Annotated in this window: 100 protein-coding genes (2 of these 100 cut by a window edge); 46 read left to right on the forward strand and 54 right to left on the reverse strand. The window is 71.6% G+C overall.

The genetic code is table 11. The features are described 5' to 3' along the window. The 8 genes from AC0NH5_RS15945 to glgX form a co-directional block, all read right to left on the reverse strand. On the reverse strand, window positions 1–1,514 hold the 5' portion of the coding sequence (locus tag AC0NH5_RS15945; protein ID WP_474404247.1) for a putative bifunctional diguanylate cyclase/phosphodiesterase. It extends 925 nt beyond the left edge of the window; 1,514 of the gene's 2,439 nt are visible here — the first part of the coding sequence; the start codon lies at window positions 1,512–1,514; its stop codon lies beyond the left edge, outside the window. Window positions 1,515–1,538: 24 nt separating this feature from the next. Further along, window positions 1,539–2,261, reverse strand: coding sequence for a PP2C family protein-serine/threonine phosphatase (locus AC0NH5_RS15950; RefSeq protein ID WP_474404249.1), 723 nt, complete (start codon window positions 2,259–2,261; stop codon window positions 1,539–1,541). A gap of 81 nt (window positions 2,262–2,342) precedes the next feature. Then, window positions 2,343–3,377, reverse strand: coding sequence for a hypothetical protein (locus AC0NH5_RS15955; RefSeq protein WP_474404251.1), 1,035 nt, complete (start codon window positions 3,375–3,377; stop codon window positions 2,343–2,345). Next, complete coding sequence (locus AC0NH5_RS15960; protein WP_474404252.1) at window positions 3,374–4,603, reverse strand: transporter substrate-binding domain-containing protein; 1,230 nt, start codon at window positions 4,601–4,603, stop codon at window positions 3,374–3,376. Before AC0NH5_RS15960 ends, AC0NH5_RS15955 begins: the two co-directional genes overlap by 4 nt. A 45-nt stretch (window positions 4,604–4,648) precedes the next feature. Next, a complete protein-coding gene (gene yidD / locus AC0NH5_RS15965) occupies window positions 4,649–5,002 on the reverse strand; it encodes a membrane protein insertion efficiency factor YidD (RefSeq protein WP_474404255.1) in 354 nt (117 codons plus the stop codon). Between the two features lie 10 nt (window positions 5,003–5,012). After that, the gene (gene treZ / locus AC0NH5_RS15970) at window positions 5,013–6,743 is read right to left on the reverse strand and encodes a malto-oligosyltrehalose trehalohydrolase (RefSeq protein WP_474404256.1); all 1,731 of its coding nucleotides are present in this window, start codon (window positions 6,741–6,743) and stop codon (window positions 5,013–5,015) included. Then, window positions 6,740–9,007 (reverse strand): malto-oligosyltrehalose synthase, encoded by a 2,268-nt coding sequence (gene treY, locus AC0NH5_RS15975; protein ID WP_474404258.1) that lies wholly within the window; start codon window positions 9,005–9,007, stop codon window positions 6,740–6,742. The genes treZ and treY overlap by 4 nt, the downstream gene beginning before the upstream one ends. Continuing rightward, window positions 9,008–11,119 carry a glycogen debranching protein GlgX gene (gene glgX, locus AC0NH5_RS15980; RefSeq protein ID WP_474404259.1) on the reverse strand — a complete coding sequence of 704 codons (2,112 nt, stop codon included), beginning with the start codon at window positions 11,117–11,119 and terminating at the stop codon, window positions 9,008–9,010. A gap of 205 nt (window positions 11,120–11,324) precedes the next feature. Here glgX and AC0NH5_RS15985 point away from each other — a divergent pair, with 205 nt between their 5' ends. The 4 genes from AC0NH5_RS15985 to AC0NH5_RS16000 all read left to right on the forward strand — a co-directional run bounded on the left by AC0NH5_RS15985 (window position 11,325) and on the right by AC0NH5_RS16000 (window position 16,196). Next, window positions 11,325–13,175, forward strand: coding sequence for a glycogen debranching enzyme N-terminal domain-containing protein (locus tag AC0NH5_RS15985; protein WP_474404261.1), 1,851 nt, complete (start codon window positions 11,325–11,327; stop codon window positions 13,173–13,175). Next, on the forward strand, window positions 13,172–14,416 hold the full coding sequence (locus AC0NH5_RS15990) for a glycosyltransferase family 4 protein (RefSeq protein WP_474404263.1): 1,245 nt from the start codon (window positions 13,172–13,174) through the stop codon (window positions 14,414–14,416). The genes AC0NH5_RS15985 and AC0NH5_RS15990 overlap by 4 nt, the downstream gene beginning before the upstream one ends. Window positions 14,417–14,486: 70 nt before the next feature. Further along, a complete protein-coding gene (locus AC0NH5_RS15995; protein ID WP_474404265.1) occupies window positions 14,487–14,714 on the forward strand; it encodes a cation:proton antiporter regulatory subunit in 228 nt (75 codons plus the stop codon). Between the two features lie 9 nt (window positions 14,715–14,723). Next, window positions 14,724–16,196 (forward strand): cation:proton antiporter domain-containing protein, encoded by a 1,473-nt coding sequence (locus tag AC0NH5_RS16000; protein ID WP_474404266.1) that lies wholly within the window; start codon window positions 14,724–14,726, stop codon window positions 16,194–16,196. On the opposite strand, the gene AC0NH5_RS16005 is transcribed toward AC0NH5_RS16000, so the two are convergent. The 4 genes from AC0NH5_RS16005 to AC0NH5_RS16020 are packed head-to-tail and all read right to left on the reverse strand — an operon-like array spanning window position 16,188 to window position 19,342. Beyond that, window positions 16,188–16,451 (reverse strand): UBP-type zinc finger domain-containing protein, encoded by a 264-nt coding sequence (locus AC0NH5_RS16005; RefSeq protein WP_474404269.1) that lies wholly within the window; start codon window positions 16,449–16,451, stop codon window positions 16,188–16,190. The two genes, AC0NH5_RS16000 and AC0NH5_RS16005, sit on opposite strands and share 9 nt — an antisense overlap. Beyond that, window positions 16,448–18,022, reverse strand: coding sequence for a Na+/H+ antiporter (locus AC0NH5_RS16010; protein ID WP_474404271.1), 1,575 nt, complete (start codon window positions 18,020–18,022; stop codon window positions 16,448–16,450). Before AC0NH5_RS16010 ends, AC0NH5_RS16005 begins: the two co-directional genes overlap by 4 nt. Before the next feature lie 34 nt (window positions 18,023–18,056). Then, window positions 18,057–18,641 (reverse strand): fibronectin type III domain-containing protein, encoded by a 585-nt coding sequence (locus tag AC0NH5_RS16015; protein WP_474404273.1) that lies wholly within the window; start codon window positions 18,639–18,641, stop codon window positions 18,057–18,059. A 32-nt stretch (window positions 18,642–18,673) separates the two neighbouring features. Next, complete coding sequence (locus AC0NH5_RS16020) at window positions 18,674–19,342, reverse strand: EcsC family protein (RefSeq protein ID WP_474404274.1); 669 nt, start codon at window positions 19,340–19,342, stop codon at window positions 18,674–18,676. Between the two features lie 149 nt (window positions 19,343–19,491). On the opposite strand from AC0NH5_RS16020, the gene AC0NH5_RS16025 reads away from it, so the two are divergent. Beyond that, window positions 19,492–20,397, forward strand: a complete 906-nt coding sequence (locus tag AC0NH5_RS16025) for a proteasome assembly chaperone family protein (RefSeq protein ID WP_474404276.1) — start codon at window positions 19,492–19,494, stop codon at window positions 20,395–20,397. On the opposite strand, the gene AC0NH5_RS16030 is transcribed toward AC0NH5_RS16025, so the two are convergent. Beyond that, a complete protein-coding gene (locus tag AC0NH5_RS16030; protein WP_474404278.1) occupies window positions 20,394–21,137 on the reverse strand; it encodes an alpha/beta hydrolase in 744 nt (247 codons plus the stop codon). The two genes, AC0NH5_RS16025 and AC0NH5_RS16030, sit on opposite strands and share 4 nt — an antisense overlap. Window positions 21,138–21,191: 54 nt before the next feature. Next, window positions 21,192–21,875 carry a class I SAM-dependent methyltransferase gene (locus tag AC0NH5_RS16035; RefSeq protein ID WP_474404280.1) on the reverse strand — a complete coding sequence of 228 codons (684 nt, stop codon included), beginning with the start codon at window positions 21,873–21,875 and terminating at the stop codon, window positions 21,192–21,194. Between the two features lie 206 nt (window positions 21,876–22,081). On the opposite strand from AC0NH5_RS16035, the gene AC0NH5_RS16040 reads away from it, so the two are divergent. The 5 genes from AC0NH5_RS16040 (at window position 22,082) to AC0NH5_RS16060 (ending at window position 28,697) form a co-directional block, all read left to right on the forward strand. Then, window positions 22,082–22,696 carry a hypothetical protein gene (locus AC0NH5_RS16040; RefSeq protein ID WP_474404449.1) on the forward strand — a complete coding sequence of 205 codons (615 nt, stop codon included), beginning with the start codon at window positions 22,082–22,084 and terminating at the stop codon, window positions 22,694–22,696. Window positions 22,697–23,108: 412 nt separating this feature from the next. Continuing rightward, window positions 23,109–24,026, forward strand: a complete 918-nt coding sequence (locus AC0NH5_RS16045) for a DMT family transporter (protein WP_474404282.1) — start codon at window positions 23,109–23,111, stop codon at window positions 24,024–24,026. A 208-nt stretch (window positions 24,027–24,234) separates the two neighbouring features. Then, window positions 24,235–25,290 (forward strand): TolB family protein, encoded by a 1,056-nt coding sequence (locus AC0NH5_RS16050; RefSeq protein WP_474404284.1) that lies wholly within the window; start codon window positions 24,235–24,237, stop codon window positions 25,288–25,290. Between the two features lie 309 nt (window positions 25,291–25,599). After that, a complete protein-coding gene (gene trmB, locus AC0NH5_RS16055; protein WP_474404286.1) occupies window positions 25,600–26,280 on the forward strand; it encodes a tRNA (guanosine(46)-N7)-methyltransferase TrmB in 681 nt (226 codons plus the stop codon). Window positions 26,281–26,387: 107 nt separating this feature from the next. Next, complete coding sequence (locus AC0NH5_RS16060) at window positions 26,388–28,697, forward strand: sensor histidine kinase (RefSeq protein WP_474404288.1); 2,310 nt, start codon at window positions 26,388–26,390, stop codon at window positions 28,695–28,697. Window positions 28,698–28,775: 78 nt separating this feature from the next. Here AC0NH5_RS16060 and ggt read toward each other — a convergent pair whose 3' ends face one another. Together ggt and AC0NH5_RS16070 are read right to left on the reverse strand one after the other, a co-directional pair. Then, entirely contained in the window at window positions 28,776–30,569 is a 1,794-nt protein-coding gene (ggt, locus tag AC0NH5_RS16065) for a gamma-glutamyltransferase (RefSeq protein ID WP_474404290.1), read from the reverse strand. Window positions 30,570–30,677: 108 nt separating this feature from the next. Then, on the reverse strand, window positions 30,678–32,189 hold the full coding sequence (locus tag AC0NH5_RS16070; RefSeq protein WP_474404292.1) for an alpha/beta hydrolase: 1,512 nt from the start codon (window positions 32,187–32,189) through the stop codon (window positions 30,678–30,680). Window positions 32,190–32,327: 138 nt separating this feature from the next. Here AC0NH5_RS16070 and AC0NH5_RS16075 point away from each other — a divergent pair, with 138 nt between their 5' ends. Continuing rightward, window positions 32,328–33,422: a PQQ-dependent sugar dehydrogenase gene (locus AC0NH5_RS16075; RefSeq protein ID WP_474404294.1), complete on the forward strand. Its 1,095-nt coding sequence runs from the start codon at window positions 32,328–32,330 to the stop codon at window positions 33,420–33,422. 3 nt (window positions 33,423–33,425) lie between these two features. Here the strand turns inward: AC0NH5_RS16075 and AC0NH5_RS16080 are convergent, their stop codons facing one another. The 4 genes from AC0NH5_RS16080 to AC0NH5_RS16095 all read right to left on the reverse strand — a co-directional run bounded on the left by AC0NH5_RS16080 (window position 33,426) and on the right by AC0NH5_RS16095 (window position 36,513). Then, complete coding sequence (locus AC0NH5_RS16080; RefSeq protein WP_474404295.1) at window positions 33,426–33,674, reverse strand: hypothetical protein; 249 nt, start codon at window positions 33,672–33,674, stop codon at window positions 33,426–33,428. Between the two features lie 97 nt (window positions 33,675–33,771). Further along, a complete protein-coding gene (locus AC0NH5_RS16085) occupies window positions 33,772–34,086 on the reverse strand; it encodes a hypothetical protein (RefSeq protein ID WP_474404297.1) in 315 nt (104 codons plus the stop codon). 13 nt (window positions 34,087–34,099) lie between these two features. After that, the gene (locus AC0NH5_RS16090) at window positions 34,100–35,797 is read right to left on the reverse strand and encodes a sodium:solute symporter family protein (protein WP_474404299.1); all 1,698 of its coding nucleotides are present in this window, start codon (window positions 35,795–35,797) and stop codon (window positions 34,100–34,102) included. 26 nt (window positions 35,798–35,823) lie between these two features. Then, a complete protein-coding gene (locus AC0NH5_RS16095) occupies window positions 35,824–36,513 on the reverse strand; it encodes an HAD family hydrolase (protein ID WP_474404301.1) in 690 nt (229 codons plus the stop codon). A gap of 205 nt (window positions 36,514–36,718) precedes the next feature. Here AC0NH5_RS16095 and AC0NH5_RS16100 point away from each other — a divergent pair, with 205 nt between their 5' ends. After that, window positions 36,719–37,798 carry a glycosyltransferase family 2 protein gene (locus AC0NH5_RS16100; RefSeq protein ID WP_474404303.1) on the forward strand — a complete coding sequence of 360 codons (1,080 nt, stop codon included), beginning with the start codon at window positions 36,719–36,721 and terminating at the stop codon, window positions 37,796–37,798. A 1-nt stretch (window position 37,799) separates the two neighbouring features. On the opposite strand, the gene fgd is transcribed toward AC0NH5_RS16100, so the two are convergent. Together fgd and AC0NH5_RS16110 are read right to left on the reverse strand one after the other, a co-directional pair. Continuing rightward, window positions 37,800–38,795 carry a glucose-6-phosphate dehydrogenase (coenzyme-F420) gene (fgd, locus tag AC0NH5_RS16105; RefSeq protein ID WP_474404304.1) on the reverse strand — a complete coding sequence of 332 codons (996 nt, stop codon included), beginning with the start codon at window positions 38,793–38,795 and terminating at the stop codon, window positions 37,800–37,802. A gap of 81 nt (window positions 38,796–38,876) precedes the next feature. Then, on the reverse strand, window positions 38,877–40,784 hold the full coding sequence (locus tag AC0NH5_RS16110; protein ID WP_474404306.1) for a sigma-70 family RNA polymerase sigma factor: 1,908 nt from the start codon (window positions 40,782–40,784) through the stop codon (window positions 38,877–38,879). Window positions 40,785–40,940: 156 nt separating this feature from the next. On the opposite strand from AC0NH5_RS16110, the gene AC0NH5_RS16115 reads away from it, so the two are divergent. The 4 genes from AC0NH5_RS16115 (at window position 40,941) to AC0NH5_RS16130 (ending at window position 44,058) form a co-directional block, all read left to right on the forward strand. Then, a complete protein-coding gene (locus AC0NH5_RS16115; RefSeq protein ID WP_474404308.1) occupies window positions 40,941–41,336 on the forward strand; it encodes an ATP-binding protein in 396 nt (131 codons plus the stop codon). Window positions 41,337–41,459: 123 nt separating this feature from the next. Continuing rightward, window positions 41,460–42,602, forward strand: a complete 1,143-nt coding sequence (locus tag AC0NH5_RS16120; RefSeq protein WP_474404310.1) for a PP2C family protein-serine/threonine phosphatase — start codon at window positions 41,460–41,462, stop codon at window positions 42,600–42,602. An 83-nt stretch (window positions 42,603–42,685) separates the two neighbouring features. Beyond that, the gene (locus AC0NH5_RS16125) at window positions 42,686–43,141 is read left to right on the forward strand and encodes a MarR family winged helix-turn-helix transcriptional regulator (protein ID WP_474404311.1); all 456 of its coding nucleotides are present in this window, start codon (window positions 42,686–42,688) and stop codon (window positions 43,139–43,141) included. Window positions 43,142–43,179: 38 nt separating this feature from the next. Next, window positions 43,180–44,058 carry an LLM class flavin-dependent oxidoreductase gene (locus AC0NH5_RS16130; RefSeq protein ID WP_474404313.1) on the forward strand — a complete coding sequence of 293 codons (879 nt, stop codon included), beginning with the start codon at window positions 43,180–43,182 and terminating at the stop codon, window positions 44,056–44,058. 130 nt (window positions 44,059–44,188) lie between these two features. Here AC0NH5_RS16130 and AC0NH5_RS16135 read toward each other — a convergent pair whose 3' ends face one another. Beyond that, window positions 44,189–44,539 carry a histone-like nucleoid-structuring protein Lsr2 gene (locus AC0NH5_RS16135; RefSeq protein ID WP_474404314.1) on the reverse strand — a complete coding sequence of 117 codons (351 nt, stop codon included), beginning with the start codon at window positions 44,537–44,539 and terminating at the stop codon, window positions 44,189–44,191. A 197-nt stretch (window positions 44,540–44,736) separates the two neighbouring features. On the opposite strand from AC0NH5_RS16135, the gene AC0NH5_RS16140 reads away from it, so the two are divergent. Together AC0NH5_RS16140 and AC0NH5_RS16145 are read left to right on the forward strand one after the other, a co-directional pair. After that, window positions 44,737–45,168: a hypothetical protein gene (locus AC0NH5_RS16140; RefSeq protein ID WP_474404316.1), complete on the forward strand. Its 432-nt coding sequence runs from the start codon at window positions 44,737–44,739 to the stop codon at window positions 45,166–45,168. A gap of 167 nt (window positions 45,169–45,335) precedes the next feature. Continuing rightward, window positions 45,336–46,559 carry a D-alanyl-D-alanine carboxypeptidase family protein gene (locus AC0NH5_RS16145; protein ID WP_474404451.1) on the forward strand — a complete coding sequence of 408 codons (1,224 nt, stop codon included), beginning with the start codon at window positions 45,336–45,338 and terminating at the stop codon, window positions 46,557–46,559. A gap of 322 nt (window positions 46,560–46,881) precedes the next feature. On the opposite strand, the gene AC0NH5_RS16150 is transcribed toward AC0NH5_RS16145, so the two are convergent. The 6 genes from AC0NH5_RS16150 to AC0NH5_RS16175 form a co-directional block, all read right to left on the reverse strand. Next, the gene (locus tag AC0NH5_RS16150) at window positions 46,882–47,625 is read right to left on the reverse strand and encodes a HEAT repeat domain-containing protein (protein ID WP_474404318.1); all 744 of its coding nucleotides are present in this window, start codon (window positions 47,623–47,625) and stop codon (window positions 46,882–46,884) included. Between the two features lie 277 nt (window positions 47,626–47,902). Further along, window positions 47,903–48,655 (reverse strand): class I SAM-dependent methyltransferase, encoded by a 753-nt coding sequence (locus AC0NH5_RS16155; protein ID WP_474404320.1) that lies wholly within the window; start codon window positions 48,653–48,655, stop codon window positions 47,903–47,905. 350 nt (window positions 48,656–49,005) lie between these two features. Beyond that, window positions 49,006–49,812, reverse strand: coding sequence for a class I SAM-dependent methyltransferase (locus tag AC0NH5_RS16160; protein WP_474404322.1), 807 nt, complete (start codon window positions 49,810–49,812; stop codon window positions 49,006–49,008). Further along, complete coding sequence (locus tag AC0NH5_RS16165) at window positions 49,787–50,395, reverse strand: TetR/AcrR family transcriptional regulator (RefSeq protein WP_474404324.1); 609 nt, start codon at window positions 50,393–50,395, stop codon at window positions 49,787–49,789. Before AC0NH5_RS16165 ends, AC0NH5_RS16160 begins: the two co-directional genes overlap by 26 nt. A gap of 26 nt (window positions 50,396–50,421) precedes the next feature. Then, window positions 50,422–50,991 carry a replication-relaxation family protein gene (locus AC0NH5_RS16170; protein ID WP_474404325.1) on the reverse strand — a complete coding sequence of 190 codons (570 nt, stop codon included), beginning with the start codon at window positions 50,989–50,991 and terminating at the stop codon, window positions 50,422–50,424. A gap of 183 nt (window positions 50,992–51,174) precedes the next feature. Next, window positions 51,175–51,675, reverse strand: coding sequence for a DUF456 domain-containing protein (locus AC0NH5_RS16175; RefSeq protein ID WP_474404327.1), 501 nt, complete (start codon window positions 51,673–51,675; stop codon window positions 51,175–51,177). Window positions 51,676–51,876: 201 nt separating this feature from the next. Here AC0NH5_RS16175 and AC0NH5_RS16180 point away from each other — a divergent pair, with 201 nt between their 5' ends. Then, a complete protein-coding gene (locus AC0NH5_RS16180; RefSeq protein ID WP_474404328.1) occupies window positions 51,877–52,803 on the forward strand; it encodes a sigma-70 family RNA polymerase sigma factor in 927 nt (308 codons plus the stop codon). A gap of 61 nt (window positions 52,804–52,864) precedes the next feature. Here AC0NH5_RS16180 and AC0NH5_RS16185 read toward each other — a convergent pair whose 3' ends face one another. Both AC0NH5_RS16185 and AC0NH5_RS16190 read right to left on the reverse strand, forming a co-directional pair. Next, window positions 52,865–53,707: a GNAT family N-acetyltransferase gene (locus AC0NH5_RS16185; RefSeq protein WP_474404330.1), complete on the reverse strand. Its 843-nt coding sequence runs from the start codon at window positions 53,705–53,707 to the stop codon at window positions 52,865–52,867. A gap of 146 nt (window positions 53,708–53,853) precedes the next feature. After that, on the reverse strand, window positions 53,854–56,157 hold the full coding sequence (locus AC0NH5_RS16190) for a HelD family protein (RefSeq protein ID WP_474404332.1): 2,304 nt from the start codon (window positions 56,155–56,157) through the stop codon (window positions 53,854–53,856). Between the two features lie 174 nt (window positions 56,158–56,331). On the opposite strand from AC0NH5_RS16190, the gene AC0NH5_RS16195 reads away from it, so the two are divergent. Beyond that, a complete protein-coding gene (locus AC0NH5_RS16195) occupies window positions 56,332–56,916 on the forward strand; it encodes a hypothetical protein (protein ID WP_474404333.1) in 585 nt (194 codons plus the stop codon). A 61-nt stretch (window positions 56,917–56,977) separates the two neighbouring features. Here the strand turns inward: AC0NH5_RS16195 and AC0NH5_RS16200 are convergent, their stop codons facing one another. Further along, window positions 56,978–57,829: a sigma-70 family RNA polymerase sigma factor gene (locus AC0NH5_RS16200; protein WP_474404335.1), complete on the reverse strand. Its 852-nt coding sequence runs from the start codon at window positions 57,827–57,829 to the stop codon at window positions 56,978–56,980. A gap of 191 nt (window positions 57,830–58,020) precedes the next feature. Here AC0NH5_RS16200 and AC0NH5_RS16205 point away from each other — a divergent pair, with 191 nt between their 5' ends. Then, window positions 58,021–59,532, forward strand: a complete 1,512-nt coding sequence (locus AC0NH5_RS16205; RefSeq protein WP_474404336.1) for a DEAD/DEAH box helicase — start codon at window positions 58,021–58,023, stop codon at window positions 59,530–59,532. Window positions 59,533–59,546: 14 nt separating this feature from the next. On the opposite strand, the gene AC0NH5_RS16210 is transcribed toward AC0NH5_RS16205, so the two are convergent. After that, entirely contained in the window at window positions 59,547–60,197 is a 651-nt protein-coding gene (locus AC0NH5_RS16210; protein ID WP_474404337.1) for a hypothetical protein, read from the reverse strand. Window positions 60,198–60,213: 16 nt separating this feature from the next. On the opposite strand from AC0NH5_RS16210, the gene AC0NH5_RS16215 reads away from it, so the two are divergent. Then, window positions 60,214–60,375 carry a hypothetical protein gene (locus tag AC0NH5_RS16215; RefSeq protein WP_474404339.1) on the forward strand — a complete coding sequence of 54 codons (162 nt, stop codon included), beginning with the start codon at window positions 60,214–60,216 and terminating at the stop codon, window positions 60,373–60,375. 4 nt (window positions 60,376–60,379) lie between these two features. Here AC0NH5_RS16215 and AC0NH5_RS16220 read toward each other — a convergent pair whose 3' ends face one another. The 3 genes from AC0NH5_RS16220 to AC0NH5_RS16230 form a co-directional block, all read right to left on the reverse strand. Then, window positions 60,380–61,423, reverse strand: a complete 1,044-nt coding sequence (locus tag AC0NH5_RS16220; RefSeq protein WP_474404340.1) for an App1 family protein — start codon at window positions 61,421–61,423, stop codon at window positions 60,380–60,382. A gap of 106 nt (window positions 61,424–61,529) precedes the next feature. Further along, complete coding sequence (locus AC0NH5_RS16225; RefSeq protein ID WP_474404342.1) at window positions 61,530–62,237, reverse strand: hypothetical protein; 708 nt, start codon at window positions 62,235–62,237, stop codon at window positions 61,530–61,532. Between the two features lie 71 nt (window positions 62,238–62,308). Further along, window positions 62,309–62,644 carry a hypothetical protein gene (locus AC0NH5_RS16230; protein WP_474404343.1) on the reverse strand — a complete coding sequence of 112 codons (336 nt, stop codon included), beginning with the start codon at window positions 62,642–62,644 and terminating at the stop codon, window positions 62,309–62,311. A 104-nt stretch (window positions 62,645–62,748) separates the two neighbouring features. On the opposite strand from AC0NH5_RS16230, the gene AC0NH5_RS16235 reads away from it, so the two are divergent. From AC0NH5_RS16235 to AC0NH5_RS16285, 11 genes are all read left to right on the forward strand, one after another. Then, window positions 62,749–63,603 (forward strand): NAD-dependent protein deacetylase, encoded by an 855-nt coding sequence (locus AC0NH5_RS16235; protein WP_474404345.1) that lies wholly within the window; start codon window positions 62,749–62,751, stop codon window positions 63,601–63,603. A gap of 144 nt (window positions 63,604–63,747) precedes the next feature. Continuing rightward, a complete protein-coding gene (locus AC0NH5_RS16240; protein WP_474404346.1) occupies window positions 63,748–64,749 on the forward strand; it encodes a LacI family DNA-binding transcriptional regulator in 1,002 nt (333 codons plus the stop codon). A gap of 136 nt (window positions 64,750–64,885) precedes the next feature. Then, the gene (locus AC0NH5_RS16245) at window positions 64,886–66,568 is read left to right on the forward strand and encodes an ABC transporter substrate-binding protein (protein WP_474404348.1); all 1,683 of its coding nucleotides are present in this window, start codon (window positions 64,886–64,888) and stop codon (window positions 66,566–66,568) included. 63 nt (window positions 66,569–66,631) lie between these two features. Beyond that, window positions 66,632–67,720: an ABC transporter ATP-binding protein gene (locus AC0NH5_RS16250; RefSeq protein ID WP_474404349.1), complete on the forward strand. Its 1,089-nt coding sequence runs from the start codon at window positions 66,632–66,634 to the stop codon at window positions 67,718–67,720. Then, window positions 67,717–68,697 (forward strand): ABC transporter permease, encoded by a 981-nt coding sequence (locus AC0NH5_RS16255; protein WP_474404351.1) that lies wholly within the window; start codon window positions 67,717–67,719, stop codon window positions 68,695–68,697. The genes AC0NH5_RS16250 and AC0NH5_RS16255 overlap by 4 nt, the downstream gene beginning before the upstream one ends. 3 nt (window positions 68,698–68,700) lie before the next feature. Continuing rightward, a complete protein-coding gene (locus AC0NH5_RS16260; protein ID WP_474404352.1) occupies window positions 68,701–69,783 on the forward strand; it encodes an ABC transporter permease in 1,083 nt (360 codons plus the stop codon). Further along, window positions 69,780–70,787 carry an ABC transporter ATP-binding protein gene (locus AC0NH5_RS16265; RefSeq protein ID WP_474404354.1) on the forward strand — a complete coding sequence of 336 codons (1,008 nt, stop codon included), beginning with the start codon at window positions 69,780–69,782 and terminating at the stop codon, window positions 70,785–70,787. The genes AC0NH5_RS16260 and AC0NH5_RS16265 overlap by 4 nt, the downstream gene beginning before the upstream one ends. 72 nt (window positions 70,788–70,859) lie before the next feature. Next, entirely contained in the window at window positions 70,860–72,182 is a 1,323-nt protein-coding gene (locus AC0NH5_RS16270) for a GH1 family beta-glucosidase (protein WP_474404356.1), read from the forward strand. Continuing rightward, the gene (locus AC0NH5_RS16275; RefSeq protein WP_474404358.1) at window positions 72,179–73,009 is read left to right on the forward strand and encodes a class I SAM-dependent methyltransferase; all 831 of its coding nucleotides are present in this window, start codon (window positions 72,179–72,181) and stop codon (window positions 73,007–73,009) included. Before AC0NH5_RS16270 ends, AC0NH5_RS16275 begins: the two co-directional genes overlap by 4 nt. 54 nt (window positions 73,010–73,063) lie before the next feature. Continuing rightward, a complete protein-coding gene (locus tag AC0NH5_RS16280) occupies window positions 73,064–73,264 on the forward strand; it encodes a hypothetical protein (RefSeq protein ID WP_474404360.1) in 201 nt (66 codons plus the stop codon). Window positions 73,265–73,418: 154 nt separating this feature from the next. Further along, window positions 73,419–74,375 carry an aldo/keto reductase gene (locus AC0NH5_RS16285; RefSeq protein ID WP_474404362.1) on the forward strand — a complete coding sequence of 319 codons (957 nt, stop codon included), beginning with the start codon at window positions 73,419–73,421 and terminating at the stop codon, window positions 74,373–74,375. Window positions 74,376–74,872: 497 nt separating this feature from the next. Here AC0NH5_RS16285 and AC0NH5_RS16290 read toward each other — a convergent pair whose 3' ends face one another. The 3 genes from AC0NH5_RS16290 to AC0NH5_RS16300 form a co-directional block, all read right to left on the reverse strand. Then, the gene (locus tag AC0NH5_RS16290) at window positions 74,873–77,392 is read right to left on the reverse strand and encodes a DNA gyrase/topoisomerase IV subunit A (protein ID WP_474404363.1); all 2,520 of its coding nucleotides are present in this window, start codon (window positions 77,390–77,392) and stop codon (window positions 74,873–74,875) included. 14 nt (window positions 77,393–77,406) lie between these two features. Continuing rightward, window positions 77,407–79,464, reverse strand: a complete 2,058-nt coding sequence (locus AC0NH5_RS16295; protein WP_474404364.1) for a DNA gyrase/topoisomerase IV subunit B — start codon at window positions 79,462–79,464, stop codon at window positions 77,407–77,409. A gap of 139 nt (window positions 79,465–79,603) precedes the next feature. Beyond that, the gene (locus tag AC0NH5_RS16300; protein WP_474404367.1) at window positions 79,604–80,242 is read right to left on the reverse strand and encodes an adenylate/guanylate cyclase domain-containing protein; all 639 of its coding nucleotides are present in this window, start codon (window positions 80,240–80,242) and stop codon (window positions 79,604–79,606) included. A 208-nt stretch (window positions 80,243–80,450) separates the two neighbouring features. Between AC0NH5_RS16300 and AC0NH5_RS16305 the strand changes: the two genes are divergently transcribed. Continuing rightward, complete coding sequence (locus tag AC0NH5_RS16305) at window positions 80,451–83,282, forward strand: ATP-binding protein (RefSeq protein WP_474404369.1); 2,832 nt, start codon at window positions 80,451–80,453, stop codon at window positions 83,280–83,282. A gap of 176 nt (window positions 83,283–83,458) precedes the next feature. Next, complete coding sequence (locus tag AC0NH5_RS16310) at window positions 83,459–84,229, forward strand: DUF5995 family protein (protein WP_474404371.1); 771 nt, start codon at window positions 83,459–83,461, stop codon at window positions 84,227–84,229. Here AC0NH5_RS16310 and AC0NH5_RS16315 read toward each other — a convergent pair whose 3' ends face one another. From AC0NH5_RS16315 to AC0NH5_RS16340, 6 genes are all read right to left on the reverse strand, one after another. Further along, complete coding sequence (locus AC0NH5_RS16315) at window positions 84,230–84,706, reverse strand: hypothetical protein (RefSeq protein ID WP_474404373.1); 477 nt, start codon at window positions 84,704–84,706, stop codon at window positions 84,230–84,232. Between the two features lie 35 nt (window positions 84,707–84,741). After that, window positions 84,742–86,097 carry a sensor histidine kinase gene (locus tag AC0NH5_RS16320; RefSeq protein ID WP_474404375.1) on the reverse strand — a complete coding sequence of 452 codons (1,356 nt, stop codon included), beginning with the start codon at window positions 86,095–86,097 and terminating at the stop codon, window positions 84,742–84,744. Then, window positions 86,090–86,785, reverse strand: a complete 696-nt coding sequence (locus tag AC0NH5_RS16325) for a response regulator transcription factor (protein WP_474404377.1) — start codon at window positions 86,783–86,785, stop codon at window positions 86,090–86,092. Before AC0NH5_RS16325 ends, AC0NH5_RS16320 begins: the two co-directional genes overlap by 8 nt. Before the next feature lie 199 nt (window positions 86,786–86,984). Next, entirely contained in the window at window positions 86,985–87,620 is a 636-nt protein-coding gene (locus AC0NH5_RS16330) for a response regulator transcription factor (protein WP_474404379.1), read from the reverse strand. Then, complete coding sequence (locus AC0NH5_RS16335; RefSeq protein WP_474404453.1) at window positions 87,617–88,306, reverse strand: sensor histidine kinase; 690 nt, start codon at window positions 88,304–88,306, stop codon at window positions 87,617–87,619. Before AC0NH5_RS16335 ends, AC0NH5_RS16330 begins: the two co-directional genes overlap by 4 nt. A 394-nt stretch (window positions 88,307–88,700) precedes the next feature. Continuing rightward, a complete protein-coding gene (locus AC0NH5_RS16340) occupies window positions 88,701–89,645 on the reverse strand; it encodes a hypothetical protein (RefSeq protein WP_474404381.1) in 945 nt (314 codons plus the stop codon). Window positions 89,646–89,852: 207 nt separating this feature from the next. On the opposite strand from AC0NH5_RS16340, the gene AC0NH5_RS16345 reads away from it, so the two are divergent. Then, entirely contained in the window at window positions 89,853–90,482 is a 630-nt protein-coding gene (locus tag AC0NH5_RS16345; protein ID WP_474404383.1) for a hypothetical protein, read from the forward strand. Between the two features lie 107 nt (window positions 90,483–90,589). Here AC0NH5_RS16345 and AC0NH5_RS16350 read toward each other — a convergent pair whose 3' ends face one another. From AC0NH5_RS16350 to AC0NH5_RS16360, 3 genes are read right to left on the reverse strand one after another with little or no spacing between them, the layout of a single operon-like run. Next, entirely contained in the window at window positions 90,590–91,174 is a 585-nt protein-coding gene (locus tag AC0NH5_RS16350; RefSeq protein ID WP_474404385.1) for a hypothetical protein, read from the reverse strand. A 56-nt stretch (window positions 91,175–91,230) separates the two neighbouring features. Next, complete coding sequence (locus tag AC0NH5_RS16355; protein WP_474404387.1) at window positions 91,231–91,893, reverse strand: response regulator transcription factor; 663 nt, start codon at window positions 91,891–91,893, stop codon at window positions 91,231–91,233. A gap of 57 nt (window positions 91,894–91,950) precedes the next feature. Then, a complete protein-coding gene (locus AC0NH5_RS16360) occupies window positions 91,951–93,180 on the reverse strand; it encodes a sensor histidine kinase (RefSeq protein ID WP_474404389.1) in 1,230 nt (409 codons plus the stop codon). A 198-nt stretch (window positions 93,181–93,378) separates the two neighbouring features. Between AC0NH5_RS16360 and AC0NH5_RS16365 the strand changes: the two genes are divergently transcribed. Continuing rightward, window positions 93,379–94,386, forward strand: coding sequence for a glutathione S-transferase family protein (locus AC0NH5_RS16365; protein ID WP_474404391.1), 1,008 nt, complete (start codon window positions 93,379–93,381; stop codon window positions 94,384–94,386). A gap of 45 nt (window positions 94,387–94,431) precedes the next feature. On the opposite strand, the gene AC0NH5_RS16370 is transcribed toward AC0NH5_RS16365, so the two are convergent. Next, window positions 94,432–94,932 carry a MarR family winged helix-turn-helix transcriptional regulator gene (locus tag AC0NH5_RS16370; RefSeq protein ID WP_474404393.1) on the reverse strand — a complete coding sequence of 167 codons (501 nt, stop codon included), beginning with the start codon at window positions 94,930–94,932 and terminating at the stop codon, window positions 94,432–94,434. A gap of 106 nt (window positions 94,933–95,038) precedes the next feature. On the opposite strand from AC0NH5_RS16370, the gene AC0NH5_RS16375 reads away from it, so the two are divergent. The 7 genes from AC0NH5_RS16375 (at window position 95,039) to AC0NH5_RS16405 (ending at window position 105,541) form a co-directional block, all read left to right on the forward strand. Next, window positions 95,039–96,295: a DMT family transporter gene (locus AC0NH5_RS16375; RefSeq protein WP_474404395.1), complete on the forward strand. Its 1,257-nt coding sequence runs from the start codon at window positions 95,039–95,041 to the stop codon at window positions 96,293–96,295. Between the two features lie 256 nt (window positions 96,296–96,551). Further along, on the forward strand, window positions 96,552–99,545 hold the full coding sequence (locus tag AC0NH5_RS16380; protein WP_474404397.1) for an SWIM zinc finger family protein: 2,994 nt from the start codon (window positions 96,552–96,554) through the stop codon (window positions 99,543–99,545). A 102-nt stretch (window positions 99,546–99,647) separates the two neighbouring features. Then, window positions 99,648–100,709: an ATP-binding protein gene (locus AC0NH5_RS16385; protein ID WP_474404399.1), complete on the forward strand. Its 1,062-nt coding sequence runs from the start codon at window positions 99,648–99,650 to the stop codon at window positions 100,707–100,709. Next, on the forward strand, window positions 100,702–103,179 hold the full coding sequence (locus tag AC0NH5_RS16390; RefSeq protein ID WP_474404401.1) for a DUF5682 family protein: 2,478 nt from the start codon (window positions 100,702–100,704) through the stop codon (window positions 103,177–103,179). The genes AC0NH5_RS16385 and AC0NH5_RS16390 overlap by 8 nt, the downstream gene beginning before the upstream one ends. Next, entirely contained in the window at window positions 103,176–103,346 is a 171-nt protein-coding gene (locus AC0NH5_RS16395; RefSeq protein WP_474404403.1) for a hypothetical protein, read from the forward strand. The genes AC0NH5_RS16390 and AC0NH5_RS16395 overlap by 4 nt, the downstream gene beginning before the upstream one ends. 148 nt (window positions 103,347–103,494) lie before the next feature. Then, entirely contained in the window at window positions 103,495–104,685 is a 1,191-nt protein-coding gene (locus tag AC0NH5_RS16400) for a VWA domain-containing protein (protein ID WP_474404406.1), read from the forward strand. A 91-nt stretch (window positions 104,686–104,776) separates the two neighbouring features. Further along, window positions 104,777–105,541, forward strand: a complete 765-nt coding sequence (locus tag AC0NH5_RS16405) for a class I SAM-dependent methyltransferase (RefSeq protein ID WP_474404408.1) — start codon at window positions 104,777–104,779, stop codon at window positions 105,539–105,541. Between the two features lie 26 nt (window positions 105,542–105,567). On the opposite strand, the gene AC0NH5_RS16410 is transcribed toward AC0NH5_RS16405, so the two are convergent. Then, a complete protein-coding gene (locus tag AC0NH5_RS16410; protein WP_474404410.1) occupies window positions 105,568–105,795 on the reverse strand; it encodes a hypothetical protein in 228 nt (75 codons plus the stop codon). A gap of 338 nt (window positions 105,796–106,133) precedes the next feature. Here AC0NH5_RS16410 and AC0NH5_RS16415 point away from each other — a divergent pair, with 338 nt between their 5' ends. After that, window positions 106,134–106,862: a hypothetical protein gene (locus tag AC0NH5_RS16415; protein ID WP_474404412.1), complete on the forward strand. Its 729-nt coding sequence runs from the start codon at window positions 106,134–106,136 to the stop codon at window positions 106,860–106,862. Window positions 106,863–106,934: 72 nt separating this feature from the next. Here the strand turns inward: AC0NH5_RS16415 and AC0NH5_RS16420 are convergent, their stop codons facing one another. The 3 genes from AC0NH5_RS16420 to AC0NH5_RS16430 form a co-directional block, all read right to left on the reverse strand. After that, window positions 106,935–108,803, reverse strand: a complete 1,869-nt coding sequence (locus AC0NH5_RS16420) for a S8 family peptidase (protein WP_474404414.1) — start codon at window positions 108,801–108,803, stop codon at window positions 106,935–106,937. Between the two features lie 111 nt (window positions 108,804–108,914). Beyond that, window positions 108,915–110,801 (reverse strand): S8 family peptidase, encoded by a 1,887-nt coding sequence (locus AC0NH5_RS16425; protein WP_474404416.1) that lies wholly within the window; start codon window positions 110,799–110,801, stop codon window positions 108,915–108,917. A 135-nt stretch (window positions 110,802–110,936) separates the two neighbouring features. Beyond that, window positions 110,937–112,202, reverse strand: coding sequence for an IPT/TIG domain-containing protein (locus AC0NH5_RS16430; protein WP_474404418.1), 1,266 nt, complete (start codon window positions 112,200–112,202; stop codon window positions 110,937–110,939). A 208-nt stretch (window positions 112,203–112,410) separates the two neighbouring features. Between AC0NH5_RS16430 and AC0NH5_RS16435 the strand changes: the two genes are divergently transcribed. After that, window positions 112,411–113,145: a hypothetical protein gene (locus AC0NH5_RS16435; protein WP_474404420.1), complete on the forward strand. Its 735-nt coding sequence runs from the start codon at window positions 112,411–112,413 to the stop codon at window positions 113,143–113,145. 121 nt (window positions 113,146–113,266) lie between these two features. Here the strand turns inward: AC0NH5_RS16435 and AC0NH5_RS16440 are convergent. Continuing rightward, window positions 113,267–113,453, reverse strand: part of the annotated coding region (locus AC0NH5_RS16440; protein WP_474404422.1) for an IPT/TIG domain-containing protein (this coding region is incomplete at its 5' end). Its footprint extends 1,521 nt past the window's final position; 187 of its 1,708 annotated nt are in view.

The following is a 113,453-nucleotide window of genomic DNA, read 5'->3' on the forward strand; positions in this document are numbered from 1 at the left end:
CGGCCGTCGATGACGTACGGCTCGCGCAGCGCCGCCAGCACCCGCTGCCCGACCGCCTCCGCCTCGGCGGCCCACCCACCGGGCCGGGGCGGCAGCTCCTCGGGTTCGGCTCCCGGACCGGTGGTCCAGTCCACGTTCTCGGAGACCCGCACCCCGGCGGCGGAGAGCACGTACCGGCGCCCGCCGATCCGCTGCCGGACCACGCTGCGCAACCGGTCGCGACCGGGGCGCTGCGGTGGCGGCTCGAGCATGCCGGGGTCGATCACCACGGCGAACTCGTCACCGCCCAGCCGGGCCACCAGGTCGGTGGAGCGTACGCAGGCCCGCATCCGCTCGCCGACGGCGTCCAGCACCCGGTCGCCCATGGCGTGCCCGAACGTGTCGTTGATCAGCTTGAAGTCGTCCAGGTCCGCGAAGATCACCGCGACCGGGGCGCCGTGCCGCTCGTGCGCCTCCAGCGCCCGCACCAGCCGCTCGCGGAAGAACGCCCGGTTCGCCAGGCCGGTGAGCGGATCGTGGTACGCCTGGTGGTGCAGCCGCCGCTGGATCTCGGCGACCCGGTCCAGCAGCACGTTGTTGTCCATGATGGTGAGCATCTGCCGGGTCACCACCAGGGCCAGGCCGAGCCAGCCGAGGTACGCCTCGAACGCGGTGAACGGCTGGGTGACCAGCACCAGTCCGGTCACCACCACCGGGCCGTACGGGATCAGCAGGTGGAACCAGTCCCGTTGCAGCAGCGCGTCGTCGGCGGGCACCGGGGTGGGACGGGCCGGGCTGAGCGCCGCCAGCGCGACGAAGGCCGGCCCCAGCAGGTGCCCGGTGGTCTCCAGCCAGTCGGGGCCGGTGCCGAGCAGCCGCAGCGTGTCCGCGGTCCCGAAGGCGACCAGGCCGACCGCGATCAGCCGCAGCGGCCGCCGCCCGGCCGGCGAGTCGGGTCGCGTGGTCAGCAGCAGTCCCGCCATCGTGAGCAGCACCAGGTCCGCGATCGGATAGACGAGCCACCCCGGGTCGCGCAGCCCGTCCAGCGGCTCACCGGGAAAGACGGTCCAGAGCAGCGCCAGCACCGAACCGGTGATCAGCAGGCTGTCGATGATCAGGGCCACCTGGTCGCGCAGCGGTGACGTGGGCACCGGCCGGGGCCGGGTGTGCGTCGCGCTGAGCAGGCCGAGCAGCATGCAGGCCGGCAGCACCAGGAAACCGATGCCGGCGATCAGCCGCGGGGTGGTGCCGCCGGCGCCCCACAGCATCAGCGCCACGCACCAGAGCCGGGTCAGCGACCAGACGACCAGGCCACCGGCGGCGAGCAGGCGCCAGCAGCGGGGGACACCGGTCCGGCGCCGGGCCGCGGTGGAGCAGACGGCCGCGGCGAGCAGGCCGGCGATCATCTGCGCCGTCTCGCTGTAGAGGGCGGAGGGCCCGGGCAGCAGCTCGCTCGCAGCGACCACCGCCACCAGGGCGGGCACCGACGCGCCGAGCAGTCGCACGATCACCACCAGAGTCCGGGCCACGATCATCGTGGCCGGAGTACGGTACCTGCCTCAGTCCCCGCTGGTCACGTCGGCGACGATCACAGTCACGTTGTCCGGTCCGCCGCCGCGCAGAGCCAGGTCGACCAGGCGCTCGGCGCAGGCCTTCGGGTCGGTGACGCTCTGCATCTCCTGCTCGATGATCGGGTCGGGCACCACACCGGTGAGGCCGTCGCTGCACAGCAGCCACCGGTCGCCCGGCAGCGGTTCGACGATCACGTACGCCGGGCTGACCGGCTCGCCCTGCAGCACCCGGGTGACCACTGCCCGGCGCGGGTGCCCGGCCGCTTCCTCGGGCTTGAGCAGACCCTGGTCGATGAGCATCTGAACGTACGTGTCGTCCTTGGTGAGCTGGTTCAGCCGGCCGTCACGCAGCAGGTAGGCGCGGGAGTCACCGACGTGGGCCATCGCGGCCCGCTTCCCGTTGAACACGACAGCGGTCAGCGTGGTGCCCATGCCCTGCAGCGACGGGTCGGCGGCGACCTGCTCGGCGATCCGGCCGTTGGCCACCTCGAGGGCCTTGTGCAGCGCGTCCATCTGGTGCTCGGTGTCGATCGGCACGTCGAGCCCGACCATGGCGTCGATGGCGATCCGGCTCGCCAGGTCGCCGGCGGCCATGCCACCCATGCCGTCCGCGACAACGAGCAGCCGGTCACCGGCGTAGTGACCGTCCTCGTTGTTGCTGCGGACGTGTCCTTGGTCGGTGACTGCTGCCCACCGGAGGTGCAAGGTCATGGCGTGCAGCCTGCCAGGTCGATGCCAGGCTGTCTGCACGTGGGAGGCGGCGCGTCGTTCATGTCGTTGCAGAAAATACACTCATCCCCGGTCCAGTGGGCGGCCGAGGCACCTCGGATCGACCTCGATGACCTGCCGGGCCGGGGCGATCCACTGCAACGCCGACGCCTCGACGGGCCAGCCGCGGACGGCGACCGCGCTGTCCGGCGGGCGGGACGGCTCCGGGCAGAGCGTCTTCGACCGGACTTCGCCGTTGGGTACGAACGTCACGTCGCCGGTGGGCTCCAGCATCGTCGTCGAGGTGTCGTCCACCGAGATCAGCTGGCCACGGATGACGCGGACCGGCTCGCCCGCCGTCGCCACCTCGATGGCGCTGTTCGGCAGGACCGGCGCGCGGAGGAAGACCACGCCGACCACGAACGGCATCGCGAACGCCGCCGCGACCGCCGGCCAGTGCGTCGCGATCCGGGCCCACCGCTCCGGCACCGGGCCGGTCAGCAGCGGGCCGAGCAGCGGGGGCAGGCCGAGCAGGAGCGCCGTCGTGTACTCCCCCGCACGGACGGCGGCCACCACCCCCGGCCAGCAGAAGATCCAGACCAGCACACCGGTGAGCACCGGCACACCGATCGTGATCCACCACAGCAGCCACGGCTCCCCCTGCACGCTCTGCACCGCGGTGAGCCCGAGGATGGCCACGATCATCATCATCAGCAGCGGCAGCAGGCGCAGCTGCCAGGTGAAGGCGGCGATGCCCGCGGCGATCGCCACCACCCAGCCCGGCATCCGCAGCGCGGCGACCGCCAGGAACGACGTCGCGGTCCGTTCCGGGACGCTGACCAGCAGGATGCCGCCGAGCACCCGGACCACCAGGATGACCGCCGGGATGGTCCAGCTCAGCGTGATGAACAGCGCGCCGAGCATGCCGAGCGGGTTGATGTACTGCACCAGCAGCAGCATGGTCGGCATGTCCTGGCGGCTCAGGTACCACAGGCGCAGGACGAGCAGCAGCAGCGGGAAACCGGGGAGCACGGCGAGCAGCCAGTTGAGCTCGGCCCGGTAGCTGGTGCGGGGCAGCACGCGCTCCTTGCTGACCGCGCCGGTGTGGATCTCGCTCATCCCAGCGGGTCCTCCCAGGGCAGCCGGCGCACGTCCGGCCGCTCGACGCGGGGCTGCTGGGCGATCGCGATCGGCGTCTTCTTGTTCGCCTTCAACTCCACCTGGAAGTTCTTCTGCCAGGCCTGCTCCCAGCGGTCGTCCTTGGGGTCGATGTACGACCGGTACAGCGTGAGGTCGACGAGGGTCTTGAGGGCCGGGTTCTCCCCGACGTTGACGCCCCAGCGCTCGGTCGCGTCCAGGCCGAGGTCCCAGTGCTCGTACTTGTCCTCGAACTCGTACTTGTAGCCGGCCAGGATGGCGGCGTCGGTGCTGACCGCCTCGACGTCGCGGGAGTCGAGCAGCCGGAAGCACTCCGAGACCCGGTTCTTCTGGGTCACCTTCGCCCCGAACCGGGCCAGGGCGCTCTGGCTGGTGGCGGTGGAGAGCGTGCAGACCTTCCTGCCGCTGAGATCCTCCAGCGCCGACACCGGTGGATGTCCCGCGAGCGTGGCCACGGACTGCTCGGTGTCGAGGTAGCCCTGGGAGAAGGTGACTCCGGCCATGGCCTCACGGGTCGGCGTGATGCTGAAACTGGCGATCACCAGTTGCACCGAGACCCGTTCACCGTCCTCCGGATCGGTGGCTTGCATCCGGGCCCGGTCCTCGCTCTCCAGGCCGTAGAACCGGACGTCGTCGCGCCGGAACCCGAGGTCCTCGGCGATCATGTATGCCATGTCGATGTCGAACCCGGACCAAACCTTGGTGTCCGGATCGTAGTAGGCCGTGCCGTGCTGATCGTCCTTCACGCCGACGGCGAGCTCGCTCCAGGTGTCGACGCCGGCCTGCTCGCGCAGCTCGTCGACGGACGGCGGCCCGGCCACCAGCAGCTGACCCATGGTCACCACCAGGGTGAGCACGATCAGCACGCCGAGCGCGGCCAGGCGCCAGGCCTTGAAACGGTATTCGCCGTCGACGATGGAGCGGCGCTCGACCTCGGAGATGACCTCCTCGATCACCTCGTGCTCGGCGATGTCGCGGGAGGCGATCTCCTCCACGGTCGCGTCCGGCTCGGGCGGGCGGCGGCGCAGGAAGCCCAGCTCGCCGTTGCGCAGCGGCGGCCAGATGCGTTCCGGGTTCCACTGCCGGGGCCAACGCAGCCCGCGGTCCGCGGGCGTCACCGGTGGCGCGGGATCGCGCGGCGGCTCACCGCCCGGCTGCGGCCGCGGGCTCTCGTTCGTCTCGGACATGCACCCGTCTCCCTCCCCCGAAGGAGTCATGGTGCACCAGACAGGTCACGGAACGGGGTCGACGGTACCGAACGGGACACCCGGGCGGCACCGCGCCAGCCGGCGCGCCGCGAGGCGCAACCCCGCCCCCAGTCCGTGCTTGTCGATCGCCTCCAGTGCGTACGCGCTGCATGTGGGTGTGTAGCGGCAGCGGGTCGGCAGATGCGGCGAGACCTTGCGATAACCCTTTATCGCGCCGGTGACGGCGCGCTCGGCCCGGCCCCGGTGCGCCGGGGTCCGGGTGAGCGCCGCCGTCAGCCGCAGCATCGTGCTGAGCGAGAAGAGGTCGCACCCGACCAGCCCGCAGTCGCAGGCGTCGCACGAGCCGGACTTCTTCTTTTTCTTCTTCCGCGCGCTCACGCACCGAAAGCTAGCGGACCGCGACCACCGCCGCGGTCTCCGGTGGCAGCACCAGCCGGTCCCGCTCCACGACCACCCCGGGTGCGGTGGCCAGCAGCACCGACCGGACCGTGGACCGCACGCTGACGGTCTGCGGCCGGTCGGCCAGGTTGGCCGCCACCACGTGCGAGCCGCGCCTGATCACCACGTGCTGGTCGCCGTGCCAGACCTCGACGTCGTGCAGCCAGGGGTCGGTGAGCCCGGGCACCGTGCGGCGCAGCCGGATCAGCTTCTTGTGGAGGTCCAGGATCTCGGCGTGCCCGGCCTTGTCCAGCTCGGACCAGTCGAGCTTGGAGCGTTCGAAGGTGGCCGGGTCCTGCGGGTCGGGCACCTCGGCCTCGTCCCAGCCGTGCCGGGCGAACTCCTTGCGCCGGCCGGTCTGCACCGCCTGGGCCAGTTCCGGCTCGGGGTGGCTGGTGAAGAACTGCCACGGGCTGCTCGCCGCCCATTCCTCACCCATGAACAGCATCGGGGTGAACGGCGAGGTGAGCAGCAGGGTGGCGCCGACCTTGAGCAGGCCGGGCGAGAGCGTGGCGGTGAGCCGGTCGCCGATCGCCCGGTTGCCGATCTGGTCGTGGTTCTGCAGGAAGGTCACGAAGCGGTGGCCGGGGATCCGCTGCCGGTCCACCGGCCGGCCGTGCCGCCGGCCGCGGAAGCTGGACCAGGTGCCGGCGTGGAAGAAGGCGCCTTCCAGGACGGTCCGCAGGCAGTCCAGCGACCCGAAGTCGCCGTAGTAGCCCTGCCGCTCGCCGGTCAGCAGCGCGTGCAGGGCGTGGTGCACGTCGTCGTCCCACTGGGCGTGCAGGCCGTACCCGCCGCCCTCGCGTGGGGTGATCAGCTTGGCGTCGTTGAGGTCGGACTCGGCGATCAGCGTGAGCGGGCGGCGCAGCCGGGTGGAGAGCGTCTCCACCTCGACCGCCATCTGTTCCAGCAGGTGCACCGCGCCCTCGTCGTGCAGCGCGTGCACGGCGTCGAGCCGCAGGCCGTCGACGTGGTAGTCGCGCAGCCACATCAGCACACTGTCGAGGATGTAGCGCCGCACCTGGTCCGAGTCGGGACCGTCCAGGTTGAGCGAGCTGCCCCAGGAGTTGCTGCCGCTGCTGAGGTACGGCGCGAACATCGGCGCGTACGCCCCGCTCGGGCCGAAGTGGTTGTAGACCACGTCCAGCACCACGCCGAGGCCCTTGGCGTGCGCCGCGTCGACGAACCGCTTCAGGCCGTCCGGGCCGCCGTACGCCTCGTGCGGCGCGTACCAGCAGACGCCGTCGTACCCCCAGTTGTAGGTGCCGTTGAACGCGTTGACCGGCAGCAGCTCGACCAGGTCGACGCCGAGGTCGACGAGGTGGTCCAGCTTCTCGATCGCGGCGTCGAACGTGCCGTCGGTCGTGAACGTGCCGATGTGCAGCTCGTACAGCACCGAACCGGGCAGCTGGCGCCCGGGCCAGGCCTGGTCGGTCCAGGTGAACGCGTCGTGGTCGTAGACCCGGCTGGGCCCGTGCACCCCGTCCGGCTGCCAGGCCGAGCGCGGGTCGGGCAGCGGGTTCTCCTCGCCGGGCAGCCGGTAGGCGTAGTCGCTGCCGTGCGCGGCCTCGGCGACCTCCAGCCGCCACCAGCCGTCCTCGCCGGACTCCATCTCGCGTTCCTGACCGCCGTACAGCAGTCGCACCGGCTTTTCCGGCGCCCAGACCTCGAAGATCGTCATTCTTTCACCAGGAGAGCGACGGGATAGGTGCGCAGCAGTTCGGCCACCGACAGGCGGTTGCCGCCGTAAGCGGTGTTCGTGAAGACTTCCGTCCAGTTGTGGCCGTCCAGTGACAGCGTGGTGTCGTGCCAGCCGCCGTGCCGTGACAATCCGACCGGGAGCCGGGTGGCCACCGCCACCACGCCGCCGCGGTCGAAGGCCAGCACGTGCTCGCCCACCCGGCCGTCGGCGAAGACCGGGCGGTACCCGGTGAACAGTTCCGGGCGCTGCCGGCGCAGGCGCAGCAGCCGGCTGGTGAGCAGCAGCTTGGCGGCGCCGGTGTCGTCCACCGGCGGCAGCCAGCCGTCGTCGGTCCGGCTCAGCAGCTCCCGGCGCTCGGCGAAGTCGACCGGCCGCCGGTTGTCCGGGTCGACCAGCGAGTAGTCCCACAGCTCGGTGCCCTGGTAGACGTCGGGAACGCCGGGCATGGCGAGCTGCACGAGCTTCTGGCCGAGCGAGTTCGACCAGCCGGGCGGCGTGATCGACGCGGCGAAGTCGCCGACCTCACGGTGCAGGGCCGGATCGTCGTAGATCTTGTCGACCATCTCGCGCAGGGCCGTCTCGAAGGACTCGTCGGGCGCCAGCCAGGTGGTGCCGGTCCCGGCCTCGCGGGCAGCCTTCACCGCGTACGCCTGCAGTCTCTCCCGCGAGATCGGCCACGCACCCACCGCGACCTGCCAGATCAGATGGGCCAGCGCCGGGTCCGGGAGCGGCGCGAGCCGGGACCACCGGCGCACCACCTCGGTCCAGTCGCCGGGCACCTCGGAGAGCACCGCGAGCCGGGCCCGGACGTCCTCGCTGCGCTTGGTGTCGTGGGTGGCGAGCGAGGTCATCCCGGTCGGCCAGTCGGCCTGGCGCTGCTCGGCGGCCTCGTGGAACTCGTCCGGGGTGACGCCGAACTTCGCCGGGTCGTTGCCGACCTCGTTGCGGGCCACGAACCGGGTCCAGCGGTAGAACGCCGCGTCCTCCACGCCCTTGGCCATCACCGCGCCGGTGAACTGCTGGAACCGGATCGCCAGCTCGTCGTTCGGGTTGCGCAGCCGGGCGGTGAGCTGGTCCAGCGCGCCGATCAGCTGCGGCCGGCGACGGCCCGCCTCGGAGCGCGCCTGGGCCAGGTAGCGCCCGCCGAACGGCAGGTAAGAACGGTAGACCGGGAAGCAGGCAGCCAGCTCGGCCAGCGCGCGGGGCGCGGCCTCGACCTCGGGGACCAGCCGGGCCAGCCGGGCCAGCTCGGCGGCGAGCTGGCCGGTCGCGACCGCGTGCTTGCAGTCGTGCACGAGGTTCTGCCAGGACGTGGTGGCGCCGGTGAGGTGGTGGTCGAGGGTGTCGAAGAACGCCTCGGTGCCGGAGTCGACGAAGACGCCGCAGACCTCGGCCATCGCGTCGTACCCGGTGGTCCCGGCGACCGGCCAGGCCGGCAGCTTCTCCCCCGGCTCCAGAATCTTCTCCACCACCAGCCAAGCCTCCGGCGCGGCCTCGCGCAGCCGGGCGAAGTATTCGCCCGGGTCGCGCAGCCCGTCCGGGTGGTCGACCCGGATGCCCTGCGCGATGCCCTCCCGGACCCAGCGCAGGATCTCGGCGTGGGTGGCGTCGAAGACCTCCGGCGCCTCCACCCGCAGACCGGCCAGGTCGGTGATGGCGAAGAACCGGCGGTAGTTCAGCTCGCTGTCGCCCCGGGTCCAGTTGATCAGCTCGTAGTGCTGCCGGTCGTGCACCTCCCGCGGGCTGCCCTCGCCGGTGCCGTCGGCGATCGGGAACCGCTTGTCGAAGTAGCGCAGTTCGCCGTCCTCGACGCGCAGGTCGTCGAGCGCGTCGGCGCTGTCGGCCAGCACCGGGACCAGCAGCCGCCCGCGCGACCAGTCGATGTCGTAGAAGCCCGCGAACTCGGACTTCTGCCCGTTCTTGAGGACGTCCCACCAGGTGGGGTTGACCGCCGGCGCCGCGATCCCGGCGTGGTTGGGCACGATGTCGACGACCAGCCCGAGGCCGGCGGCCTGCAGCGCGCGGTGCAGTTCCCGCAGGCCGTCCGCGCCGCCCAGCGCCGGGCTCACCTGCGAGTGGTCGACGACGTCGTAACCGTGCTCGGAGCCGGGCGTGGCGGTCAGCAGCGGCGCGGAATAGAGGTGGCTCACCCCGAGATCGGCCAGGTAGTCGGCTATCCGTGCGGTGTCGGCGAGCGGGAAGTCGGGACGGACCTGGACTCGATAAGTACTGCTGGGGGGCATTTAGACCGTCCTGTCCAGCACGATGAGGGACCGGTCCGGCACCCAGAGCTTCTGTCCGGCTTCGACGACGGACGGTCGATCAGGGGACGGATCAGCGGTTTCGATGACTTTCTCCCACTTCTCCCCGTACTCCGCGGGCGGAGTGGTGAACTCGAGCGGCGCGTCGTGCGCGTTGAAGAAGAGCAGGAACGAGCTGTCCACGTGCCGCTGGCCGTACTGACCGCGCTCGCGGATGCCCTCGCCGTTGACGAACAGCGCCACCGCCCGGCCGAAGTCGTTGCCCCAGTCGTCGCCGGCCATCTGCCGGCCGTCCGGGGTGAACCATTCCAGGTCGGGCAGCGGGTCGCCGCCGCCGCGGGCGGTCACCGGCAGGCCGGTGAAGAAGCGACGGCGCTGGAACACCTGGTGCCGGTGGCGGAACGCGGTCAGCTTGCGGGCGAACTCCAGCAGCTGCTCGTCGGCGTTCTCCCAGTCGATCCAGCTGATCTCGTCGTCCTGGCAGTACGCGTTGTTGTTGCCGTGCTGGGTGCGGGCCAGCTCGTCGCCGTGCGAGATCATCGGCACGCCCTGGCTGAGCATCAGCGTGGCCAGGAAGTTGCGGCGCTGGCGGGCCCGCAGCGCGAGCACACCCTCGTCGTCGGTGGGTCCCTCGATGCCGCAGTTCCAGGACCGGTTGTGGCTCTCGCCGTCCCGGTTCTCCTCGCCGTTGGCCTCGTTGTGCTTGTCGTTGTAGGTGACCAGGTCGTTGAGCGTGAACCCGTCGTGCGCCGTCACGAAGTTGATCGAGTGGAACGGCTTGCGGCCGTCGTCCTGATAGAGGTCGGCCGACCCGGTGATCCGGGAGGCGAACTCCGCCAGGGTGGCCGGCTCGCCGCGCCAGAAGTCGCGGACGGTGTCCCGGTACTTCCCGTTCCACTCGGTCCAGTTCGGCGGGAAGTTGCCCACCTGATAACCGCCGGGCCCGACGTCCCAGGGCTCGGCGATCAGCTTCACCTGGCCGACCACCGGGTCCTGCTGCACCACCTCGAAGAACGTCGACAGCCGGTCGACGTCGTAGAACTCGCGGGCCAGGGTCGAGGCGAGGTCGAAGCGGAACCCGTCGACGTGCATCTCGGTGACCCAGTACCGCAGCGAGTCCATGATCAGCTGGAGGCTCTGCGGACTGCGCACGTTCAGGCTGTTACCCGTACCGGTGTAGTCCATGTAGAACTGCGGTTGATCGTCGACGAGCCGGTAGTAGGTCCGGTTGTCGATGCCCTTGAGGCTGAGCGTGGGGCCCAGGTGGTTGCCCTCCGCGGTGTGGTTGTAGACCACGTCGAGGATGACTTCCATGCCGGCCGCGTGCAGCGCCTTCACCATGCCGCGGAACTCCTGGGTCTGCTGTCCCAGCGAGCCCATCGCCGAATAGCCGTGGTACGGCGCGAAGAAGCCGAGGGTGTTGTAACCCCAGTAGTTGCGCAGCCCCAGGTCGTGCAGCCGGTTGTCGTGCACGAACTGGTGCACCGGCATCAGCTCGACAGCGGTCACGCCGAGGCCCTTCAGGTGCTCGATGATCGCCGGGTGGCCGATCGCCGAGTACGTCCCCCGCATGTCCTTGGGGATCTCGGGGTGCCGCTGGGTGAGCCCCTTGACGTGGGTCTCGTAGATCACCGAGTGGTGGTACGGGATGTCCGGCCGCCGGTCGTTGCCCCAGTCGAAGTACGGGTTGACCACCACGCCCTTCGGCATGTACGCCGCCGAGTCCAGATCCGACATCTGGTCCGGGTTCGCGAAGTCGTACGCGTACAGCGACGGATGCCAGTCGATGTCCGAGTCGACGGCCCGCGCGTACGGGTCCAGCAGCAGCTTGTGCGGGTTGCAGCGCAGTCCGCGGTGCGGCTCGTACGGCCCGTAGACGCGGTAGCCGTACCGCTGTCCCGGCTCGACGCCCGGTAGGTAGGCGTGCCAGACGAACGCGTCCTGCTCGTGGAGCTGGACCTTCCGCTCGTTGCCGGAAGGGTCGAACAGACAGAGCTCGACCGCCTCGGCCACCTCGGAGAAGATCGCGAAGTTCGTCCCCGTCCCGTCGTACGTAGCGCCCAGCGGGTACCTATGGCCAGGCCAGACCTGCATAATCGTGCTCCTACCCCTCGGCCGTCCCCTGTGATCACGGCCAGCGGGCGGACGTATGCCCATCCAAGGGACGGGTTAATCCTTCGCGGCCACGTCTTCGCCATTGTTGCGGACGCATCCGCCGTCGTCGGCCCGACCGCCGGTTAGCCCTGATATCTCCCTCTCCTGGGGTTTAACCGGGCCGGTTTGTGAGCATGAAGCCGCCGTGCCGCGAACTGATCACATCGTTTTCGGGCCGCAGATCTGTGGCTCGCTCAGCTCCGAGGCGGGAACCGGCCGGGAATGGCTGGTCACCGACGGAACGGGCGGGTACGCCTCGGGGACGGTCAGCGGTTTGCGGACACGACAGCAGCACGCCCTGCTCACTGTCGACGGTCAGGTCGCGCTCGCGGCGCTGGACCTGACGGTCTCGTTACCCTCCGGGGCCAAGGTCGCGCTGTACACCCACGAGTGGGAGTCCGGCGCGATCGACCCGGACGGGCACCGGCACCTGGAAACCTTCACCCTCCAGGACGGCCTGCCCCGCTGGCGCTGGCGGATCGGCGACGTGGTCATCGAGCGGGAGATCGCCCTGCGGCACGGGCACCCCTCGCTCGCCGTCGTGCACCGGGTGGTCAGCGCGCCCGGCCCGGTCGGGCTCGCTGTCACGGCCATGTGCACCTGGCGGCCGGTGGACGCGGCACGGCACGCCGGCGGTCCGCCGCTGAGCATCGAGCCGGTCGCCGACGGCGTCGTGGTGGCGGATTCCTACCGGCTCGCCGGTCCGGGCTGGCAGCCCGGCGGCCTCTGGCACCTAGGCGTGCGCTCCCGGGCCGGCCACCACACCGAGGATCTCTGGCTGGCCGGCACCTTCTTCCAGCAGGCCGGCCCCGGCGAGCTGATGGAGATCTCCGCCTGGGGCGGCACGCTGGGCGAACGACCGCCGGCCGCGTCGGTGGTCATCGCGGCGGAGCGCGAGCGGGCTCATCGCCTGGTCACCCATGCCAAGACGGAGGGGTACGCGGAACAGCTCACCGTGGCGGCCGACAAGTTCGTGATCACCGGCCCGGACGGGCCCGCCGTGGTGACCGGATATCCATGGGCCGGCCGCGACCCGGCCGAGGCGATGGCCGCCTACGAAGGCCTGTTCCTCGACACCGGCCGCGCCGACGAGGGCCGGGAACTACTGATCAACTGGACCCGCGCGGCCACCCGGGCCACTGAAGCGCCGGCCGCCCCGGAGCCGGCGGAGGCGCCGCTGTGGCTGGTGCACGCGGTGGACCGGCATGTCACCCGGACCCGGGACACCGACCTGGCCGCGCAGCTCGCCACCCCGCTGGCCCGGGTGCTGCGGCGCCGCCTCGGTGAGCCGGGCCCGCTCGCGGTGGACCCGGAGGACGGGCTGCTGCGCCTCACCGCCCCGGCCGGCGGCCGCCGGGAGATCGTGGCCGCGCCCCGGATCGGCAAGCCGGTCGACGTCAACGCGCTCTGGGTGAACGCGCTCGCCGCGATGTGCGAGCTGCTCGCCGAGGCGGGCCTGGACGACACCGAGCCGCGCACCCGGCACGCCCTCGCCCGCGACTCCTTCCTGCGGCGCTTCCCGGCTCCCGAGGGCTGGCTCTACGACGTGGTGCAGGGCCCGGCCGCCATCTACCCGCTCGGCGCCGGCACCCACCACGACGACCCGTCGCTGCGCCCGCACCAGCTGCTGGCCTGGTCGTTGCCGCACGCACCGATGCGCGGCCGGTACGACGGCGCCGCGGTCCGCGCGGCCGGCGAGCACCTGCTCACCCCGCTCGGGCTGCGCACGCTGGCCCCGAGCGAATACGGATATCAGGGCCGCCGGGACGGCCTGGTCCGCCCGTGGCTGATCGGCCCGTACGCCGACGCCTGCGCCGCGGTCGGCCGGCCGGTCGACGGCCTGCTCACCGGCCTCGAGGCGCACCTGTCCGAGTGGGGGGCCGGCTCGATCAGCGAGAGCGCCGACGGCGAGGCCCCGTACGAGTCGACCGGCAACCCCTTCTCGGCCCTGGCCGTCGCCGAGGTTCTGCGAGTGAAACAGAGGTACACCTCATGACCCGGATCCTGATGCTCTCCTGGGAGTACCCGCCGCTGCTGGTGGGAGGCCTGGGGCGGCACGTGCACGCGCTGGCGACGTCGCTGGTCGCCGCCGGGCACGAGGTCACCGTGGTCACCCGGCACGCCCCCGGCGCGCTGCGCGAGGAGTACACCGAGGGCGTCCGGGTGATCCGCACCCCGGACGACCCGCCCGCGTTCGACACCGCCGGCGGCAACTACCTGGGCTGGGCGATGGCGTTCAACCACACCCTCACCCGGGCCGCCCTGCGCGCCGCCCGCACCGGGCGGTACGACGTGGTGCACGCGCACGACTGGCTGGTCGCGCACTCCGCGGTGACCCTGCGCGACCACCTCGACATCCCGCTCGTGGCCACCGTCCACGCCACCGAGTCCGGCCGTCACCAGGGTTACCTGCCGCACGACCACAACCGGACCATCGACGACGTCGAGCGCTGGCTGACCGCCGAGGCGGTCCGGGTGATCGTCTGCTCGGAGTACATGAAGCAGGAGGTCGGCCGGCTCTTCGCGGTGCCCGCGTCGCGGACCGACGTGGTCTACAACGGCGTCGACGCGCTGCGCTGGCGGGCCCGGCCGCGCGCGGTGGCGATCGCCCGCGCGGAGTATGCCGGGGACGGCCCGCTGGTCAGCTTCGCCGGGCGCCTGGTCTACGAGAAGGGCGTGCAGCATCTGCTGGCCGCGACGCCGCTGCTGCGGGACCGGTACCCGGGGCTGCGCGTGGTGATCGCCGGCGACGGCCCGTACCGGCGCGAGCTGGAAGCGATGGCGACGCCCGGGGTGACGTTCGCCGGCTTCCTCGGCGGGCACGACCTGACCGCACTGATGGGCGCCTCCGACTGCTACGTGGTGCCGAGCATCTACGAGCCGTTCGGCATGGTCGCGCTGGAGGCGGCCGCGGCCGGCACCCCGGTGGCGGTCGCCGACACCGGCGGCCTGGCCGAGATCGTCGAGCACGGTGTGAACGGCGTGAAGTTCGCGCCCGGCGACCCGCACGCGCTGGCCGCGGCGACCGCCCGCGTACTCGCCGACCGCGACTACGCCCGGGCCGTCGCCCTGCGCGCACACCAGCGGGTGCGGGAGGACTTCAACTGGCCGGGGATCGCCGCGCAGACCGCCGCCGTCTACGACCGGGCCCGCGCCTCGGACGCCGGCCGGGTCTCCCGCGAGGCGGAGAGCGTGCTCGCCCACGTCCCCACCACCCGCTACCCCACCCACGTCTGACCGCAGGCCGATCGAGTGTTCACATACAACGGGTTCGCGTTGCGGAAGCCGGCCCGTAGGATCCCCGGGCATGGGCAAAGGCGTACACATCCAGGAGCTGCCCGGCGTCGGCACGCGCTATGACATCGGGCTCGGCAGCGGTGGGCAGCGGGTGTCCGTCGTGGTGTCGCGGGACGGAAAGCGACATCTCTACGTCTTCGAGGACAGCGGGGACGAGCCGGACGCGGTCCTGGAGCTCACCGAGGAGCAGGCGCGTAAGGTCGGCGCGGTGCTGTCCGGCACCTATTTCGTCGACTAGGAACCGCCGATGCACGCCAATCTGGTCGGCCTGGGCGCTCTGATCCTCATCGCCGGGCTGCTGGCCCGCCTCGGCCGGCGCTTCCGCCTGCCGACCGTGCCGTTCTTCATGCTCGCCGGCATCCTGCTCGGCCCGTACACGCCCGGCCCGACGCTCTTCGAGCACCCCGAGGACCTGGACATGCTGGCCCTGCTCGGGCTGGTGCTGCTGCTGTTCCACCTCGGTGTCGAATTCCCCGTCCAGCAGGTGCTGGGCAGCGGCAAGCGGCTGTTCGCGGCGGCCGGCGCCTACATCGGCATCAACATCGGGGCCGGCCTGGGCCTGGGATTCGCGCTCGGCTGGGGCACCGAAGAGGCGTTCGTGATCGCCGGCGCGGTGGGCATCTCGTCGTCCGCGATCGCCACCAAGCTTCTCATCGAGTTGCGCCGGCTGGCCAACGCGGAGACCCCGGTCATCCTCGGCGTGATCGTCATCGAGGACCTGTTCCTCGCGCTCTACCTCGCGCTGCTCACCCCGATCCTGTCCGGCGCCGACTCGGCCGGCGAGCTGGCGCTGCGCATCGGGATCAGCTTCGGCTACCTCGCGCTGCTGTTCGCGGTGGCCCGCTGGGGCGCCCGGCTGGTCGGCAAGGTGATCGACAGCCGCGAGGACGAGCTGCTGGCGATCCTGATGGTCGGCCTGGTCGTGCTGGTCGCCGGGCTCTCCGCCGAGGTCGGCGTCTCGGACGCGATCGGCGCCCTGATGATCGGCCTGGTGGTGGCCCGCACCTCGGTCAAGGAGCGGGCGGAACGGCTGGTGCTGCCGCTGCGGGACGTCTTCGCGGCGATCTTCTTCGTGGCGTTCGGGATGAGCATCGACGTCGGCGCGATCGGCTCGGTGGCCGTGCCGGTGCTGATCGCGGTCGGCATCACGGTGGTCACCAACATCACCGCCGGCCTGATCACCGCCCGGCTGTTCGGCCTCAACCAGCGCGGCGCGGCGAACGTCGGCCTCACCGTGCTCGGCCGCGGCGAGTTCTCGCTGATCCTGGCCACCCTCGCGCTCGGCGCCGGGCTGGATGAGCGGATCGGCCCGTTCATCGCCCTCTACGTGCTGGTGCTGGCCGTGCTGGCACCGATCCTGGCGGCCAACTCGCAGATGCTCGCCCGGATCCTGCCGGACCGGCTGCTGCACGACCGCTGGCGGTACGTGCGGGAGGAGACGATCAGCACGGCCTGCACCCACATGGACCGGATCCAGATCACCGAGACCGACACCGACGTGTGCGAGCAGTGCGTCGAGACCGGCGACACCTGGGTGCAGCTGCGGATGTGTCTCAGCTGCGGCGAGGTGGGCTGTTGCAACGACTCGGTGAACAGGCACGCGGACGCGCACTTCCAGGACACCCAGCACCCGATCATCCGATCGCTGCAGGACGGCGACGGCTGGCAGTACTGCTACGTCGACGGTGTGCTGGTGCGGGAGCCGGCCGGGTCAGCCTAGCGCCTGGTGCGGGAAGCACCAGCGCCACGACTCACCCGGCTCGTAGGAGCGCATCACCGGGTGGTCGGTCTCGTCGTGGTGGTACGACATGTGCCGCCGCGGTGAGGAGTCGCAGCACCCGACGTACCCACAGGTCAGACAGCGCCGCAGGTGCACCCAGTCGGTGAAGCCGGCGTGCACGCACTCCGGGCAGCCGCCCTCGTACGGCGCGCGCGGCGCCGGGTCGCCGGCCTCTTTCAGGTGCTCACAGCTCAATGCTCACTCCGTTGCAGCTGGGACTCTTCCAGGTCTAGCTCACGCTGGGCGCGGACCAGCACCTCCTCGGGGATCCGCCCCTCGTTCCGGGCGATCTTGAAGACGTGCCGTTCGGCCTTGATCATCTCGCGTCGCAACCGCCCGTACGCCGCCGACGGGGTCTCCCGCGTCTGGCTGCCCAGACGTTCCCAGGCGTTGTTCGACCGGTTCGCCACCCGCGCCCGCAGCCGGTCCACCACCTCGGGCGGCGCGTCGCCGGCGTGCTCCTCCAGCGCCTCGAGAGCGGCCTGGCCCGCGGAGTGCTGCACCCCGGCCTCGGCCAGCGCGTCCTCGGTGGTGGTGTCCTCCCGGACGTCCAGTTTCTTCGCGAGAACCGGAAGCGTGGTCCCCTGCACCAGCAGGGTGAGCACGATGATAGCGAACGCCACGAAGACGAACAGGTCACGAGGATAGATCGGGACGCCGTCGGCACCCGGCATCGGCAGGGTCTGCGCCGCCGCGAGCGTCACCACGCCGCGCATGCCGGCCCAGGCCACCACGGTCGGCACCGTCGCCGGCGGCCGGGCCTCCCGGTTGCGGATCCGCGGGACGAGCCTGGCCAGATAGGTCGCCGGGTACATCCAGGCGAACCGGATGCCCACCAGCAGGACGAAGACGGTGCCGGTGATCAGCACGGTGGTCCGGAGATCCGTCTCGATGGCGCCGACCACCGCCCGCAGCTGCAGGCCGACCAGCAGGAAGACGACACCCTCGAGCAGGAAGACGATCAGTCGCCAGACCGCGTCCATCTGCAGTCGGGAGGTGGCCGAGAGCAGGTAGGGGATCCGGTGACCCAGATAGAGCCCGGCGATCACGACGGCCACGATGCCGGACATGTGCAGGCTCTCCGCGACGATCACCACCACGAACGGGGTGAGCAGCGACACCGCGTCGTCCAGCAGCGGGTCCTCGATCTTCTTGTGCAGCCGGGCCGCCACGACTGCGAAGACCAGGCCGATCACCAGGCCACCGCCGGCCGTCTCCAGCACGTCCAGGGTGATCTCCCAGAACCCGATCGCGGCGCCGGACAGCGCGGCCACTGCCACCCGGACCATGACCAGCGCGGTGGCGTCGTTCAGCAGGCTCTCGCCCTCGAGGATCGTGACGACGCGGCGCGGCAGGCCGACCCGGCGGGCGATCGCGGTGGCGGAGACCGCGTCCGGCGGCGCGACGATCGCGCCGAGCGCCACGCACGCCGCGAGCGGAACTTCGGGCAGAAGCAGGTGTACGGCGTACCCGATCACCAGCGCGGTCAGCACCACCAGACCGACCGCGAGCAGCAGGATCGGCCGAAGCGCGAGGCGGAACGCGGGCACCGAGGTCTGCAGCGCGGCCACGTAGAGCAGCGGCGGCAGGATCCCGATCAGCACCAGTTCCGGCTCGAGGTGCGCCTGCGGGAAGCCGGGGACATAGGACAGGGCGAGCCCGGCGACGAGCAGAACCAGGGGCGCCACGAAGCCCAGCCGGCGGGCCAGTGCCGCGCCGACGACCGAGATCGCCACGAGGACGACAGTGTCGTCGATGCTCTCCATGCCGGGAAGCTTAGAGAGTCGTCTACGTCTTCCCCTACGTGGTGCTTACCACCTCTGAGCGGGCAATCGTCGCGGTGATGGTGCCGTCCACGCCCGCGCGGGTCTTCACAACGTCGACCGAGAAGACGTAGGGGGTGCCGGGCTCCAGCCCGGTGACTGTGGCGCTCACCTCACCGCACTTCGCCGGGGCGGCCCGCGTCCAGCCGACCTCCCGCTGAGCGCCCACCTCGAGGTCCTGGCTCATGGCGGTCACCCGGTAGTCGATGATGTTGCCACCGCCGGGGTGATACCAGGTGACCACGGCGGTGGTGCTGCCCGGCACGACGGCGAGGCCCTCGATCCCGGCCATGCTCTGCACCGGGGTGCACGTCGGGCCGGGCGTCGCGGCCGGCGGCCTGGACCCGGCGGGGAACGTGGGCAGGGCCTCCGCCGGGGTCGGCGAGGCGGTGCCGCGCTTGACGGTGGGCGACGGTGTGGCCTTGCCCTCATCCACCATGATCCAGTCGGCGCCGCCGCGCGCGGCGTCCTCCTCGGCCGCCCCGCCGGAGGAGGACCCGGCGCCGCAGCCCGCGAGCAGCAGCGGCAACGCGATGACGATGGCCTTCCGATATCCCAGCACGTCAGTCACGTTCGGGCCGGGCCCGACGATGCTTAGCCCTTTCGGAAGCGGATCCGGGCGCGGTCGGCGAGGTCCCTGGTGGCCGACGAGTTGACCCAGTAACCGAGGATCATGCCGGCGCCGGGAATCATCTTGGCGAACACCTTGCGGGCCGCGCGGACGCCGGCCATCTGTGCCAGCCGCACACCGAGCGAGACCATCACCCGGGCCAGTGGGCGCTGCGACGCCCCGGTGAACAGGCGCCCGGCGCGTTCCCGGCCGGCCGCGACGCCCAGCGCGATCCGGGCGGTCTCGGCGACCCGGTGCACGCGCTGCAGGATCAGCAGGTCGGTGGCGCGTTCCGGGGCGGCCGGGTCGGCGCCGTACGCGGCGGCGATGTGCAGGATCATCCGGGCCTGCGTCCAGGCGAGCACGCCGACGTCGAGCACCGCGCCGGGCAGGCCGGCCGCACCGGACACCGCCCCCGACACCTTGGCCAGCGTGGTGAAGCGTTTGACGGCGAGGATCGCCAGTTCGTCGGGGTCCAGGTCGGGGCGCTCGGCCCGGGTGCGCTCGGCCCAGGCGGCCGCTTCCGGGCCGATCCGGCGGACCGCTTCCAGGGCGAGGTGCTCAGGGGCGTACTGCGGGTCGGCCTTCATCCGGGCCCACAGCGTGCCGGGAGGGGTCGTGGTGTCGTCCGCGGTGGTGATGGGATGCGTCACAGATCACTCCAAGGGGGTCTGCATCCCAGTGTGACCGGTGGGCGCACGTAGTCGATCATCAGTGGGGTACTGGCCGGAATGAACGGCGCCGGTGCATGGTTGGCAGAAGAACCCGCGGACGCGGGCATCGCTAATAGGAGGACCGCAGAGTGCTCGACCCACACGGGCTCTACGAGGTGGCCGGCGACCTGCCCGACCTGGACGGCCCGGTGCTCGTCCAGGCACTCACCGGCTTCGTCGACGCGGGCAGCGCGATCCAGCTGGCCCGGGAGAACCTGCTGGAGCACCTGGAGAGCGAAGTCGTCGCGACCTTCGACCTGGACCAGCTCCTCGACTACCGCTCGCGGCGTCCGCCGATGATCTTCGTGGCCGACCACTTCGAGAGCTACGAGGAGCCCAGCCTCGCCCTGCACCTGGTCACCGACCAGCTCGGCGCCCAGTTCCTGCTGCTCGCCGGTCCCGAGCCGGACCTGCAGTGGGAGCGGTTCATCAAGGCCGTCACCGAGCTGATCGACCGGCTCGGCGTCCGGGTCACCGTCGGCCTCAACGCCATCCCGATGGCCGTGCCGCACACCCGCCCGGTCGGCGTCACCGCGCACGCCACCGACAAGCGCCTGCTCGGCGACCACGAGTCCTGGCTGCAGCGGGTGCAGGTGCCGGCCAGCGTCGGCAACCTCCTGGAGTTCCGGCTCGGCAACTCCGGCCACGACGCCCTCGGGTACGCGGCGCACGTCCCGCACTATCTGGCCCAGACCGGCTATCCGGCCGCCGCCGAGGTGCTGCTCGACTCGGTCTCCACCAGCACCGGCCTGGCCCTGCCGACCGGCGGGCTGCGCGAGGCGGGCAAGCTGGTCCGCGAGGAGGTCGACAAGCAGATCGCCGACGACGAGCAGGCCGGCCGGCTGGTCACCTCGCTGGAGGCGCAGTACGACGCGTTCGTCCGCGGGCGGCAGGGCAACCTGCTGGCCGACTCGGACACGCCGCTGCCGACCGCCGAGGAGCTCGGCGCCGAGCTGGAGCGCTTCCTCGCCGAGCAGAGCCGGGACGACGGCTAGCCCCTGATCATCTTCTCCAGCACGCCGGGGAGCTGGGCGTCCCAGTAGTCCCAGGTGTGACCGCCCGGGCCGAAGCCGGCGTCGAGCTCGACGCCGGCCGTCGCGCAGGCCTGGACGAACCGGCGGTTCTGCGCCAGCAGGTGATCCTCGGTACCGCAGCGCAGCGTCAGCCGCGGCAGCGCCGGCCGGTCGGCGACCCGGATCAGGTGCATCAGATCCTCGTCGCCGCCGGCGACGTGCCGGTCGGCGAAGACCCGGGCCACCAGGGCGCGCATGTGCGGCCTCTGATCATGTTCCTGGATGTACGCGAGATCGAGCGCACCGGACAGCGTCGCGGCGGCTGCGAACCGCTCCGGCTCCCGCAGCGCCCACTTGATCGCGCCGTAACCGCCCATCGACAACCCGGCGACGAACGTGTCCTCGCGCCGCGTCGACACCCGGAAGAACCGGCTGACCTTCTCCGGCAGCTCCGCCGAGAGGAAGTCCCAGAACCGCATGCCGTACGCCTCGTTGGCGTAGAAACTGCGGTGCACCTGCGGCATGACCACGGCCAGTCCGTGCTCCTCCGCATAGCGCTCCACCGAGGTGAAGCGGGTCCAGCCGGTGTGGTCGTCGGTGAGACCGTGCAACAGGTAGAGCACCGGTGGCGGGTCCGCGGCGTCGCCCTGCGGCAGCAGCACCGTCATCGAGGTGCTCAGCTCCAGCGCCTCGGAGTCGAAGTCACAACGGATCAGGGCCATCCCGCCAGTCTGGGCGATGGCAGCGGCGTCACGCCGGCCGGTCCGGCGCCGTCCCTAGGCGTGGAACCCCTCCCCGTTGAACTGCTTGAAGTCCTCGAACGCCGGCTCGAACGGCGGATCCGGAAGCCGCACCGCCCGGCAGCGCTGCCCGGCACCGGGGATCGGCGTCCAGCCGAGGTTCCGCTCGTAGTAGTGCACTGCGGTGCGCACCGAGGGCGCGGCGTAGTCGTCGAGCACGATGAGGCCGCCCGGCCGAACGATCTTGCGGAGGAAGTAGAAGTCGACGAAGACCTCGTGGAAGCGGTGGCTGCCGTCGACGAACGCGGCGTCGGCCCGCAACCCCTCGGCGATCAGCTTCGGCAGGGCGAGTGAGGACGGCTCGGTGCGGAGCGTGGTGATCCCCTCCAGGCCGGCCTCGCGCAGGGCGTCCCAGCCGACGTTGTGGTAGGCCTCCTGCTGGAAGGGGTCGATCACGATGTGCCGTGCGCCCTTCTCCCCAGCCCTCTTCTTCGTGGCCAGTGCCTCGCCGATCGCCAGTGCCGAGCTGCCGTAGGCGAGGCCGATCTCCACGACCGTCGTGGCGCCCTCGGCGATCAGGAGGTCCCGGAGCAGATCGCAGTCGCGCTCCGGCAGGGTGACCGTCTCGAAGTCCAGCTCCGGGCCGCGGGTCCACACCGGACCGTCCTGCGCGAGCCGCCGGCGCACCGCCGCGATCCGTGTTCCGAGCTCCTCCGTCATGCCGCCCAGTGTGGCATCGGGCGGTTGGGAATGTCGTACCCGTCGATTAGTATGTATGTACGAAAGAGGGGCCCTGAGCTGCGGATCTTCAGCCCTTGATCGAGTGCGGGAGCATGCGCAGCGCGAGTGAGGAGACCGACGTGACCACGTCCAGCCTGTCCACGATCTCGACCAACCCCGTGCCCGTGATCCCTCCCTATGCGACCATGCTCGGCTTCACGCGGTACGTGTCTCGCACCGGCCCCGCCAAGGCGACGTTCGTCGGCGGTCTCCGCCGCCAGCGGGAGCGGCGCAGCGGGTTCAACCCGCACGGCCAGCTGGTCAAGGCGTTGAAGGCGGACATCGCCTTCCGCACCGGCGGCAGCTACCTCCGTGGCGTGACCGACCTGGTGAAGGACCGGTGGAAGCCGCTCTACGAGTCGCTGCGCGCCGGCGCCCGCACCTATCTGGCCTCCCTCGGTGACCCGGAGCAGGTCAGCCTCGCGCAGACCCGGGACGCCATCGCCACCGTCGGCCCGCTCGCCGTGAAGATCAACCCGCACTTCGGCCTGCGCTTCGCCGACGGGCGCCGGGAGGCCGTCCGGCTGCACTTCGACGAGGAGCCGCCGAGCGCGGAGATCACCACCGCGATGCTGCACCTGATGGCCCGCCACATGGACCAGATCCTGCCCAACGCCGAGCCGGTCCTGGTCGACCTGCGGCGCGGCGTCACCCACCGCATCGACCCGGCAGCCAAGCCGGGCGACGTCGAAAGCTGGCTGGCCGGCGAGGCGGCCGCCTTCACCGCGATGTGGGCCGCCACCGCGACCTCTGCGGCCTGACAACCCAGCGGCAGCCACCACGATCGCGGCGGCCTGACAACCCGGCGGCAGCCGCTGCGATCACGGCGGCCCGACAACCCGGCGGCAGCCGCTGCGATCACGGCGGCCCGACAACCCGCCGCCCGCCGCCGCGATCCCGGCGGCTTGAGAGCCGGCTCCTTCGCGGGGCAATCGTCGGCCCCCGGCGCTGTTCGTGGCGCCGGGGGCCGACGTCTGCCGCTGAACGGCTAGGCTGCCTGGCGTGAGTCCGTTTCCCGGCGTTCTGCCGCCGCCGCGCTCCTGACGGGAGCGCCTGCCGCGCCGATCGGGCCGGGCCCGGTCGGTGACCCGATCGGCCAACGCTCGGTCGGTGACGTCGCGCTGCGCTCCCGGCGCCGGCCCTGACCGACTCACTTTTCTCCGCGGAGCGCGCGTGTCAACTTCCGTCTCTCGTCACACCTCGGCCGGCATCCGGCTGAGCCTTCTGCACCTGTCCATCGCCGGGATCCTCTGGGGCACCACCGGCGTCGTCGTCCAGGTGGTCGCCGAACGCACCGGACTGGGCGCTTTGGCCATCGGCTTCTACCGGCTCGCCGTCGCCGCCGTGGTGCTCCTCGCCATCGGCTTCCCGGCCCGGCGGCGGATCCTGGCGGCGTTCCGGGCGGCACCGGCGGCCACCGCCGCCGCCGGTGCCGGCCTGGCGACCTACCAGGCGCTGTACTTCGTCGCCGTCCGGCTGGGCGGCGTCAGCGTCGCCACGGTGGTCAGCCTCGGCCTGGCGCCGGTGCTGCTGAGTGCCTGGGAGACGCTGCGCAGCCGGCAGCGCCCGAGCGCTGCCACGCTCGCCGCCTCGGCCGCGGCAATCCTCGGGCTCGGGCTGATCGGCGGCGCCACCGTCGAGCCCGGCGCGGCCACCGCCGGGTGGGGCCTGCTCGCGGCGGTCGCGTCCGGAGTCGTCTATGCGGCGTCCACTGCGATCAGCAGGCACACTGCCCAGGGCGTACCCCCGTTGACCCTGACCACCCTGTCCTGCGTGATCGGCGCCGCCGGCCTGGCGCCGATCGCCGCGGTGGAGGGTCTGACCTTCAGCCCGGAGCCGGCGCCGGTCGCCCTGCTGATCTACGCCGGGGCCGTCACCACGGCGCTGGCCTATGCGCTGTTCTACTCCGGCCTGCGCCGCACCTCCGGCAGCGTCGCCGTCGTCGTGACCTTGCTGGAACCGCTGACCGCCGCGCTGCTCGCCGTCCTCCTGATCGGCGAACCACTGGGCGGCGCCACGATCGCCGGCGGGGCGTTGCTGCTGGGCGCCGTGGCAAGCCTGTACCTGCGAACCGAGGACAGGCCTGGCTGAGTTCCCGGCGGGCTCGGGCACGCACGTGATGACCGCCGAGCCGGCGTGAAGGTGCGTGCCCGATCGGGCCGGCGACAAACGGAGGAGCGACGGTGACCGGAACGGCAGGATTTTTCTGGGTATCGGCGCGGGAACTTCTTAGGTGCGGGCCGGTTGCGACGATTACCCCGGTGGAAGGCACAGGCAGAACCTCGGGGGGCGTTCGGCCATGAAGAAGATCGCGGGATGGGTCACGCTGGCGGCGGCGGTGGGTCTGGCCGGCTCGGTCGTTCAGCCGGGGGCGGCGCAGGCGGCCGGAACGGCGCTCGCCGGGACGACGGTTGCCGAGACGGCGGGGACGGTCGCCGGGACGGCGGGGACGGCTGCCGGGACGGCGGCGGTCACGCTGCCGAGCATGGTGGCGTACGTCCGGGGCGGCGACATCTACGTCAGCCGGGGCGCCGCCGAGAAGCGCCTGACCACCGGCGGCGGTCACGCCCGGCCGCAGTGGTCGCCGAACGGGCAGCAACTCGCCTTCCTCAAGTCCGGCCAGTTGTGGACCATGAAGGCGGACGGCACCAGCCGACGGCGGCTCACCACCCGCACGGCGGCCGGGCCGTCCTGGTCACCGGACGGGAAGTGGCTCGCGTTCGGGTCGCTCTCCTGCTCGGGCGGGCCCGGGGTGTACCGGATCTCGGCGACGTCCACGACCGCCGCGCCGCAGGTGCTCTTCCCGCGGGACTGCCGCACGGAACCCCTGCCCGCCGAGACAGCGGTCAGCGCGCGGAGCGGGTCGACGTCACTGAACGACCGGCTGCGGGTGGACGACGCGGTGGCGTGGTCACCGGACGGCACCCGGCTGGCCTTCCGCGGCGGGGACTGCGAGTCGATCTACGACGCCTGCCTGAGCATCGGGACGATCGCCTCCGGCGCGGAGAAGACCGTCGCGGCGTACGGCGGAGGTGGCGTCCAGAACAGCGGTTTCGCGGTGGTGCCGAGCTGGCGTTCGGACGGGGCGAAACTGGCGTTCACGGCGTACCAGGAGGGTGAGACCGCGGCCGAGAGCAAGCCGGTGCACCTGGTCGAGTACGACACCGTGACCGGGGCGAAGCGCACCATCGGTGGCGCGCTGGACCGGGAGCTCTCCTACGTCGACGCGAGCCGGGCCGTGGTCACCAGCCACAACGCGGGCGGCTCGTGGGTCACCGTGGTCGGGCTGGCCGACGGGGCCCGCACTCCGTTCCGCTCCGGCTCGCAGCCCAGCGTCCAGCCCGTCACCCGCTGACCCAGCCGGCTCCCAGCGCTGTCTCGGGCGAGACAGCGCTGGGAGCCGGCTGGATGTGATCGAGCGGTTGCCGTTGAGCCGGGCGGCGCGGCCGGGCGGGTCCGGCGGACGGTGGGTGGCGGGGCGGTCCGGCGGACGGTGGGCGAGGCGACGGGGTAGTGCAGCCGGGCGAGGGCAGTGCGGCCGGGCGGGGCGGCGGAGCAGTGCGGCCGCGCGGGGCGGCGAGCCAGTGCGGCCGGCGGCGGGGCGGGGCGGGGCGGGGCGGTGGATTTCGTCAGGGTGGAGGGCGGCTCTATCGTTGGGGCCGCCATGAGTGAGACCGAGACTGCCGGACATCGCCCCATTCGCACGTTCCATCCGCGACGCGGCCGGATGAGCGCCCGCCACTTCGAGGCGCACGAGGCGCTGTGGCCGCGGTTCGGCCTGACCGTCACCGACGGCGATCGGAGCCGTCTCGACCTGGGCGAGTTGTTCGGGCGCCGTGCTCCGGTCGTACTCGAAATCGGTTTCGGCATGGGCGACGCGACCGCGGCGATGGCCGCGGCAGATCCGGGCCGGAATTTTCTCGGGGTCGAGGTGCACACACCCGGCATCGGCAACCTGCTGGCTGTGGTCGGTGAGCTGGGCCTGACCAACGTTCGGGTGGCGCACGGCGACGCGATGCAGCTGGTGCACCGGATCGCACCGGGCACGCTGGACGCCGTGCACGTCTTCTTCCCCGATCCGTGGCCGAAGGCGCGGCACCACAAGCGGCGGCTGATCCAGCCGGCGAACGTCGCGCTGCTGCGGGACCGCCTGCGCCCGGGCGGGGTGCTGCACTGCGCGACGGACTGGCCGGACTACGCGGTGGCGATGGCGGAGACGCTGGACGCGGATCCGGGGCTGACGCGCCTGCCGGCGACGCCGCACGATCGGCCCGAGACCAAGTTCGAACGGCGCGGCGCGGCGGCGGGCCGGCCGATCACGGATCTGCGGTACGCGCGAGGCTGACCGCTTCGTGCGATCACGGAGATCGGGCCCTGTGCGCGGTCACGGTCCGGCAATTTGCCGCTTTTAGCCCTTTCGCGCCTCTACCCTGAGGTGTGGAGGTCAAGGCCATGCGGCGAGAGGACCCCGGCGTCGGCGCCGGGCGGCCCGACCGGGCGCCTGCGGCGGAAGCCGCGGCACCCGCACGCCCGGCCGCGCCGCACGGGGGGACGGCCGTCGAGGAGCACCCGGGCACACCGGCGCGCGCGATCGGGAGCGAGCCGGCGAACGCGACCGGCACCGGGCCGGCGTCCGCCACCGGGAGCGAGCCGGCGTCTCCCAACGGGAGCGAGCGGGCGGACAGGCCGGCGGGGGCGCGGGGCGGGCACCACTCGCAAGCGCTGCGGGACGCGCTCGCCGAGGCGACGGCCGACGGGCCGGGTCTGCACCGCGGCGTACTGACCAGCGGCTCGGCGGACCAGCTGGCCGCCCTGATGGCCCGCGCCGCCCGGGTGCCCAGTGCCAGCATCCAGTTCGTCGAGGGTGACCGGCTGCGGCTCTACGGCAGTTGGGGCATCTCCGCCGACTGGCAGGTGGTCGCCGAGACCGGGTTGGAGAAATCGCTCGGCGGCCTGGTGGTGCGCACCGGCGACACGGTGGTGATCGGCGACGTCCGGCGCGACGACCGGGTCCCCGACGGCGTCCTGCGCACCGAGGGCGGCGCCTATCTGGGGCATCCGGTGCACGACCGGCTCGGGATGGTGCTCGGCGTGTGCTGCGCGTACGACCACCGGCCGCGGGAGTGGACCGCGGAGCAGATCACCGCGGTGGCGGAGGCGGCCGAGGTGGCCACGCTGCTGATCGGTGAACAGCTGGCCCGGTACGAGCTGGAGCAGCAGCACCGCTTCCTCGACGCGGTGCTGGACAGCCTGCACGACGGGGTGGCCGCCTGTGACGCCGCCGGCCGGGTGGTGTTCGCCAACGACCGGATGCGCCGGCTCTGGGGCGAGCATCCGATCGCCGAGGTGCGCGGGCTCGCCGACGCGGCCGGGGCGCCGATGGACCGCGAAGACCTGGGCCTGTTCCGGGCACTGCGCGGGGAACGTGTGCGGGACGAGCCGATTGCCGCGGAGGGGCTCAGCCGGCGCACCCGGTACTTCCTGATGGACGCGCAACCGATCCGCGGGGTGGACGGCCGGGTGGTCGGCGCCGTGCAGGCGGTGCAGGACGTCACCCGGCAGCGCCGGGCCGAACGGTTCCGCAGCTGCGAGCTGGCGGTGACCACGGCGCTGGCCGAGGCGCCCTGCATCGAGGCGGCCGGTCCGCGGGTCCTCGAGGCCGTGGTCACGACGCTGGACTGGGTGCACGCCGAGCTGTGGATGGTGGACCAGGACATGATCCGGGCGGCGGCGCGCTGGAGTGCGCCGGGCTGGCCGGGCGGCATCCCGGTGCCCGAGGAGCTGGCGTACGGGCAGGGCCTCGCCGGACGGGCCTGGCAGGTCGACAAGCCGTTGTGGATCCGCGACGTCGGCCGCCCGCAGAGCCTGATCTCGCCGGAGACCGCGGCCGAGCGGCTGCACACCGCGCTGGCCATCCCGGTGCACGACGGCTCCGGCCCGATCGGCGTGCTGACCGTGTTCGCCGACTCGGTGGAGGATCCGGAGGACGAGCTGCTCGCCCTGATGTCCGGGATCGCCGCCCACCTCGGGCAGTTCGTCGAGCGTCGCCGGGTCGAGGACCTGCAGCGGCAGCTGACCCGGAGCAAGAACGAATATCTGGCGCTGATCGGGCACGAGTTGCGCACCCCGTTGACGTCGATCAGCGCGTACACCGAGTTGCTGCGCGAGGCCGACGAACCGACGCTGGTGCGGGACGGCCCGCGGCTGATCCGGGTGATCGAACGGAACACCAACCAGCTTCGGGAGATCATCAACGAGCTGCTGGAGCTCTCCGCGCTGGACGCCGGGCACGCGGACGTACGCCGTACCCCGATGGACCTGGCCGCAGTGGTCCGCGACGTGGTCGATCGGACCCGCACGGCGATCGACGGCGCCCCGGTGGTGATCGACGCGGACCTGCCGGGTGAGCTGATCGTCCCGGGTGACCGCGACCGGCTGCGGCACATCGTGGAGAACCTGCTGGGCAGCGCAGTCCGGTACAGCCCGGACGGCGGGCACGTCGAGGTGACGCTGCGCAGCACCGGCCGCGCCGCCGAACTGGCCGTCTCGGACGCCGCCGGCGACGTGCCGCACATCGAGCGGGAGCAGATGTTCACCGGTCTTTACCGGACGGCTCGCGGGCACGACCGGACGCTGCCGGGCAGCGGGCTCGGCCTGACCCTGAGCCGCGCGGTGGTCGAGAAGCACCAGGGCAGCATCGAGTTGACCGGCGGCGACTCGGGGACCACGGTGCTGATCCGCCTGCCCCTGGAAGTCGGCTGACACGACTCCGGCGCGGTCACGGTGTGACGAACCGGCCCGCTCCCACAGCGGGGAACGGGCCGGGCAGGAGCAGGAGCGTCAGCGGCGGGGCCGGACCACCCCCGCAGCGCCGCCGCCGCGGCGGGACGGCTCGGAGGAGGCGATGAAGCCGCCGCCCCGGGTGAACTCGATGGCGGTCGCCGCGCCCAGCTCCGGGACGTCGGTGGCGAACGAGTGGCCGAGCGCGGTGAGCGCCGGACCGTACTGCGCCCGGAACGCGGGTTCGGCCTGGATGCCGGCGGTGTTGCGCTGGGAGGCGCGGGGCGCCGCCATCGCCTGCGGCAGCGTCATGCCCAGGTCGACGCGGTTGAGCAGGAGCTGCAGGACGGTGGTGATGATGGTCGCGCCGCCGGGCGAGCCGAGGGCGAGGAACGGCTTGCCGTCGGCGAGCACGATCGTCGGGGACATCGAGCTGCGCGGCCGCTTGCCGGGGCCGGGCAGGTTGGGGTCGGGCGCGGTGCCCTGGGTGGGTGCGAAGTTGAAGTCGGTCAGCTCGTTGTTGAGCAGGAAGCCGCGACCCGGCACCACCATGGTGTTGCCGCCGGTGGCCTCGATGGTGAACGTGTACTCGACGATGTTGCCCCACCGGTCGGCGACGGTGAGGTTGGTCGTGCTCTGCCCCTGCTCGGTGGGACCGCCGGCGGGCGCCGGGGTGCAGCCGCGGGCGTTGATGTCACCCGGCGGCACCGGCTTGGTGAGCGCCGTGTCGCGGTCGATCGTGCAGGCGCGCTGCGCGGCCCAGCGGTCGGAGATCAACTTTTGGAGGACCGGCTTCTCGGTGTACGCCCCGACGTACCGATTCCGGTCGGCGAAGGCCAGGGCCGACGCTTCCAGGTAGTAGTGCAGCTTGTCGGTGGTGGTGGCCGGCCTCGGCAGGCCCTTCTCGATGATGTTGAGAGCCTCGGCGACCGCGACACCGCCGCTGGACGGCGTGTTCATGCCGTAGACGGTCAGCCCGCGGTAGTCGGACCGGATCGGGTCCGGGTGACGCAGCCGGTAACGGGCCAGGTCGGCCTTGGTGAGCGCGCCGGGGCGGATGGGGTACGCCCAGGCGCCGGTCGGGTCGTCGGCGACCGGCGGGTTCTGCACCGTCTCCACCAGGTCGTCGGCGATGGCGCCGCGGTAGAACTCCCCGGTGCCCTTCCGGGCGATCTGCCGGTAGGTGTCGGCGAGGTCCGGGTTCCGCTGGACGGAGCCGACCGCGGGCGGCGCGCCGCCGGGCAGGTAGAGCTCGCGGCTCGAGGTGAACTGGCCGAACGCGGCGGCGTTGTCGGCCACCTGCTGACGGAACGTGGCGTCGACGGTGAACCCGCGGTCGGCGACCCCGGCGGCCGGCTGCAGCAGCGTGGACAGCGACCGGGTGCCCCACTTGCGGGCGGCCGACTCCCAGGTGGCGAGCGTGCCGGGGGCGCCGACCGAGAGGCCGGAGACGCGCGCCTCGGCGAAGTCGTACGGCAGCCCGTCGGCCGGATCGATGAAGAGTCTCTCGGTCGCCGTGGCGGGAGCGGTCTCGCGGCCGTCGATGGTCGAGACGGAGCGGCGCTTCGCGTCGTAGTAGACGAAGAAGCCGCCGCCGCCGATGCCGGCCGAGAACGGCTCGGTCACGCCGAGCGTGGCGGCGGCTGCGATGGCGGCGTCGACCGCGTTGCCGCCGCGCCGCAGCACGTCCAGGCCGACCGCGGTGGCGGTGGCGTCGACGGTGGCGACCGCGCCGCCGTAACCGGTGGCGGTCGGCCCGAGGGCTGTGCTCCCGCCCGCGGCGGCGGGTGGGGACGCGACCGCGATCCCCAGGGTGGTCAGTGACAGCGCTGTCAGCGCGGGCAGGAACCGCATTCGCCCTCCAGGTAGGACAGAGTCGGTTGTCAATCATCTGCCTACCGGTTGACGAGGCGGTGCACAACCGGAGGGCGCGATGTCATCGGTTTCCGCCGGCGGCGGGCCTCAGCCGATGCCGTACGGCTCCGGCTCGATCGCCGGGCAGCTCGCCGCCGGCGCCGGCAGTCGCAGGTCGATCAGATAACGATCCACCGCCCCGCTCACGCATTCACTGCTGCCGTACGCGACGTGTCCCCACCCTTCGTAGGTGAGCAGCCGGGCGGACGGGCCGAGCTGCCGGGCCACCTGCCGCGCCCAGGTGTACGCGGTGGCCGGGTCGTGCCGGGAGTTGACCAGCAGGACCGGTCCCCGGGCCGGCTGGACGGCCCGCTGCGGGTTGACCGGTCGCGTCTCGCGGCCCAGGCACCCGGCGACGGCGGTGAGGGCGAGCGACGAGGTCAGCATCTGCGGCGCGCGCCCGGCGAGGTCCCGCAGCCGTCGGCGGTAGTCGGCGAACCCGCTGACCGGCAGCGACCAGTCCTGACAGACCACGGCCGGGAAGCTGTACGGGGTCAGGTCGAGCGGCACGGGGGCCCGGCGGGCCGCGGGCGACGGCTCGTACGCGTCGCGCAGGTAGTGGGCGAACGAGTACCACTGCGGGTCGTAGAAGGCGCTGAACGCCGCCGTCACCAGGTCCCAGACACGCAACCGGCTCGGTGGGTCGTACGGGTCGAGCAGCGTCCCGGCCTCGGCCCGGTCCATCAGCCGCGCCCAGATCGCCTTGACGTCGCGGCCGCGCAGCACGCACCGGGTGTCGCGGGCGCACCAGGCGACGAACTCGTCGAACGAGTCCTGTGCGGCCTCGGCGGCCTGGCCGAGGAAGTCGCCGACCCCGACACTGTGGTCCATCACGCTGTCCAGCACCAGCGCGCGCATCCGATGCGGGTAGTACTCGCCGTAGAGCTGCCCCATCAGCGTGCCGTACGAGGCGCCGTAGAAGTTGATCCGCGGCTCGCCGAGGGCGACGCGGACCGCCTCCATGTCGCGGACCACGCTGATCGTGTCGGCGTGCTGGTAGGACGGCCCGGTGCGGGACGAGCAGTCCGCGGCGAGCCGCTGGTTGAACGCGGCGATCTCGGCGAACTCGGCTTCGTCGGCGGGCAGCGGCGACGGTTTCGCGTCCACCAGGGCTTGATCACAGAGGACCGGCGAGCTGCGGCCGACCCCGCGCGGGTCGATGCCCACGATGTCGAAGCGCCGGCTCACGTCGGCACCGAAGAGTTCCGCGTCCAGCGCCATGGTCACCGCCGAGGCGCCCGGCCCGCCGGGGTTGACCATCAGGACGCCGAGCCGGTGCGCCGGGTCGGTGGCCGGGCGGCGGGCCAGCGCGATGTCGATCTTCGTGCCGTACGGCGTCGTCCAGTCGGCCGGCACCCGCATGGTTCCGCACTGGACGGCGTCGTCCTCGGGGCAGGGCTCCCAGTCGATCGTCGCGGCGCTGTCGAAACGGATCCGCGGCGGGACGCCGACGCCCCGGTCCGCGACGGCCGGCTGTGGCCCGTACGACAACAGGGTCGTGAGGGTGAGGATCGCGGCCGTGAGCGGCCGTCGCAGGGCCGGCAAATCCAAAGCTCGCAAGATCCCTTCTCCGCCCTGCGCGGACGCCGCGCCACGCGGCACCATCTTGGGCCGAGCCCCGCGAACGAATCAGGCGAACAGCTACATTTACCGCAGACGAGCCAGGTTGTTCCCAGCCGAACGTGGCACGGTTAAGAGATGACCTTCACCCGCTTGGCCGCGGCGGCGACGAGTGTCGCCCTGCTCGCGGCCTGTTCCGACAACGGCGCCGCCGCGCCGCCGACCGTGCCGCCGGTCCCCCCGGCCTCCGTCCGCCCGTCGGCGAGCGAGGCGGCGCCGGCCACCACCGGGACACCGGACCTCTCCGCGCCGGAGATCGTCGCGACCGGGCTCGACGTGCCGTGGGGTCTCGCCTTCCGGCCGGACGGCAGCGCGCTGGTGGCCGAACGCGACAGCGGCCGGATCCTCCAGGTCACCCCTGGGTCGCAGCCGCGTGAGGTGTATCAGGTGCCCGGCGTGGACGCGGGCGGGGAGGGCGGCCTGCTCGGCCTGGCGGTCGACGGTGACCAGGTGTACGCCTACTTCACCGCGGCCGACGACAACCGGATCGTGCGGTTCGAGCTCGACGGCGGTGGCGCCCCGGAAGTGATCTTCGACGGCATCGCCAAGGCCGGCAACCACAACGGCGGCCGGATCGCGTTCGGGCCGGACAAGATGCTCTACGTCGGGACCGGTGACGCCGGCGACGAGGCGCGGTCGCAGGACCGGGACGATCCGAGCGGCAAGATTCTGCGGCTCACCCCGGACGGGAAGCCGGCGCCGGGCAACCCGTGGCCCGGCTCACCGGTCTACAGCCTCGGGCACCGCAACGTGCAGGGCCTGGCCTGGGACGAGCAGGGACGGATGTACGGCATCGAGTTCGGGCAGAACCGGTGGGACGAGGTGAACATGATCGAGGCCGGCAAGAACTACGGCTGGCCCGAGGCGGAGGGTCGCGAGGGCGGCTCGGAGTACGCGGAGCCGCTCGTCCAGTGGAGCACCGACGAGGCGTCACCCAGCGGTGCCGCGGTCGCCGGAGACACTCTCTACGTGGCCGCGCTGCGCGGCGAACGACTGTGGACCGTGCCGCTCGGCGGCGGAACAGCCCAGGCGCGGTTCAGCGGGGAGTACGGCCGGCTGCGCACGGTCGCCGTGGCCCCGGACGGCTCGCTGTGGGTGACCACCTCGAACCGCGACGGCCGCGGCGACCCGCGCGACGACGACGATCGGATCCTCCGCTTTCCCGCTCGATGACGATTACGACACCGGCGGCAGCTGGGGCAGTGCCGAGATCGCGGTGGCGTACTGGGCCACCTGACGCTTGTTCGGCACCACCCCGTAGACGCGGAGCTGATCCTGGATCGCCTGCTTGACGACCTCCTCGGTCTGTCCACGATGCGTTTGCATGACCTTGTTGACGACGTAGTCGACACGGAGTTGCACCTGCCACCCCGGGTCCCGGCGGCCACCGGTGGCGACGCTGCTGATTGATGCGAGGGGATTCATGCCCCGGTAATCGGTCGGCGGGGAGCCGGTCTTGAAGGTTCCGGGGTGCTGCGCTACGAATCAGCACCCCGGACGCACCGGTGCGACCATCCGGACCTCAGGATCGCGGCCGATCGTCGCCTGCCGCGGGGCGCTGATCCGGCGGAAGCTCGTCGCCGTCGTCGTTCACCGGCGGCGGAGGCGGCGGGTTGAGCCGCAGCCAGAGCAGCATGAGAAGCCCCAGCGCCAGCATGCCGAGACCCATCCACAGGTTGATCCGGACACCCTGTGCCTTGTCGATCTGCGCCTGGTCGTCGAGCAGGCCGATCACCGTGACGATCAGGCCGTAGAGCACGAACAGGCCGCCGATCACGCTGCGCACGTCGAACAGCCGGGCCTTGGCCGCCACCTTCTCCTGGTCCTTGTCGCTCACGAGAACCTCCTCCTCACCAGACCGGGATGTACAGGGCGACGGCCAGCACCAGCGCGATGGTGCCGAGCAGGACCGGGTTGCGCCACCACACCTTCTCGCCGGTGATGATCACCTCGCCGGAGGTGGTCGGGCCGCCCAGGCCGTACACCAGGCCGCGCAGCTCGTCGTCGCTCTTGCCCGGCGTGAACGGGGTGACCGCCAGCGCCACCAGGACCGCGGTGACGAAGGCCAGGCCCGCGCCCCAGAAACTCTCCTCCAGGTCGGAGTTGAAGTGCAGCGTCTCGGTCAGGTGCAGGATGTAGAGCGTCAGCGAGGCCAGGAAGCCGAGCAGCAGCGACCAGAAACCGGCCCAGGCCGACATCCGCTTCCAGAACATGCCGACGATGAAGGTGGCGAACAGTGGCGCGTTGAAGAGCGAGAACAGCGCCTGGATGTAGTTCATGATGTTGTCGAAGCCGGCCGCGATGAACGCGGTGCCGATGCCGACGACGATGCCGCCGAACGTGGCGATCCGGCCCACCTTCAGGTAATAGGCGTCGCTGCGGTCCTTACGGATGTAGGTCTGCCAGATGTCGTACGTGAAGACCGTGTTGAAGCCGCTGACGTTGGCTGCCATACCGGCCATGAAGGCGGCGATCAGGCCGGTGACCGCGACGCCGAGCACGCCGTTCGGCAGCAGGTCGCGCATCAGCAGCGGGATCACGTTGTTGTAGATCAGGTCGCCCTCCTCGGCGCCGAGACCCTGGATGGTCACCAGGGCGATCAGGCCGGGAATCACGGTGATCGCCGGGACCAGCAGCTTCGGGAAGGCGCCGATGATCGAGGTACGGCGGGCGGCGTTCATGTCCTTGGCGCTCAGGGCCCGCTGCACCTCGGCGAAGTTGGTCGTCCAGTACCCGAAGGAGAGCACGAAACCCAGGCCGAACACGATGCCGATCCAGCTGGCTCCGAGCGGGTTGTCGGTGCCGCCGGTGTCCGCCCAGGTGTGCAGGCCGGGCTCACCGAGCGGGGACTGCCGGACCTTCTCGAACAGGCCGTCGATGCCGCCGACCTTGACCAGGCCGATGATGGTCAGCGGGATCAGGCCGGCCAGGATCACGAAGAACTGGAGCACCTCGTTGTAGATCGCCGAGGAGAGGCCGCCGAGCGTGATGTAGATCAGCACGATCGCGGCGCCGATCACGATCGACGTCCAGAGCGGCCAGCCCAGCAGCGCCTGCAGGATCAGGGCCAGGGCGTACAGGTTGACGCCGGCGATCAGGACCTGCGCCACCGCGAAACTGACCGCGTTGAACAGGTGGGTCGGCCGGTTGAACCGCAGCCGCAGGAACTCCGGGACGCTGCGGACCTTGGAGCCGTAGTAGAACGGCATCATCACGATGCCGAGGAAGACCATCGCCGGGACGGCGCCGATCCAGAAGTAGTGCGCGGTCATCATCCCGTACTGGGCGCCGTTGGCGGACATCCCGATGATTTCCAGGGCTCCCAGGTTGGCCGAGATGAACGCCAGGCCGGTGACCCAGGCCGGCATCGAGCGACCGGACAGAAAAAAGTCCGAACTGCTCCTGATGGCCCGGCGGGCGGCGAAGCCGACGCCCAGCACGGTGAAGAAATAGATCGCCAGAATCAGATAATCGACGAGGCCGACGTCGAGTCGAAGTCCGTCCACAGGCCCACCTCCGAGAAAAAGTCGGACGGCGGATACCCGCATTGAAGATCGTTCACACTTGGCGGTCCTTACCAGGCGGCGATCGCCTCCGGAGTCACCTCCGTGATGCTGTCGACCACGAGTTTCGCCTGTTCGAGCGCGTCCGGGGCGGGCGGGTAGACGCCGTGCGGCACCGCGATCACGGTGAGCCCGGCCGCGCCGGCCGAGCGCAGGCCGTTGCTGGAGTCCTCGATCGCGGCGCAGTCGGCCGGTGTGAGGCCGAGCCGCTCGACCGCGGTCAGATAGACGTCCGGCGCCGGCTTGCCCCGCGGCACCTCTTCGGTGGAGAGGGTCACCTCGAACTCACCGGTCAGGCCGGCGGTCTCCAGCACCTGATCGATCAGGACCCGGGCCGAGGAACTGGCCAGCGCCAGCCGGTAACGGGCGCCGAGCGCGCGGACCGTCCCGACCGAGCCGGGGATCAGCGGCAGCGCCTGCCTGTACCGCTCGGCCATCCGGCCCAGCACGTCGGCGGCCACCTGCTCGGCGGTGCGCGGCACACCCACCTCGTCGGCCAGGTGCGCGGACCACTCGCCGGTGCTCATGCCCATCATCCGGTCCTGGGTGTCGGGGAGGAACTCGCGGCCGAACTCGGCCACGTAGCCCCGGCGGACCTCCTCCCAGACCTCCTCGGTGTCGATGATCACGCCGTCCAGGTCGAAGACGACCGCCTTGATCCCGGCCACATCGTCTCGCAGTCCGCTTTTCACATCGATCACCCTACTCGGACCGGTCTGGGCTTGTACGCACAGTGACCACGGTTCGGTCCGCATAGATGATCACCCTCGACCGTCCGGCCGGTTGTCGTACGGTTGCCGCCCGGTAGCTTCGGCAGTGCACCGAATCCGAACCCGGGAGCCGCTCCAGATGCCAGTTCCGACGACGCGACGAACAGCACCTGGCAGCCGCCCCACCTCACCCTCCGTGAGCGTGGTGATCCCCGCCGGAGCCACCACGGCCGCCCTGCCCCTGATGATCGGCGCCCTGCCGCCGGTGCACGAGGTGATCGTCGTCGTCGGCCCCGACGAGGACACCGGTCTGGAGCTCCCCCGATCCGCCCGGGTGATCAAGCAGACCCGGGCCGGGCACGGCAACGCCGTCGCCTGCGGGACCGCCGCCGCCGGTGGCGACGTCGTGGTGACGATGGACGGCTCCTGCGACCCGGCCGACCTGCCCCGGTTCGTCACGGCCCTGCGGGCCGGCGCCGACGTCGTCCACGGCTCGCGTTATCTCACCGCCCGGGCCCGCTTCGCCGACCTGATCCTGCTCTGGGTGATGGGCGTGCTGTTCGGCTGCCGGGTGACCGACCCCGGCTCCGGCTATCGCGCGTTCTGGCGGGACACCGCCGTCCGGCAGGGACTCCCCCGGGTCGCCGGCTCCGAGCCCGCCCGCGGGGACGGCCCGGAGTGCGGCGCGCTGCTGACCGTGCGGGCCACCCGCGCCGGCCTGCGCGTGACCGAGCTCGCCACCGCGTCCCGCCCGGCCCTCGACCGGACCGCACCGACTTTGCTCCCGGCCGTCCGGGCGCTCGTCGCCGAGTACCGCGACCGCCGCCTGCCGGCCGGCGAGAGCGCCGGGGAGAGCATCGTCGTGATGACCGGCGCCACCCCCGAGCCGGCCGATCCGCTGATCAACGACCCGCAGCCGCCGAACCGGTATCCCGGCAACCCGGCCCGGACCTGGCCGGCCCCGAACCAGCCCCGCGTCCCGGCCGCGCGCGATCGCCAGAACGCCGGACCCCTGCCGGGCAGCCCGCAGATCGTCGACCGCCGCCGGGGCGAACGCCGCAACGGCGACCGCCGGCGTGCCGACTTCCCGGCCCTCGACCGCCGTGCCGGCGGCAGTGCCCCGCACGGCGACGCGTTCACCCGGCGGCGCTGGCGGGACAGCCGGGTCGAGGCCGAAGCGGTGCGCCGCCGCGCTCAGGACCGGCCGAACCTGCGGGTCATCAACGGTGAGGGCCGCGGCGCCGACGGCGACCGCGGCCATCTGCGGTCGGTCTGACTCAGCGGGCCCGCAGGCGCGGCAGGATCTCCGACGAGTAGAGCCGCAGGAACCGCTCCTGGTCCGGCCCGGGCGCGTGGAAGACCAGGTGCTTGAAGCCCATGTCGAGGTACTCGGCGACCTTGGCGACGTGCTCCTCCGGGTCCGACGAGACGATCCACCGGGTCGCGGTCCGTTCGACCGAGAGGGCATCGGCGAGCCGCTGCATCTCCACCGGGTCCTCGACGCCGGTCTTCTCCTCCGGCGACAGGGCCAGCGCACCCCAGTAGTGGGTGTCGTTGCGGGCCCGCTCCAGGTCGTCGTCGAACGAGACCTTGACCTCGATCAGCAGGTCCAGATCGTCGACCTTGCGGCCGGCCTTCTCGGCGCCCTCGGTGACCGCCGGGAGCAGCGTGTCGGTGTAGAGCGCGTGGCCCTTGCCGCTGGTGGTGATGAAGCCGTCGGCGATCCGCCCGGCGAGCCGGGTCGCGGCCGGGCCGGAGGCGCCGATGTAGATCGGCACCGGGGTCTCCGGCTTGTCATAGATGGTGGCGTTCGCGGTGCGGTAGAACTGCCCCTCGTGGGTGACCCGGTCCTCGGCCCACAACTGCTTGATCAGCAGCACGGCCTCCTTGAGCCGGGCGAACCGCTCCTTGCCGTCCGGCCACTCGGCGCCGAGCGGGACCTCGTTGAGGGACTCGCCGGAGCCGACGCCGAGGACGGCGCGGCCCGGCGCGAGGCAGCCGAGCGTGGCGAACGCCTGCGCGACCACCGCGGGGTGGTAACGGAACGTCGGCGTGAGCACGCTCGTGCCGATCAACACGCGTTCGGTACGCGCGGCGAGCGCACCCAGCCACGGCAGCGCGGCCGGAGCGTGCCCGCCGTCGTGCCGCCACGGCTGGAGGTGGTCGCTGACGAAGACCGAGTCGAAGCCCAGCTCTTCGGCGAGGACCCCGTACCTGAGCAGTTCAGCCGGCGCGAACTGCTCCGCCGACGCCTTGTACCCGAACCGAATCATGAAACCCACCCTAGCCCGCGGCGCGTCAGGGATGGCCGGGCTACGGCGTGGCCCGGCCGCCGTCCGGCCGCACGGCGCGGGCTACCCCGCGGCGCGGTACGCCTTCCCCGCCTCGGTGGGCGTCCGGCCGTCCTTGTACAACCCGAAGTCGACGCTGTCCCCGACCGCGGGCAGGCCGAAATAGGCGTACCGCTCGACGAAGGACCGCTTCTCCAGGCCTGCGGTGGCGCCCTTGATGAACCGGACCTTCTGCGCGTCGCTCGCGTACTTCGGCGATCCGCCGAAGTTGATCAGCCCGAACTCGGTGATCCAGATCGGCTTGCCGTACCGCCGGTGCACGGCGTCGACGTAACCGAGGAACTGCTCGACGGCCGCGGCGCTGAAGTCGGAGCCGTACCAGTGCAGGGCGATCGCGTCGACCCGCAGGTTCCGGTCCGCGGCGCCCTTCATGAAGCGGTCCAGCCACCCGCCGGGGGTGTCACCGCCGAACGCCACCGCGGGGCTGACCAGCTTCATCCCGGTCGACTCCAGGCGGGGCCAGGCGTCCAGCGCGGCCTCGACGGACATGTTCGACTGCTCGGGCAGATCGGGCTCGTTGAAGCCGAGCAGCACGCCGTCGCCCTCGGCCTTCGCCTCCTTCAGGGTGGCGTCGGTGACGTTCGCCGCACCCCAGATCATCGGCACGAAGTCGACGCCGGCCGGCCCGGGCACGTCGTTGTCGTTCGGGCCCCAGCTGTAGTACCAGGAGGCGCCGACGTCGGCGAGCGCGCCCTTGGAGCCGGCGAACTTCCAGACCGCGGCGCCCTTCTTCGACGACTCGGCGGCGGGGACCACGGGTTTCGGCTTCGCGGACGGCGACGTGGACGGCCGCGCCGGCGGTTTCGAGGTGGCCGGGGAGGGGGACGCCGGCGGCGTGATCGGCACGGCCGCCGGCGTGGTCGAAGGGGGTGACGGCGCGAGGGTCGCCACCGCGACGGGCGAGAGCGGTGCGGGTTCGTCCCGGGTGGCCATGACGGCCGCGGTCCCGCCGCCGACGGCACCGACGGCCAGCACCCCGGCGAGCACCTTGTTGGCCACGCCGGCGCCGGCCTTCGCCGCCAGCTTCCCGGCCGCGGCCTTGCCCACGGCGGCCTTTCCGGCCGCGGCCTTGCCCGCCGCCGCATTGCCCGCGGCTGCCTTGCCCGCACCCGCGGTGCCGGCGGTGAAGGCGGGCAGGGAGCCGGCGGCCCCGATGACGCCGGGCGACAGCGGCACCAGCGCCATCCCGGCCAGCAGGCGCTCCGCCGCCACCAGGTTGTCCCAGGCCGGCCCGCAGAACCGGCACTCGCGGGTGTGCCGGGCGATCCGCTTGCGCCACAGCGAGCCCGGCCGGCCGTCCCAGGTCGCCGTCAGGTCCATCAGCTCCGGGCAGCGCGGCGCCCGGTTCAGCGCCCGGACCACCGCACGGGCCGTCTCGAGCTGCGCCTTCATCCGCTGGATCCGGACCGCGGCGTGCTGGCGGCCCACCCCGGTGGCCTCGACGATCTCGTCGCGGGTCAGCTCGCCGGAGGCCTCCAGCCACCAGAGCGAGAGCAGCTCGCGGTATTCCTCGTCGAGCCAGCGGGTCGCCTCGGCGGTCTCCCGGCGCTGGCCGGAGAGCTCCAGCCGGGTGATCGCCAGGTCGGTGAAATCGGCGCCGGGGTCCCGCAGGTCCTCGTCCAGCAACGCCTCCGGAGCGGTCCGCCGGGTGCGGAAGCGCTCGCGCACCTGGCGGACGGTGATCGCCACCAGCCACGACCGGAACGCCTCCGGCTCCCGCAGCTCGCCGAGGCTGCGCAGCACCCGGAGCATGACCTCCTGCACCACGTCGTCAACGTCCGCGTGGCCCTCCAGGGCCCGGCCGACGATCGTGTAGACCAGCGGGAGGTACCCCGCGACCAGACGGTCGACCGCGGCCGGATCACCGGCGCGGGCCGCCAGCACCGTGGCGGTGTCGGGTTGTCTCGTCATGGTCCACCTCTCCAGGCCTGCCCGTCGTACCGGATAGGGAGACGGTCAGGGTGACCATGGATAACACGAATCCGCGAGCACGTCTTCTCAGCTACTTGTCCCCCGTCGGGCGACCGGCTTGGTTAGCCGGCGGGCCGATCGGGCAACAGAGGTGGCATGCGCATGTCGGTCCGGCTCAACCTGCCACGAGAGGTGGACAGCGTCCCGGCCGTGCGCCGGCTGTTGCGTGCCGCCCTGTCGGTCCTGTGTGTGGATCGCCAGGCGGGCGCCGATCTGGAGATCGCGCTCACCGAAGCCTGTGCCAACGTGGTCAAGCACGCCGGCGGGACGGAAAGTTTCGAAGTCCGTCTCGACGTCGGTGACGACCGCTGCTCGATCGACGTGGTCGACGAGGGCGCCGGCTTCGACCCGAGCGAGGCGGGCACCTCGCCCTCCGCATCCAGCGAACGCGGACGCGGCCTCTTCCTGATCAAGGCGCTCGGCGAGAACGTACGCATGCAGTCGAGCCCGCGGATGGGAAGTCTGATCCACTTCGAGAAGTCCTTCGCCTGAGCACCAAGCACCTCGTTCCACCTGACGCCGGACGGACCAGTAAGGTCTGTCCGGCGCAAACGCTTGCCCCATAACAAATACTTCGCGTGGGGCGGGAGCGATGGACGAGAGGAGTCGAGAAAATTGTCCGACCGTCCGGTCCCGCTAGGCGTCCTGCTGCGTGCCTCGCCCCCCGATCGTCTGCCGGAGGTGGCCTCCGACCATCTGCGCCGGCACTACGGGGCCGACCGGGTCGAGGTCTTCATGCCCGACCTGACGCTGTCCACCCTCTGCCCGATGCTGGACGACGACGGGGCCGCCGCCGAACCAGCAGTGCTGCGCTGTTTCGGCAGCCAGCGCCCGGACACCCAGGCCACCGCCACCGGCGCCACCCGGCTGCATCTGCCGCTCAACTCCTGGGGCGAACGGGTCGGGGTGCTGCGCCTGGACCTCCCCCAGCGACCCGAGCCGGAACTCACCGAGCAACTGGCCGCGCACGCCGACGACCTGGCCATCGCCCTGCGCGCGGTCGCCGGGGTCACCGACCGGTACCGGCGGGCGCAGCGCCGCGCCCGGCTCACCATGGCGGCCGAGCTGCAGTGGGAGCTGCTGCCCGGCCGGTCCCTCGGCGATGACCGCTTCCTGGTGGCCGGGCAGCTGGAGCCGGCGTACGCCGTGCACGGCGACCACTTCGACTGGTCCCTCGACGACGACCGGCTGACCCTCACCGTGCTCAACGGCTCCGGCGACGGGTTGGAGGCGTCACTGCTCACCGCGGTGGCGGTCAACGCGATGCGCAACGCCCGGCGGTGCGGCGCCGACATCGTCGAGCAGGCCGAACTCGCCTCCGACGCCGTGAATGCGCAGTTCCACGGCGCCTCGCACGCGGCCACCCTGCTGTTGGAGATCGACCTGGTCGGCGGCGGGGTGTCGGCGGTCGACGCCGGCTCGCCGCACTGTCTGATCGCCCGCGGCGGCGACATCACGCCGGTCGATCTGGAACAGCAGCTGCCGCTCGGCATGTTCGGCGAGGCGAGCTACGAGATCCAGCGGTTCCAGCTCGAACCGGGCGACCGGATGCTCGTCGTCAGCGACGGCGTTCACGCCGCGGTGCCCGCGAAGCGAGCCCCGTTCGGAGAATCCGCCCTGCTCAGCGCGTTGCGGCGGACACGGTTGCAGCCCGCCACCGAGGCGGTGGGTACCGTGATGCGTAGTCTGCGCGACTACCATGCCGGCGCCGAGCCGGAAGACGACGCCGTCACGGTCTGCCTGGACTGGCGGCGCTGAGTCCGTATCGGTATGCGTGAACGCCGCCGTACGGGGTAGGGGTACAGGCTCAGCAGTCCGCGACTCAAGCAACGGGGAACGGCATGGAGCGACCGATCGAGGTGGCCGCGGCGGTCGAGACATCGGTGGAGGCACTGATGGCCGTCCTCGATCGGCCCCGCCTCGCGCACCACCCGGCGATCCCGCCGGCGCAGCTCCGCGTGCTCACCATCGTGGCGGGCAACCGGCACACCAACATGAGCCGCCTCGCCGAGGCGCTCGAGGTGGTCCCGTCCTCGGCCAGCCGGCTCTGCGACCGTCTCGAGGCGACCGGGCTGCTGCGCCGCGTCGCCGACCCGCGGGACCGCCGAGAGGTGCGGCTGCTGCTCACCTCGACGTCCCGGCGACTGCTCGCCGACCTCCGGGAGAGCCGGCAGGACGCCCTCGCCGAGGTGCTGGGCCGGATGACGCCGGAGGCCCGGCAGGATCTGGTCCGGGCGCTGCAGGCCTTCGAGGTCGCGGCCACCGATTCCCCGGAGACCGGCCTCCGCACCGCCTAGTGGGACAGACCCTGGCCGGCGGCGGATACGCTGCCCGGATGCGTATCGGCATCGTGATCCTGCCCGACCAGCGCTGGTCCGAGGCGAGCCGCCGCTGGCGTCTCGCCGAGGAGTACGGCTTCGACCACGCCTGGACGTACGACCATCTCGGCTGGCGCGACCTGGTGGACGGCCCGTGGTTCGACGCGGTGCCGACGCTGACCGCGGCCGCCACGGTCACGTCCCGGATCCGCCTCGGAACCTACGTGGCCTCGCCGAACTTCCGGCACCCGGTGCATTTCGCCCGGGAGGCCACCGCGCTGGACGACATCTCCGGCGGCCGGCTGATCCTCGGCCTGGGCGCGGGCGGCATCGGCTTCGACTCGGCCGTGCTCGGCGCTCCGGAACTCACACCACGGCAGCGGGTGGACCGCTTCGCCGAGTTCCTCGAGCTGTTCGACACCGTGCTGCGCACACCGGCCACCACGTGGTCCGGCGAGTGGTTCCGTGCGGTGGACGCCCGCAGCACGCCCGGCCCGGTCCAGCACCCCCGGCCGCCGTTCGTGGTCGCCGCCAACGGGCCGCGGGCGATGCGGCTCGCCGCGCGCCACGGGGACGGCTGGGTGACGACCGGCGACCAAGGCGTGGAAACCGCTCAGGACTGGTGGAATTCGGTGGCCGCCGCCAAGGATCGATTCGACGCGGCGCTGGCCTCCACGGGCCGCCCGCACGACGCGATGGACCGTTACCTCAATCTGGACTCGGCGCCGTTGTACTCGATGACCAGCGTGGATGCGTTCACCGACGCGGTCGGCCGGGCGAATGAGCTCGGCTTCACCGACGTCATCACGCACTGGCCGCGGGAGTCCAGTTGGTACACCGGCGACGAGAAGGTCCTCGAAGCCGTGGCCGGAGAACTTCCCCGGCTCCGCCGCTGAGCCTTTTCTTTACGCTTCCATCCAATTCGGACGATCGGCCGGGCGGAATTTCGGCACAGGTTTACCGACAGTTATGAGTTGATCGCAGAGCCGGCGCCCGCGCGGCGCCGGCTGTGCCCCGGGCCGGGATTCAGCGGGCGTGCGCCTCCCGGTACGCGTTGCTGACCTCCTGCGGAATGCGGCCCCGCTCGGAGATTTTGTGCCCGTTGCGGATCGCCCACTCACGGATCAGCCGGTTCTCGTCACGGGAACCGGCGGTCCGGGCCGGCGCAGCGCCCCGCGACGGGATACGCCCCGCGGTGGAGCGGCCCAGCCGGGTGCCCGCGCTGATGTACGGGTCGAGAGCCTTGCGCAACTTTCCGGCATTCGTCTCGGAAAGGTCGATCGTGTAGGCGACGCCGTCGAGGCTGAACTCAACGGTCCGATCCGCCTTCTTGCCGTCCAGATCGTCGATCAGGGTGGTGATTACCTGCCGCGCCATAACGACTCCCGAAGAAAATTAATCAACCGCGCCCAGTCTCGCTCCCCACCGGTCCACCGCGCAACTCCCCGGCGCGATCCGGCAATTCTTTCCACGGGGCGGCCCGCCGTTATCAGAATAGCGGTAGCCGGTATTAGCGCCGAATCCGGGAAAGCCCGGTTGGCCGCCGGGCCGGTGTTCACGTTAGGGTCGGCGCCATGCAGGACGAGCAGGTCGCCTGGCGGGAGCAGCAGAGGCGGGCGGTGGCCGGCCGCGCCGCGGCGCTGGAGGCCGACCGGGTCGCGGAGGCACGCAAGGCGGCCGCACTGCTGGACGACTTCGTCCGCCGGGCCGGCGAAGCGGGACTCGAGCCGCACACCCTCAGCGCGCGTACGCTCGACGGCCGCTCCACCTACCGGACGAACGTCCGCGGGTGGTACCTCAAGTCCGACCGCTCGGTGGCGGTCGGCGAGGACGCGGAGTACTACATCCTCACTGTTCCGTCGTCCCTGCGTGCCCGGTTCGCCGGCGCCGACCTCTCCCCCAGCATGCCCCGGATGATCGTGGGCGCGGGCGGCGGGGACGGCGAGCCCATGCCGCTCGGGCAGCTGCTCGAGCGGCGGCTGGAGGCGGGAGCCCGCTGGCCGTGACGTCACTCCGCCGACCCCTCGCGGCGCTGACCGCCACGGTCCTGTCCCTTCCCCTGCTGCCCGCGCCGTCGACTCCCCTGCTGCCCGCGCGGGCGACGGCAACACCTGTCCCGGCCGGAAAGCCGGCGCCCGCCGGGAAGCCTGCGGCGGCGGTGAAAGCCGCGACGATGAAGCCGGCGGCGGCGGTGAAAGCCGCTGCCAGGGCCGACATCCCGTGCCCGAAGCCGAAGGTCGCCGCGCCCAGCCGGCCACCCCGCCCGGTGCCCCCGGCCGACAACCCCGCGGACATGGCGCTCGGCGGTGACGCGCTCGCCACCCACGGCCTCGTCACGCCCGCAGGAAGCCCCCGCCCCCCGGCGATCACGGCCACCACCTGGCTGGTCGCCGACCTGGACACCGGCGAGGTGCTGGGTGCCTGCGACCCGCACGGCTACCAGACGCCGGCGAGCGTGCAGAAGATGCTGCTGGCCGCCACCGCGATCGACCGGCTCGACCCGGGACAGCAGGTCACGATCACCCGGGACGATCTGAACATCGAACCCGGCAGCTCGGCGGTGGGCCTGGTCCTCGGCGGCCGGTACCCGGTCTCGACCCTCTGGCTCGGCCTGCTGCTGAACTCCGGCAACGACGCCGCGAACGCCCTCGCCCGGATGGCCGGTGGCGGCGGCCGGGACGGCCTCGCCAAGACCGTCGCCGCGATGAACGCCAAGGCCGCCTCGCTGGGCGCGCGCCAGACGCACGCGGTCACCCCCTCCGGTCTCGACGGCAAAGGGCAGTTCACCAGCGCGTACGACCTCGCGCTGATCGCCCGGGTGTGCTTCGCCAGCGGCGACTTCCGCAAGTACGCGCTGACGCGTTCCGCGCAGATGCCGGCACAGAAGGCTCGCAAGGCCGGCGCCTTCCAGTTCCAGAACGAGAACAAGCTGATTTACAACTACCCGGGCGCGCTCGGCGGCAAGACCGGCTTCACCACGCTCGCCCGGCACAGCTACGTCGGCGGCGCCGAGCGCGACGGCCGCCGCCTGGTCGCCACCCTGCTCGGCGCCGAGGCCCGCCCGCTGCGTGGCTGGGAGCAGGGCGCCGAGCTCCTCGACTGGGGCTTCTCGCTGCCGAAGGGCGCCTCGGTCGGCAATCTGGTGACGCCGGAAGAGGTGGCGAGCGCCCGAGCCGCCGCCGAAGCCGCCGGCACCGCGGCAGCGGCGCCGGGAGCACCCGGTGCGCAGGGTGCGCCTGGTGCGCCTGGTGCGCCGGCGAACAACGCCAAGCCGCAACCGCCGCGCGGCCTCTCCATCGCGGCCGCCGCGTCGGTCGCGGTGGTGCTGGCCGCCGCGCCCCTCCTGCTGTTGCTCACCCAGCGCCGGCGGCGCCGCCTCTCCCGTCACCCCGGCTGATCCGCGCGCCGTCGGGGCGGCGCGCCCGCCCGGGGCTGCCTGAAGGCCGGCCACCGCTTCAGCCCGGCGGTCGCGCTCCGGCCCGGAGCCGCAGCCGGGTCGCGCATGGCCACGGGACCGGACATCGGTCGTACCACGGCAGGATGGGCCGCCCGACTGGTGAGAGCGCCTATTCAACTGTCGCGGATTCTCGTCTGCGCGAGGCCGAGCTGATTACTTTGTGTGACCGAAATCGAGTCGCGGAGGCGATCGCAGTGGCGCCACTTCAGCGTCGCGACAGTGCTGCGCTGCGCTTGGTCGCCGACGCGGACGTCGTGGTGGGTCAGAGCCAGTCGGCCTTACTTAGCAGCCGGGCCCGCAACTCGCGGGCGGCCTTGCCGCGATAGGACTCCAGCACCTCGTAGAGCAGCTCGCGTACGTCCGGGTCGGGATGATCGGCAAGGAACTCGAGCTCTTCGGCACCGCCCCGGCTGCGCGCGCCAAGACCCCACAGCGCGTCACAGACGTCCTCCACCGTCGCCGCGCCGCGCAGCTGCGCCATCAGCTCCGGCTTGGTCCTCCGGGGCCGGAAGTCCTCGTTCGGCAGACGGCGACGCAATCGGGCCACCTTGGGGGTGCCGGGTTGAATGCAGGCCGGACAGGTACAGGGCCGGACGCCGTGCGCGTCCGGCTTGTGCCGCCACCCGATGCCCTGCGCCACGCTTCGGACTCGACGCACTTCGCCGGCCGAGACCGCACGGGGCACGAAGATCTCAAAGCCACGTGGATCGGCCGCCTCGCGCACCAAGGCAACGGCCCTTGCAGCCGGGCAGCGCTCCGGCTCCCGGTTGTACCGGCCGATCAGGACCGGCTCGTCGTCGGAGATGCGCAGGTCCATGGCGGCGAGCACGCCCGGGTGCCAGCGCCGCAGCTCGCGTACCCACTGGTGGGTGAGCATGTAGGAGGTGAGCACGGGCATGCAGTAGACGCCCCATTCACCGGCCCCGCCGAGACTGCGCGCTGCAACGCCGGAACGGACAATTCGCCGCGCCCGGCCCTCGGGAGTCAGGTGCACCAGGTTCGCCATTGCGGCGCAGCGTAGCCAAGCCTCCACCGATCGCACCAGCGGATTCGCATCACCCCTCCGCACCACACCTGCCCCGCAGACAGGCGTCAGAAGTAGTTTCCAGACCAAAAACAACGCTAAGCAGTTGATCTAGGTCTGGACCTGGGGAGATCACCTCACGGATGTAGCCGCCGGACGGCCATTCTCCGATGCACCTCGACCCGCGGCCAGCCGGCTGATGAGCTCACCTCACCGCTCTTCGGCGGGAATCCCAGGCTGATGGGCGTCAGGCACTTGCCTATGCACCGGGTTTTGACGCCCATCCCAGATACGTGACGATCGGCTTCCCGTTCGGGTCCAGGACGAAACCGGTCAGCGGGCCGACCTCATCGTCGGTGAGCCGGCCGCGGCGGCGGCGCAGTACCGCGAGAACCAGACGGCCGATGCTCGCAGGCTTGAAACTGCACACGTCCTCGCCATGCAGACCGTGTGCGGCCATAGCGGCGTCGACCTCGGCCGGGGGACGCAGGCGCGCGACCGCGTACCGGCCGGGCGGCATGATGCGGGTAAACGAGACGCCCTGGAAGGCGCCGAGGTATACAGCGCGACCGGGCACCGTCCGATTCACTGTGTCGTAGACGAGAATGCCGCCCTGCCGCAGCACACGGGCCGCCTCGCGGACCACTGCGTCGAGGTCGCCGGCAATCTCGAAGGTGTCGGCGCAGTAGACGACGTCGAAGGATGCATCCGCGAACGGCAGGTCCTCGGCCGGAGCGGTCGCGAAGGTGACCTCCGGGACGGAATCGTGGGCCAGTTCGGTCGCGACCGGTGACGGGTCGACGCTGATGACGTCGAGGCCGAGCCCGGCGAGCCCGGCGGGCAGGACACCGCGGCCACCGCCGACGATCAGAGTGCGGGCTCCTGGCCGTACCAAATTGGGGATCTTTCGTACGTACTGGAGGCGGACCTCCTGGAAGGCGACAGCACGCAGATGGCGGCCATCGATGGCGTCGGGTGAGCGGGTGTCGAGCTCCAGGCGCGGACTGGCCACAGTGCCTCCCCATCGAGTTCCTTGATGCGACGTTCCGTCGATCTTTACGCTCGCCGCTCTCTCGAATGATCACCTGCACCGCGGCATACAAATCATCGGCCGCGTCGACGAAGAACGGCGGCGTGTCTATGCCGTCACCGCGAAGTCGCAAGTCCTCCAGCAGCTCCCGGCGTTCGGCGTAGGGCGCGGCCAGGATCTCCTGCTCGTCGAGGACGAGCAGATCGAATACGTACAAGGTGACCGGCGCCGTGCGCAGCAGCCGCGCATCAGGTCCTGGCGGTGATCAACATCTGGTACCTGGCGCGGCTGGTGGCGACCCGGCACGACGACAAGGTGGACACCACCGACGGCTACCGGCCGTCCCTCGACACGATCGTCTCCTTCGCCTCGGGGCCGTGATCCGCCCGGCTGCGGTGATCATCGCGGGCGGGCGGGCGGGCGGCGAGGACGAGGGTGGTCCGCAGCTCCATGACGACGGATCCGCCGAAGCCGTCGAGCAGCTCACCGAGTGCGGTCAGGCCACGCCGCCGCATGTCCGCTGGCCTTTCCAGGTAGGGCCCGAAGGTCCGCATGAGGTCCAAATATCCGGCCTTCTCCAGCGGCAAGCGGTGGTTCCAGACCTTTTCGCGTACGTTCGTGAAGCGCCCACCGCCCCGGATGTCGTCGCCGAACCATCCGGCGGGCCGCTCCCGTACGCTCGGATCGACCGCCCGCAGAGCCGCCCGGATCGCCGCGCCCTGCTCCGGGTCGGCGTATCCGTAGTGATGCCCGAACACCGCGAGTGTCCCGCCCGGCGCGAGTGCGTCGTGTGCCAGGTCGTTGCGGGTCGCCGGGTCCAGCCAGTGCCAGGCCATCGCGCACGCCAGCACATCGGTCCCACCCGCCGGCGGCGTCCACTCCTCGAACGTGCCGACGTGGATCCGCGCCCGCGGGAACCGCCCGGCCAGCAGATCCGCCATCCGCTGATCCGGTTCGACACAGGTGAGCGGGACGTCGAGGCGGGCCAGGACCTCGGTCGCCTTGCCGGTCCCGGCGCCCACCTCGGTCACCGAGCCGGGGCCGCCGCCGTGGTACGCCAGAATCGCGTAGGCGATCTCCGGCGGATAGCCGGGCCGGGCGCTGTCATAGAGGTCAGCCACCGTTCCGAACAGTTCCATGGTCCGCTCCTTCGCTGTCGTATCGGAGCGCGCTCTCGTCTCGAGGCACGCTTTCTTCTCGGAGCACGTCCAGGGCAGGCTGAATCCCGGCGCTGATGTCCATGCCGACCGCCTGCATCATCACGACGAGCGTGCCGCGTGCCAGGGACGCGGTCACCGCCTCCGGCCCGGCCCCGGACAGGGTCTGCGCCTCGTCGAGGACGGCGGCGATCATCGCCCGGCAGCGGGCCGCGATCACCTCGTCCGCGCGGGCCGCGGCGCATGCCTGCAGCCACAGCCCGGTGATCACACCGTCGGCGATCAACTCCCGGTAACCGGCCCGGATCGCCGGCAACGGCTCCGGGTCACCGCCGGTGGCCTGGCGCATCGCCGTCCGGATGCGCGACTCCATCTCGTCCAGGCAGGCCAGGAACAGGCCCCGCTTGCTGCCGAAGAGCCGGAAGACGTACGGCTGGGAGACGCCCATCCCGTCGGCGACCTTCTGCACCGACGCGGTGGTGGCCCCATGATCCGCGATCACCCGCATGGCGATCGACACCGCATCGGAACGCCGCCGCGGCGCGGTGCTGCGCTGTGTTGCCATGCCCGCAGCCTTACAGCAGTAACCACTTACAAACAAGACCCCGTGGCCGGATCGCCCGATGCCCCCTCGGGCCGCCACACCGGCTGCGAGGATCGTCGGATGTGGGTCTTCGGCCTGGCCGCGGGCGCTTCCGCCGTCGCGGAAGGGTTCAGCCACACCGGTGTGCGGCACGGGGCTGAGGCGGTGGCGATGATGGCTCTCGTCGGCCGGGCGCTGACACGCGCCAGCGCCCGGAACGGCCTGCTCCCGGCCGGCGCCGTGGTGACGGCCCTGCCGGCGACGCCGGCCGTGGAGACGACGGCCGGGCGGTGCGCGAGCAGCCCACCGGCGACCAACGCCGGCGTCATGCGGTGGGCGCGGGTCTCCACCTCGCCGGAGGCCTCCACGGCCGCGTACCCGCCGAGCGTGAGGTACCAGACCCGGTGCCCGGCCGACCCGTACGCCGCGGCGTCGACGAGCCCGGCCCCGGCCGCGGCGCGCAGCACGCGACGCAGATACGACGCGTCGGCGGTGTGCGGGACGAGCAGCTGCTGCAGCTGGCCGGTCGTGGCGACCCGGTGCTGATACAGCACCCGGACGACGTCGCCGGCCAGCACCGGCTACGCCGGCCGGCGTAGCCGTAGCTTCCAGCCCGGAATCAACGGCACCGCTAGCCAACCGCGTTAGGCAGGGGCGGCGATCGCCCGGCGCTATAAGGGCTCTGACCAGAGCTGTAGTTGTTTTTGGGCTGGAAACTACGGGCGGGCCAGGATGGGTGAGAGGGTCGCCCGGGGTGACCGTCAGGCGATGATCAGGCCGAACACCCAGACGACGGCGATCGCGAGGGACGCGGCGAACTCGACCAGCAGGGACAGGCCGACCGCGGCGAAGGCGGCGCGGGTCGAGGGCCAGGCGCGCTCCTGGCCGACGCGGTTGAGTTCGACCAGGTAGACGCCGAGCAGGAAGCCCAGCACCAGGCCGACCACCGGGATCACGAAGAACCCGATCAGGCCGAGGACGCCACCGGCCAGGATGGCCGAGCTGGGGACGCCGGTGCGCTTCAGGCGCTGGCCGGGCCAGAGGAACTTGATCACGAGGCCGGTGCCGGCGATCAGCGTGGCGGCCAGGAGCACCAGCCAGCGGACGCTCGCCGTGCCTTCGCCGAGCAGCGTCCAGAGCAGCACACCTGACCAGCTGAGCAGCAGGCCGGGCACCACCGGCAGCAGCACGCCGACCACCCCGGTCGCGATCAGCACTCCGGACAGCAGGGCGACGAGGCCGCCGGTGTCACTCAGATCCATGCGGCCCACCCTGCACCACCGCCGGCGGAACCCTCAACCCGGCCCACCGGCCGCCGATGGATGACCAACGCCGGGTACGGGGTTCGCAAGCAACCAGTACGCAACTGAGCGTGACCGGAGCGTGCACCCTGCGCGCCGGAAAGTTCTCCCTGTCAGCCGACGCCCACCAACCGGGGCGCCGACGAAACCGGGGGAAACGAAATGACCAGCACCGTGACGACCGCTGCCGACCTCACCGCCGACACCACCGCCACGCCCGTGCTCTCCGCCGCTGAGCAGGAGGAGATGATCCGCACGCACATGCCGCTCGTCGGCCACCTGGTGCGTGACATGCTCAGCCGCATCCCCAACCACATCCACCGTGACGACCTGACCAGCGCCGGGCTGCACGCCCTGGTCACCGCCGTCCGCGGCTGGGACCCGGCCCGCGGCGTGCCGTTCCACCGCTTCGCCGGCACCCGGATCCGCGGCGCCCTGCTCGACGAGCTGCGCGCGCTGGACTGGGCGACCCGCTCGGTGCGGTCCAAGGCCCGCAACACCGACGTCACCCGCCAGCAGCTCACCACCACGCTCGGCCGCACCCCCACCCCGGAGGAGCTGGCCCAGGCCCTCGGCACCACCACGACCGACCTGCACCAGACCGACACCGACGTGCAGCGCGCCACCGTGCTGTCGCTGCAGGGCTTCACCACCAGCTCCGCCGACGACCTGGTCACCGAGCGCGACCCGGGCCCGGAGGAGATGCTGCTGCGCCGCGAGCAGATCGGCTATCTGCACCACGCCATCGAGTCGCTGCCGGAGCGGCTGCAGACCGTCGTCACCGAGTACTTCCTGCGGGAGCGCCCGATGGCCGACATCGCCGCCGACCTCGGCGTCACCGAGAGCCGCGTCAGCCAGCTGCGCGCCGAGGCGCTGTCGCTGCTCAAGGACGGCCTGAACACCCACCTGAACCCGGACCTGGCCCCGGTGCCGGACAACCCGGAGAGCATCATCGCCCGGCGGCGGGCGAGCTACTACGCCACCATCGCCGGCAACACCACCATGCGCAGCCGTCTGGCCATGACCAACGCGCACGGCCACACCACGCTCGGCCGCGGCGGGAAGATGCAGCCGGCCCCGGCGGCGTGACGTACTGACGACAGCAGGGCCCGGCACTCGCCGGGCCCTGCTGTCGTCGCTGATGTGTTTCTCAGCCGAGTTCCAGGCTGGTGACGGCGTAGACGCCGGACGTCTCGATGTCGGGTTGCCCGGTGGTGTACATCCGCACCGTCTCGAAGGCCGGCCGCAGACCGAGCCGCTCGACCAGCTTCACCGCCGCCGGGTTGACCCCCGGCACGTCGATCAGCACCGGCATCTCGTAATCGGTGCTCAGCCCGGCCAGCAGCGACTCGGCGATCTCCACCGAGTCGGCGAAGACCGGCCCGACCCGGTCGGTGTCACCGGCCGGCCGCCGCACCGCGAACCCGGCCACCCGGTCGTCCCGGATCGCGGCGACCCCGTGCCGCCCGGCCCCGGTGATCCAGAGCGCGAGGAGCGCGTCCCGCTCGGCCGGGAAGAACCGCCGGTCATAGGCGGCCAGTTCGGCGAACGGGACCTCGCGCGCCTCCACCACCTCGATGTCGGCGGCGACCTCCGCACCGGCCAGCACCCCGTCGTAGCGGGTGGTGGTCCAGACGTCGCGGAACCCGGACTTGCGGTAGTTCCCGAGCTGGGCCATGACGCTGTCGAGCCCGATGGACCGGCCGGACAGCCGCTGCATGCCGGCCTGCCAGGTCTGCCGGCCGTAACCCTTGCCGCGGTGCTCCGGCACGGTCAGGTAGAGGCCGATGTAGCCGTGGCCGGTCCCGTACCGGACCGCGGCGATCGAGCTGACCGGGTGCTCGTCGAGCCGCCCGACCAGGAAGCCGGTCGGGTCGGTGGCGAAGAAGACGTTCTCGTCACCGTCCCCGGGATGCCAGCCCTCGGCGGCCGCCCACTCCGCGACCAGTCGCATGTCGTCCGCTGTAGCCGACGAGACCGTGAATGTCCCCACCGCCCAACGGTATAGCCGGGTACGCCCGGATGACCCCGATACCGCCACCCTCCGCGTGGTGACTTCGGGCGCGCTCCGCACCTAGGTGGGGGCGTTGCACTGTGTGAAGTTGAGGTGCGGAGCGCACCCCAACTTCACACACCGGGTCAGGCGAGGGAGGAGAGGACCTTGGGGAGGTCGGCGGTGTGCAGGATGCCCAGCCGCCGCGTCGCCCGGGTGATCGCCACGTAGAGGTCGGACAGGCCGCGCGGGCTCTCGGTGAGGATCTCGTCCGGGGCCACCACCAGCACGGAGTCGAACTCGAGACCCTTCGCCTGCCGGACGGTCATCAGCACCACGTGGTTGAGCAGGTCGGGCTGCTCACCGACGGCCGCGCCCGGGACGGCGGCGACGAGGTCGGCCCCGAGCGAGGCCTCCAGGCTGTCCGGGACGAGGACGCCGAGCCGGCCTTCCTCGATCAGCGCCGCCTCCTTGCGTACCGCCGCGAGAAGTTCGTCGGAGAGAGCGCCGGGCGCCACCCGGCGCGCCCACGGCGTCACGCCGGCCGAGCGGACCGACCGGGGCGGCCGCAGCCCGGGATCGACCGCGGCCAGCACGTCGGCCGCGACCGCCATGATCTCCGCCGGGGTGCGGTAGTTCACGCTCAGCTCGACCAGCCGCCAGCGCTGCGCGACGTAGGGCTCGAAGACCTGGTCCCAGGTGGTGGTGCCGGCCAGCTCGGAGGTCTGCGCGACGTCGCCGACCGCGGTGATCGAGCGGCTCGGGCAGCGGCGCATCAGCAGGCGCCAGGCCATCGGCGACAGCTCCTGGGCCTCGTCGACGATGACGTGCCCGAACGACCAGGTGCGGTCGGCGGCGGCCCGCTCGGCGGCGGTCCGGGTGTCGAGCACCTCGTGCCGCTCCACGAAGGCGCTCGCGTCCACGACGTCGATCGCCGACAGGATCTCCTCCTCGACGTCCTCGAAGTCGAGCGACCGGGAGCCCTCGACGATCTCCAGGACGCCCTCGGCGTATTCGATCGCGGCCTGCCGCTGGCGGGCCTGCTCACGCGCCTTGAGGGTGTCGTCGACGCCGAGCAGCTCGGCCAGCTCGTCGAGCAGCGGCACGTCGGCGGGCGCCCAGCCGGCTGAGGCGTCCCGCAGCAGCAGGGCCCGCTCCGGCTCGGTCAGGCCCGCCGACTCCAGGCGCCCGTCGTCGGTGAGCAGGTCGCGCAGCACCTGGCGCGGGGTGAGCACCGGCCAGAACTCGAACAGCGCCCGCTGCACGTCGATGTCCTCGCGCAGCTCCCGCCGGGTCTCGGCGAGGTCGGCCTCGGAGAGCAGGTTGTCGCCGCCGAGCGGGTCGGCGCCGATCCGCTCGGCGATCTGCAGCGACAGGGCGTGGATCGCCTCGGTCACGAAGATCTGCCGGGCCACGTTGTGCGGCCGGCCGGACCGGCGGGCCGCCGAGCGGGCCTCCTCCAGCACCGCGCGTTCGATGCGCACCGGGTAGCCGTCGTGGTCGACCTCGACGAAGTCGTCCGGCACGGTCTGCCGGTCGGCGACCGCGTTCTCCAGCACGTCGAGCATGTGCAGGCGGCCCTTGAGCGCGGCGGCCGCGGACGACTCGGCGGCCCGGGCGCGGACGCCGGGGAACATGTCCCCGAGAGTGGCCAGCAGCACACCGGTCTCGGCCAGCGACGGCAGCACCTGGGAGATGTAGCGCAGGAAGGTCGTGTTCGGCCCGAGGATCAGCACACCGCTGCGGGTCAGCTGCTCGCGGTAGGTGTACAGGAGGTACGCCGCGCGGTGCAGCGCGACCGCGGTCTTGCCGGTGCCCGGGCCGCCCTGCACGACGAGCACCCCCGGCAGCCCGGACCGGATCACCTCGTCCTGTTCGGCCTGGATGGTCTCGACGATGTCGCGCATCCGGCCGGTCCGGTTCGCGGTCAGCGCCGAGAGCAGCGCCGCCTCGCCGGTCACGTCCTCGCGCCCGGTCCCGTCGCCGGCCGCCAGGTCGAGCACCTCGTCGTCCACACCGGTCAGCACCCGGCCCCGGGTGCGCAGGTGCCGCCGCCGGGTCACACCCTGCGGGCTGACCGCGGTGGCCAGATAGAACGGACGGGAGGCGGGTGCGCGCCAGTCCACCAGCAGCGGGTTGTGGTCGTCGTCGAAGAGCCCGAGCCGGCCGACGTAACGCGGCCGCTCGGCGGTGAAGTCGAGGCGGCCGAAGCACAGTCCGTTCTCGACGGAGTTGAACTGGGCGAGCTGCTCGGCGTAGTGGCTGCGGGTGGCCTCGCGCTGGGTCCGGCCCTGTGGGGTGCCGCCACCCTCCAGCAGAATCGCCTTCAGCCGGCTGTCGGCCTGCGCACGCAGTTTGTCCAGCCGCTGGTAGAGCGTGGTCAAGTACGCCTGCTCGGAATCCACGTCGGCGTTCGAGCTTGACAAAGTCGCCCCTTTTCGTGCTATCATTCCGGCGCTTGGCAACCATTTCATGGTTGCCTTTTTGTGTTTGCGGTGAAGCTTTCGGCAAACGCCCAGAATAGCGGAGCCGCGGCGGGTTACGGCCCGCGGTGCGACTGTCAGCAATCCGTCTCGACACGCCGGGGCCGTTACGCCGACCCGGCGCGCCTCATTAACCGGGACATGGACAACAACCACCCGCACCGACGTCCCGGCTCTGTCACCCTCGGCGCGGTCGCCGCCGGACAGCAACCACGCCGGACCCTCGGTGGCCGACGTCTGTTCGCCTTGGCCCTGGCCGGGGCCGCCACGATCACCTTCGCCGCTGCCTGCTCGGACGACGCCGAGGAGCCGGCCGGCAACGCCGCCGCGGCCGCCGCGGGCGGACCGGAGCAGAAGACCCTCGAGGGCGCCAAGGCCGCCGCGCAGACGGTGTTCGACCGGTTCAGCGGTGGCGACTTCGCCGGGGCGTGGGAGATGTACACCACTGCCGGCAAGCAGGCGATCAGCAAGGACGACTACGTCAAGCTCAACCAGGCCTGCTCCCGCAAGGGCCTGGCGATCCAGCTCACCAGCGCACGCATGGAGGGCACCGATCGGGCCGTCGTGATCGCGAAGCAGCTGGTCGCGGCGCAGTCGTACACGATGGTCTACGAGGCCGACGCCTGGAAGCTGGAGCCCGCCAAGGAGGGTCTCGCCCTCTACAAGCTGGGCGCGGACAAGGCGATCGCCGCGCAGAAGAAAGCCGGCACCTGCGCCAACGCCTGACGGCCGGTGAACGTACCGGGGCCCGCCGCGAACCGCGACGGGCCCCTCGGGACGCAAAAGCTCAGGCAGCCACGGGCAGGCCGTCCAGCCCGGTCATGGCGAGCCGGGACCGCAGCGTGCCACGGCTGGCGATCCGGTCGTAGTACGCCGCCCGGCGACGGGCCACACAGCCCTCCTTCGGCGGCGTCTGCGCGGCCAGGGAGGGGTCGAGGTGCGTGTTGAGCCCGTCCCGGAGCAGCACCAGCGCCTCGGCGCGCAGCTGCGACACCCGGGACTCGCTGACACCCAGCTCGTCGGCGATCTGGGCCATCGGGCGCTCCTCGAAGAAGTACCGCTCGACCACCACCCGCAGCCGATCGGGCAGCGCGTCGACCGCGTGCCGCAGGTAACCGAGCCGCTCCCGCCGGATCAGCATCTCCTCGGGGCCGGCGCCCGGCTCGGTGACGATGTCGTCGGCTGTCGCGGTGGCGAAGCCCTGGAGGCTGAAGACGGTCGCGCGATGCACGTCGTCCTCGGCGTGCTCGATGTCCTCGACGGTGCAGCCGAGCCGTTCCGCCACCTCCTGGACGGTGGGGGTCCGGCCCAGTTCGGCGATCAGCTCCTCCCGCGCCGAGTCGGTGCGGCGGGCCCGCTGGCGCACCGAGCGGCTGGCCCAGTCGAGCCCGCGCAACTCGTCCAGGAGGGCGCCGCGGACCCGCGCGGCAGCGAATCGGGGGAACGGGACGCCACGGTCCGGGTCGAACCCGCGAGCGGCCGCCACCAGGGCGGCGTATCCTGCGGAGAGCAGGTCGTCGCGGTTCACGTGGGCCGGAACCCGGGCCAGCATCTCCCGTACCAGGTGCCCGACGAGCGGCATGTTCGCTCGCACGATGTCCTCGCGACGGCGCTCCGCGGCCAGTGTTTCACCGGTCATCAGGGGTCTCCTCAAGCCCTGCCGGGTTGGGGGTGACCCGGCACTGAGGAAAAAGATGGGGCGCGTTGAGTGCAAACCGGTTCGCCTTCGGGTGCGAGCTGGTTGCGGAGGGTGCCCGGTACAATGATCTGGAGCGGCGGCTCTGATCACCTTTCCCGGCCGCGGCGCGACTTTTGGGAGTTCCCACCTTCATGACGACCTTCACCGAGCTCGGCGTGCCCGCCGTCCTCACCACGGCACTCACCCGGCTCGGCATCACTTCCCCGTTTCCGATCCAGGAGGCGACGCTTCCCGACACCCTCGCGGGCCGGGACGTGCTGGGCCGGGGCCGCACCGGCTCCGGCAAGACGTACGCATTCGTGATTCCGCTGGTCGCCCGCCTCGCCGCGGCGCGGACCAAGGCCAGGGCCGGCCGCCCCCGCGCGCTGATCCTCGCGCCCACCCGGGAGCTGGCCACCCAGATCGAGGCTGCCCTCCGCCCGCTCGCCGACGCGGCCGGGCTGAGCACGCTCGTCGTCTTCGGCGGCGTCGGCGCCACCCCGCAGATCAAGGCGCTGAAGGCGGGCGTCGACGTGCTGGTGGCCTGCCCGGGCCGGCTCGACGACCACATCCGCAACGGGCACGCCGCGCTGGACGCGGTGGAGATCACCGTGCTGGACGAGGCCGACCACATGGCCGACCTGGGCTTCCTGCCGGTGGTTCGGCGGCTGCTGAGCCTGACCCCGCCGAACGGGCAGCGCATGCTGTTCTCGGCCACCCTGGACAACGGGGTGGACGTGCTGGTGCAGCGCTTCATGCGCAAGCCGGTGACGCACCACGTCGACTCCGCCTCGCAGGCGCCGATCGAGATGGACCACCACGTCCTGCACGTGCAGCACGACGACCGGTTCGGCGTTCTCGTCGACCTGCTCGCGGCGCCGGGCCGGTCCGTGGTGTTCACCCGGACCAAGCGGCGCGCCAAGGTGCTGACCCGCCAGTTGGTGGCCGCCGGTGTGCCGGCCGTGGAACTGCACGGCAACCTGGCGCAGAACGCGCGCAACCGCAACCTCTCCGCCTTCTCCGACGGATCCGCGCCGACGCTGGTGGCGACCGACATCGCGGCGCGGGGCATCCACGTGGACGACGTGACGCTTGTCGTGCACGCCGATCCGCCGGTGGAGCACAAGGCGTACCTGCACCGGTCCGGCCGGACCGCGCGGGCCGGCGCCCGGGGCACCGTGATCACGCTGATGACCGACGACCAGCAGGCCGACGTGCGGGATCTCACCCGCAAGGCCGGCATCCGTCCGGTCACCCGGCGGGCCCGCCCCGGCGACGCGCTGCTGTCGGAGCTGGCGCCCGGCGAGCGTACGTTCGTGGCGCCGTCGCCGTCCGGCCCGTCGGCCGGTCCGGCGTCGCCCGCCCGGGCCACCGGTGAGGCCGCGGCGGGGCGGGCACGTTCCCCGCGGCGCCGCCGGCCGAGGTCGGCGGGCACCGGCACCCCGGCGCAGGCTGCCGGCAAGAGTTCGACCGGCGCCGCCGGTGCCGGACGAAGCCGGGACAGCGCTCAGGGCGCCACCACGGGCCAGGCGCGCGGGTCCGGCCAGGTGCGTGGTTCCGGTCCGGGACACCGCTCGGGGGGTACGGGTCAGCAGCGTCCCGTGGCAGCCGGCGGCGCGGCGGCGTTCTCCTCCCGTTCGGGTGGCCGCCGCTCCGGCCGCTAGGTCCACAAGTGGGGTCAGGCTTCGGGCACGCTCACGGAGATCTCGTCACCGAGGGCGTACCCGTCGCAGAGCTCGAGCTCGTCACCGCTCCAGAACCGGCCGGGGTCGTACCAGTTGGCCTTGCGGTTGCCGGGCAGCAGGCCCATGTCCTCGTAGGTCACCGCGACCACCTCGGCGCAGTACGCCTTCTCCAGAGTGGCGTCGCTGACCTCGCCCTGTCGCCACGGCAGGCGGACCTGCGGCACCCGCCCGCGCAGCCAGCGGAAGGCCAGCTGCGACGTGGAGGGGAACGGCGTGCCGTCGAGGCGGGCCACCGTCTTGAGTGCCTTGTCCTCCATCGCCCTGGTCACGCCGGGCTCGAGCTGGCGCAGCCAGCCGCGCTGGCCGTACCGCCGGGCCCACACGGTCACCGCGTCCCGCAGGTCGTGCAGCTGGACGCCGCGCTGGAAGCTGCCCGACCACATGTCGGGCAGCGACCTGCCGAGTTCGGCATGCCACATCAGCGGCGGCATGTCGTCGATCACCAACGACATCCCGACGTGGTTGACGGGTGAGTTGGTGAGTGTCTGGATGGCACGGTCCGGGGCGGAGCGGCCCCGGAAGATCCAGATATCACCTGTACGCGTCAGGTCGAGCGCCTCGTCGAGGTTGAGTTCGGCAACCACTGTCTATCCTCAGCTGATGCGTTGGTGGAAGATTGCGGGACTGGCGGGGCTGGCAGGGGTGGCGGCGACGGGTGCGGTGATCGCCCGGCAGGAGCGCCGGCGCCGGGCGTACACGCCGGACGAGATCCGGAGCAGACTGCACGAGCGTGTCGCCGAGGCTACCGAGAAGCGGGAGTGACCGCTCACGCCAGGTCGGTGTCCCGCAGCAGTGTCCAGAGTCCGGCGCCGTCCGGCGCGGAGAACCACACCTTGCCGCCGGACGGCACGATCTCGGTCTCCGAGGGTCCGGGGATGGCGCCGGCCAGCACCGCCTGGGTCGGCGACAGCCGGCGGATCGCCACGGCTGCCACGTTGTCCGGGTGGGTCCGCGCGAACTCCGAGTAGATCTCCTGGTCGTGCTGGCCGTCGTCGCCGATCAGCAGCCACTTCATGTCCGGGAACTCCTCGGCGAGCCGGCGCAGCGACTTGCGCTTGTGCTCCTGGCCGCTGCGGAACCAGCGGTCCGGGGTAGGACCCCAGTCGGTGAGCAGGATCGGCCCGGCCGGGTACAGATGCCGGCTGAGGAACCGGGTCAGGGCCGGCGCCACGTTCCACGCGCCGGTGGAGAGATAGATGACCGGTGCGCCGGGGTTGGCGTTCACCAGCCGCTCGTAGAGGACGGCCATGCCGGGGACCGCGGTCCGGGCGTGCTCGTCGAGGACGAAGGTGTTCCAGGCGGCCAGCAGCGGACGCGGCAGCGCGGTGACCATCACGGTGTCGTCGATGTCGGAGACGACACCGATCTTGACCGCCGGGTCGATCACCCGGATCGGCGCGTCCACCGGCGTGCTGCCCTCACAGGACAGCTTCGCACTGCCCCAGCCCGGGTCGAGGTCGCCCTTGACCCGGCAGTCCAGATAGCCGCTACGGTCGGTCCGCGCCTCGGTGACGGTGCTGCCGAGCTCGATGCGCACCACGACGCTGCTCGCCGGGGTGGTGGTGAAGCTGCGCCAGCCGCGCACCTTCTCCCGCTGCTTGCGGTTCAGACCCGGCCGGGTCAGCAGCACCCGGCCCATCACGCGTGCCCAGCCCGGGGCGCCGTACCCGGTGTACGCGGTGATGTAGGGCTTCCAGCCGCGTCCACGGAGCCGGCGCTCGATGAACTCGTGCACCGCGTCCTCGATCAGAGCGGCCCGGTGTATCCGGGCCGCAGATGCACCGCCACCTGCTGGAGTAACCGTCACCATCGCCTCCTTACCCGCTTGCGTGCCCGCCGTACCGCCGTCCGACCGGCCACGTTACCGGGCTGTCGTCAGAGGAGAACGTGAACGGTCCGCGGGTCCGCGATGGACATCAGGCGGCAGCCGGGAGTTCGGCGGGCGTCCACTGCTCGGTCCACCAATGCCGGTCGATGGGCTCGGCGGCCGGATCACGGAGCCGGGCGGCGGCGGCCTCGGCGCGCAGGTCGCGCACCGTCTCCGCGGCGGCCTCGGCGCTCCGCCACGCCGCCTGTTCCTTCTCGACCGCGCGCCGGTACGCCTCCAGCCGATAGGCGCGGACCGCGTTGCGCAGCACCGCCTCCTGCTGGACCGGGTGCAGCCGCGGGTTCCAGCCGCGGTGCGCGAAGACGTCGTTGAGCTGGGCGATCGACAGGTCGTGCGTGCGGCACAGCTCGGTGGCGGTGCGGTGCAGGTAGCGCTGCCGGTCGACGTTGTCCCCCAGTTTGCGGCGGCGGCTCATCAGCGGGAACGCGGTCGCCGCGGAGGTGCGCCGGGCCACGTGGTCGGCCTCCTCGTACGCCGTCCAGGCCGCCTCGACGGTCTCCTGCGCGACCAGCCACTCGGCGCGGCGGCGCGTGGCGGTCTCGGCGGCCTCCCGGGCGGCCGACTCCAGCTCGGCGGCGAGCGTGGCCGCCACCGGCTCCGGTTCCGGTGCGGGCGGGGTGAGCCGGCGCGGCACCCTCGCAGTGGCGACCGCGACGGCGAGGACCAGCAAGATGATCAACCAGATCGCGGCAGCCTGCGGCACCGCGTCGAGGAAACTCTGCAGAGCGGAATCCATGGAACACCCCCAAGAAACGGATCTACGGCCGGTATCGACGGGTCCGTACGGGCCGGGACGGCCCGCCGGGGTCAGACGGCCGGGGGCGCGCGCGAGAGAGTGCTGCGCGGGGACTCGCCGGCAGGCAGACGCTCGGCCGCCGTCTTCGCGGTGGCCGCCGGCTGCTCGGTGATCTGCTCCGCGGCCGCCGGTGCCAGCTGCTCCGTGGCCGCGCTCTCCGGGGCCACGACGGTCTCGCTCGCGGCCGAGGTGGCGGTGACGGTTGTCACCGTCACCGGTGCGACGGGCACGACCGCAGTGGGCAGCTGCAACGTCGCGGCGAGCGCGAGCATCGCCAAGCCGGTGAGGAACCGCAGCAAGCGGCGCCCGTCCCAGGGACGGGGCGTCTCCAGAGCCGCCGCGATCACGGTTATCAACCTACTAGTGACGGAGCGCGAGCGCAGGAGGTGTTGCGGTCCCGCCCACCCGAACGGTGTCCACGACGGTCACCCGCACGAGGGACCATGGATGCATGGAACTACAGGTGGTGGAGCAGGTCGCGCGGCTGGACGAGTGGCTGGCCGAGGGCGGCGTGGTGGTCCTCAGCGGCGCGGGTCTCTCGACCGACTCCGGGATCCCGGACTACCGCGGCCCGTCCGGCTCGGCCCGGCGCAGCACCCCGATGACCTATCAAACCTTCACCCGGGACGCGGTCGCCCGCCGCCGGTACTGGGCGCGCAGCCACCTCGGCTGGCGGACCATCGGCGACGCCCGGCCGAACGCCGGGCACCTGGCGGTGGCCCGCTGGCAGCGGCTCGGCCTGCTGGACGGGGTGGTCACGCAGAACGTGGACGGTCTGCACCAGCAGGCCGGCGCCCGGGACGTGGTGGAGCTGCACGGCAACCTGGCCCGGATCATCTGCCTGGACTGCGGCGAGCTGAGTTCCCGGGCGGAGCTGGAGGCGCGGCTGACCGCGGCCAACCCGGAGTTCGCCGCGGTCGCCTCGTCGATCAACCCGGACGGCGACGTGGAGCTGGACGACGCCGAGCTGGACGGGTTCACAGTGGTCGCGTGCCGGTCCTGCGACGGGACACTGAAACCGGACGTCGTGTACTTCGGCGAGACCGTGCCGGCGGACCGGGTGGCGACCACGTTCGCCCTGGTGGAGGCGGCGCGCACGCTTGTCGTCCTGGGCTCCTCGCTGACTGTCATGTCGGGCCGCCGGTTCGTGCTGCGCGCGGTCCGGGAAGGCGTCCGGGTGGCGATCGTCAACCGCGGCGTGACCCGTGGTGAGCCGTACGCCGACCTGATGATCGATGCGCCGCTCGGCGTGGTCCTGCCGAACCTCGTCGCTGATACCGATAAGTACCGATTCATCGCAGGGTAACCGTCATGGTTACCGTCTCGAAATCTAAATAGGCTCATGGGCACATTGACGTGACCGCCCTCACTGCGGTTGACTGCCGGAACCGGTCCCGAAACCGGTTCCGAAACGCCGACGCAACCGCAAAGTCACATCCCCGGAGGAGCTGTGCCGATCACTATCGCCGATGTGGCGGCCCGGGCCAAGGTCAGCAAGACGACGGTGTCCCGGGTGCTGAACGGCAAGGGCGAGCTCGACGAGTCCACCGCGGCCCGGGTCCGGGCGGTCATCGACGAGCTCGGTTACGTGCCGAGCGCCCGAGCCGTCAACCTGGCCCGCGGTCGCACCCGGGTGATCGGCATGCTGGTCCCCTCGCTCACCTGGCCCTGGATGGGCGAGGTGCTGCAGGGGGCGGTCGACGTGCTCGAAGCCGAGCACTACGGCCTTCTCCTGTTCACCTGCAACCGCGGCGACGACTCGATGCGCCAGTTCAGCGCCCAGGTCGCCGCGAAGTCCTTCGACGGGCTCCTGGTCATCGAGCCGGAAGGCACCCTGGACTACATCGTCACCCTGCACTCCCGGGGGCTGCCGATGGTGCTCATCGACGACCGCGACCAGGTGTCCGGCCAGATCCCGACCGTCGGCACCACCAACCACACCGGCGCCGCCTCGGCGGCCCGGCACCTGCTGGAGATCGGGCGCCACAAGCCGCTCGTGATCACCGGGCCGTCCCGCTTCGGCTGCACCCAGCAGCGCACGGACGGCTTCGTCTCGGTCTACGCCGACGCCGGTCACCCTGTCCCGGACGAGAACGTGCTGCTCGGCGACTTCACCTTCGCCGCCGGCGTCGACAACATCCGGCGGGCGATCGAGTCCGGCATCGACTTCGACGCCGTCTTCTGCCACAACGACATCTCCGCCACCGGCGCCATGCAGGCGATCCAGGACTCCGGCCGCCGGATCCCGGAGGACGTCGCGGTGGTCGGCTTCGACGACATACCGATGGCGGCACACACCACGCCGCCGTTGACCACGGTCCACCAGCCCATGCGCGAGATGGGTGAGGCGGCGGCCCGCACGCTGCTCGCCCACTTCGAGGGCACCCCCCTGCCGAATCGCCCGACGGTCATCCCGGCGACCTTCACGGTTCGCTCCTCGACCGGCTCATAACTGCATTCCCCGGCCCGCGCGGCCGGACCACCCGCGATATCTCGTGACCGGCCGTGGGCCGATCGCTCGGTACCGCACGCCCTTCGGGCACCCCTCACCCCTCTCACCACGCGAAAGATCCCGAGGAGTATTAGCGATGCAGAGAAGGAAACTGTTCGCGGCCGCGCTGGCGGGCGTGCTCGCCACCGGTGGGCTCGCGGCGTGCGGTGACTCGCCGAACGAGAACGCGAACAACGCCAACGCGAAGCAGGCCGAGTTCCTCTCGATCGGTATGCCGAACGGCACGGTCACCGAGAGCAACAACCCGTTCGTCCAGACCTCGGCCGCCGCCTCGCTCGGCTACCGATGGATGATCTTCGAGCCGCTCGGCCAGTGGAACAACACCAAGCCGGCCGACCCGCTGACGCCGTGGCTGGCCACCGAGATCAAGTGGTCCTCCGACTACAAGACCGTCGACCTGGTCATCCGGGACGGCGCGACCTGGTCCGACGGCAAGCCGCTGACCGCCGAGGACGTGGTCTACACCCACACCCTGATCAAGGGCAACGAGGCGCTGAACCTCTTCGCCATTCCGTACGACCAGATCACCGCCGAGGGCAACAAGGTCAAGATGACCTTCAAGACCTCGCAGTTCACCACGCACCACAAGGTGATCGGCCAGACCCCGATCGTGCCGAAGCACATCTGGGAGAAGATCTCGGACCCGGCCACCGACACGCTGAAGGAGCCGGTGGGCAGTGGCCCGTACACGCTGAAGTCGTTCAGCCAGCAGGCCACCATCCTGACCGCCCGCGAGGGCTACTGGGGCACCCAGCCCAAGGTGAAGGAACTGCGCTACACCTCCTTCGCGGACAACAACGCGCAGGCCACCGCCCTGGCCAACGGTCAGTCCGAGTGGAGCTTCGTGTTCATCCCGAACTACGAGCAGACCTTCGTCGCCAAGGACCCGGAGCACTACAAGGTCTGGGCGCCGGGCGTGCTGGGCATCCACGGCCTCTACATCAACACCACCAAGAAGCCGTTCGACGACCCGGCGCTGCGCCGCGCGATGAACATGGTCATCAACCGGAACGACATCTTCGTCCAGGCCGAGGCCAGCTACTTCCACCCGGAGATCAAGAGCGTCACCGGTCTGCCCGAGGGCGCGGGTGACGCCTACATCGCCGACGAGTACAAGGGCAAGACGTTCTCGGTCGACGTCGAGGGCGCCAAGGCGCTGCTCGCCCAGTCCGGCTACAAGCTGGAGGGCACCACGCTGAAGGACAAGAGCGGCAAGCCGGTGACCATCAAGCTCACCGACCCCGCGCCGTGGTCCGACTACCAGACCTCGCTCGAGATCATCAAGAGCAACCTGGCCGAGATCGGCATCGCCGCCACGGTGGAGAAGCCGAACCAGAACGTCTGGGACGCCAACGTGCAGAAGGGCGACTTCGAGGCCACCATGCGGTGGACCAACGGTGGTTCGACGCCGTTCGACATCTACCAGACCGTCATGGACGGCGACCTGATGAAGCCGATCGGCACCGCCGCCCAGCAGGGCAACTTCGGCCGCTTCAAGAGCCCGGAGGCCACCGCGGCGCTGAAGGCGTACTCCAACGCCACCGACGACGCGGCCCGCAAGACCGCGCTCGCCACGATCCAGAAGATCTTCGTGGAGCAGGCCCCGATGCTGCCGGTCGGCTCCGACAACGTCGGCGCCGCGTACAGCACCAAGAACTGGGTCGGCTGGCCCTCGGACGCGGACTCGTACGCGCCCGCGCAGCCCACGCAGGCCGCCTCTCTGATGGTCGTCCTGAAGCTGCAGCCCGCCAACTCCTGATCGTCTCGCGGGCGCCCCGGGCAACCGGGGCGCCCGCCTCCCGCTTGTTCAAAGGACACCGGCATGACGTCGATCCCGGACGCCAAGGCGCCGGCCGACGAGGTGGTGCTCGAGGCGATCGGCCTGACGAAGCACTTCCCCGTTCGCCGACGAATGCGCGACCTCTTCTCCCACCGGCACGACGCGGTTCACGCCGTCGACGATGTGAACCTCACCCTCCGCCGCGGCCAGGTGGTCGCCCTCGTCGGCGAGTCCGGCTCGGGCAAGTCCACGGTGGCCCGCCTGCTCGCTCAGCTCTATCCCCGGACCGCCGGTGACATCCGGCTGCACGGCGAGTCGACGAAGGTCAAGTCGGGCTCGGCGTTCCGCCGGTACTGCGCCCGGGTCCAGATGATCTTCCAGGACCCGTTCGCGTCACTGAACCCGGTGCACACGATCCGGTACCACCTGACGCGCGCCTTGAAGATCCACGGCAATGCCGGCAAGACCGACGCGGACCTCGAACAGGCGCTGCACAAGCTGCTCGATCGGGTCTCGCTCACGCCGCCGGAGCGGTACCTCGACAAGTTCCCGCACGAGCTGTCCGGTGGTCAGCGGCAGCGCGTGGCGATCGCCCGGGCGCTCGGCGCCGAGCCGGAGGCGCTGCTCGCCGACGAGCCGGTGTCCATGCTGGACGTCTCGATCCGGCTCGGCATCCTGAACCTGCTGCGGGACCTGAAGGAGCGCTTCAACCTGGCGATCCTCTACATCACCCACGACATCGCGTCGGCGCGGTACTTCGCCGACCAGACGATGGTGATGTACGCCGGCCGGATGGTGGAGGGTGGCGACAGCGAGACGGTCACCCAGTCGCCGGCCCACCCGTACACCCGGCTCCTGATCGATTCCGCGCCGGACCCGGACCGTCTCGCCAACGCGGCCGACATCGACGAAGAAGATCGTGGCAACGGCGAGCCGCCGAGCCTGATCCGCCCGCCCAGCGGGTGCCGCTTCCACCCGCGCTGCCCGATGGCGATGCCGCGGTGCACCACCGACCTGCCGGTCCGGCTGGAGATCGGTGACGCGCCCGGGCACTGGGCGGCGTGCTGGCTGTACGACGAGGCCACCGTCGCCGCGGAGAAGCCCGGCTCGGCCGCGGGGGTGACCGCGTGAAGTACTTCCTGCAGCGCGTCGCCTTCTACCTCTTCACCGCCTGGGCTGCGATCACGCTGAACTTCTTCATCCCCCGGATGATCCCCGGCGACCCGGTGCAGGCGCTGGTCACCAAGTACCAGGGCCAGCTGAGCAGCCAGGCGATCGAAGCCCTGTACGTGCTGTTCGGCCTGGACAAGGACGCGAACATCTGGGAGGAGTACGTCAGCTACTGGAAGCAGCTGTTCGCCGGCGACCTGGGCCTGTCGTTCACCTTCTTCCCGACCCCGGTCTCCGAGATCATCGCCAGCAGCCTCCCCTGGACGCTGCTGCTGGTCGGCATCACCACGGTGATCAGCTTCTTCCTCGGCACCGGCCTCGGCGTGCTCGCCGGCTGGCGGCGCGGCTCCTGGACCGACGGCCTGCTACCGGTCACCACGTTCCTCTCCTCGGTGCCGTACTTCTGGCTCGGCATCATCGCGATCTACCTGCTCACCGGGCCGGACAGCTTCTTCCCGTCGTCCGGCGGCTTCGACACCGGCCTGGTGCCGGCCTGGGACCAGTACTTCATCCCGAGCGCGATCCAGCACAGCCTGCTGCCCGCGCTGACCATCCTGATCTCCTCGGTCAGCGGCTGGATCCTCAGCATGCGCAACATGATGGTGACCGTGGCCTCGGAGGACTACATCACCGTCGCGCACGCCAAGGGCCTCACCGACCGCCGGGTCGCGATGAGCTACGCGGCGCGCAACGCGTTGCTGCCAAACGTCTCCGGCTTCGCGCTGTCGCTCGGCTTCATCGTCGGCGGCACCCTGCTCGTGGAGATCGTCTTCTCCTACCCGGGCGTCGGGTTCCAGCTGTTCCAGGCGCTGGGCGCCTCGGACTACCCGCTGATGCAGGGCGTCTTCCTGATCATCACGATCTCGGTGCTGGTGGCGAACCTGCTGGCGGACATCGTCTACCTGCTGCTCGACCCTCGCACCCGGAAGGACGGCTGACCGATGACGATCCCTACCTCGAGCATCGAGCAGGTCATCCCCGGCGAGGGGTCGATGGCCCAGCCGGAGACCGGCAAGCCGACCAGGGCGAAGCGCCGGCGGTTCCGCTTCGTGTCCAACCACAAGGCCATGGTCGGCCTGGTCATCCTCGGCATCTACCTGCTGATCGCGATCATCGGGCCGTGGGTGGCGCCGTACGACCCGGGCGCCCGCGGCAACCAGCTGGTCCAGCCGCCGTCCGGCGAGCACTGGATGGGCACCACCCACCTCGGACAGGACGTCTTCAGCCAGTTGCTGGTCGGCACCCGCAGCGTCATCTTCGTCGGCTTCTTCGCCGGCATCATCGCGACCGTGCTCTCGGTCCTGATCGGGGTGACCGCCGGCTATGTCGGCGGCAAGACCGACGAGGGTCTCTCCGCGCTCTCCAACGTCTTCCTGGTCATCCCGGCGCTGCCGCTGATCATCATCATCACGTCCACCCTGGAGAACGCCGAGGACTGGCTGATCGCCCTGGTCATCGGCCTCACCTCGTGGTCGTGGAACGCCCGGGTGCTGCGCGCGCAGACCCTGTCGCTGCGCCGGCGCGACTTCGTCGAGGCGTCCCGCGCCAGCGGCGAGCGCACCTGGCGGGTGATCGTCTTCGAGCTGCTGCCGAACCTGACCGCGGTGATCGCCTCCGGTTTCGTCGGCACGGTCATCTTCGCGGTGCTCTCCGAGATCACCCTGGCGTTCATCGGCGTCACCTCGGCCACCACCTGGAACTGGGGCACCATCCTGTTCTGGGCGCAGGGCCAGCAGGCACTCGCGCAGAACGCGTGGTGGTGGTTCATCCCGGCCGGTCTGGCCATCGCGATCCTCGGCACCGCGCTGTCGCTGATCAACTTCGGCATCGACGAGTTCGTCAGCCCGCGGCTGCGCAGCGCCGGCAAGACCAAGGTGAAGACGGTCAGCGGGCGTACCGTCCGGATGCGCATCGGCTTCACCCCGGTCCTGAACAACACCGCCGAGCCGATCACCCACGCCCGGCCGATCCCGGTCAACACCGGCGGCGCCACGCCCGTCGTGAAAGAGGAGGTGGCCAAATGAGCGAGCCGGTCATCGAGATCCGCAACCTCAACGTCGGGTACGGCCTGGGTGACCAGGGCGTGCGCGCGGTCCGCGACGTCAACCTCACCCTGCACCGCGGCGAGGTGCTGGGCCTGGCCGGTGAGAGCGGCTCCGGCAAGTCCACCCTGGCGTACGGGATGACCCGCCTGCTCGCCCCGCCCGGGGTGATCACCGGCGGCGAGGTGATCTACCACCCCGAGCAGGGCGACCCGTACGACGTCCTCGCCCTGTCCGACAACGATCTGCGCAAGTTCCGGTGGAACGAGACCGCGATCGTGTTCCAGGGCGCGATGAACTCGCTCAACCCGGTGCACAAGATCTCCACCCAGCTCACCGACGTGCTGCGGGCGCACGAGCCGAAGATGTCCGAGTCCGAGCGCATCGCCCGGGCCCGGGAGATGCTGAAGCTGGTCGGCATCGCGGCGGACCGGATGGACGCGTACCCGCACCAGCTCTCCGGCGGCATGCGGCAGCGCGTGATGATCGGCATGGCGCTGATCCTGCAACCGCAGGTGGTCATCATGGACGAGCCGACCACGGCGCTCGACGTGGTGATGCAGCGCCAGATCCTCGGCCAGCTCATCGAGCTGCGGGAGCGGCTGGGCTTCTCGGTCATCTTCATCACCCACGACCTGTCGCTGCTGGTCGAGTTCTCCAACCGGATCGCCATCATGTACGGCGGGCGGATCGTCGAGGAGGCGCCGGCCAAGGCGATCTACCAGGACTCGCTGCACCCGTACTCGGCCGGCCTGCTGGGCTCGTTCCCGGCGCTGCGCGGGCCGCGGCGGGAGCTGACCGGCATCCCCGGGTCGCCGCCGGACCTCAAGGGCATGCCGACCGGATGCTCGTTCCACCCACGGTGCCCGAAGGCGTTCGAGCCGTGTGCCGGCAACATCCCGGTGCTCGGCCGCCCGGACACCCCGGACGGCGACACGCGATCGGTCGCCTGCTGGCTGCACCCGGTCCGGCAACCGGTCGGCTGACGCCGATTCTCAAGCCGAGGGCCGGTCCCCTGCCGTCGGGACCGGCCCTCACTACGTCTTCGGGAGAGTTCGTTGTCATTCACATGGGGCGTGGCCACCTCGGCGTACCAGATCGAGGGCGCGGCCGCGGAAGACGGGCGGACGCCGTCCATCTGGGACACCTTCAGCCGCACCGTGGTCGGCGAGACCGGGGACGTGGCCTGCGACCACTACCACCGGATGCCGGACGACGTGCAGCTGATCAAGAGCCTGGGCGTGAACGCGTACCGGTTCTCGGTCTCCTGGACCCGGGTGCAGCCGCACGGGCGCGGCCCGGCGAACCAGGCCGGCCTGGACTTCTACGACCGGCTGGTGGACGAGCTGCTGGCCGCCGGGATCGACCCGTGGCTCACCCTCTACCACTGGGACATGCCGCAGGAGCTGGAGGACGCCGGCGGCTGGCCGCACCGCGACACCGCGTACCGGTTCGCCGACTTCTCCGCCATGGTCATCGACCGGCTGCAGGATCGGGTGCGGAACTGGGGCACGGTCAACGAGCCGTGGTGCGTGGCCTACCTCGGGTACGAGCACGGCGTGTTCGCGCCCGGCCGGCGTGACCAGGGCGCCGCCGTGGCCGCCACCCATCACCTGCTGCTCGGGCACGGGCTGGCCGCTCAGCAACTGCGCGCGGGCTCGCCGGACAACGTGGTGAGCATCCCGCTCAACATCGGCACAGCGACACCGGCCTCGGACGACCCGATCGACGTGGCGGCCGCCTGGCGGGCCGACGGCAACGTGGCACGGATCTTCCTGGACCCGCTGCGGCACGGCCGCTATCCGGCGGACGTGGTCGAGGATCTCGCGGCACGCGGCCACACGCTGCCGGTACGCGACGGCGACATGAAGATCATCTCGACACCGATCGACCTGCTCGGCGTCAACTTCTACTTCGGACAGGACTTCGCCGGCACCGACCTGGAAGGCAACACCACCGACGCCCTCGGACGGCCGGTGGTCCGAGAGATCAAACCGGACGTGCCGGTCACCGACCTGGGCTGGCCGATCACCCCCGATCGCTTCACCAAGCTGCTGGTGCGGCTGCACCACGACTACGGGTTCCCGCTCGTGGTCACCGAGAACGGCGCGGTCTTCGACGACCACCCGGACCCGACCGGATTCGTGGCGGACGTGCAGCGCACCGCGTACCTGAAGGCGCACGTCGACGCGGTGTTCGCCGCCCGCGAGCAGGGCGCGGACGTGCGCGGATACTTCGCCTGGTCCCTGATGGACAACTTCGAGTGGGCCGAGGGCTACGCGAAACGGTTCGGCCTGGTGCGTGTCGATTACGAGACCCAGATGCGTACGCCTAAACAGAGTGCGCTGTGGTTCCGGGATCACATACTCTCCCGCGCATGACCGAGTACCTCGACCTGAACCGGGCCAACTGGGACGAGCGGGCCCCGGTGCACGCCGCCTCCCCGAGTTATCACGTCGAGGACTTCGTCACCGACCCGGCGTACCTCTCCGATTACGTCCGGTTCGACCTGCCGCGGCTCGGCGACATCGCCGGGCTGCGCGGGGTGCACCTGCAGTGTCACATCGGCACCGACACGGTCTCGCTGTCCCGGCTCGGCGCCCGGATGACCGGCCTCGACTTCTCCGGCGCGTCGCTGGAGCAGGCCCGGGCCATCGCGGCCCGGGCCGGGGCGGACATCCCGTTCGTGCAGAGCGACGTCTACGCCGCGCGGGACGTCCTGGAGGGCGACTTCGACCTGGTCTTCACCGGGATCGGCGCGCTCGGCTGGCTGCCCGACATCAAACGCTGGGCGCGGACGGTCGCGTCGCTGCTGGCGCCCGGCGGCCGGCTGTTCATCCGCGAGGGCCACCCGATCCTCTGGTCGATCGAGCAGGACCGCGCCGACGATCTGCTCGTGCTCTCCGAGCCCTACTTCGAGCAGGCCGAACCGCAGATCTACGACGAGGGCGGCACGTACGTGCAGACCGACCACGAGTTCCGGCACACCGTCACGCACGAATGGAACCACGGGCTCGGCGAGATCGTCACCGCGGTGCTGGAGGCCGGGCTGGTCCTGACCGCCCTCGAGGAGCACCGGTCCGTCCCGTGGGAGGCGCTCAACGGCCTGATGCACCGGATCGACGGCTCGGAGTGGCAGCTCATCGACCGGCCTGAGCGCCTGCCGCACACGTACACCCTCCAGGCGCGCAGACCGGCCGCCGTTTAAAGATCAGCCGCTACGGGGTACCTGCCCGCCATTCCCCGGCGTAGGAGGTCCCCGATGCGAATCGGTGCTGTCATCTTGGTCATCTGGCTGGTCCTCGGCGTGGTCGCCGCCTTCGAGCGCGGTTACTTCAAGGACGACGGCGACGCGAGCTGTGCGGAGGCGGGGACGGTCATCGTCACCACGGTCGCCGGACCGCTGAACTGGATGGGCGTCAACCCGAAGATCACCTGCGACGTTCCGGAGCCCAGCAAGTAAGGCACCGGGCCGGCCGCTATGAAGAAGGGTGTCCTGGCGACAGCTCCACCGTCCACCCCGCCACCACGGCCAGGACACCCCTTTTCGGGCTTGATCTGGAGCGCGCTCCAGCTCGTACGGTCGATGCCGTAGAGCCCGACCAAGGGGGAACATCATGGAACTGCGAGACTTCGGACGCCTCGGCCGGATCAGCGCGCTGACACTCGGCGGTGGCGGCATCGCCGGCGTGTGGGGCAGCACGGACCGCGCCGAAGCGGTGGCCACTGTGCACGCCGCGCTGGACGCCGGTGTCACCATGCTCGACCTGGCGCCGAGTTACGGCTCCGACTTCGAGTCGGAGCGCGCCGCCGGTGAGGCGCTGCGCCTCCGGCCCGCCCCGGACGTCATGATCACCAGCAAGGTGCAGCTCACCAAGCTGCCCGGCACCCCGGACTGGGCCGGCCGCATCCGCCGCAGCCTGCGGGACAGCCTGGCGCGTCTGGGCCGCGACCACCTCGACCTGTTCCTGCTGCACACCCAGCTGCGGCCGCGCACCCCGTCGGACGCCGTGCCGGACGACCTCGACTGGCCGGACTACGAGGTGGTGGCCGCGGAGTTCGAGAAACTGCGCACCGAAGGAGCCGTCCGGGCCTGGGGCATCACCGCGATCGGGCACCCGGCGACGGTGGTGGACGCGCTGCGCGGCGCGGCCCGGCCGGACGCCGCGCAGGTGGTGGTGAACCCGCTCGACATGAACGGCGACCTCTGGGTCTACGGCGACGAGGCGCCGGCCACCGGCGACATCCTCCGGGCCGCGACCGAGAACGACGTGCCGGTGATCGGCATCCGCGCGGTGGCGGCCGGTTCGCTGACGTCGGCGCTGGACCGTGACCTCGACCCGCGCCACCCGGCGGCCGTCGACTTCGCGCGGGCCGAGCCCTACCGCAAGCTGGCGGCCGAGTTCGGCGAGACGCCGGCGGCCCTCGCCCACCGGTACGCGCTGAGCGTTCCGGGCGTCGCCACCGTCGTCCTGGGCGTCAAGAACCGCGCCGAACTCGCCGAATGCCTGGCCGCCGAGGCGCGCGGGCCGCTCACGCCCGAGCAGCTCCGGGCCGTCCACGCCCTCCGCTGACCCCCGGCGCTTCCACGCCCTGGCTCCGAGCGCCGTTCGCGCCTGTCCCGGCTCCTACTTCACACACCCCGAACGACAAGCTCAGCGTGTGAACTTGCGGCTCGATCCGCACCCCAACTTCACACACCCCCGAACGACAAGCTCAGCGTGTGAACTTGCGGCTCGATTCGCAAGCGCAAGACCCGGCGGGCGTGGGAGTTGAGATGCGGAGCGCGTCCTGCACGGAGCGCCGCCCGGTGTGGAGATGTGGGTACGCAGCGCGCTTTAGGGCATTTTGCCTCCGGCGGGGGAGCCCCTGACCAACAGGATGGGGACGGCACCCTGGCTGTCCCCTGGACACCTCACCCCAGGCGCACCCCCATAGCCATCCCGGAGGCTTGAAGATTTCCGGCGGAGGCGAAGCCCGCCGCAGGCGAACCCAAACTTGGAGCGCGAAAGCCGCCCGGCCGGCACCCACGGGGGATGCCGGCCGGGCGGCCGCAGCGGATGGGCGAGGGTCAGTCGCGCTCGATCAGGTGGCCGACCAGCTGGGGGCCCATGATCACCGCGGCGCCGGAGCCGTCCCGGCGGGCGTCGGGTTCCGGCAGCTCGACCGGGTCGCCGGTGTTGCTGGCGCCGACCGGGCGGGGCCCGACCCAGGCGACCGTGAGCCGCGTCTCCCCCCGGAGGAAGCGCTGCACGCGGACCCCGCCGGTGGCCCGCCCCTTCGCCGGGTAGGACGCGAACGGTGACACCTTGACCTGCGTGCCGGTGGAGGTCACCACCATCGGCTCGCCGTGCACCGGGTCGCTGGTGGAGACCGCGTTGAACGAGATCACCTCGGCCCCGGAGGTGAGGTTGACGCCGGCCATGCCGCCACCCTTGAGACCCTGCGGGCGGACCAGCTTGGCCGGGAACCGCAGCAGGCTGGCGTCGGAGGTGACGAAGACCAGCGATTCCGCGCCGTCGGTGAGCAAGGTGGCCTGGAGGACCTCGTCACCCTCCTTCAGCGTGATCACCTCGAACTCGTCGGAGCGGACCGGCCATTCCGGCGCGCAGACCTTGACGACACCGAACTTGGTGCCGAGGGCGACGCCGGGTGACGTGCCGGGGGTCAGCGGCGCCAGGCCGACGACCCGCTCGCCCTTCTCCAGCGGTACCAGCTCGGACGCGGACATGCCACCGCGCAGCGAAACCGTGCCGGACTGTTCGGGCAGCACCGGGAGCGGCAGCACGTCGGTCTTGAACGCGCGACCGCGGTTGGTGATCAGCAGGATGCGGCCGCGAGCGGTGGAGTGGATCACCGCGCGGACCGCGTCGTGCTTGACCCGGCCGCTGCGCCGGCGGGCCTCGGTGGACTCCTCGCTCTCCGCGGCGGTCCGGGCGATCAGGCCGGTCGCCGAGAGGATCACCTGGCAGGGGTCGTCGGCAACCTCGAGCGGGCCGGCCGGCACCGAGGCCGCCAGCACCTCCTTGAGGTCACCGTCGATCAGCGTGGTGTGGCGCGGGCGGCCGAACTCGGTGGCCACCTCGGCGAGCTCGTCGGAGACGACCTTCTTGAGGACGTCGGAGTTGTCGAGGATCCGGTTCAGCTCGGCGATCTCGTTGCGCAGCCGCTCCTGCTCGGTCTCCAGCTCGATGCGGTCGAACCGGGTGAGCCGGCGCAGCGGCGTGTCCAGAATGTATGTCGCCTGGATCTCGGAGAGCCCGAACTCGCTCATCAGCCCGGCCTTGGCCGCGGCCGCGTCGTCGCTGGCCCGGATCAGGGCGACCACCCGGTCGATGTCGATCAGGGCGATGAGCAGGCCGTCCACCAGGTGCAGACGGTCCTCGCGCTTGGTCCGGCGGAACGTCGTGCGCCGGGTGACCACCTCGTAGCGGTGCTGGACGAAGACCTCCAGCAGCGCCTTGAGGCCGAGGGTCTGCGGCTGCCCGTCGACCAGCACCAGGTTGTTGATGCCGAACGAGCTCTCCAGCGGGGTGAGCCGGTAGAGGTCGGCGAGCAGCGCCTGCGGGTTGACGCCCACCTTGCACTCGATGACCAGGCGGGTGCCGTGCTCGCGGTCGGTGAGGTCCTTGACGTCGGCGATGCCCTGCAGGCGGGCGGCCTGCCGCTGGCCGCGGCGCGGGCCGGAGGTGATCAGCTTGCCCTTCACCTCGTCGGTGATGGCCTCGATGATCTTCTCGGTGCCGACGCCGTAGGGCAGCTCGGTCACCGTGATCGCCTGCCGGCCCCGGCCGCCCTCGAGCAGGCCGGTCTGGGCACGGGCCCGGATCCGGACGACGCCACGACCGGTCTCGTACGCCCGGCGCACCTCGTCGAGGCCGAGCAGCTGACCGCCGGTGGGCAGGTCCGGGCCGGGCACGAAGCGCATCAGCGTGTCGAGATCGGCCTCCGGGTCGGTGATCAGGTGCCGGGCGGCCGCGACCACCTCACCGAGGTTGTGCGGGATCATGTTGGTCGCCATCCCGACGGCGATCCCGGACGTGCCGTTGACCAGCAGGTTGGGGAAGGCGGCCGGCAGCACCTTGGGCTCCAGCTCGGAGCCGTCGTACGTCGGCTTGAAGTCGACCGTGCCCTCGCCCAGCTCGCCGACCAGCAGCATCGCCTCGCGGGACATGCGCGCCTCGGTGTACCGCGCGGCGGCCGGGCCGTCGTCGGGCGAGCCGAAGTTGCCGTGCCCGTCGATCAGCGGGGTGTTGAGCGAGAAGTCCTGGGCCAGCCGGACCAGCGCGTCGTAGATCGCCACGTCGCCGTGCGGGTGGTACTTACCCATCACGTCGCCGACCACCCGGGCCGACTTCACGTAGGCCCGGTCGGGGCGGTGCCCCTGCTCGGACATCGACCAGAGGATCCGCCGGTGCACCGGCTTCAGGCCGTCCCGGGCGTCCGGCAGCGCGCGGGAGTGGATGACCGAGTACGCGTACTCCAGGTAGGAGTCCTCGACCTCGGTGGTGAGCGGATTGTCGATGACCCGGGCGCCGGCCTGGTCGAACGCGGACAGGTCGACGCGGTTCTCGGACTTGCGGCGTGCCATTGGTAGCGAACCTCTCAGGCGTCGATCGTCTCTTGGTCGATCCGGCCGGCGGCCTCGATCAACCAGTTCTTCCGGGGTTCGACCCGCTCGCCCATCAGCAGCTCGAGGGTGGCCTCGGCGCGTTCGGCGTCCTCGATGGTGATCCGCCGGACGGTCCGGGCGGCCGGGTTCATGGTGGTCTCCCAGAGCTCGTCGGCGTCCATCTCACCGAGGCCCTTGAACCGGGGCACCGGTCGCTGCACCTGGCGGCCGTTGCGCTCGATGCGGGCGACGGTGCTCTCCATCTCCTGCTGGGTGTAGGTGAAGATGGTCTCGGCGTTGCGGCCCTTGGTGACCACCTTGTGCAGGGGCGGCATCGCGGCGTAGAGGCGCCCGTGCTCGATGACCGGCCGCATGTACTTGGCGAACAGGGTGATCAGCAGAGTCCGGATGTGCGAGCCGTCGACGTCCGCGTCGGCCATGATCAGCACTCGGCCGTACCGCAGATTGTTGATCTCGAAGGTCCGGCCGGAGCCGGCGCCGAGCACCTGCACGATCGCCGAGCACTCGGCGTTGTCGAGCACCTGCTGGAGGCTGGCCTTCTGCACGTTGAGGATCTTGCCGCGGATCGGCAGCAGCGCCTGGTATTCCGAGGAGCGGGCCATCCGGGCGGTGCCGAGCGCCGAGTCGCCCTCCACGATGAACAGCTCGGAGCGGTCGATCCCGATGGCCCGGCAGTCGACCAGCTTGGCCGGCATCGACGCGCCCTCCAGGGCGGTCTTGCGGCGGGCCGCGTCCTTCTGCTGTTTCTGGGTGAGCCGGACGCGGGCCGCGTCCACCACCTTCTGCAGGACGGTGCGGGCCTCGGTCTTGGTGCGGCGGCCGTCGATCCACTCTTTCAGATATGCCTCGACCAGGCTCTGCATCACCCGGGTGACGCCGGCGGTGGAGAGCTCGTCCTTGGTCTGCGAGGTGAACTGCGGCTCCGGCACCCGCACGTGGATGACCGCGGTCATGCCCTCCAGGAAGTCCTCCAGGACCGGCGGCTCCTCCTTGGGCTTGAGCAGGCCGCGGGCGCTGCGGATGGCCTCGGTGAGGGCCCGGGTGAGGGCCCGCTCGAAGCCCTTGCGGTGGGTGCCGCCGTGCACGTTGCGGATGGTGTTGGTGAAGCACTCGACGGTGCGCTCGTAACCGGTGCCCCAGCGGAACGCGACCTCGATCTGGGCGGTGCGCAGCACGTTCGCCTGCATGACGCCGTTGGCGTCCGCGGCGTTCTCCTTGTACGTCCCCTCGCCGGTGACCATCAGCACGGCGGAGACCGGCTTGTCCCCGGACGGCGTGAGGAACTCGACCATGTCGGTGAGCCCGTTGGGGTAGTGGAAGGACTCGGTGGCCGGCTCCTCGGCGCCCGCGTCGAAGAGGGTGTATTGAACCCCGGGGACCAGGAAGGCGGTGTTGCGCAGTTTGGCGCGAACCGCGTCCACGTCGAGCCGGGCGCCGGTCTCGAAGTACCTCGCGTCGTACCAGTACCGGATGGAGGTGCCGGTGGGCTCGCCGCGCTTCATCCGGCGGGCCACCCGCAGGCCCGCCTGGGGCTGGAACGACGCCTCCGGCCCGGGGCCGTCGAAGACGCCGGGCACGCCCCGCTGGAACGAGATCTCGTGGACCTTGCCGTCGCGCTTCACCGTGACGTCGAAGCGCAGCGCCAGCGCGTTGACCGCGGAGGCGCCGACGCCGTGCAGACCGCCGGAGGTCTTGTAGCCCGAGCCGCCGAACTTGCCGCCGGCGTGCAGGCGGGTCAGCACCAGCTCGACACCGCTGAGGCCCGACTTGGCGTGCACGTCGGTCGGGATGCCCCGGCCGTCGTCGTCGACCTGCACCGAGGCGTCGGCGTGCAGGGTGACCGCGATCCGGGTCGCGTGACCCGCGACGCCCTCGTCGGTCGAGTTGTCGATGATCTCGTTGGCGAGGTGGTTGATGCCCCGGCTGTCGGTGGACCCGATGTACATCCCAGGGCGTTTCCGGACAGCGTCCAGCCCTTCCAGGTGCGTGAGGTCGTCAGCCCCGTACAAGGTCTCTGGCTGTGCGGTCACGAGGCGGTACTCCCGATCGGGCCATGGGTGGTCAGGGACGGCGCGAGCCTACCCGGAGCCTCCGACACTTCTGCCCCAGGCGAGCCAGGTCCCGCCCATACCGTGGCCGAGAACAGGATAAAGCGTACGAAACAGCGCCCTAAGACACGCCCACCAGGGACCGGCCCGCCATCCGGGGCATGGTCCGCGGCATGGTCTGCACGTGCAGCGCCCGGGACAGCTCCAGCGGGTGCGCCTTTCCCGGCACCGCGACCGGTGGCAGTTCCTGATAGGCGATCAGCGCGTCGGTCACCTGCCGGGTCACCGAGCAGGCCACCACCGTGTCGTGCGGCGCGTACGCCTGGAGCCGGGCCGCGGTGTTCACCACGCTGCCGCTGATCATCGCGTAGCCGCCGTCGAAGGCGGCCGGCTCATCGATGATCACCTCGCCGGTGGCCAGGCCGGCCCGGGTCCGGATCGGGAACCTGCCGGCCAGGAGACGCCCCCTCAACGTCTCCTGGACCGACAGGCCCGCCTTGACCGCCGAGGCGGCCGCCTCCGGGCCGAAGCCCCCCTCGCCGGAGCCGAACACCGCCATCACCGCGTCCCCGACGTACTTCTCGACGATGCCGCCGTGCTCGCGCACCACGCCCGAGACGGTCGAGAAGTAGTCACGTTGCAACGCACGGACCTCCGCGCAGTCCAGCCGGTCCACCAGTGCGGTGAACCCGACGATGTCGATGAACAGCACGGTCACGTCCTGACGCCGCTCCTGAACGGTCATGGTGATGGTGGTCATGTCGCACGCTCCCCCAGATCGCTGCGTGACCGGGAACGCCCCTTGCCCGGATCACTGCGTTGACCGAGAGAACGGTGCCAGCCCGCGCTGATACGCGGATCCGCAGAACGACGTATCTCTGACAGCATCGGCGCCCGTCGTTTTTGTGACGCAGAACAGTCCGAACCGCCGACATGGTGGTACGCGATTTCCCATTAGGCTGCCCCTCATGGCCAGCAAGGAGGACGACGGGCCGCTTGTCGGACGCACCGGCACGCTGGCCGACATCCAGTCCTACCTGCGTGCCGTCGGTCCGGGTGGGACGGCCGCGGTGTTCGTGACCGGGGAGAGCGGCGTCGGCAAGAGCCGGCTGCTCCGGGAGACCGCTGAGTCCTTACGCGACAGCGCCTCGGGTGACGACGCATTCGCGGTCCTCTTCGGCACCTGCCTGGACATCGGCGACGCCTCCCCGCTGCACCCGGTGCTGCAGGCGCTGCGCCGGCACGACGAGAACGCGCCGGCCATGTCCGCGACCGCCGACGACGCCGGCGCCCTGCTCGACCGGGTCTCGCGCGACCTGCGGGCGCTCGCCGGCGGCCGCCGTCTGCTGCTGGTGCTCGACGATCTCCAATGGGCCGACCGGAGCACCCGTCAGCTGCTGCTCTATCTGCTCGCCGGTCTCGGCGACGTCCAGGTCTCGGTGCTCGCCGCGATCCGGGCCGAGGCCCTGCACGGCACCCACCCGCTGCGCCGGGTCCTGGCCGAGCTGCGCCGGCTGCGTTCGGTCCGGGTGGTCGACCTGCAGCCGCTCACCGTGGACGACACCCGCGAGCTGGTCTCCGCGATCGTCGGCAGCGACGTGCCGGACGAGGACGCCGACCGGGTCTACAAGCGCAGCGGCGGCAACCCGTTCGTGGCCGAGGAACTGGCCCGTGACCTGCGCGACGGCCGGGTGGAGCTGTCCGACACGCTGCGCGAGATCTTCCTGTCCCGGGTGGACGAGCTCCCGGCGAACGCGCATGCCGTGGTGCACGCGATGGCCGCCGGCGTGGAGCCGGTGGACCACACCGTGCTGTCCAAGGTGGTGCCGCTGCCCGAGGACCAGCTGATCGAGGCGATCCGGGCCGCGATCGCCCAGCGCTTCCTGGCCAGTGACGGCGAGGGCTACCGGCTCCGGCACCGGCTGGTCGCCGAGGTCCTGGAGCAGGAGGTGCTGCCCGCCGAGGCCGCCTCCCTGCACCGCAGGTACGCGGAGGCGATCGAGTCCCGCGCCGGTGAGCCCGACCACGCCCGGCTCGCGTTCCACTGGCAGCGGGCCGGGATGCCGGCCCGTGCTCTGCCTCCGGTGATCGCCGCGGCCCGGTCCGCGGAGGGGCTCTACGGGTTCGCCGAGGCCCACCGCTATTGGACGATCGCCCTGCAGCTGACCACCGAGCACGACGCGAAGCGCACCGAGCTGCTCGGCAACGCCGCGGAGTCGGCGCACCAGTGCGGCGAGCACCTGCTGGCGCTCTCCCGGCTGGACGAGCTGGCCGGCCGGGCGGACGCTCCCGGCCAGTGCGAGCTGCACCTGCGCCGGGCTCGTTACCTGGCCGCCGCCGGGCGCTCCGCCACCGCCGAGACGGAGTACGAGCTGGCCCTCGAGGCCGCCGACTGCACCCCCCGGCAGCGCGCCACGGCCGCCGCCTGCCTCGCCGAGCTGCTGCTGCACCTGGGCCGGTACGCGGATGCCAACGAGCGCGCCCGGGATGCCCTGGAGCACGCGGCGGTCAACGGCTCGACCGCCGACCTGGTCCGGGCCAGCGCCGCCCTCGGCTTCAGCTCCGCGCTGCGCGAGGACCGCGAGGCCGGCCTCTCGGTGATCCGGCACGCCGTCGACATCGCCGAGCGCTCCGGGCACCCGGACGACCTCGGTGTGGCCTATCTGCACCTGGCCGAGCTGCTCGCCGGGCCGCTGAACAGCATCGAGGAAGGCGTCCTGGTGGCCCGCCGCGGCGCCGACCGGCTCGCCCGGCTCGGCGTCGGCCGCACCTACCAGACCCGGCTGCTCGCCATCGCCGCCAACGGCCTGTTCCGCACCGGTCAGTGGGCCGAGGCGGACACCATGCTGGAGACCGCGATGCGGCACCGCCCGTCCGGCGCCGACGCGGTCGAGCTGCTGCTCGCCCGCTGCCGGCTCTGGGTCGGCTTCGGCGAGGTGGACAACGCCCGCCGGGACCTGGACGCGGTCGCCACCCTGCTGGCCGGCGGCGGCGCCCGGCACGTGCTGCCGATGCTCACCCTGCGGGCCGGCCTGGCCATCTGGCAGGGCGAGCACGCCGACGCGCGGGCCGCGGTGCAACGTGGTCTCACCGAGACCCGCTCCGACGACCTGGTGCTGCTGGGCGTGCTGGCCTGGCACGGGCTGCGGGCCGAGGCCGAGGCCCACGTCGCCGGCAAGCAGGTCGACCCGGGCGCGCTGCGCCGGTTGAAGACGGTGCGCGACCGCCTGTTCCAGGGCGTGACCAACGCGGGCGCGGCCCGGCCGGTGGTGGAGGGCTATCTCGATCTCTGCGCGGCCGAGCTGAGCCGCATCGAGGACCGGCACGACCCCGCGCCGTGGGAACGCGCCGCCCGCATCTGGGACCGGCACCAGCAGCCGTACCCCGCGGCGTACTCACGGCTGCGCCACGCCGAGGCCTCCTTGCAACGCAAGATCCGGCGGGCTGCCGCCGTCAACGGGCTCCGCCAGGCGTACGCGACCGCGACCGCCATGGGCGCCCGCCCGTTCGCCAACGAGATCCGCGGCGTGGCCCAGCGGTACCGGGTCGCCCTGGCCGACGACACACCGACCGTGTCGATGGTGGCGCCCGACCCGGAGCCCGCCGACGAACTGGCCGTCCTGACCGGGCGCGAGCGGGAGGTGCTGGCCGCCGTCGCGGAGGGGCTGACCAATCGCGAGATCGGTGAGAAGCTCTTCATCAGCGAGCGGACGGTCGGCGTCCACCTGGGACACATCTTCGACAAGCTTCAGGTGCGGACCCGGGTGCAGGCCAGCCGGGTCTATCTGACTGCCGCCTGACCAGGCAATCGTTATCTCGCTGTGACATACGTGTGCGGAATACGTCGTTCTACCGATCCCCCGGTGCTCCCCCGGTGGAAGGGTGGGAACCACGGGGGAGCACCGCCCGGTGGGCCTCGTTCCACCGGGCGGTGCTGGGGGCCCTCCGCATGTCTGCATCACCCGTGGAGGATCCGATGACCCAGCCCATCTGGGGCCCGGTGCAGCAGGAGATGTCCGACATCCTGCGGCACCACCCCGACGACGTCCCCGGCGTGGTCGAGCAGCTGGCCCGGCTTCAGGAAGTCCTGTGCCTCGTGCCGCCGCTGCTCGGCGGCAACCCGCTGGCGGACTTCAACAAGCTGTACCTGACCATCACCGAGAACGTGCTGGAGCGGCTCTACGCCGGCAAGTTCAAGGATCCGGCGTTCCTGTCCCGGCTGGACGTGGAGTTCGCCGGCCGGTACTTCGAGGCCCTGCGGTACTGGACCGAGGCCAGCCCGGCCTGCCCCGGCGTCTGGGCCTGCCTGTTCGGCCGCATCCCCGGCCCGGACGCCCGCCCGCTGCCGTCCGCCGTCGCCGGCGTCAACGCGCACATCAACTTCGACCTGCCGTTCGCGCTGGTGACCACGTTCGACCACCTGGGCAGTGACCCGATCGACGGCAGCGACCAGCACCACGACTACCTCCAGGTCAACGACATCTTCGCGGAGGAGATCCCGGGTCTGCGCCGGGGTTACCTGGACCGCTGGCAGCTGCTCATCGACACGATGAACGGCGACCTGGACGACTGGTGGCAGGGCGAGATGGTGGAGTACACCCGCAACGTCGCCTGGCGCAACGCCCAGAAGGTGTGGGCGATCCGGCACGACCTGATCGCGCTGGACAAGGAGCGCCGCCGGCTGGACCGGACCGCCACCGGCCTCGGGAAGCTGCTGCTGTCGCCGTTCGCCGACTTCCTGCAGTGATCACTTCACCCTGATCAGCCGGGCCGTGGTCGCGGCGCCGTCGCGCAGGCCGCCCACGCCGACCTCCATCCCGGCCTTCAGCACGGACCGCTCGACCTTCTTCCGGTCCTGCACGACCCGCAGCGGGTCGCCGTACGTCCAGGTCAGCTCGAAGCCGTCGGTGGACTTCAGGGTGAGACCGGAGTCGGTCACCGCGGTGATCGAGCCGCGCTGCACCACGACAGTGCGCTCGCCGGCCCGGGTCTGCACGGTCACCTCGCCGTGCAGCGTGTTCTTGCGCAGGTTCTTGCGGATGAGCCGAGGTCGTACCCCGTCGTCCTCCGCCTCCGCGGCGTCTTCCGCGAAACCCACCGCCTGCAGCGCCACGGTTTCGGTCGCCACCTCGGCCTCCGCGGCGGCGGGACCGCCGGAACCACATCCGGGCACGGTGAGTGCGGCGACGACACTGACGATCAAACCGATTCTGGTACGAGTCATGCAAGCGATCCTGGCGCTGTCCCGATCGGCGGGTGTCAGGACGATGTTCGGGTTCGGTAAGGCAGCTCCACCGTGAACATGGCCCCGCCCTCCGGCGCGTGCCCGGCGCTGATCCGGCCACCGAGCCGGCCCACCAGCCGGGCGGCGAGGGCCAGGCCCAGCCCGCTGCCCACCTCCCGGATCCCGCGGTACCGCCGGTTCAGCTCGCCCCGGTCGAAGGCCACCGCCAGATCGTCGTCGGTGAAGCCGGGGCCGCCGTCGCGCACCTCCACGATCCCGCCGTCCGATCCCGCCCGCACCGCCAGGACCAGCGGCGCCCCGGCGGGCACCACCCGCAACGCGTTCTCCAGCAGGCCGTCGAGCACCTGGCGGATCCGGCCGGCATCGGTGTCCACGTGGACCGGCGCCGGCGGCAGCTCCACGGACAGCGCCGGGCCGTCCGGTCCGCACCGGGCCGTCCACGCCTGCCCGGCGGCGCGGACCAGCTCGGTGAGGTCGACCGGGACCACGTCCAGCGGCAGGTCGGCGGCCTCCAGCCGAGCCAGCACCAGCAGGTCGGAGATCAGCCGGTCGAGCCGGTCGGCCTCGCCGAGCATCGTGGCGCCGGCCGCGGCGGCTCCGTGCGCACCCACCACCCCGTCCGCGAGCGCCTCGGCGTACCCCCGGATGGTGGCCAGCGGCGTGCGCAGCTCGTGCGAGACCGACAGCAGGAAGTCGCGTTCCCGCCCCTCGCTGGTCTGCAACGCCGAGGCGAGCTGGTTGATCGCGTCGGCGAGCCGGACCGCCTCGGCCGGACCGGAACGGGCGATACGCACCGAACGGTCACCGGCGGAGAGCCGTCCCGCCGCCGCCGCGGCCAGGGTGAGCGGCCTGGTCAGGAAGCGGGCCAGCAGCGCACCGGCGAGCACCCCACCGAGCAGGCCGGCCAGCAGGGCGACCCAGATGCTGCCGAGGACACGGGCCGCGATGCCGGAGGAGACCGCGCGGGTCAGGACCACCCCGCTGTCCCGGCCGGACAGCGGCCGGCCCGCGATGAAGGACGGACGGCCGTTCACCGGGCCCCGAGTGTCGATCACCGTGCCACCGGCGACTCGGCGTACCACCCGGTCAGGCAGCCCGGAGTGGTCCGCGACGCCGCGCCGGACCAGATAGATCTCGATGTTCTCCCGGCGGAGCCGGTGCGCGATGCGCTGCCGGGCGGCCGGGCGCTCGTCGGCGAGGACCTCGACCGCCAGCGCGGTCTTCTCCATCAGCTCGGCGCGGATCTGCAGGTTGACCGAGCGGACCGCGACCGGGACGGCGACCAGCGCGGTGACGATCACGGCCACCACCGCGGTCGCGGCGGTCACCAGGACGGTGCGGCCGGTCAGCGTACGGAAGAAGTCACGCATCGGCGGAGTACCCGACACCGCGGACGGTCCGGATCAGGGTGGCGGCGGCGCCCAGCTTGGCCCGGACCTGTGCCACGTGCACGTCGACCGTCCGGGTGCCGGCGTGCGACGCGTACCCCCAGACCGTGGCCAGCAGCTCCTCGCGGGTGAACACCCGGCCCGGCCGGCCGAGCAGGTGGGCGAGCAGGTCGAACTCGGTCGCGGTCAGGCTCAGCGGCTCGCCGCCGACGGTGGCGGCCCGCCGTGCCGGGTCGAGCGTCAGGGGCCCCAGACTGCGTACCCGATCCGCTTCGGACGGACCGGCCGCTCGCCGCAGCAGCGCCTTGACCCGGGTCACCAGCTCGCGGGGGCTGAACGGCTTGGTGACGTAGTCGTCCCCGCCCAGCTCGAGCCCCAGGATCCGGTCCACCTCGTCGTCCCGCGCCGTCAAGAAGATCACCGGGACCCAGTCACCGGCGGCACGCAGCCGGCGGCAGATCTCGGTGCCGTCCAGCCCGGGCAGCGCGATGTCCAGGATGCAGACGACCGGGCGGAGCCGGCGGGCGGCGTCCAGACCGGCGTCGCCGTCGTGCTCGACCTGCACCCCGAAACCCTCCCGGCTCAGATAGAGCCGCACCAGGTCGGCGATCGGCCGCTCGTCCTCGACCACGAGGACCAGTCCCTTGGGCGCGTCGGTCACGCCGCTCATCATGCCGCCGCGGGGAGGGCGAGAACGTTCGGGGAACGTAAGCGCTCCAGGCCGGGAACGCTCCCAAGGACCGGAAAGCGCTCTCCACCTCGTGCTATAAAGTCGGTCTTGGCGGACATCCTGTCCCGTGACGGTGCCACCGCTACCGAGAGCCGGGCGAGGCGTCGCACACGGGGGGATGCCTCGCCCACCTCGCGATTCAGCGGCCCAGTCCCGCTTCCCTGGCCCGGACGATCGCCTCGGCCCGGTCGGCCACCTGCAACTTGGTGAACACGTTCGACACGTTGTTGCGGACAGTCTTCGGCGACAGGTACAGAGCGGCCGCGATCTGCCCGTTCGACCGGCCCGCCGCCAGCAGCTCCAAGATCTCCCGCTCCCTCGCGGTGAGTTGCGGGAACGCGTCCGTCGGCGCGGGCGGCCCGGCGGCGAAGAACTCGGCGATCCGCTGCGCGAGCGCCGCGCCGAACACCGCTCCCCCGGCCGCCACCGTCGTGATCGCCCGGACGATCTCCTCCTGCTCCGCGCCCTTCACCAGGTAACCCCGCGCACCGGCACGGATCGCCGCGAACACCGTGCCGTCGTCCTCCGACATGGTCAGCACGAGAATCCCCACACCCGGCGCCTCGGCCGCGAGCCGCCGGGTCGCCTCGACCCCGTTCAGCCGCGGCATCTGCACGTCCATCACCACGACGTCCGGCCGCAGCCGGGTCGCCACCGCGACCGCCTCCACCCCGTCCGAGGCGGTGCCGACCACCTCGATCCCGTCCACGGTCGCCAGCAGCATGGCCAGCCCGTCCCGGAAGATCGGGTGGTCGTCCGCGACCACAACCCTCATGCCAGCACTCCCATCGGCAGCCGGGCCCGGACCACCGTGCCACGTTCGTCCGGGCACTCTATCCGGCACTCCCCGCCCAGCTCAGCGACTCGCTCCCGCAGCGAGACCAGGCCGACGCCGGTGGGTGTGCCGGCCGGGATGCCCACACCGTCGTCGGCCACCTCCACCACCAGATCCCCGCCCACCCGAGTGAGGCGGACCCCGCACGACGAGGCGGCAGCATGCCGTGCGACGTTGGTGAGCGCCTCGGAGACGATCCGGTACGCCGCCACCTCCACGGCAGCCGGCAACTGCTCCAGGCCGTCACCACCGTCGACGGTCACGGTGAGACCGGGCGCCCGCAGCCGGGCCGCCTGCTGCCGGATCGCTCCGAGCAGCCCCACGTCGTCCAGCGCCGGCGGGCGCAGGTCGTGCACCAGGCGGCGCACGTCGGCGACCGCCGCGGTGGCGTCCTCCCGGGCCTGCTTGAGCAGCTTGTCCGACTCCGACGGACTCCGGCTGAGCAGATTGCGCGCGGTGTCGATACGCAACGCCACCCCGCCCAGAGCCGGTCCCAGCCCGTCGTGCAGATCACGGCGCAGCCGGCGGCGTTCCTCCTCGCGAGCGGCCACGATCAGCTCCCGGCTGCGCTGCAACTCCCGCATCAGGTGAGCCGACCGCGCCGCGATCGCCGCCTGCCGCACCATGTCACCGAGGAGCCGCTCGTCCTGCGCGGACAGCGCCACCCGCGGCCCGTCCGCCGGCAACACCACCCGGCCCACCGCCTCCCCGCGATAGCTGATCGGCAACGCGGTGGTCCCGCCCGCGACCGTCCCGGCAGTGGCGATCAGCTTCCCGCCGTCCGGCCGGTCCACCTCGACCGACACGAACCTGGCCCGGAACGCTGCCGCAACCGCCGAAGCCACCGTGAGCAGTTCGTCCTCCGGGGAGCCGGAGCGCTCCAGCTGCTCCGCGAGCCCGGCCACCACCCGGTACGGGTCGTCCCGCCGCCCCAGCACCAGCCGCCGCGCCAGCAGCCACAACCGGTGCCGCAGCGGCCCGTAGCCCGCGGTCACCAGCAGCAGCGCGACCACCGCGGCATCACGTTCCGGCAGGCTCTGCCCGAGCAGGAGCCCGGTCACCGCGAGCACGCACGCGTCCACCACGAGCACCGTCGCTGCCAGAGCGGCATACAGGAACGTCCCACCGAGCAGCCGGTCGATGTCGACCAGCGTGGGCCGCGCGATCGCGATCACCACGGCGGCGCCGGTGAAGCCCACCGCCGGCCCGAGCGCCAGATCGGAGAGCTGCTGGCACCGCCAGCACGCTGCCGACCACGAGCAGGTTCACCACCGCCGCCCAGAGCAGCCAGCGCATCCGCAGCCGGTCCTCGCCACCGGCCCGGCGGAACCGGTGGACCACCACCGCGACCGGCACGATCATTCCCAGCGGCAGGGCCACGAACGCCACGTCGAGCACCGGCTCCCACCAGCCGTCCGGCAGCCGCAGCGACAAAGGATCGAGGTTGAGCCCGCGCAGCGGCCCGGGCATCGGGACGCCGGCCCGCGCCTGGGCGATGTCGGACGGCACCACCAGCAACGCGGCCGGCATCAGGCCGGACAGCGCCAGACTCGCGTACGCCCCGATCCGCCACCGGCCGTCCGGCAGCCGCCCGGCCGGGAAGACCAGCAGCAGCAACGGGATGTAGACCATCAGCGCGGCGCCGAGCCGCTGATAGATCCAGAAGCTGGTCGAGGCGCCGGGCAGCCCGTTCAGCGTCGAGTAGGCCAGCCACGAACAGGCCGCCGCGTCCAGGCTCCAGTGCACGCCGGCCAGGCAGAGCAGCCAGGCGACCGGATGCCCCGGCCGGGTGTGCAGCAGCAGCGCGCCCGGAACGGCGAGACCCAGCCCGGCCAGCGCCGCGTTCCAGGCGGTGTCGGTGTCGATCTCCGCCCGGTACGCCGACGGCACCGCCAGATCCAGCAGGCTCGCGCCGACCAGCGCGACCACCGATATCGCGACGACCGCGACCGCTGCCCTCTTCACGGGCACATCGTCGCAGCCAGGGAGTCCCGCGGTCGCTGGGCGGATGTCCCGGTTCACCCGGGACATCCGCGGGGACGCCGTCGGTGGCGCCCGGCCCTGCCCGCCCGGGACACGTCCCGGACAGAGTTCACCCCGTCAACGACACCGGACAGCGTGTGAGGTTCCGACTGAGTCCCACACTGCGTCACCCCTCGTCAGGAGAACGACGTGAGCATCACGACCAGCACCGCCCCGGCCCGGACCGACGACCCCGGCACCGCACCGATCAGCACGAAGGCCGTCCGCCGCACCGGCTGGGCGGTCGCCGGCGGCGCCGCGCTCTGGTCGGCGACCTTCTTCGCGATCAACCCGCAGACCACCGACCCGGCGCTCCAGACGGTCATCGACTTGGCGCTGCTGCCGGCCCAGCTCTCCTTCGTCGCGCTGGTCACCGTGCAGCTGCGAACCGGCGCCACCGGCGTCACCCGAGCCGCCCGGGCCATGCTGAGAACCGAGTACGTGCTGCTCGGGATGGCGATCCTGTGGAGCGTGCTGCACGGTGCGTTCCCCGCCCTCCGTGGCGAGACGTGGATGGCGGCGCTGGACGCCTTCTGGCCCCTGTCGATGCTCGGCATGTTCGTGATCAGCATCAAGATCGCTCTGGCCGGCCGGTGGAAGGGCCTTGGCCGGTGGTGGCCGCTGGTCGCGGAGAGCTGGGCTTTCGTCTCCATCCCGGCGATGGGCGCCTTCGGCGCGAGCGGTGGCCGGTTCGTCGGGGCCGCCCATCTGCTCATCGGTTACACCGTGCTCGGCCTCATCCTGGCCCGGCGCCCCGAACTCACCGGCGCCCGCGACTGATCCAGGCTTCGGGCCCGGCGCCCGCGACTGGTTCGGGCTTCGGCCGCGGGCGCGGCGTCCGTGACCGACCGGATCCGGGCTTCGGCCGCGGGCGCGGCGTCCGGCTGTCACCGGCGCCCGCGGCTGACCGGAGCCGGGCTTCGGTCGCCGTCTCCCCGGTGTGCTCCGATCGCTGTCAGCCCCAGGTAGAGGAAAGGCAACAGGAGCACGAGGTCGGCGGCGTGGATCAGGACCTCGGCCCGGGTGATCCGGCTGAGCGGGAAGAGCAACCCGCCGAGCAGGATCAGCACCCCGACCGGAATCGGCGCGGCCCGCAGCCGGACCAGCGCGGCACCCAGAACCATCAACGCGAGCGGGAAGAGCGGGCCGCAGATCCAGAACAGGACGTTGGCCGGAATCGGGTACTCGATCAGCAACTCGACGGCACGTGCATGCGTGACCCCGAAGATCACCTCGTGGATCGCCTGTACCGAGAAGGCGGTCCCGCCGATCACGCCGAAGACGGTGAGCGGAAGCGCCACCCGCACATAACGCGGCGCCCGGGACCGAAGTCCCTGATAGAGGTCGATGAGGCCGATCAGCCAGCAGGCCAGCCCGACAGTTGCCAGGGTGGCGCCGGTGGTGTCCAGGCCGTCACCCCTGAAGAAGAAGCCGGCGGCCAGATTGAACGCCGGACCGAGGATGAGAAACATGCCCCGACGCTAGGAAGAATCGACGCCGGCGGAATTCTCCGAGCGTGGCAGGCCCGCTACCGCATTCGTGGTACCCGGGCCAGCCCCCAGCGGTACGCGAACACCACCAGCTGGCCCCGGTCCCGCGCGCCGAGTTTCGTCATCGCCCGGTTGGTGTGCGTCTTCGCGGTGGCCGGGCTCATCCGCAGCCGATCGGCGATCTCCCCGGTGGAGAGGCCGTCCGCGACCAGAGCGACCACCTCACGTTCCCGGGCGGTGAGCGCGCCGACCGCGGGTGGCGGCGGGCCGTCGGTGGAGGCGAAGGTGGCGATCAGCCGCCGCGTGACCGCGGGCGCCAGCAGCGCCCCACCGGCGGCGACCACCCGCACGGCGTGCCGCAGTTCGTCCGGGCTCACGTCCTTGAGCAGGAAGCCGACCGCACCGGCCCGCAACGCGCTGTAGACGTACTCGTCCAGCTCGAAGGTCGTCAGCACGATGACGCGGACCCCGGGTAGACGCGGGTCGGCGAGGATGCGGCGGGTGGCGGTGAGGCCGTCGGTGCCCGGCATGCGGACGTCCATCAGCACCACGTCGGGCCGGTGCGCCCGGGTCAGCGCGATCGCCTCGTCCCCGTCGGCTGCCTCGGCCACCACCTCGATCTGCGGGTCACGGTCCAGCAGCACCCGGAATCCGGCCCGGACCAGGGCCTCATCGTCGGCGACCAGCACCCGCACAGTCATCCCGGCACCCGCACAGTCATCCCAGGCCCCGCACAGTCATTCCGCCGCCCCGCACAGTCATCCCGCCACCCGCACAGTCATCCCGGCACCCGCATGGTCATCCGGCAGCCAACCCTGCACCCGGAAACCGCCGTTGTCGCCGGGGCCGGCACGCAGCCAACCGCCCAGGCCACGGGCCCGCTCCGTCATCCCCCGCAGCCCGTTGCCGACCCGGGCACCCATCGGCTGGCCCGGCTCGCAACCGGCGCCGGGCACACCACTCCCCCTGCCGTCGTCCTCGACCAGCAGGGCCAGGCCGTCCGGCACGTAGCGGACCCGGACCTCGATGCGCCGGGCGCCGGAGTGCCGCACCGCGTTGGCCACGGCCTCCTGCACGATCCGGTACGCGGTGACCTCGACCGCCCGCGACAGCCGGCGCGGCGTCCCCTCGCTGATCAGAACCGCGCCGGTGTCCTCGGCCAGCTCCGCCAGGCGCGCGATCGTGGGCATCGGGGGCTCCGGACGCTCCTCCGGGCCGCCCACCCACTCCTTCTGCATGTCACCGCCCGAGTCGGTCACCTCGTCGCGCTCCCCGATCCGGGTGCCGTCGCGCAGGACGCCGACCGCCGCCCGGAGCTCGGCCATCGCGTCCTTGGCCGCCTGCCGGACGGTCTCCAGCGCGGCCCGGGCACCGTCTGGATCGTCCCGCTGGATGTCAGCGGCCACGCCGGCCTGCACGGCGACGACCGCGAGCGTGTGTGCGGTGACGTCGTGCAGCTCCCGGGCGATCCGGATGCGCTCCTGGGTGAGCAGCCGCTTCCGCTCGGCGTCCTGCTCCGCCGCCACCATGGCGAGCCGGGCGCGCCGGCCACGGACCACCTCGCCGAGCAGCAGCGCCGCGACGAAGACGCCGGTCGAGCCGTCGAGCGCCGCGTCCAGGGGCCCGATGCCGGCGACGATCATCCGGCTCTGCGCGTCGATGAAGATCAACACTCCGGCGACCACCAGGCCGGGGCGACGCCGGGGCGCGACCGCAACCGAGTACAGCGCGATCCAGACCGGCACCGCCGGTGCTCCGCCGGGATAGCCGAGCACGTGGTAGGTGAGGAACAGCGCGGCCACCACCGCAAGCGTCGCGGCGGGAAGACGCAGTCGCACCAGCAGCGCCATGGCCATGGCCGCGACCAGCGCATAGGCCAGAAGGTCAGGCGCCCGGTCGGCGGGCAGCACGGGCGCCACCGCCACCCGCGCGGCGGCCAGTACGAAGGCCAGTACCGCGGGCCCGACGTCCGTCATCCAGCGGGGCATGCCGCCACCGTACGAAAAGACGGCGTCCGCCAGGTACCGCGTTTGTGGTAGGCGGCCGCGTCGTGGGGTGAGGCCGGCCGCCCGCTCACGCCCGGCGGGCGCGGCACGGCCCGGTGTGGCAGATGCTCGCGGGGCACCGGCGGGACTGTGACCACCGCGTACCAAGAAAGGTTTCGCTTTCGGGGTAAGAGGGTCTGCATGGCTTATGTGAATCCGGCGGGAGAGTTCTCCCGCGACCAGCGTTACATCGCGACGCGGATCACCGCCGACGGGCGTGACGGTTTTCCGGTGGAACCCGGGCGGTATCGCCTGGTGGTGAGCCGGGCCTGCCCGTGGGCGAATCGGTCGATCATCGTGCGGCGGCTGCTCGGCCTCGAGGCCGTGCTGTCGATGGGGATCGCCGGCCCGACGCACGACGAGCGCAGCTGGACCTTCGACCTGGATCCGGGCGGGCGGGACCCGGTGCTGGGGATCGAGCGGCTGCAGGAGGCCTTCCTCAAGCGGTATCCCGATTACGACAAAGGGATCACGGTGCCGGCGATCGTCGACGTGCCCAGCGGAAAGGTGGTGACGAACGACTTCGCGCAGATCACCATCGACCTGTCGCTGGAATGGTCGAAGCATCACCGGCCGGGTGCCCCGCAGCTCTATCCCGAAGAGTTGCGGGAGGAGATCGACTCGGTGAACAAGGTGGTCTTCGCCGACGTGAACAACAGCGTTTACCGGGCCGGTTTCGCGGGTTCTCAGGAGGCTTACGAAAAGGCGTACGCCCGGTTGTTCTCGCGGCTGGACCGGCTCTCCGAGCGGCTGGCGGAGCAGCGCTATCTGGTCGGGGACACGATCACCGAGGCCGACGTCCGCCTCTTCACCACCCTGGTGCGGTTCGACCCGGTGTATCACGGGCACTTCAAGTGCAATCGCTCGAAGCTCAGCGAGATGCCGGTGCTGTGGGCTTATGCGCGCGACCTCTTCCAGACGCCGGGCTTCGGCGACACCATCGATTTCGTGCACATCAAGCAGCACTATTACGAAGTTCATCGGGACATCAACCCGACGGGCATCGTGCCGGCCGGCCCGGACCTGCGCGACTGGCACACGCCGCACGGCCGTGAGGAACTGGGCGGACGCCCCTTCGGTGACGGCACTCCTCCGCCCCCGCCCTCCGCGGCGGAAACTGTCTCGCCCGCCCACAGCGCACATCTCTGACTCGTCCACTGTTCTGACCCGCCCGCCGCTCCAACTCGCCGCTGTCTAACTCGCCCGCTGTGGCTCGACCAGCGACAGGAGATCCCGGAGCAGCGCGTTGAGCTGGGTGCGCTTGTCGGCAGGCAAGTGGCTCAGCAGACGCTGCTGCTCGGTGAGCCCGGCGGCGACCGCCTCGTCGGCGACGCCGAATCCTTTCTCCGTGAGGCGAACCAGCACGCCCCGCCGGTCGTCCGGCGCGGGTGAGCGGGCCACCAGCCCCGCTTTCTCCAGGCGGTCGAGACGGGCGGTCGTGCCGCCGGTGCTGAGCATCATCGAGGCGGCGAGCGCTCCTGGGGAGAGCTGGTGCGGCGGGCCGGCGCGGCGCAGCGTGGCGAGCACGTCGAACTCGGGACGCCCGATGCCGTAGGCGGCGTAGGCCCGCTCCGTGGCGTCGCCGGCGATGCGGGCCAGCCGATGGATCCGGCCGAACACCCCCATCGCCTCGGTCTCCAGATCGGGCCGCTCGTGCGCCCACTGCTCGATGATCCAGTCCACGCCGTCGTTCATGTCTCCATTCTCTTGATGACAAGCTTCTTGGCAAGGGGTATCTTGATGCCAAGATACTTGCTGTCGAGGAAACCCTCCCGACGAAGTACCTCCCGGAGGAGACGCGATGCGGATTCTGCTGATCACCGCCTTGACCCCCGCCGTCTGGGGGACGACCTACGCGGTGACGACCGAGCTGTTGCCACCCGGCCGGCCGCTGCTCAGCGGTCTGCTGCGCGCGCTGCCCGCCGGGCTGATCCTGCTCGCGCTCACGCGGCGACTGCCCAGAGGCGACTGGTGGTGGCGGTCCACGGTGCTGGGCGCGCTGAACATCGGGCTCTTCTTCGCCCTGCTCTTCGTGACGGCCTACCGGCTGCCCGGCGGCATGGCGGCAGTGCTCGGTGCGGTCCAGCCGCTGCTCGTGGCCGGGCTCAGCGTGCTGCTGCTCGCCGAGCGGGTGGCCCTGCGGACCGTGATCGCCGGCCTCGCCGGTGCTGCCGGCGTCGCCCTCGCCGTGCTCACCGCCACCGCTCGGCTCGACCTGATCGGCGTCCTGGCGGGTCTGGCCGGCACCGCCTCGATGGCGTTCGGCCTGATCCTCACCAAACGGTGGGGCCGCCCGGGCGTCTCCCTGCTCACCGCGACCGGATGGCAGCTCACCGCGGGCGGGCTCCTGCTGGCGCCGGTCACCCTGATCGCGGAGGGCCTGCCGCCCTCGCTGACGACCACCAACCTCTTGGGGTACGGCTACTTGTCACTCATCGGCACCGCCCTGGCTTACACGATCTGGTTCCGTGGCCTGGAGCGGCTGCCGGCCGCGCGCGTGTCCCTGCTCGGCCTGCTGTCGCCGGTGACGGCCACCGCGGTGGGGTGGGCTGTGCTGGACCAGTCGTTGACGCCGGTCCAACTGACCGGCATGGTGATCGCCTTCAGCGCCGTCGTGTGGGGACAGTCAGGTCATGTCCGCATTGGTCACCACCCGGGTCGGCAGGCCGGTGCGAGCGGCCCGCACCATGGTCCGGCCGACCGCCTCGGTGGTGGTCACGAACTTCGGGGCGATCCGGCGGAGCAGCGGCACGAGCGGCGCCGTGACGGCGTAAATGGTGTTGTAAAGCCGGGTCTTCGAGCGCACTCCGTGGGTGGGCTGGATGAACCCCGGCCGGAAGGCGTAGCCGTTCGGGAAGAGCGCCAGGACCTCGTTCTCGGTGCGACCCTTGACGCGGGCCCACATCAGCCGGCTGTTCGCGTCGGTCCCGGCCCCGGAGACATAGATGAAGGTCAGGTCCGGGTTCTGCCGGTGCAGCGTCCGGGCGGCGGCCATCGGGAAGTCGTAGGAGACGCGGGTGTACGCGGCCTCGTCCATACCGACCGACGAGACGCCTAGGCAGTAGAAGCATGCGTCGTAACCGGCCAGCTCGGCCTCGATCGGGGAGAGATCGGTGAATTCGGCGAGAGTGATCTCACGCAGTTTGGGATGGCGCACACGGGTGGGCGTGCGCGTCACGACAAGCACCTCTGTCACGTCCGAGGCCAGCAGGGACTCCCGCAGCACGCCCTGTCCCACCATCCCGGTCGCCCCGAAGAGGATCACACGCATGCTCGCTCCCGTTTTCGTCACACCCTGCGCCTAGGGTCCTATCGTGCCCGTCGAACAATGGTCAACCGCCCAGGTCGAGGCTCTCGCAACCGACGCCGGTTCGCTGCGGAACGCGCGGGCCGTCACCGGTCAGTTCTCCGCCACGGGCCGGCTCGACGAGATCCTCTGGGGACTCTGCCGGGGCTATCAGGTCGCCGCCGACCTCTCCGGTCCGGCGTTCAAGTGCTCCTGCCCGAGCCGCAAGATTCCCTGCAAGCACGTGCTCGGCCTGCTGCTGCGCTGGTCGGAGTCCGGGGTGGCCGACAGGCCGGCACCCGAGTTCGTCACCGCCTGGCAGACCGCCCGGGCGGCGCGGGCCACATCACGGGCAGCCGCCACGCCCGACCCGGTGGCGGCGGCGAAACGGGCGCAGGAGCGCGCCGACCGGGTGGCCGGCGGCATGACCGAGCTGCGCCGCTGGCTCGACGACCAGGTCGAGCAGGGCCTGGCCGGCTTCGCGCGGGCCGGCCGGCAGGCGTTCGAGCCGATGGCCGCGCGCCTGGTCGACGCGCAGGCACCGGGCGCGGCCGGCGCCGTGCGGCGACTCGGTGGCGCCGCGAGTCAGGGCCCGCACTGGGCCGATCGCGTGCTCGGCGAGTTGGCCATGCTCCGGCTGCTGGTCAGTGCGCACGCCCGGCTCGACTCGCTCGATCCCGCCCTGGCCGCCACGGTGCGCACCCGGATCGGTTTTCCCACTTCCACCGAGGATGTGCTGGCCGGCCCCCGGGTCAGCGACCGCTGGCAGGTGCTCGGCCAGACCGAGACCGACGACGGCGCCCTGACCACCCGGCGGACCTGGCTGCGAGGCTCGGCGACCGGGCGGTTCGCGCTCGTGCTGTCGTTCGCCGCGCCGGGTCAGGTGCTCACTGCCGACCTGGTGCCGGGTACGGAGTTTCGCGGGGACCTCTGCTTCTATCCGGGCTCGGCGCCACTGCGCGCGCTGGTCGCCGACCGCGTCTCCGCGACCGAGCCCTTCGCCTCGCCGGACGGCGCGGGGCCGGTGCGGGCCGCACTCACCAGCTGGGCGTCCGTCCTGGCCGGCGAGCCGTGGAGGTTCGACATCGGGGTGCTGCTGGGGGAGGTGCGGGCGGCAGCGGGAGGCTACCTGGTGGACCCGCACGGTGACGCCCTGCCGCTGGCCCCGGGGCATCGGGAGCCGTGGTGGCTGCTCGCCGTCTCCGGTGGCGGGCCGGCCACGGTGGCGGCGGAGTGGTCGCCGGCGGGCTTGCGGCCGTTGGCCGCCTGGGCGGGCGGAGCGTTCGTCCCGGCCGGGCCACCGGTGCCTGATCCGGCGGCCCGGCGGCAGCCGGAGCTGCCCGCCGAGCTGCTGGCGGCCGCGCTGGTGGGAACAGCGCGACGGCCGTGGACCGGAGGCGCCGCGTCAGCCGGGGTGATGGCGTCATCCGCCGCGCACGCGACTGCTGCACCCTCCACGCACCACGAAGTGGACCCCATCGCGACACCCTCCGCGCAGCCCGGTGCGGACCCCACCGGCGCGCCCGCCGCGCACGCCACTGTCGACAGGCCTCTCACAACTCGGCCTGTCGACCGGACAGCCGCCGCCGGAGGGGTTCGCTCCTCAGAGGCAGGAGCCGACGTTCCTCATCCTCACCGCGCCGGCGTCACAGCGGCCGCGTTGCTGGAGGAGGCGGCGGTTGCTCTTACCTGCCGTCGTGCGGGCGTGATGCCGGCGACCGGGCGGGAACCCATTCCGGCCGCGCCGCCGGAGAGCGACGAGCTTTTGCCCGCGGCGGCCTCGGCGCGACTGGCGCGCATCCTCGGCGGTGCGGCGCCCGGCGGCAGTCACCTGGAGCAGGAGTTGCTCGCTCAATGGCTGTTCGCGGCCGCCGCTCACGGTGGTGTGGTGCCGCCGGTGATGTTGCCGGCTCTGCTCGAAGCGGGCCGGCGCAACACCACGATCCGCACCGAGCTGGCCCGGGTGGCGGGGCGGCGCGGCGCCTGGCTGGCCGGGCAGCGCGGCGACTGGCGATGGCTGCTCGACGAGGCGATCGAGGTGGACGTCACCGATTGGCACACTGCCACCGGCACCGAGCGCCTCGGTCATCTGGCGGCGCTGCGCCAGACCGATCCCGATCGCGCACGAGAGTTGGTCGAGGAGGCTTGGAGCAGCGAGTCCGGGGAGAACCGCACCCGTTTTCTCAACCTCTTCGCAATCGGCCTGTCGCTCCGCGACGAGCCGCTGCTGGAGGCGGGGCTCGACGATCGTCGCAAGGAGGTGCGCGAGGCGGCCCTGGACCTGCTGCGGCACCTTCCGGGAGCACGGCTCGGCCGGCGGATGGCGGAGCGGGCCCGGGCCGTGGTGCGTCTCGACGGCGACGACCTGGTCGTGGAGCCGCCGGAGGAACTCGATCCGGCCCTGCGCCGGGACGGTGTCGGGGCCGCTCCGGTGCGCGGCATCGGCGCCGGGGCGTGGCTGCTCGAGGAGGTTGTCGCCGGCACACCGCTCGCGACGTGGAACGCGCTCTCCCCGAGCCGTTACGTTGAGCTGGGCCGGCGCCACGACTGGGGCAATCCGCTGCTGCACGGCTGGGCCAAGGCGGCGGTCACACAGCGCGATCCGGACTGGGCCACCGCGTTGCTGAGTCAGGACTCCGGCATGCTGCGCGAGGCTGTGCGGTGGGACCTGCACCTGGTGCTGCCGGCAGACCTGCTCGCGCGGTTGGCCGTCGACGCGCTGCGCGCCGAGGACGGGTCCGCGCATCGGCTTCTCGTCCTCCACCCGGGACCGTGGCCCGACCATCTGGCGGCCGCCGTGCTGGAGACGGTGGCGACGCGCGCGCGGACCGATCGGCACACCTGGCAGCTGGGTGAGCTCTGCCGGACGGCCTCGCTCGCCATGCCGCCGGAATATGCGGACCTGGCCGGTCGCCTCGCCGCGCAGCTCGATCAGGAGGTGGACATGACCCGGGTCCGCCCGGTGGCCGATCTTGCCCGCGCGCTCACCTTCCGCCAGGAGATGGCGCAGGAGCTCGCATGATCTTCCCGATTACCCGGTTTGCGTATGCCTGGTTTTGTCATACCCGGGCCGTAACCTGCTTCTCGAACCCGACACCGTTCGCCGGACTCGTCAGGAGTTTCCGTGACCGCACTGCGACCGCACGCCGAGGATCAGCACGCTGAGGAGCTGGCCCTCCTGGCCGCCACCGACGATCGGCCGCGGCCGCCCGGTTGGCGCCTGTCGCCGCAGGCAGTGGTCACCTACCTGCTCGGTGACGGGGCGAAGGTCACCCCGAAATACGTGGGGCCCCGCCGCCTGATGGAGGTGGCCGTCGCGACGCTCGCCACCGACCGGGCGTTGCTGCTGCTCGGTGTCCCCGGCACCGCGAAGACCTGGGTCTCCGAGCATCTGGCGGCAGCGATCTCCGGCGACTCGACGCTGCTCGTGCAGGGCACGGCGGGCACCCCCGAGGAGGCGATCCGATATGGATGGAACTATGCCCGTCTGCTTGCCGACGGCCCCACCGACGCCGCCCTGGTGCCCAGCCCGATCATGCGCGCGATGCGGACCGGCTCGATCGCCCGGCTGGAGGAGCTGACCCGCGTCCCGTCCGATGTGCAGGATGCGCTGATCACCATTCTGTCCGAGAAGACGCTGCCGATCCCCGAGCTGAACACCGAGGTGCAGGGCCAGCGGGGCTTCAACCTGATCGCCACGGCGAACGACCGGGACCGCGGTGTCAACGAGCTCTCCAGCGCTCTGCGCCGCCGGTTCAACACCGTGGTGCTGCCGATGCCCGCCGGCGCCGACGAGGAGGTCGAGATCGTCGCGCGGCGGGTCGCCCAGCTCGGCCGCTCGCTGGACCTGCCCGAGGTGCCGGCCGCGATGGAGGAGATCCGCCGGGTCGTCACTGTTTTCCGCGAGCTGCGGACCGGCATGACCGAGGACGGCCGGACCAAGCTGAAATCCCCGACCGGCACCCTCTCCCCCGCCGAGGCCATCTCGGTCGTCACCAGCGGCATGGCGCTCGCCGCGCACTTCGGTGACGGCACGCTGCATCCGGGCGACGTCGCGGCCGGCATCGTCGGCGCCGTGGTGAAGGACCCGGTCTCCGACGGCGTCGTCTGGCGGGAATACCTGGAGACCGTTGTCCGCGAGCGTGACGGCTGGCGCGATTTCTACCGGGCCGCCCGCGATGCCTGAGCGGTTCTACGGCGTCCGGCACCACGGCCCCGGCTCGGCCCGGGCGGTGGTGCGCGAGCTGGAGCGCCATCCGCCCGGCATCCTGCTGGTCGAGGGGCCACCGGAGGCGGACGATCTGGTGCGCTGGGTGGCGGACGAGGGCCTGGAGCCGCCGGTGGCGCTGCTGGGCTACGCGGTGGACGATCCGGGCCGGGCGGCGTTCTGGCCGTTCGCCGTCTTCTCCCCCGAATGGCAGGCGATCAGATGGGCCGTCCGGCACCACGTGCCGGTGCGGTTCTTCGACCTTCCGTACGCCTATCGTGTCGCGCCGGACCCGCCCCGGTCGTCGTCCGCACCCTCAACGTCGTCAGTGACTCACCTCCGCTCCGTGCCGAGGGTCGCGCCCTCCGGCGCTCGACGTTCCGCATCGGTGGGAGCGCCGGCCGCAGGAGAAACGCCAACCGCCGGCGCAGTGCCGGCCACAGACGCAGTGCCGGCCACAGACGCAGTGCCGGCCACAGACGAAGCGCCGGCCACAGACGAAGCGCCGGCCACAGACGCAGTGCCGGGCGCGGGAGAAGCTGAGCTCACCGCGAGACCGTCCCCCGCGGAGCGGGTTTCACGGGAAGGCGGAGTGCCGGGGCGGCCGGTCGATCCGATCGGGGAGCTGGCGGCAGCAGCGGGATACGACGATCCGGAGCGCTGGTGGGAGGACGTCGTCGAGCATCGCGGTGTGCCGGTGTTCGACGCGATCGCCGAGGCCATGACGGCGATCCGGGAGACGTCGCCGGAGGATCCGGACGACCTGCTGCGCGAGGCCTACATGCGGGGCGTGCTGCGGGAGGAACGCCGGCGGCACGAGGAGATCGCCGTGGTGTGCGGGGCCTGGCACGTGCCGGCGTTGCTCCGCAAGATGCCGGTCAAGGACGACACCGCGCTGCTCAAGGGTCGGCGCAAGGGCAAGGTCGCGTTCACCTGGGTCCCGTGGACGTACGGGCGGCTCGCGTCCTGGTCGGGCTACGGCGCCGGGGTGCGGTCACCCGGGTGGTACCACCACCTTTTCACCTCCGCCGACGAGGTTGTGCCGCGCTGGCTGGTGGACGCGGCGGGTGTGCTGCGGGCCGAGGGCGTGCCCACATCGTCGGCACACGTCATCGAGGCCACCCGGCTCGCCGAGGCGCTGGCCACGCTGCGCGGGCGGCCGCTGGCCGGGCTCGCCGAGGTGACCGAGGCCGCCGAGGCGGTGATGTGCGACGGCGAACCGCTCCGGACCCAGCTGATCGCTCGCCGTCTCGTGGTGGGCGAACGTCTCGGTGCGGTCCCGGACGAGATGCCGGCTCTCCCGCTGGCCCGTGACCTCGCCGCGCAGCAACGGGCGGTCCGCCTCAAGCCCGAGCCCACCGAGCGCGTCCTCGACCTGGACCTGCGGCGCGACATCGACCTGCGCCGCAGCCGCCTCCTGCACCGTTTGCGGACACTGCACGTGCCGTGGGGTGAACGTGCCACCACCAGGCGCGGCACCGGGACGTTCCGGGAGGAGTGGCGGCTCGGCTGGCAGCCGGAGTTCGCGGTCCAGCTGGTCGAGGGCAGCATGTGGGGCACCACGGTGGCCGCCGCGGCGACCGCGCGGATCACCCGGCGTGCTCAGGAGGCATCCACGCTCGCCGAGGTCACCGCGCTGGTGGAGGTCTGTCTGCTGGCCGATCTGGCGGACGCCTATCCCCCGGTGCTCGCAGCCCTGGACACCCGTGCGGCGCTCGACGCCGACGTACACCATCTGATGGACGCGATCCCCGCGCTCGCCCGGACGCTGCGGTACGGGGACGTCCGTCGTACCGACGTGGCCGGGCTCGCCACCGTGACCGCCGGCCTGCTGAGCCGGATCTGCGCCGGGCTGCCCTCCGCGGCCGGGTCCCTCTCCGACGAGGCCGCCCGACGACTTCGCGACGGCATGGACGGCGTGCACCAGGCGGTCAGCCTGCTCGCCGACGAGCCGCTGCGAGAGCTGTGGCTGACCACCATCGCAGCGCTTGCCCGGCGGCCCGACCTGCACGGGCTTCCGGCCGGGCGGCTGACCCGGCTGCTGCTGGACGCCGGCCGGCTGGAGGTGACCGAGGTTCGGCGGCGGCTACGGCTGCCCCTGACCATCGGCACCCCGCCCGCACACGCGGCCGCCTGGGTGGAGGGTTTCCTCTCCGGCGGCGGCCTTCTGCTGGTCCACGACGACGAGCTGCTGGCGCTGGTCGACGACTGGCTGGCAGAGATTCCGGCGGAGGCGTTCGACGACGTGCTGCCGCTGTTGCGCCGGACCTTCGGAGGATTCGACCCGGGCGAGCGCCGCGCCATCGGGGAGCGGGTGGCCGGCGGACGCCGGCGCGGCACACCCGAGGCAGCGGCTGTCGACAGTGAACGGGCTGCAATGGTGCTGCCCGTTCTCAGTGCACTACTCGGTCGCGAACTGCGTCCTGTTCCCACATCGGAGGAGAAATGACAGATTCCCGGACCGATCCGCAGCATGCCGCTCGGAGCATCGACGCCCGGTCGGAGGTGCCGGACGTGTGGTTCAGCAGCCCACCCGACGAGGAGGCGCTGGAGGAGACGCCCCATGCGGCGGGCATTCAGATCGTCTTCACCAGCCCGGCCCTGGAGACGCGATGATCGCTCGCTCCGCAGACCCGCGCCGGGCGGAGGCGGCGCGGTGAGCAGTGAGACGCCGGCGCAACGAGACAGGGCGCGACGAAGGCCGCGCGGTGAGCAATGAGACGCCGGCCCAACGAGAGCAGGCGCGACGGTGAGCAGCGATGCGGTGAGTGACGAGACGCTGGCCGGAAGGGAGCGGGCGCGACGGTGGCGACTGGTGCTCGGCGGCGCGGCAGAGGAGTCGTTGGGCAAGGCGGCGGGACGGGACGGGTCCATGGATGCCGCGCTCGCGGCGCTCTATGACGGGGCCGAGGGTGGCGAAGGGCCGGCCAGCCGCCGGTCTGCCGGGCTGGGGAGCTCCGCCCCCAGGGTGGCCCGGTGGCTCGGCGACATCCGGGAGTACTTCCCGAGCACGGTGGTGCAGGTCATGCAGGCCGACGCCATCGAGCGGCTGGATCTGACCCGGCTGTTGCTGGAGCCGGAGATGCTCGCCGCGGTGGAGCCCGATGTGCACCTGGTAGGGACGCTTCTCTCGCTCAACCGGGTGATGCCGGCCGAGACCAAGGAGGCCGCGCGGCAGGTGGTGCGCACCGTGGTCGACCAGCTGGAGCAACGGATCGAGCAGAAGACCCGTTCGGCCGTCAGCGGCGCGCTGAACCGGGCGGCGCGGGTGAGCCGCCCCCGGCACACCGACATCGACTGGGACCGGACGATCCTCGCCAACCTCAAGCACTACCAGCCCGAGCACCGCACAGTGATCCCCGAGCGGCTGGTGGGGTACGGGCGGCGGACCACCTCGGTGCAGCGGGACGTGGTGCTCTGCGTGGACCAGTCCGGTTCGATGGCCGCCTCGGTGGTGTTCTCCGGAGTGTTCGCGGCGGTGCTGGCGTCGATGCGGTCGCTGCGCACCTCGCTGGTCGTCTTCGACACCGCGGTGGTCGACCTGACCGAGCAGCTCAGCGATCCGGTCGAGGTGCTGTTCGGGACTCAGCTCGGCGGCGGGACGGACATCAACCGGGCGGTGGCGTACAGCCAGCAGCTGATCACGCGGCCCCGGGACAGCATCTTCGTGCTGATCAGTGACCTCTACGAGGGTGGCGTGCGGGACGAGATGCTGCGCCGGGTGGCCGAGATGACCGCGGCGGGTGTGCAGGTGGTCGTGCTGCTGGCGCTGTCCGACGAAGGGGCTCCCGCATATGACCACGAGAACGCGGCCGCCCTCGCGGCAATGGGTGTCCCGGCCTTCGCGTGCACACCGGACGCGTTCCCGGGCCTGATGGCGGCGGCGATCGAGCGCCGGGACCTGAAAGCGTTCGCGGAACGCCTCACCGACCGGCGGGCCACCGGAGCGAGTTGATCGGGAGTAGCCGGGACGGCCATCGAAACAGAGCCAACTATTGCGACAGAGAGGCTGTTGCAAAGTCTTGGCAGTAACTACCGTAGGAGGCATGACTGCTTACTTGAACGACCCCGACGTCTGGCAGGAGAGCTGGGACCGGCAGCAAGAGGCGTTCATGCCCGACCGGGAGCACCGGATCACCGCCATGCTCGACGCCGTCGCCGCGGTCTCCGAGGACCGGGCACCGCGCCTGCTCGATCTCGCCGGCGGGACCGGCACGATCTCGCTGCGGACGCTGGCTCGCTTCCCCGGCGCGCGGGTGACCGTCCTGGATCAGGACCCGGTGCTGCTGACCATCGCCGAGTCGTCGCTGCGGAACCGCGCCACCCTGGTGGACGCGGATCTCGGTGACTCCGGATGGCGGGCGAAGCTGCCGCCCGGCAGCGAGTTCGACGCGGTGCTGACGGCGACGGCACTGCACTGGCTGCCCGCCGAGCGGGTGAGCGCGCTCTACGCGGAGGTCCGCGAGGTGCTGCGACCGGGCGGCGTCTTCGTGAACGCCGATCACATGCCGGAGGAGAACCTGCCCATCCTCTCCGGCCAGCTCAACGAGCAGGCGCGGATCAAACGCGAGGCCCGGTACGCGTCCGGCGCGTCCACGTCCTGGCCGGACTGGTGGGCCCGTGCCGCCGCCGACGAGCAGCTCGCCGCCAAGGCCGTCGAGCGGGCGCGGATCTACCCGGCGAAGGACCACGCCCAGGAATGGCTTCCGCCGGCGACGTGGCACCTGGAGGTGTTGCGGGCCGCCGGTTACCGCGAGGCGGGCCTGATCTGGCGGGGCGGCACGGACGCGGCGGTGGCCGGTCTCCGCTGACCCCACCACGGGGACGGCAGCCGAGGTCAGTCGGTCCAGCGCAGGAAACGGGTGAAGAGTTCGGAAGCCGGCGTGTGCGGCATGTCGCGGGCCGCCTCCTCCAGGTGGTTCCACATCAGGACAGCCAGGTCGAGGCGGCCCACCTCGGCGGAGAGACGCTCGCGGGCCGGCCGGCACGGCCAGGGCAGACCACAGCTCCGGCAGACCCAGGAGGGGCGGTCGGGAAGGTGCTCCCCGGAAGCGGATTGCCGCACGTCACCCCCCTCCGGCGCGGGGCGGGCACGACGGTAGGGCTCCGGGTCCGCCGCCATCGCACCCGCGCGCTCCAAACATTGCGGGACCCCGGTGCGCCGGTCAACAGCGGGACCGGCCGCTCCCTTGTCCGGGTGATGCCTGATGCGCCTTCGGGGGTGGTCGTTCGACCTTCCGGGAACGGCCGATCGGGTGGTGGGGCCGTGAAGGACGGCGTGCGGGCGGGTATTGACGAGGATCTGACAGTGCCGGTCGCGGACGGCGGCCACCTCGCGGAACATCGCCCGATATGTCCTGCTCTTTGGGAGCATGGGGTGGACCGAGGATCCGGGACGGTGACATGGCCGACGACGAACAGCAGCTGGGCGAGAGCGGCCTGTACGCCTCGACAGCGGCCGCACAGCTGCGCCGGAGTCAGCGCCGGAAACAGGCGGGTGTGGCGCTGGCGGGTGCGGCTGCCGTGCTGGCCGGCGCGGGCTTCCTGGTCACGGCGTTGATGGGCGGCCGGGAACAAACCAGCCTCCCCGGACCTGCGGCCCTGGCGCCGATGACGACCCTGGCCACGACCGCGACCACACCGTCGACGGAAAGCATCGACCCTTACGTCAGGCGTACCCCCGAAGGGTTCAAACCGGCGGAGCCGGTGGAGCGCAGCCCGGTGCCCAGCGCGGCGCGCACTGCGGAGCCGGCACCCGGCGAACCTCGCGGCTCCGCGTCCGCCGGTGGCCTGGCCGAGCAGGAGAGCGTGGGGGTCAGCGAGCGCACCGAGGCGCTGGAGAACGGGACCATCCGGATCGTGACCGCCCGGCGGGACCTGAGCGGCACCCGTGAGCTGGCGCTCGCCGGGGACGACGGGCAGCTGGTCGGCAGTGGAGTGCGCTGCACCGGCGACGTTCGGCTGCCGACGGGAGTGCCGGCCGAGCGGCGGCCGACTCTGCTCTTGTGCTGGCGTACGTCGGCGACCCGCAGCGTCATCACGATGGCCGTGGTCCCCCGGGGCGAGTGGCCCACGGCCTCCAGCGTCGCGGTGATCGGCCGGGAATGGGCGAGGCTGAACACTGAGCGCTAGAAGAAGGGCGATATACGTGTGAAAAAGAAAACCGCGGCAGGGCCGGAGCCCTGCCGCGGTTGCGTGTGATCGTCAGGCCTTGACCGTGGCGCTGGTGGCGCCGAGGAGCGCGGCGGTGTCGGGAACGACGACCCGGTACTGCTGGCCGCTCTTCAGGCCGCCGACCCGGACGCTGGCCTGTGCCTTGAAGGTCAGCACGGTCTTCCACTTGCCGGCGACGAGCTGGTGCACCTGCACGCTCTGACCGGCCACGCCGGTGAGGGTGACGGTCATCGTGCCGGCGCCGCTGCGGACGGCCTTGACCGAGGCGCGGACCTGGTAGCTGACCGGCGCCGAGACGGTCTCCCCCGCCTGGACGTGGACCCGGTAGGACGCCTTGGCGGTGCGGGACACGGCGATCATGCCGGCCGCGTCGGTCGTGGCGTCGGTGCACTTGGCCGGGCCGCCGGCCTCGGCGACGCAGACCGAGACGGACTGCTGCGCCCAGGCGTTGCCGCCCGCGGTCACGGTGAACGTGGTGACGGTGCCGGTGTTGTAGGCGACCTCCGCCGACGTCTTGTCCGCCGTGATGATCGGCGCGCCCGTGACAGGCGCGGTAGTAGGAGCAGTGGTCGGCGCGGTGGTCGGAGCCGTCGTGGGCGCCGTCGTGGGAGCCTGGGTCGGAGCCGTCGTGGGAGCCTGGGTCGGAGCGGTCGTCGGCGCGGTGGTCACCGGCGTGGTCGGCGCGGTGGTCGCCGGGGCGACCGAGGCGAGCGCGGCCAACGGGTCGATCCGGCCGTGACCGTAGTCGTTGTCGAACCCGGCCTTGCCCAGGTCGACGGAGGTCGTCTCGAGAGCCGACTCGATCTGGTCCGGCGTCAGCGACGGCGCGAACGACTTGAGCAGCGCGGCCACCGCGGCGACGTGCGGCGAAGCCATCGAGGTGCCGCTCATCGACTTGTAACCGCTGCCGAGCGAGGTCGGGTGGGTGCTCAGGATGCTGCTGCCGGGCGCGGCCACGTCGACGTAGCTGCCGGCGTTCGAGAACGAGGAGTACCGGTCCGAGGAGTCCGTGGAGGCGACGGCGACGACGCCCTCGTCGGCACCCGGGTAGTTGGTCGGGTTGCCCTCGGCACGGCTGTTGCCGGCGGCGGCGATCACGGTGACACCCTTGTTGCGGGCGTACTTGACCGCGTTGGTCACCGCGGCGACCTTGGTGCTGGAGCCGAGCGACATGTTGATCACCTGCGCGCCGTTGTCGGCGGCCCAGATGATGCCCTCGGCGGTGTCCGACATGTTGCCGCTGCCGTTCGAGCCCAACGCCTTGATCGGCATGATCTTGACGTCCGGGGCGATGCCGGAGACGCCGACGCCGTTGCCGGTGGCCGCGGCGATGGTGCCGGCCACGTGCGTGCCGTGCCCGTTGCCGTCGGTGCCGCCGTTCGCCTTGTTGGCGATCGCGTCGTACCCGGTCAGCACCTGACCGGCCAGGTCCGGGTGCTTCGCCTCGACGCCGGTGTCGATGACGGCGACGGTGACGCCCTCACCGGTCGACTTCTTCCACGCCTCGGCGACCTTCAGCTTCGCGAAGTCCCACTGCTGGCCGCGGCTCGGGTCCGAGCCGGTGGGGACGCCCAGCGCGTACGCCTTGGCGTCGACCTCGACGCTCACCGCGCCGTCGGCCTGCTGTCCGTCCTTGACCGCCGCGGTCGCGGCCGCCTTGTCGGTGGCCTCTTCGACCGAGATCACCGGCCGGCCGTCCTCATCGATCGTCGTGGTGACGATGCGGGCGGGCTTCTCGGCGGAGACGGTGGCCGGGAGCAACTGCTCCGGGCCGGCGGTCAAGCCGTAGGTCACGGGCTCCCAGTCGGCCGTGCCGGCCGGCAGAGCGACCACACCGACCGCGGCGAAAGCGGCGGCGGCAGCGGTGCCAAGAGCGAACCTGCGGATCTGAACCTTCATCAACTGCGTCCCTCTCCCCCGTTTGTCTTACGGGAATCAGATTCGGGTCCGGGAGTTGTGAAGGCAGTTGTCAGGCTGTTGCGCGTCGGGAGCAGCGCGACGGACGCCTTCTCACACTGTGATCGCTCCCGTGGTGACGCCCACGACGGCGGCGGTGTCCGGAACGACCACCCGGTAACGCTGGCCGCTGACCAGGCCGGACACCGTTGTGATCGGGACGGCGGGGAACTCGCCCACGATCTTCCAGACGCCCGAGTGGTACTGCTGGACCAGGGCCGTCTGGCCGGCGGCGCAGGTCAGCCGGACGGTCATGACGCCCTTCGCGGTGCGGGTGGCGGTGGCCATCGCCCGGACCCGGTACGTAGCGGTCGGGGAGGCCGTGGCGGTGGTCGTCTCGGACTCGGCGACCTTCAGGTACGCCTTGTAGGAGGCGACGCTGGGACGGCTCAGGGTGACGGTCCCGGCGGCGCTGGTCGTGGTGTCGGTGCAGGTGAAGTCGGCGCCGGCCTCGGCGACGCAGAGGGCGGCGGGCTTGCCGGCCCAGGGCCGGCCGGAGACGCGGACGGTGAAGGTGGTGGTGGCCGTCGTGCCGTACGCGACGTCGCGGGTGGTGACGTTGGAGGTCAACAGAGGCGTGATCCTGTTGGGCGTGGTCGTCGGGGGCGTCGTGGGCGCTGTCGTGGTGGGAGCCGTTGTCGGCGGCGTCGTGGCCGGAACGGTTGTCGGCGGCGTCGTGGCCGGCTTGGTCGTCGGCGGCGTCGTGGCCGGCTGGGTCGGGGCGGTGGTGGCGGCCGGAGTGACTGAGGCCAGCGCCGCCACCGGGTCGATCCGGCCATAGCCGTAGTCGTTGTCGAACCCGGCCTTGCCCCGGTCCACCGCGGTCTTCTCCAGCGCGACCTCGATCTGGTCCGGCGTCAACTGCGGCGCATAGGACTTCAGCAGCGCGGCCACCGCCGCGACATGCGGCGAGGCCATCGAAGTGCCGTTCAGATTCGCGTACGCGGTACCCAGCGCCGTCGGATAGGTGCTCAGGATCGCGCTGCCGGGCGCGGCGACGTCGACGTAGCTACCCGCGTTGGAGTAGCTCGCGTAGTTGTCCGAGGCGTCGGTCGCCGCCACCGCGATCACGCCGGCGTCGGCACCGGGATAAGACACCGGGCTCCCGGAGGTACGGCTGTTGCCCGCTGCGGCCACGACGGTGACACCCTTGCTCCGGGCGTACGCGATGGCGTTCGTCACCGCAGCCACCTTCACCGTCGCGCCGAGCGACATGTTGATCACCCGCGCGCCGTTGTCGGCGGCCCAGACGATGCCCTCGGCGGTGTCCGACATGTTCCCGCTGCCCTTGGCGTCGAGAACCTTGATCGGGAGAATCTTGACGTCCGGCGCGACCGAGGAGACCCCGACGCTGTTGCCGCTGACCGCGGCGATCGTGCCGGCGACGTGGGTGCCGTGCCCGTTGCCGTCGGTGCTGACACCGGCCTTGTCCGCGATCGCGTCGTAACCGCTCAGGACGTTGGGCGCCAGGTCCGGGTGTTTGGCGTCGACGCCGGTGTCGATCACGGCGACGGTGACACCCGCGCCGGTCGACTTCGTCCAGGCATCGGCGATCCTCAGCTTGGTGAAGTCCCATTGCTGACTGCGGTACGGGTCGGGGCCGGTGGGAACGCCGAGGGCGTACACCGGGGCGTCGATCTCTACGCTGACCGCGTCGTCGGTCTCCTGAGCGTCCTCGACCAGCCGGTTGGCGGCGCGGCGGCTGGTCGCCTCCTTGACGGTGACGACCGGGCGGCCGGCCTTGTCGACGGTGGTGGTGACGACGCGGGCGGGCCGGGTCTCCGAGATGGTGGCGGGGAGCAGCTGTTCGGGGGTGGCGGTGAGGCCGTAGGTGACGGGCTCCCAGCTCGCCGTGCCGGTGGGCAGGGCGACGGCGCACACCGCGGCCAGTGCGCCCACGGCGACAGCACCGGCGGCATACCGGCGCAAGTGATGCTTCATCCTCGAAGTCCCTCCGTTGGCGGTCGAGGACGAGCATCGGCGGGACGGCGGGTGGTGATGAATCTTTCCGAGGTTGCAGCCAGGTAGCAGAGCGGGCCCCTCCGACTGGAGGGGCCCGTCCTCAGCGAGTGGCGATCAGTATGGCGAGACCGTGAACGTGGAGCCGCTGCTGACGATCGACGGCGCGGCGGCCTCGGCGGCGTTGGCAGCGCCGTTCGCCACCACGGTGACGGTGTACGTGCCCTCGGCCACCGGCGTGTTCGCCACCGGCGAGCTGTCCGCCGGGTCCAGGCGGTCCGCCCCGAGATCAAGAGTGCAGTGCAGCTCCGTGTTGCTGACCACGAGCACCTTCCTGCACTCCTGAACCCCCCGGTTGCTGGCCGCCACGTAGGCGTCCTTGACCAGGAAGACATGCGCTGTCGCGTCGGTGGCGGCAGCATTGTCCGCCCGGTTGAAGGTCAGCTGCTGGAAACCCATGCCTTTGATCTCGATGTCGACCTTCGAGCCGGGCGCCGCGGTCTTCGGGCTGACCGAGATGCCGTTGGTATAGGTGAAGGTGACTGGGACGTCCGCAGTGTCGTTGTCGGAGTCCTGCGGGAGGCCGTTGTTGTCCGGGTCCAGGCTGCTGACCATGCCGCCCTGGGTGGTGACGACGAGCGACAGACCGGTACCCGCCGCACGGGCCGGGGTCGTCGCGGTGAAACTGTTGCCGTTGGGCGCCACTTTGAGAGAGGTGAGAGGCACGCCGGCCACCGACGCAGCGGTCGCGTTCGCCGCGGTCGCGAAGCCCACCCCGGTCACCGTGATGGACTGTCCGCCGAACGCCGGGCTGCTGGTCGGGATGACCGCCGTGATCTTCGGCCGCACGGCTAAGGTGTACGCCGCGTTGGCCAGCAGCGTGCTGGTCGTGGTCGACGGGCTGTCATAGACGCAGACGTTCCACTTCGCGATGGTCTGCGCTCCGGCGAGGACGAGCCCGTTGGGATTGACCGTGCTGGCATTGCCATCGACCAGGGCGGGGTAGGGCTTCGACGGAACTTCGAAGGCGATTTTCGTGCCCGAGCTGCGTTTGACCAGGTCCGGGTCGACGGTCAGCACCCCGGCGGTGGAGGTGGTCCCGCTGGCAGCGATCTGAGTGACCGCTTTCGCCATCGGGCTGCAGGTGGTGGCACCGGTCCCGGTGTATTGGAACTGCACCGTGGGCAGGCTGCCGGCAACGAACGGGGTCGGGTTGGCGGCGCCGGCGATGACCGTCCCGGTGAGTGTGTTGCCGCCGCCGCTGGGTCCGCTGGCGCTGCTGAGCGTCATCGGCAGGGAGGCGGCGAAGGCCGGGACCGCAGTGAGGCCGAGAAGCACACCGGTAGCCGTGAGAGTGGACAGGCCGGCTAACCGCGTAATCATGCGTTCCTCCTGGTGGCGGGCAGTCCTTGAGGGCAGCGTAAGGGGCATTTGATCCGCCTCCGGCGCGAATGACGAAACCCTCTCGGGAAACTCTCAGGCGCCGTCTGGCGAGATTTAGCCCGATATGTCGCTGGCGTTGACAGCATGAAAGTTCGGGGTCCGCCGCCCGAGCGGCGGATCGACAGCCGAAACCCAAGGGGCACAGACGATGACCATTGATGACGACGACCGAGCCGGCAGTTCCGCTGAGGCACCGGCGTCCGCGCGTCAGCCGGGCCGGCGCCGCCTCCGGACGGTGGCAGGCGTGGCCGGACTGGCCGCGCTCCTCGGCTCCGGCGCCTTCCTCGTGACGACGTGGGCGACCGACAAGGACGAGACGGCGGTCCAGGAGATCCAGGCGCGGGCGCCGCTCACGCCGGCTTCGACGGGCCAGGACACGCCAGTGTCCGCGAAAGCCGAGAAGAAATCCCCGGCTGCGGACAGCGACAAGACGAAGGCGGAACCCACTCCGGAGTCGGCGGCCGACCGCATCCGCGCGGCTCGCGAGGCGGCCGCCAAGGACGGCGTGAAGATCACGCGGCCGCTGCCCGTCAAGGACGACAACCCGGCCGGCGCCGCCGCCGCGGCCGCGGCGAAGGAGGTCACCGTCGGTTCAGCCAAAGAGGGCGGGGCCATGCGCATCATCACGGTGCGCGGCGACTTGAGCGGCCAGCGCGAGATCGGCTGGGTGGCCGGTGGTATCAAGAAGCACGGCAAAGCCGAATGTTCGCAGCGGTTCAAGCTTTACAACGAACAGGAACCCAAGGTACGGCCCAGCCTGCTGGTCTGCTGGCGGACCAGCGCCAAGCGCAGCGTGATCGTGGCGGACACGAAGATCGGCGGGCGGCCCGCAGTCAGTAAGAGTCTGGCGGTGATCGAACGGGAGTGGCGCAAACTCGGTTAAGTCATCGCGATAGAACGCCGGCCGCCAATGTGGCGGCCGGCGTTCTTGCGTTCGTCGCTGGGCTTTGGAACGGCGGCCCGGAGCGTGCGCTCCGGGCCGCCGTTGCAATGCTTCGTGGTCGTCAGAAGGAGGCGACGGTGAAGGTTGAGGCGCTGGAAATTGTGCTCTGCACGTAGCTGGGGTCGGTTTGCACCGCGTTGAGCGCAGCGTTGCTCACGAACTGCAGGTTGTAGGCCCCCTCGGGAACGACGGTGTACCCACTGCTGATTACTGCGTTCACGGTGCCGGGAGTCGTTGCGGAGACGGCA

The organism is Actinoplanes sp. 13 (genome assembly GCF_056134165.1).

What these genes read in the sequence shown, in the direction of transcription:
- AC0NH5_RS15950 (WP_474404249.1), bottom strand. Translation starts at nt 2,261, where the DNA reads ATGACCTTGCACCTCCGGTGGGCAGCAGTCACCGACCAAGGACACGTC.
- AC0NH5_RS15955 (WP_474404251.1), bottom strand. Translation starts at nt 3,377, where the DNA reads ATGAGCGAGATCCACACCGGCGCGGTCAGCAAGGAGCGCGTGCTGCCC.
- AC0NH5_RS15960 (WP_474404252.1), bottom strand. Translation starts at nt 4,603, where the DNA reads ATGTCCGAGACGAACGAGAGCCCGCGGCCGCAGCCGGGCGGTGAGCCG.
- treZ (WP_474404256.1), bottom strand. Translation starts at nt 6,743, where the DNA reads ATGACGATCTTCGAGGTCTGGGCGCCGGAAAAGCCGGTGCGACTGCTG.
- treY (WP_474404258.1), bottom strand. Translation starts at nt 9,007, where the DNA reads ATGCCCCCCAGCAGTACTTATCGAGTCCAGGTCCGTCCCGACTTCCCG.
- glgX (WP_474404259.1), bottom strand. Translation starts at nt 11,119, where the DNA reads ATGCAGGTCTGGCCTGGCCATAGGTACCCGCTGGGCGCTACGTACGAC.
- AC0NH5_RS15990 (WP_474404263.1), top strand. Translation starts at nt 13,172, where the DNA reads ATGACCCGGATCCTGATGCTCTCCTGGGAGTACCCGCCGCTGCTGGTG.
- AC0NH5_RS15995 (WP_474404265.1), top strand. Translation starts at nt 14,487, where the DNA reads ATGGGCAAAGGCGTACACATCCAGGAGCTGCCCGGCGTCGGCACGCGC.
- AC0NH5_RS16000 (WP_474404266.1), top strand. Translation starts at nt 14,724, where the DNA reads ATGCACGCCAATCTGGTCGGCCTGGGCGCTCTGATCCTCATCGCCGGG.
- AC0NH5_RS16010 (WP_474404271.1), bottom strand. Translation starts at nt 18,022, where the DNA reads ATGGAGAGCATCGACGACACTGTCGTCCTCGTGGCGATCTCGGTCGTC.
- AC0NH5_RS16030 (WP_474404278.1), bottom strand. Translation starts at nt 21,137, where the DNA reads ATGGCCCTGATCCGTTGTGACTTCGACTCCGAGGCGCTGGAGCTGAGC.
- AC0NH5_RS16035 (WP_474404280.1), bottom strand. Translation starts at nt 21,875, where the DNA reads ATGACGGAGGAGCTCGGAACACGGATCGCGGCGGTGCGCCGGCGGCTC.
- AC0NH5_RS16040 (WP_474404449.1), top strand. Translation starts at nt 22,082, where the DNA reads ATGCTCGGCTTCACGCGGTACGTGTCTCGCACCGGCCCCGCCAAGGCG.
- AC0NH5_RS16050 (WP_474404284.1), top strand. Translation starts at nt 24,235, where the DNA reads ATGAAGAAGATCGCGGGATGGGTCACGCTGGCGGCGGCGGTGGGTCTG.
- trmB (WP_474404286.1), top strand. Translation starts at nt 25,600, where the DNA reads ATGAGTGAGACCGAGACTGCCGGACATCGCCCCATTCGCACGTTCCAT.
- AC0NH5_RS16060 (WP_474404288.1), top strand. Translation starts at nt 26,388, where the DNA reads ATGCGGCGAGAGGACCCCGGCGTCGGCGCCGGGCGGCCCGACCGGGCG.
- ggt (WP_474404290.1), bottom strand. Translation starts at nt 30,569, where the DNA reads ATGCGGTTCCTGCCCGCGCTGACAGCGCTGTCACTGACCACCCTGGGG.
- AC0NH5_RS16075 (WP_474404294.1), top strand. Translation starts at nt 32,328, where the DNA reads ATGACCTTCACCCGCTTGGCCGCGGCGGCGACGAGTGTCGCCCTGCTC.
- AC0NH5_RS16080 (WP_474404295.1), bottom strand. Translation starts at nt 33,674, where the DNA reads ATGAATCCCCTCGCATCAATCAGCAGCGTCGCCACCGGTGGCCGCCGG.
- AC0NH5_RS16090 (WP_474404299.1), bottom strand. Translation starts at nt 35,797, where the DNA reads ATGCGGGTATCCGCCGTCCGACTTTTTCTCGGAGGTGGGCCTGTGGAC.
- fgd (WP_474404304.1), bottom strand. Translation starts at nt 38,795, where the DNA reads ATGATTCGGTTCGGGTACAAGGCGTCGGCGGAGCAGTTCGCGCCGGCT.
- AC0NH5_RS16110 (WP_474404306.1), bottom strand. Translation starts at nt 40,784, where the DNA reads ATGACGAGACAACCCGACACCGCCACGGTGCTGGCGGCCCGCGCCGGT.
- AC0NH5_RS16115 (WP_474404308.1), top strand. Translation starts at nt 40,941, where the DNA reads ATGCGCATGTCGGTCCGGCTCAACCTGCCACGAGAGGTGGACAGCGTC.
- AC0NH5_RS16125 (WP_474404311.1), top strand. Translation starts at nt 42,686, where the DNA reads ATGGAGCGACCGATCGAGGTGGCCGCGGCGGTCGAGACATCGGTGGAG.
- AC0NH5_RS16130 (WP_474404313.1), top strand. Translation starts at nt 43,180, where the DNA reads ATGCGTATCGGCATCGTGATCCTGCCCGACCAGCGCTGGTCCGAGGCG.
- AC0NH5_RS16135 (WP_474404314.1), bottom strand. Translation starts at nt 44,539, where the DNA reads ATGGCGCGGCAGGTAATCACCACCCTGATCGACGATCTGGACGGCAAG.
- AC0NH5_RS16140 (WP_474404316.1), top strand. Translation starts at nt 44,737, where the DNA reads ATGCAGGACGAGCAGGTCGCCTGGCGGGAGCAGCAGAGGCGGGCGGTG.
- AC0NH5_RS16145 (WP_474404451.1), top strand. Translation starts at nt 45,336, where the DNA reads ATGAAGCCGGCGGCGGCGGTGAAAGCCGCTGCCAGGGCCGACATCCCG.
- AC0NH5_RS16150 (WP_474404318.1), bottom strand. Translation starts at nt 47,625, where the DNA reads ATGGCGAACCTGGTGCACCTGACTCCCGAGGGCCGGGCGCGGCGAATT.
- AC0NH5_RS16160 (WP_474404322.1), bottom strand. Translation starts at nt 49,812, where the DNA reads ATGGAACTGTTCGGAACGGTGGCTGACCTCTATGACAGCGCCCGGCCC.
- AC0NH5_RS16165 (WP_474404324.1), bottom strand. Translation starts at nt 50,395, where the DNA reads ATGGCAACACAGCGCAGCACCGCGCCGCGGCGGCGTTCCGATGCGGTG.
- AC0NH5_RS16175 (WP_474404327.1), bottom strand. Translation starts at nt 51,675, where the DNA reads ATGGATCTGAGTGACACCGGCGGCCTCGTCGCCCTGCTGTCCGGAGTG.
- AC0NH5_RS16180 (WP_474404328.1), top strand. Translation starts at nt 51,877, where the DNA reads ATGACCAGCACCGTGACGACCGCTGCCGACCTCACCGCCGACACCACC.
- AC0NH5_RS16190 (WP_474404332.1), bottom strand. Translation starts at nt 56,157, where the DNA reads ATGATAGCACGAAAAGGGGCGACTTTGTCAAGCTCGAACGCCGACGTG.
- AC0NH5_RS16195 (WP_474404333.1), top strand. Translation starts at nt 56,332, where the DNA reads ATGGACAACAACCACCCGCACCGACGTCCCGGCTCTGTCACCCTCGGC.
- AC0NH5_RS16200 (WP_474404335.1), bottom strand. Translation starts at nt 57,829, where the DNA reads ATGACCGGTGAAACACTGGCCGCGGAGCGCCGTCGCGAGGACATCGTG.
- AC0NH5_RS16205 (WP_474404336.1), top strand. Translation starts at nt 58,021, where the DNA reads ATGACGACCTTCACCGAGCTCGGCGTGCCCGCCGTCCTCACCACGGCA.
- AC0NH5_RS16215 (WP_474404339.1), top strand. Translation starts at nt 60,214, where the DNA reads ATGCGTTGGTGGAAGATTGCGGGACTGGCGGGGCTGGCAGGGGTGGCG.
- AC0NH5_RS16220 (WP_474404340.1), bottom strand. Translation starts at nt 61,423, where the DNA reads ATGGTGACGGTTACTCCAGCAGGTGGCGGTGCATCTGCGGCCCGGATA.
- AC0NH5_RS16225 (WP_474404342.1), bottom strand. Translation starts at nt 62,237, where the DNA reads ATGGATTCCGCTCTGCAGAGTTTCCTCGACGCGGTGCCGCAGGCTGCC.
- AC0NH5_RS16235 (WP_474404345.1), top strand. Translation starts at nt 62,749, where the DNA reads ATGGAACTACAGGTGGTGGAGCAGGTCGCGCGGCTGGACGAGTGGCTG.
- AC0NH5_RS16245 (WP_474404348.1), top strand. Translation starts at nt 64,886, where the DNA reads ATGCAGAGAAGGAAACTGTTCGCGGCCGCGCTGGCGGGCGTGCTCGCC.
- AC0NH5_RS16250 (WP_474404349.1), top strand. Translation starts at nt 66,632, where the DNA reads ATGACGTCGATCCCGGACGCCAAGGCGCCGGCCGACGAGGTGGTGCTC.
- AC0NH5_RS16260 (WP_474404352.1), top strand. Translation starts at nt 68,701, where the DNA reads ATGACGATCCCTACCTCGAGCATCGAGCAGGTCATCCCCGGCGAGGGG.
- AC0NH5_RS16265 (WP_474404354.1), top strand. Translation starts at nt 69,780, where the DNA reads ATGAGCGAGCCGGTCATCGAGATCCGCAACCTCAACGTCGGGTACGGC.
- AC0NH5_RS16275 (WP_474404358.1), top strand. Translation starts at nt 72,179, where the DNA reads ATGACCGAGTACCTCGACCTGAACCGGGCCAACTGGGACGAGCGGGCC.
- AC0NH5_RS16280 (WP_474404360.1), top strand. Translation starts at nt 73,064, where the DNA reads ATGCGAATCGGTGCTGTCATCTTGGTCATCTGGCTGGTCCTCGGCGTG.
- AC0NH5_RS16285 (WP_474404362.1), top strand. Translation starts at nt 73,419, where the DNA reads ATGGAACTGCGAGACTTCGGACGCCTCGGCCGGATCAGCGCGCTGACA.
- AC0NH5_RS16290 (WP_474404363.1), bottom strand. Translation starts at nt 77,392, where the DNA reads ATGGCACGCCGCAAGTCCGAGAACCGCGTCGACCTGTCCGCGTTCGAC.
- AC0NH5_RS16300 (WP_474404367.1), bottom strand. Translation starts at nt 80,242, where the DNA reads ATGACCACCATCACCATGACCGTTCAGGAGCGGCGTCAGGACGTGACC.
- AC0NH5_RS16305 (WP_474404369.1), top strand. Translation starts at nt 80,451, where the DNA reads ATGGCCAGCAAGGAGGACGACGGGCCGCTTGTCGGACGCACCGGCACG.
- AC0NH5_RS16310 (WP_474404371.1), top strand. Translation starts at nt 83,459, where the DNA reads ATGACCCAGCCCATCTGGGGCCCGGTGCAGCAGGAGATGTCCGACATC.
- AC0NH5_RS16315 (WP_474404373.1), bottom strand. Translation starts at nt 84,706, where the DNA reads ATGACTCGTACCAGAATCGGTTTGATCGTCAGTGTCGTCGCCGCACTC.
- AC0NH5_RS16320 (WP_474404375.1), bottom strand. Translation starts at nt 86,097, where the DNA reads ATGCGTGACTTCTTCCGTACGCTGACCGGCCGCACCGTCCTGGTGACC.
- AC0NH5_RS16325 (WP_474404377.1), bottom strand. Translation starts at nt 86,785, where the DNA reads ATGAGCGGCGTGACCGACGCGCCCAAGGGACTGGTCCTCGTGGTCGAG.
- AC0NH5_RS16330 (WP_474404379.1), bottom strand. Translation starts at nt 87,620, where the DNA reads ATGAGGGTTGTGGTCGCGGACGACCACCCGATCTTCCGGGACGGGCTG.
- AC0NH5_RS16335 (WP_474404453.1), bottom strand. Translation starts at nt 88,306, where the DNA reads ATGGTGCGGCAGGCGGCGATCGCGGCGCGGTCGGCTCACCTGATGCGG.
- AC0NH5_RS16350 (WP_474404385.1), bottom strand. Translation starts at nt 91,174, where the DNA reads ATGTTTCTCATCCTCGGTCCGGCGTTCAATCTGGCCGCCGGCTTCTTC.
- AC0NH5_RS16355 (WP_474404387.1), bottom strand. Translation starts at nt 91,893, where the DNA reads ATGACTGTGCGGGTGCTGGTCGCCGACGATGAGGCCCTGGTCCGGGCC.
- AC0NH5_RS16360 (WP_474404389.1), bottom strand. Translation starts at nt 93,180, where the DNA reads ATGCCCCGCTGGATGACGGACGTCGGGCCCGCGGTACTGGCCTTCGTA.
- AC0NH5_RS16365 (WP_474404391.1), top strand. Translation starts at nt 93,379, where the DNA reads ATGGCTTATGTGAATCCGGCGGGAGAGTTCTCCCGCGACCAGCGTTAC.
- AC0NH5_RS16370 (WP_474404393.1), bottom strand. Translation starts at nt 94,932, where the DNA reads ATGAACGACGGCGTGGACTGGATCATCGAGCAGTGGGCGCACGAGCGG.
- AC0NH5_RS16375 (WP_474404395.1), top strand. Translation starts at nt 95,039, where the DNA reads ATGCGGATTCTGCTGATCACCGCCTTGACCCCCGCCGTCTGGGGGACG.
- AC0NH5_RS16390 (WP_474404401.1), top strand. Translation starts at nt 100,702, where the DNA reads ATGCCTGAGCGGTTCTACGGCGTCCGGCACCACGGCCCCGGCTCGGCC.
- AC0NH5_RS16395 (WP_474404403.1), top strand. Translation starts at nt 103,176, where the DNA reads ATGACAGATTCCCGGACCGATCCGCAGCATGCCGCTCGGAGCATCGAC.
- AC0NH5_RS16405 (WP_474404408.1), top strand. Translation starts at nt 104,777, where the DNA reads ATGACTGCTTACTTGAACGACCCCGACGTCTGGCAGGAGAGCTGGGAC.
- AC0NH5_RS16415 (WP_474404412.1), top strand. Translation starts at nt 106,134, where the DNA reads ATGGCCGACGACGAACAGCAGCTGGGCGAGAGCGGCCTGTACGCCTCG.
- AC0NH5_RS16420 (WP_474404414.1), bottom strand. Translation starts at nt 108,803, where the DNA reads ATGAAGGTTCAGATCCGCAGGTTCGCTCTTGGCACCGCTGCCGCCGCC.
- AC0NH5_RS16425 (WP_474404416.1), bottom strand. Translation starts at nt 110,801, where the DNA reads ATGAAGCATCACTTGCGCCGGTATGCCGCCGGTGCTGTCGCCGTGGGC.
- AC0NH5_RS16430 (WP_474404418.1), bottom strand. Translation starts at nt 112,202, where the DNA reads ATGATTACGCGGTTAGCCGGCCTGTCCACTCTCACGGCTACCGGTGTG.
- AC0NH5_RS16435 (WP_474404420.1), top strand. Translation starts at nt 112,411, where the DNA reads ATGACCATTGATGACGACGACCGAGCCGGCAGTTCCGCTGAGGCACCG.